Below are 114,602 nucleotides of genomic sequence, written 5' to 3'. Positions count from 1 at the left end.
GCCTCGGCGTAATGCGCGGTAGGCGACTGCACGCTCAGGGCCAGTACCCGCTCCTGCGCGTCGAGGGTGGCTTGCAGTGCCAGGGCGAAGCCCACATCGGCGCCGGGCAGGGCATCGACCGACCAGTGCAGGCCGCCGCTGGCGAAGGGTGCGGTGTCGCGCACCAAGGTGAAGCCGACCGTGCGCTGCAGGGTGTGCGCAGGGTCGTTGACGTGCCAGTACTCCTGCTGCTGGGCGTGGCCGTCGAGCTGTTCGGCCAGTTGCTGCAGCCAGGTGCCGAAGGGCTGATCGAGCTGCGGTGCCAAGGCCAGCGGCAGGATTTTTTCGTAGGCGCCGATGCCGTTGGCCAGGGCGTCGTACTCGAAGCGGCAGTCCTGTTGCCAGCCGCCGATGAACCTGGCGTCACCGCCAATGCGCGCCAGCAACGCCCACCAGGCCGCCTGCAGCACGCTGCCCACGCTTTGCTCGCTGCGTTGCGCCAGGTGTTCCAGCTGCGCTTGCAGGGCCTCGGACAGGGCTTGTTGAACAGCGTTGCCTGGCGCCTGCGCAGCGGGCTCGCGCAGGCCGCCCAGGCGCACCGGCGCCAGCCCCTCCAGGCCCAGGCCGGCCCAGTAGGCGCGCCCGGCAGGGGCTTCTTCGTCGGCGTCGAGGTCGTTGCGCCATTCTACGTACTGGCTGTACTGGAACGGCTCCTCCAGGGCCGCGTCGGGCTGGGCGTACAGCGCTGCCAGTTCGCCCAGCAGGTTCTGCAGGCTCAGCCGGTCGGCGGCACAGGCGGCGACATACAGGTCAAGGCGCCACTGGTCGGCACCCTGCGGACGCAGGATGGCGCGCACCAGGCAGCCTTGCTCGACGGCCTGTGGCTGGGCGGCCAGGGCCTGGGCCTCGGCGTGCTGCGCAGTACCCAGCAGGTGCCAGTCGAGGCTGGCCGGGACCGTGCTCTGGCGCAGGCTGCGGTACAGCGTCGAAGGGCGCAAGGCCACGCGCAGGCTGGTGTGGCGCTGGATAACCTGCAGCAAGGCTTCGTGCAGGCGGCTTGCCTGCAGCGGCCCGGCAAGGTTCAGCCCCAGGTGCAGGGGCGCGCGGCCGAGCTGTACGGCCAGGGCCTGTTCGGCGCTCAGTGGCAGGTCGTGGTTCAATTCCATGGCGTCGTTCATCGTGTGCTTTAGTCCTGCAGTTCCGTTGCGTTGTGGCGGGCGGCCAGCCGGGCCGGTTCATGCATGTCGCCCATGGCGACGGCGATCTTGCGTGGGCCTTCGTACGGGTCGCGGGCGTGGGCGGCAATCAGGTTGTCGAGCATCACCACATCGCCGCGCTGCCAGTCGAAGCGCACCGCGCAGGCTTCGTAGAGGCGGCCGATCAGGGCCATGCTGGCGTCGTCGATCGGGCTGCCGTCGCCGAAGTACACCTGGCGCGGCATGCGTTCGGCGCCGACCATCTTCAGCAGGTCTTCGCGCACCTGGGCGTCCAGGCAGAAGCTGTGGTGCAGCTGCAGCTGGTTGAAGAAGCTGCGTTCGCCGCTGAGCGGGTGACGGATCACCGCCGGGCAGCGGGTGCGGGTTTGCAGCTCGTCATTGGCCAGCCAGCGGAATTCGGTATCGCTGGCCCGGCACAGGGCCTCGACTTCGTCGCGGCTGTCGGTCTTGAAGAACGCCCGCCAGTTGACGTCCAGCCGTTCGGTGAAGGTGCGCACATACAGCAGCCCCTTGCGCTCGAAGGCCGCGGCCAGTTCGGCCGGCAGTTGCCGGTACAGCTCGCGGCAGTCGACGATCGGCGTGGCACCGCCGACCGGCGACGGTTGTTCGCAGTAGAACCACTGCTTGCGCGGCGCGCGGGGCAGGTGCGAACTCTCGTTGTGGAACAGGATCATTTCCCGCTCCGGGTAGGGCGTGGAGCGGTAGATGTTGCGCCCGCCTTCCTTTTTCGGCAGGTCGCCATAACCGCCGAACAGGCCGGGGTGAATGGCTTCGGCAAAGGCTTCGAAGGCTTTTGCGTCGTCCAGGGCGAAGCCGCGGAACAACAGGCCACCGTGCTGGCACAGCAGGGTGTCGATCAGGTCGCGCGAGCTTTGCGCCCAGCCCACCGGGTCGAGGTCGGCGGCCAGCGGTTCGATCACCAGCGGGAAAGTGCGGCCCGCTTGCAGCGGTGAGGTACGAATCAATGGCCGCGGTGCAGAGGCCCGGGCCGGGAGTTTTTTCAGCTTGTCGAGCTTGCTGGACGAGGGGGCGGGTTTTGCCAAGGCCGGGGTCTCCACGAGGGGCAGCGTGACGGTGAAATGGGCAAGGGCGGCGTGCGGCTGCTCCACCACTTGCTGCAGCAGGTTCAGCCAGGCGCCGATCAGCGCGTCGATGCGCTCGCCCTTGAACAGGGCGCGGGCGTATACCCAGTCGCCGCGCATGACGTCGCCGTGGCGTTCGAGGAACAGCGCCATGTCGAACTTGCTGGTGCGCTCGGCCGCAGGTTGCATGCGCACCTCCAGGCCAGGGATGGAGAAATCGCCCGACGGCGTGTTCTGCAGCACGAACAGCGCCTGCACCAGCGGGTTGCGACTGCGCTCGCGCGGTACTTGCAACGCCTCGACGATGCGGTCGAACGGCAGCGCCTGGTGTTCCAGGGCCTGCAGGCAGGTGTCGCGGGTGCGGCCGAGGAACTCGCGCAACGTCTCGCCAGCCAGGCGCCGCGAGCGCAGCGGCAGGACGTTGACGAAGAAGCCGATCAGGCCATCGAGGTGGGCGTGCTCGCGGCCAGCCACGTCGGTACCCAGCAACAGGTCGTCGGCACCGGTGATGCTGTGCAACAGCAGCTCGAAGCTGGCCAGCAGCAGCATGTACAGGCTCACGCCTTCGGCCAGGGCCAGGGCCTCGAGGCGCGCCAGCAGCGGCGCGGGGATCTCCAGCGCCCTGGCGGCGCCGCGGGCGTCGGCCTGGGCCGGGCGTGGCCAGTCGCAGGGCAGGGCCAGCACCTGGGGCGCACCTTGCAGCTGCTGCTGCCAGAAGCTGACCTCGCGCTGCAGTACTGCGCCCTGCAGGTATTGGTGCTGCCAGGCCGCGTAGTCGGCGTATTGCACGGGCAGTGCGGGCAGCGCCGCCGGTTGCCCTGCGCGCAGGCTTGCGTAGAGCTGGCTGAACTCGTTGACCAGCACGCCCACCGACCAGCCGTCGGCGACCATATGGTGCAGTGCCAGCAACAGCAGGTGCTGGTGCTCGCCAAGCTTGAGCAGCCGCGCCCGGATCAGCGGTGCCTGGCGCAGGTCGAACGGCAGGCGCAGGTTGTCCAGGCTTTCCTGTTCGGCCACTTGCTGGCGCTGGGCGTCATCCATCGAGCTGAGGTCGCGCAGGTTGACCTCCAGCTCAAGCTGCTCGGCGATGCGCATGACCGGTTCGCCGTCGATGTCGTGGTAGGCGCTGCGCAGCACTTCATGGCGGGCGAGCAGGGCATTGAAGGTGGCACGCAGCGCCGCCAGGTCCAGTTGCCCGTTCAAGCTCAGGCTGGCGGCCATGTTGTAGGACGCCGAGGGGCCGTGCAGGCGGTCGACCAGCCACAGCCGCTGCTGGCTCAGCGACACCGGCATGTGCGCCTGGCGCGGCACCGGCAGCAGCGCCGGGCGCGCCGTGCCCGCCGCAGGCGCGGCGGCCAGGGCGTCGAGGCGCTCGGCCAGTTGCCACAACAGCGGCGCCTCGAACACGCTGCGCAGCGGCAGTTCCACGGCGCAGCGCTGGCGCAGGCGGGCGATCAGGCGGGTGGCCAGCAGCGAATGCCCGCCGGCTTCGAAGAAGTGGCTGTTGCGCCCCAGCGGTTGCGCGGGCAGCAGCGCGGCCCACAGCTCGCCGAGCAATTGCTCGTTGGCGCTGACCAGGGGCTCGACCTCGGCGTGCTGCAAGGTTGGCAGCGGCAGGGCCTTGCGGTCGACCTTGCCGTTGGCGTTGGTCGGCCAGCTGTCCATCGCCACCCACAGCGACGGCACCATGTACGCCGGCAGGCTGTCGCGCACATGCTGGGCCAGCTGGGCGTCGTTCAGCCGATGGCCGCTGCGGCCTTGCCAGTAGCCCACCAGCAGGTCGCTGCCGCCGAGTGTTTGCAGGCTGACCATGGCCCGCAGGACGTCGGGGTGGCGCTCCAGGTGCGCCTCGATCTCGCCAGGCTCGATGCGGAACCCGCGCAACTTGAGCTGGAAATCCTTGCGCCCGAGGTACTGCAGCACGCCGTCAGCGTCCCAGCGGGCCAGGTCGCCACTGAGGTACAGGCGGCTGCCCGGCGTGCCGAACGGGTTGGGGATGAAGCTGGCGGCGGTGCGCGCCGGGTCGGCCAGGTAACCGCGGCTGACCCCGATGCCGCCAATCGCCAGCTCACCGACCACCCCGGCGGCGACCGGTTGCAGGTCATGGCCCAGTACATACAGCTCGGCATTGGCGGTGGGCCGGCCGATGGCCACGCTGGCGTCTGGCCCCGGGGCCTGGTACAGCGGCTGGAAGGCCACGTCATCGGAGCATTCGGCCGGGCCATAGGCATTCATCAGCGGGATGTGCGGGTAGTGGCGGAACCACAATTGCGCGGTGGCGACCGGCAGTGCTTCGCCGGTCGGTATGACCCAGCGCAGATGCGGCAGCGCCGCTGGCTGGCCGTCGAGGTTTTCGAGCATCGCCTGGAGCAGTGCCGGTACCGGTTCGAACAGGCTCACGCGGCGCTCGCGCAGCAGCGCCAGCAGGGCCTGCGGATCGCGCACCAGCGCATCGCCGATGATCTCGACACAGGCGCCGAACAGCGGCGCGGTGAGGGTTTGCCAGACCGAGATGTCGAAGCACGCCGGGGCCGTCTGGGCGATCACGTCGTCGGCGTTCAGGCCCAACGGCTGCACCTTGGCCAGCATGTTGTTGAGCATGCCGGCGCGCGGCACCATCACCCCTTTGGGCTGGCCGGTGGAGCCAGAGGTGAACAGCACGTAGGCCAACTGTTGCGGGCGTGCCGGCTGCTGCGGCAGCCGGCCGCTGGTGCTCAGCTGCAGCAGCTCCGACGGCAACGCACGGCGGCCCTGGTAGACGCTGGCCAAAGGCTCGGCACAGGCCTGGCTGCAAACCACCAGCGGCTGCTCCAGACGCGCCAGCACCTGCTGCCAGCGCGCCGGCGGCTGCGAGGGCTCCAGCGGCAACCAGCCACAACCGGCACGCAGGGTCGCAACCATCAGGCAGAACCATTCGATGCCGCGCTCGGCCAACAAGGCCACCGGCTGGTCGGGCTGGGCGCCCAGGGCTTGCAGGCCCCGCGCCAGGTGCTCGGACTGCTGCCATAGTTCGGCATAGGTGAGCGTTTGCTCGGCGCAGCGCGCGACGATGCGTTCGGGGTGCGCAGCGACCTGGGCTGCCACCCGTGCTTCCCAACTTTGCTCAAGGTCGTAGTCCGCCGGGTGGCGGCCCCAGTCGAGCAGGCGCCGATACTGGTCCGGGCTGAGTGTGGTGAGTTGTTCCAGGCGGGTGTCCGGTGGGCTGTCCAGCATCTGCAGCAGGTTCAGCAAGTCGTCGCTCAGGCGCGCCAGCGCGGCAGCGGGAAAGCGCTGGGCATCGGCGCTGAACAGCACCTCCAGGCAGCGCCCGGGCAGCACTTCGACGGTCAGGCCGTAACTGGTCTGTTCGAGGTTGTCGAGGACCTTGAAGGTCAGCTCGCCAGCCTGCAACTGACGCTCGCTGAGCGCCGGCAGGTTCTGGAATACCAGCAGGGTGTCGAACAGCCCGGCACCGCGCGGGTGCTGCTGGAGGATCTGCGCCAGCGGTGTCTGCTCGTGTTCGCGCATGGCCACGCTGGTGGCTTGCACCTGCTGCAGGTAGTCGCCGAGGGCCATGCCGGGGTCGATGCGCAGGCGCAGCGGCAGGGTATTGATGAACACACCGAGCATCTGCCCAGCATCGGCCAAGGCATCCGGGCGGCCACTGCTGGTGACGCCGAACATCACCTCGGTGTGGTTGTTGGCGCGGGCCAGCAACAGGCCCCAGGCAGCTTGCATGAGGGTGTTGAGGGTGACTCGGCAGGCTTTGCCGAGGGCGTTCAGGCGGCTGCTGTGGGCTTCGCTCAGGCGCAGGCTGCGGCTGTGGTAGCGCGGTTTGTGCTCGGGGTCGGCCGGGTTCAGCGCCGGCAGCGTGCCGACGCCTTCGAACTGCGCCAGGTGTTGCTGCCAGTACTGCTGGCTGTGCTGGTGCGGTTGCGCGGCGAGCCAGGCGATGTAGTCGCGGTAAGGTGGGCGCGACGGTACGGCAAGGCCGTTGTAGCGGGCGAGGATTTCCTCCATCAGCAGCACCGAGCTCCAGCCGTCGGCAATCAGGTGATGACGGCTCCAGATCAGCCAGCTGTGCTGCGTGTCGAGGTGGATCAGGGCCAACCGTTGCAGCGGTGGGCGCTGAGGGTCGAAGCCTTGGGCTCGGTCGGCCTGGCAGTAGGCGTCCAGGGCCTGCTGGCGTTGGCTCGGGTCCAGCGCGCTCCAGTCCAGGCGCTGCACCGGCAGGGTGAGACCACTGCACACGCCTTGCACTGGCTCGTCCAGGCCTTGCCAGAGGATTGCCGTGCGCATCAGCGGATGGGCGGCGAAGGTGGCATGCCAGGCAGCGAGGTAGCGCTCGGCGTCCAACGGGCCTTGCAGCTCGGCCTGCAGCTGGTTGACGTAGACCCCGCTGGCACCTTCCAGCAGGGTGTGGAACAGCAGGCCTTTTTGCAGCGGCGACAGCGGGTAGGCGTCCTCCAGCGGGGTACCGAGCAGCGCTTGCAGCGGTTGCCGCTGTTCGACGCTCAGCGATACCGAGAGGGTGGCTGGTGGTAGCGAGGGCGTTGCCACAGCTGTGGGTTGGGCTGCTTGGCGCTGGGCGAGGAGCAGGGCCAGGGCGTCGACCCGCGGCTGGGCGAACAGCTCTTTGGGGCTGAACTTCAAGCCCAGCTTGCGCGCCTTGGCAATCACCTGCAGGGCGATGATCGAGTCGCCGCCGGCGCTGAAGAAGTCGTCCTGGCGAGTGAGTTCGGGGCGCTCCAGCACGTCGCGCCAGACCCCCAGCAACTGGGCTTCCAGGGCTTTGAGCGGCGAATCCAGGGTGGCTGCGAGGCGGGCAATGGTGGGGTGGGCAAAGAAATGCCGGGGGCTGAACTTGAGCTGTTGCTTGCGCGCCTTGGCGATCACTTGCAGGGCCATGATCGAGTCGCCGCCCAGGGCGAAGAAGTCGTCATGGATCGACAGCGCCGGTTTGCCCAGCACCTCGCACCAGAGTGTCAGCAGCAGCGCCTCGACTGGGTCGCGCGGGGCACTGTGCGCCTGCGCAGGGGCTGGCTCGGGCGCCGGCAGGGGCAGGTTGTGCCGGTCGACCTTGCCGTTGCCCAGGCGCGGCAGTTGCTCGAGTTCGACATAAACGCTCGGTAGCAGTGGTTCGGGCAGGCGCTCGGCCAGTTGCTGGCGCAACTGCGCCCGGTCCAGCGCGGGTTCAGCCACCAGGTAGGCAACCAGCCGTGGCGCTTCGCCTTCAGCCAGGGCGCGCGCCAGCACGGCTGCTTCGCGCACACCGCTGCAGGCGCGCAGGCAGGCTTCGACCTCGCCCGGCTCGACCCGGAAGCCGCGGATCTTGACCTGGTCGTCGATCCGCCCCAGGAACTCGATGGCGCCGCTGGCCAACATGCGCACGCGGTCGCCGCTGCGGTACAGGCGCTGGCCATTGCCGGCGAACGGGTCGGGCACGAACTGCCGGGCGGTCAGGCCGGGTTGGCCGAGGTAGCCGTCGGCGACCCCGGCGCCACCGATGTACAACTCACCGATGCTGCCCAGCGGCAGTGGCGTGAGGTGCGCATCGAGCACATGCACCTGCACGTTGTCCAGCGGCAGGCCGACCGGGGCGAAACCGGAAAGGCTCGGGGCTTCGTCCTGCACGGCGTGGGTCAGGCAGCCAACGGTGGTTTCGGTGGGGCCGTAGTGGTTGACGATGCGGCAGCTCGGGGCAAGCTGCTGCAGGCGCTGGACCAGCGCCAGGTCGAGGCCTTCGCCACCGAGCACCAGGCACTGGCGCGGCAGCAGGCGGTGTGGCTCGGCCACGGCGAGCAGGGCGGCCAGGTGCGAGGGCACGATCTTCAGGCAGTCGACCGGGTTGGCTGCCAGGTACTGGGCGAGCTCTTCCGGGGCGCTGGCCAGTTCGTCGCTGATCAGTTGCAGGGTGCGGCCGCTGAGCAGCGCACCGAACCAGGCGGTGTAGCCCAGGTCCGCGGCGACGCTGGCCAGTGCCGTCAGGCTGGCTTGCGGGCTCAGGGCCAGCGGCTTGAGTACGGCTTGGGCATAGTGCGCCAGGTTACCCTGGGTCACCCGCACGGCCTTGGGCGTACCGGTAGAGCCGGAGGTGTAGATCAGGTAGGCCAGCTGCTGCGGGTGGCCGGCGGTGTGCGCCTGGCTTACCGCCGGGGCCAGGCCATGCAGGGTATGCGTGGGGTCGATCAGTACGCTGGCGCCGCTGTTGTCGAGCAGCTGGCGCTGGCGCTGCGCGGGCAGGCCCGGGTCCAGGCACAGGTAGGCGGCGCCGAGCTTCCAGCTGGCCAGCATCGCCGTGATCAGCGCGCGGCTGCGCGGCAGGGCGATGGCGACGATGTGGCCGGCAGCGGCACCGGCCTCGCCCAGGCGTGTGGCCAAGGCGTTGGCGGCCTGGTCCAGTTCGCTGTAGCTCAGGCTGCCGTCGGCATCGCGCAGGGCAATGCGCTGGCCATGCGTCTGCACCTGGTGCTCGAAGGCGGCCAGCGCCGTGGCGAAGGTGGGCGGCTGGTCGGCCCCGGCGCGGTGCGCGCCGTTGGCCGGCGGCGTCGCCGGCAACTGGTGAACAGGTGTGTCGACCTGCGCCAGGGCGATGCCGGCGAACCAGGCGAAATCCTCGGCCAGGCGGGCGATACGTGCGGCGTCGAACAGGTCGCTGCGATAGCGCCACTGCGCCAGCAGTTGCACGCCGTCGTCCTGCCAGCGCAGGTTGAGTTCGTTGGCGGCGCCGCGCTGGGTGAACAGGTGCTCGCGCAGCGTGTACTCGGCGAAGGCGGCGTCACGCTGGCTGGGCATGTAGGTCATCATGCACTGGAACAGCGGGCCGCCGACTTCCTGCTGCAGGCGCGCCGCCGGGTAGCGGCGATGGCGCAGGCCCTCGCGCATTTGCTGGGCGGTGTCGCGCAGGCATTCGGCCAGGCTCGGGGCATGCGCGAAGCGGGCGCGCAGCGGCAGGCTGTTGAGGGTGAAACCGATCAGTTGCTTGTAGCGCGCCCTGTGCCGGTCCATGGTCGGCGTGCCGATGAGGAAATCGTCCTGGCCGGTGTAACGGTGCATGAACATCTGGAACAGCGTGGCCAGCACGACGTACAGGCTGACGCCCTGGGCCTCGGCGAGCTGGCGCAGCTGGCTGCTGAGGGCCGGTGCGAGCAGGTACTCGATTTCTTCACCGGCGAAGCCGGGCGTGCGCGGGCGTGGTCGGTCGGCGGGCAGCGCCAGTGCCGTCGGGCTGCCGCTGAGCTGGTTGCGCCAGTAGCTGGCTGCCGCCTCGAGCTTGTCCTCGGCGAGTAGCGTGCGCTGTTCGTCCAGCCAGTCGAAATACAGGCCGGCCGGCGGCAGGACCAGAGCCTCGCCGCTGAGCGCTGCATGGTAGGCGGCGAAGGTCAGCTTGAGCATCCATTCGACGCTGAGGAAATCCCCGCTGATATGGTGGGCCGCCATGCACAGGTACAGGCGGCCCTGGCTTTGCAGCAGGTCAAGCCGGCAGATGTTCGCCGCAGCCAGGTCGAACGGCTGGTCGGCGTGTTGCGCGATCCAGGCGGCGACGCCGGCGCTGTCCAGGTCGTCGATACGCTCGATGCGGGTGTTTACCTGGATGTGCTCCGGGCGGTACATCCACAACTTGCCATCCTGCTCGCGGTAGCCGCAGTGCAGGGTCTCGCAGTGCCTGACCACCTGGGCGAAGGCCTGGCACAGGGTGGCCGGATCGAGGTCGGCGCGCAGCTCGCGTGCGGCGACCATGTTGTAGGCCGGGCTGGCCGGGTTGAGCTGATGGTACTGCCACAGCGCCTGCTGGCCGGCGCTGGCCTCACGCAACGGCTGGGAAGTGGTCATGGGCGGCACTCCTGGGCGGGTTCGGCCATGGCCACGATCACTTGCCGTGGCCCTTTGAAACTGGCGCGGCCATGGGCCACCAGCATGTTGTCGAGCATCAGCACGTCGCCCTGCTGCCAGGGGAAACGCACGGTGCATTGCTCGAGCACGCCGCGGATCTCCGCCAGCGCGCTTTCTTCCAGTTCGCTGCCGTCGCCGTAATAGACGTTGCGCGGCAGGTCGAGCGGGTCGTCGACCACCGCCAGCAGGCTTTCCCGCACGGCAGCTGGCAGGTTGGACACGTGGAACAGGTGCGCCTGGTTGAACCAGACCCAGTCCTGCGTGACCGGGTGGCGAGCGCTGGCCTGGCAGACCTGGCGGGTGCGCAGTTCACCGTCGTCCTTCCACTCGAAGGCGATCTGGTTGGCCCGGCAGTAGGCCTCGGCCACGGCGCGGTCTGCGCTGTTGAAGGCCTGTTCCCAGGGCAGGTCGAGACCGTTGCCGTAGTTGCGTACGTACATCAGGCGTTTGCTTTCGAAGCGCTGGCGCAGGGCCGGGTCGAGCTGCTGGAAGATGCGCCGGCTGTCGGCGATCGGGGTTTCGCCACCTTCAGCGCTGGGCTGTATGCAGTGGAACCAGATCTTCATCGGCCACTGCAGGGTGTAGGACTGCTCGTTGTGCAGCGGGATGACCTGGTGCGCGGGGTATTCGGTGGAGGTATACACCCCTTGTTCGATCGCCTTGCGCGGGGTGGAGCCGAATTCGTAATTGAGCAGCGGGTGACCGAAGCTGCGCACCAGCGCCTGGAACGCCTGTTCGCCCAGCACTCCGAAGCCCCGCAGCAGCAGGGCGCCGCTTTCGTGCAGGCAGTCGTTGGCCAGCGCATGCAGCGCCGCGAAGTTCCCCGCACCGGGTTGTGCCGGCTCGACCAGCAGCGGCAGGGCGCTGTCTGGCAAAAGTGCTTGCACCGACAGGCCATTGCCCGGCCCGACACCTCGTCCCATGAGTTGCTCCTTTTTATCGTGGTAGTCACAGCAAAAGGCCATCCCTGGTCTCCCACGGGGCCCCGGCGGAATATATACGAAAGATATGGTAAGTGTTAATGCAATTTATTAGCATTCACGTTGTTTGTGAGCGCCTCGACTGCAGCCTTCCTGCGGGCAGCCGGGATTCTGTGAAATCGTTTGTCCAAGGAGTCGACAATGAGTTGGGAAAAGGCCGAGTGCGGGTACGTGGTGGTGGTCAATCATGAGGAGCAGTATTCCATCTGGCCGGATTACAAGGCCCTGCCCGAGGGCTGGCGTGCGGTCGGCCAGCAGGGGGACAAGGCGCAGTGCCTGGCCTGGATCGAACAGCACTGGACGGACATGCGCCCGCTGAGTCTGCGCCAGGCCCTTGAAACCGCCGAGCAACGCTGAGCGCCAGCCGCAGAGGGAGCGATCCATGGAAGACATTCAGCTTGCACCGTACAACCTGGCGCATTTTCGCCGCCAACCGCCGCGCCAGTTCGAGGCTGACCCGCTGCTGCAGCGCCAGGCGGCGCGCGAGTCGAACGCGCGCTCCTACCCGCGGCGTATCCCCCTTGCGCTGAAGGCAGCGCAGGGTCTCTACGTACAGGACACCCGTGAGCAGCTGTTCATGGACTGCCTGGCGGGGGCAGGGACGTTGGCGCTTGGCCACAACCATCCGTGCACCCTGGCGGCGATGCGCGCGACCCTGGACAGCGGCGTGCCCTTGCATACCCTCGACCTGACCACGCCGGTCAAGGACCTGTTCGTCGAGACCTTGTTCGCAGCCTTGCCACCCGCCTTTGCTGCCGAGGCGCGTATCCAGTTCTGCGGGCCGACCGGGGCCGACGGGATCGAGGCGGCGATCAAGCTGGCGAAGATCGCCACGGGGCGCAAAGGCGTGTTCTGCTTCTCCGGCGGCTACCACGGCATGACCCACGGCGCGCTCAGCCTCATGGGCAACCTGGGGCCCAAGCAGCTGCCGGGCTCACTGATGCCCGATGTACAGGTGCTGCCGTACCCCTATGACTACCGTTGCCCGTTTGCCCTGGGTGGCGAGGCCGGTATCGACGCAGGGCTGAGCTATATCGGCCAGCTGCTGAGTGACCCCGAGTCCGGGGTGCCGCTGCCGGCGGCGGTGGTGGTGGAAGTGGTGCAGGGCGAGGGCGGTGTCATTCCGGCGCCGGTGCGCTGGCTACAGGGCCTGCGCAAGCTGACCCGTGAGCATGGCGTGGTGCTGATCATCGACGAGGTACAGAGCGGCATCGGCCGCACCGGGCGCATGTTCGCCTTCGAGCACGCCGCTATCGAGCCGGACGTACTGGTGCTGTCCAAGGCCATCGGCGGTGGCCTGCCGCTGGCAGTGGTGGTCTACCGGCAGGCGCTCGATGTGTGGACGCCGGGTGCGCATGCGGGCACGTTCCGCGGCAATCAGCTGGCCATGGCGGCCGGCACCGCGACCCTGCGGTATATCCGCGACGAGGGCGTGGTGGCCAACGCCGAGCGCATGGGCGACTACCTGATGACCCGGCTGCGCCAGTTGCAACGCGATTACCCGTGCATCGGCGATGTACGTGGGCGTGGGCTGATGGTCGGGGTGGAGATCGTCTCTACCGACGCAGGTCAAGGCCGGGTGCCGGCCGGGGATGGCGTGCTGGCGAAGGCCGTGCAGCAGGGCTGCCTGCGTGAAGGGGTGATCCTCGAACTGGGCGGGCGGCATGGCGCGGTGCTGCGCTTCCTGCCGCCGTTGACCATCGGTAGTGAGGAGATCGATACACTGGTCGAGAAGCTGGAGATCGCCTTGGCTGCCAGCCTGCGGCGATAAGATTCGGGGTGGCGTGGCCCCATGGGGTGTACGCAACCTTTGCGCGCACCCTGTGGAGAGCAAAATCCCACAGCTTTATCGGAGGTTTCGCTGCCTGGGCCGGTTTGTACATCTTCGAGTCGTCGCTATCATCGGGCAACAAACTGGCGGACTTCTGGAGACTCAGATCATGCTTTTTGGCAACGTGAAGCGGCGAGGTTAACAGCGTGCCCCGGCCCTTCGAACCGGTCAGCAATCCTCTGTACTCGGCCCTGTTGATCCTGCTATGTCTGCTAGGCGTGTTCCCCCTTGATGTGATCCTCCCGTCATTCCCCGCGCTTGCAGATGAATTTCATGTCGGGCCCCAGCAAATAGCCTACTCGGTGAGTTTCTTTGCTTTTGGTGTGGCCCTGGCGCAACTGGTGATCGGGCCACTGTCCGATGCCATGGGACGCAAGCGGTTGTTGCTCGCTGGGCTGGGCCTCTCCATTACCGGGGCAGTGGGTTGCGCATTCTCGGCCCGCTACGAGACGTTCATGGCGTTCCGTTTGCTGCAGGCCTTGGGTTGCGGGAGTTTCGTCCTGGGCCAGGCGCTGGTCCAGGACCTGTATAGCGGCAAACAGCGCAATGCCATGCGTATCCTGCTGACCAGCGCGAGTGGGCTGTTCATCTCGTTGTCGCCGGTTGCGGGGGCGTTTCTGCAACAGGCCTTCGGCTGGAAGGGCAGCTTTACCGTATTCGCCTTCATTGCCCTGATCGTTGCGTGCTTGTCGTTTGCGTTGCTGCAGGACACGCCTGCATCGCGCGGGCGGGTTTCAGGCATGGGCGGCTATCGGAGCATGCTGCGTGACACGACCTATCTTGCGCACTCCCTGTTGTCCAGCCTCGCTTTTGCCTGCCATTTTTCCTTCATCGTGGTCGCGCCACTGGCGTTCATGGATGACCTCGGGCTGACTCCGTATCAATTCTCGCTGGTGTTTATTGCCTATGGGCTGGCGTATATCGCTGGCGGGGCAACCGCGACCTATGCGAACAATCGCGTAAGCCCGCAGGCGCAGATCAAGACCGGGTTCCTGCTTATCGCCTTCGGCGGCGTCACGCTGCTGATCTGGGCGCTGGTTGCAGGGTTGACGGTGACAGGGCTTCTACTACCGATGATCGTTTGCACCACCGGGACAACGCTGGTGCGGCCTGCGGCAACGACTCAAGCCTTGGCGCGTTACCCGCAGCAGGCCGGTGCGGCAGCGTCGCTCAATACAACCTTGTTGTTCGCCGGCGGAGGTTTGGCTGGCAGTCTTGTTGCCAGTGTCGAAAGCGCGCTGCCGATGAGCCTGGGGCTTCTGTTCGTGGGCGTGAGTTTGTGCGGGTGGCTGTTGCTTGCCTGCTTGCCGGAAACGCTGACCAGCACGCGAACCTGATAGCCAGCAGGCCAAGCCTGCGGAAACGCTGACGGCGTGGTTGAGGCGTTGATCAGGCGCAAAGACCGAGCACTACCAGCGCCGCCACGCCCAGGCCTAGCGCGACCGAGCAGCCGCCCAGCGACAGCGCGGCTCGTCCGTGCCGGTACCAGCCGTCATGTCCCAGCTGCCGTGCCGGTGCCAGCAGGCTGCGCCAGTGCAGTTCGGTGTCATGAAATGCTTGCAGGTTCGCCGGGTCTGCGTCGAGCCAGCGACGGAAATCGATGCGCTCGCAGGCGGTCACCTCGGGGCTCTGCAAACGCACATACCATCGCCCGGCAGCACTCGCCAGCCCGTCGTGGCGCGAACGGCCGGCTTGCAGGGCCTGGTCCATGTGCCGCTCGATGCTGGCCAGGGGCAGGCCGAGGCGGGCAGCGATGGTGGCGAAGTCCAGCTGGTCCAGGCGGTTGAGCAGGAACACTTGCTGTACGCGCCGTGGCAGCTGTTGCAAGGCATGCAGCAGGGACGCTGCGGTAGCGTCCCCCGTAGTCGGGGTTGGGTGTTCGAGCGGCAGTAGCAGGCGGCTCATGGTCAGCTCCTTGCTGGGAGGGAGAGGGGGCATCTTCCGTGACGCACTGTCAGCCTAAGCTAAACGATATTGATTCTCAAGTGCTGATTTTGCAATGTTCTGCAATGAGCGTTCACGCCCTGAAACACTTTTGCTAGCATGCGCGCCATCACGATCTTCATTAGCCTGAAGAGCCAAAAAAAAGACCCGGCAAAAAGCCGGGTCCAAAACCGTGATTAGCCTGATGAGGAGATAATCCGAGAGCGACCTAAGCTCCGGGTTATCCAGCTGATCTCGCGATCAGTTGAGTGCAATAATAATCGTTATCATTTGCAAGTCAAATGAATTTTTCGCTTATCCGGTAAAAAAGTTTTACCGGTGCGCTTCCTTGTCCCGGCAATCGGGGCCTTTGCCGTTACCCGGCCAATCACGTTCTCTCCCTTCTTTGTTGCCTAGATGCCTGGTTCCACGGCGCGTTTGTGCTCCAGCAGCGCGCGGGCCATGTCCATCATGTGCATCAGGGCTAAGGTCAGTTCGCGCTGGCTGCCGTGCTGGTGGGTGGCGGTTTCCTGGGCGGTGGCGGCGGCGCAGCGCAGCAGGGCGATGGCATGCTCCCGGGCCTGTTCGCTGGTGACACCCTCGTGCAACGTCCAGATCCTGTTGTCGAGGGTGGGACGCTGCGGGTTGGGGTTGAGGTAGTAGTCGAGGGCGCGGCGGGCGGCTTCGCTGTCGAGATCTGTTTCGTCGTTTTTCGGTGGTTTCATCGCGATACCTTCTGATTTCCCTTCAAACACACAGGAATCACAGCATAGGTCAATCTGTACTATTCATGGCCAAAGAAATAATTCAGATTGTGTATTGCTGCAGGTAATACAGTCCGTATTGTTGCCGCTCATGGAAAACTGGAACGCTTTTCTCAAGCGCTACAAGCGCGAACACAATCTCAGCCAGCTCAAGCTGGCCGAACGCCTGGGCATGACCCAGGGCGGCGTAGGTCATTGGCTGCGTGGCACGCGGCAGCCGACGTTGGAAACCATCAACGAAAAGCTTGAAAAACTTGGGCTGGTGTTTCTTGAAGCCCAAGTCATGGTGGTGGAGCGCGATATGGTGCGCGAATCACCTGGTCGCTATGCGGCCGACCAACCGGCTTCAGGCAAAGCGCTGCTCTATGCAAGCTTTCGCTTCCCAGTGCTGAGCTGGGCGGACTTGCAGGGGCCCTTGCCAGAAACAGGCAAAAGCCACGAACAGAGCGACTACATGCCTGCGGGTAATGCGTTCTGGCTGGTGGTAGAGAACGATTCGATGAATGCCGCCAGTGGCAAGAGCGTGCCCGAGGGTATGCGAGTGCTGGTGGATACCGGCCTGCCGGCAGAGCCAGGTAGGCTGGTCATTGCCCGGCAGCCGGGGCGGCCGGCGGTGTTGCGGCAGTTGATCGAGGAGGGTGGAGACAAGATGCTCAAGCCGCTGAATACGCGCTATCCGACTGTTCTCTGTGAAGCGGGGTGCGAGTTTCTGGGGGTGGTCGTGCGGGTGCATGGGGTTTTTTAGGGTTTGAGATTCGGGTGGGGCTGGCGGGTGCCAGGCGTGGTTGTTGTGGCGCGTTGGAGATCGAGCGCCGCCGCGCGGCGCATCGCGGATGAAATCCGCTCCTACAAGCATGCGCCAGGCTGGCAACCATGGCGTAACAGGTTCGGCACGTTGCAACAAATGGTTGTTGTGGCGCGTTGGAGATCGAGCGCCGCCCGCGCGGCGCATCGCGGATGAAATCCGCTCCTACAGGCATGCGCCAGGCTGGCAACCATGGCGTAACAGGTTCGGCACGTTGCAACAAATGTAGGAGCGGATTTATCCGCGATGCGCCGCGCGGGCGGCGCTCGATCTCACAGGCCCACAAAACTCAAGCCAAACAGCTCCGGTCACTCCGCCAATTCAACCAGCACCGTCCCTTCGCTGACCATGTCGCCTTCCTGGCAGAACAATGCCTGTACCGTGCCGCCATGCGGCGCTCGAATGCTGTGCTCCATCTTCATCGCCTCCAGCACCACCAGCGCCGTCCCCGCTTCCACCAGCTGTCCCGGCTCTACCAGCACCCGCACGATGCTGCCATTCATCGGCGCGCCCAAACCGCCCTGATGGCTGTGGCTGGCCTCGGCCTCGGCGATCGGGTCGAAGGCTTCCACCGCATGCATCTCGCCGTCCCACTGCAGGTACAACGTGCCACCACGGCGGAGCGCCAGATGCTGGCGGCGTACACCTGCATGGTTATGCACCAGGTGCTCGCCCAGCAGTTGCCAGGCGGACGCGGCACTGCGTTCCAGGGCCACCGCCTGATCCTGCCCATTACTGGCCAGATGCAAGCTGCTGCGTGCCGGCAGGCCCAGGCGCAGGCCAGTGCGCTCGGCCCACGGCGAGCAGCGGTCGTCATCCCGCTGCTGCCCGCCCTGGCCTTGCAGCCAGGCCTCGGCCGCGGCTTCCCAGAAACCGGCTGGCAACGCCTGGGGCGCGGGCAGCAGCATGGCCTGGTGACGCGGAATGAAGCCGGTGTCCAGCTCGGCCGCGGCAAATGCCGGGTGCGCGAGAATGCGCCGCAGGAAGGCAATGTTGGTCTTCAGCCCGCCAATGGCAAATTCATCGAGCATGGCCAGCAAGCGCAGGCGTGCCTGCTCGCGGTCTTCGCCCCAAGCGATCAGCTTGCCCAGCATCGGGTCGTAGAATGGCGATACCGCATCGCCCTCGCTGACGCCACTGTCCACCCGCCGGCCTTCGCCAGGCGCCGACTCACGGTACAGCGCCAGCGTGCCGGTGGCGGGCAGGAATTCGTTGGCCGGGTCCTCGGCATACAGGCGCACTTCGATGGCATGGCCGATCAGCGGCACCTGTTCCTGGGTGATCGGCAGGGGCTCGCCGCAGGCTACGCGGATCTGCCAGGCCACCAGGTCGAGCCCGGTGATGGCCTCGGTAACCGGGTGCTCCACCTGCAGGCGGGTGTTCATCTCCATGAAGAAGAACTCGCCACGGGCGTCGAGCAGGAACTCGACGGTGCCGGCACCGACATAGCCGATCGCCTGGGCGGCGCGGACTGCCGCCTCGCCCATGGCCCGGCGCAGTTCAGGCGACAGGCCAGGCGCAGGGGCTTCTTCAACCACCTTCTGGTGGCGGCGCTGGATCGAGCAGTCCCGCTCATTCAGGTACAGGCAGTTGCCGTGCTGGTCGGCGAATACCTGGATTTCCACGTGACGCGGCTTGAGCACGTACTTTTCCACCAGCATGCGCGCGTCGCCGAACGACGATTGCGCCTCGCGCTGGGCCGAGGCCAGGGCGTCGGCCAGCTGGCTTTCCTCCTCGACCACTTTCATGCCCTTGCCACCACCGCCGGCACTGGCCTTGAGCAGCACCGGGTAGCCGATGCGTTCGGCGGCGGCGCGGAAGGTGTCGAGGTCCTGGGCTTCGCCGTGGTAACCGGGCACCAGCGGCACGCCAGCGGCTTCCATCAGCGCCTTGGCCGCCGACTTGCTGCCCATCGCATCGATGGCGCTGGCCGGTGGGCCGAGGAAGATCAGCCCGGCCTGTTCGATGGCACGGGCAAAGCCTGCGTTCTCCGACAGGAAACCATAGCCGGGGTGAATGGCCTGGGCGCCGCTGGCCTTGGTGGCGGCGAGAATCTTGTCGACCACCAGGTAGCTGTCGGCCGCCTTGCTGCCGCCGAGGTCGACGCGGATATCGGCTTCGCGGCTGTGCCGGGCATCACGGTCGGTGGCGCTGTGCACGGCGACGGTGGTCAGGCCCATGGCCTTGGCGGTGCGCATCACCCGGCAGGCGATTTCGCCACGGTTGGCGACCAGCAGGGTGGTCAAAGCGGGGCGGCTCATGGGCGCGGCTCCTTCTTGTCATCGGTTTGCCAGGCGGGGCGGCGTTTTTCCAGGAAGGCGCGCAGGCCCTCCTGGCCTTCGGCGCTGACGCGGATGCGGGCAATGGTGTTTTCGCAGTAGCGGCGCAGGGCCGGGCTGAGTTCACCGGCGTCCACTTCGCGCAGCAGGTCCTTGGTGGCGCGCAACGCCTGCGGGCTGTTCTGCAGCAGGTTGGCGACCCAGGCTTCGACCTGGGTGTCCAACTCGCTGGCCGGGTACACCTCGGCCAGCAGGCCCAGTTCGCGCGCTCGCACACCACTGAAGCGTTCGGCGGTGAGGGCGTAGCGGCGGGCGGCGCGCTCACCGATGGCCTTGACCACGAACGGGCTGATCACTGCCGGGGCCAGGCCGATGCGTACTTCCGACAGACACAGCTGGGCGTCCTCGGCACCGATGGCCATGTCGCAGCAACTGATCAGGCCCAGTGCGCCGCCAAAGGCTGCGCCTTGGACCACCGCCAGGGTCGGCGTCTTCAGGCGGTGCAGGGCGTACATCAGCTCGCCCAGCTCGCGGGCGTCGTCCAGGTTGGTGTTGAAGTCCAGTTGCGCCGACTGCTGCATCCAGGCCAGGTCGGCGCCGGCGCTGAAGTGCCGGCCACGGCCGCGCAGCAGCACAAAGCGCAGGCTGGCGTCCTCGGCCAGCTGGTCGAGGGCGACGATCAGCTCGCGGATCATCAAGGCGTTGAAGGCGTTGTTCTTGTCCTCGCGGCTCAGCCACAGGGTGGCGAAACCGCGCGGGTCGCGGATCACTTCGAGGGTGCTGAAATCGCTCATGGGTCACATCCGGAAAATGCCGAAGCGGCTCGGTTCGATCGCTGCGTTCAACGCGGCCGACAAGGCCAGGCCGAGCACGTCGCGGGTCTGGGCCGGGTCGATGACGCCGTCATCCCACAGGCGGGCGCTGGAGTAGTAGGGGTGGCCCTGATGCTCGTACTGGTCGAGGATCGGTTGCTTGAGCCGGGCTTCGTCTTCGGCGCTGAACGGCTGGCCACTGCGCTCGCTCTGCTCGCGCTTGACCTGGGCCAGCACGCCGGCGGCCTGTTCGGCGCCCATCACGCCAATCCGCGCGTTGGGCCACATCCACAGGAAGCGTGGGTCGTAGGCGCGGCCGCACATGCCGTAGTTGCCGGCACCGAAGCTGCCGCCAATGATCACCGTGAACTTCGGCACCTGGGCGCAGGCTACGGCAGTGACCAGCTTGGCGCCGTGCTTGGCGATGCCGCCTTCCTCGTACTTCTTGCCGACCATGAAGCCGGTGATGTTCTGCAGGAACAGCAACGGGATGCCGCGCTGGCAGGCCAGTTCGATGAAGTGCGCGCCTTTCTGCGCGGCTTCGGCGAAAAGGATGCCGTTGTTGGCCAGGATCGCCACCGGGTAGCCGTGCAGGTGGGCGAAGCCGCACACCAGGGTGGTGCCGAACAGCGCCTTGAATTCATCGAACAGCGAGCCGTCGACCAGCCGGGCGATCACCTCACGCACGTCGAACGGCTGCTTGGCATCGGCCGGCACCACGCCATACAGCTCCTCGGCGGCATACAGCGGTGCCACCGGGGCCTGGCGCTGCAACTGGCCCAGCTTGCGCCAGTTGAGGTTGGCCACGCTGCGCCGGGCCAAGGCCAGGGCGTGCTCGTCGTTGTCGGCATAGTGGTCGGCCACGCCGCTGGTGCGGCAGTGCACATCGGCGCCGCCGAGGTCTTCGGCGCTCACCACTTCACCGGTGGCCGCTTTCACCAGGGGCGGGCCGGCAAGGAAGATGGTGGCCTGCTGACGCACCATGATCGCTTCGTCGGCCATGGCTGGCACGTAGGCACCGCCGGCCGTGCACGAGCCCATGACCACGGCGATCTGCGGGATGCCCAGGGCACTCATGTTGGCCTGGTTGAAGAAGATCCGCCCGAAATGCTCACGGTCGGGGAACACTTCGTCCTGGCGTGGCAGGTTGGCGCCGCCGGAGTCCACCAGGTAGATGCACGGCAGGCGGTTCTGCAGGGCGATGGTCTGCGCGCGCAGGTGTTTCTTTACCGTCAGTGGGTAGTAGGAACCGCCTTTGACCGTGGCGTCGTTGGCCACGATCATGCATTCCACGCCCTCGACGCGGCCGATGCCGGCGATCACGCCGGCAGCCGGTACGTCTTCGCCATACACCTCATGGGCGGCCAGCTGGCCGATCTCGAGGAACGGCGAGCCGGGGTCCAGCAGGCGGTCGATGCGCTCGCGCGGCAGCAGCTTGCCGCGGGAGGTGTGGCGTTCCTGGGCCTTGGGCCCGCCGCCCTGGGCCACCTGGGCGAGCAGGCCACGCAAGGCCTGGACCTGTTCGAGCATGGCCGCGCGGTTGCCGGCGAACTCCGCCGAACGCGGGTTGATCTGGGTGTGCAAGGTAGCCATGTGCGCCCGTCCCTTGTGCTCAGCGGGTTTCGTTGAACAGTTCGCGGCCGATCAGCATCCGGCGGATTTCGCTGGTGCCGGCACCGATCTCGTACAGCTTGGCGTCGCGCAGCAGGCGGCCTGCCGGGAATTCGTTGATGTAGCCGTTGCCGCCAAGAATCTGGATCGCCTCCAGGGCCATCTGCGTGGCGCGCTCGGCGGTGTAGAGGATGACCCCGGCAGCGTCCTTGCGGGTGGTCTCGCCACGGTCGCAGGCCTGGGCCACGGCGTACAGGTAGGCGCGGCTGGCGTTGAGCTGGGTATACATGTCGGCAATCTTGCCCTGGATCAGCTGGAACTCGCCGATGCTCTGGCCGAACTGCTTGCGGTCATGGATGTACGGCACCACCAGGTCCATGCAGCTTTGCATGATCCCGGTCGGCCCGCCCGACAGCACCACGCGCTCGTAGTCCAGGCCGCTCATCAGCACGCGCACGCCGCCGTTGAGCTGGCCGAGGATGTTTTCTTCCGGCACTTCGACGCCGTCGAAGAACAGCTCGCAGGTGTTGGAGCCGCGCATGCCCAGCTTGTCGAACTTGTTGCTGCGGCTGAAGCCTTTCCAGTCACGCTCGACGATGAATGCGGTGATGCCGTGTGCGCCCTTGTCCAGGTCGGTCTTGGCGTAGATCACATAGGTGTTGGCGTCGGGGCCGTTGGTGATCCAGGTCTTGCTGCCGTTGAGCACGTAGTGGTCGCCGTGCTTTTCCGCGCGCAGCTTCATCGACACCACGTCGGAGCCGGCGTTGGGCTCGCTCATGGCCAGGGCGCCGATGTGCTCGCCGCTGATCAGCTTGGGCAGGTACTTGAGCTTCTGCGCGTGGCTGCCGTTGCGGTTGATCTGGTTGACGCAGAGGTTGGAGTGGGCGCCGTAGGACAGTGCCACCGAGGCCGAGCCACGGCTGATTTCTTCCATCGACACCACGTGGGCCAGGTAGCCCAGGCCGGCACCGCCGTATTCTTCCGGCACGGTGATGCCCAGCAGGCCCATGTCACCGAACTTGCGCCACATGTCGGCGGGGAACAGGTTGTCGTGGTCGATTTGCGCGGCGCGTGGCGCCAGTTCGGCGGCGACGAAGGTGCGGACCTGGTCGCGGAGCATGTCGATGGTTTCGCCCAGGGCGAAGTTCAGGGTGGGGTAATGCATGCTGGGGCACCTTGTTGTTCTTGAAATATGGGTAACACCGTAGCTCAAGGAGCTGGCGTCGAACCCTGTGGGAGCGGGCGTGCCCGCGAATGCGTCAGCAGGACCACCGTCATTGCCTGAGTGATCGCATTCGCGGGCACGCCCGCTCCCACAGGGCTCGGCGTCAAGCCGGGGCAGGTGTCGTTCATCACCTTTACGTTAACGTAAACCTGCGCAGGGTGACTGTCAATCGACTCGTCACCTTTACGTAAACGTAAATCTGCGCCAGAGTATTCCCGCTTGCTTCAGCCGTGCCCAGAACAACCACAAGAAGGGACACCCATGAGTCAACCAAGCTATACCCGCGGTCGCCAGGACCAACCGCTGCTGACCCTGACCATCGGCCAGGCGTTCGATGCCACCGTGGCCCGCTGTGCCGATGGCGAAGCCCTGGTCTCGCGCCACCAGGGCCTGCGCTACAGCTGGCGGCAGCTGGCCGAACAGGTCGAAGTGCATGCCCGTGCACTGATGGCGCTGGGGGTAAATACCGGCGACCGCGTCGGCATCTGGTCGCCCAACTGTGCCCAGTGGTGCATCCTGCAACTGGCCAGTGCCAAGGTCGGCGCGATACTGGTGAATATCAACCCGGCCTACCGCGTGGGCGAGCTTGAATATGTACTGCGCCAGTCCGGCTGCCGCTGGCTGGTGTGTGCCGACGCGTTCAAGACCTCCGATTACCATGCCATGGTCCAGCAACTGGTACCCGAGCTGGCGGGCGCCATACCGGGTCAACTGGCCAGTGCACGGCTGCCGGATCTGCGTGGTGTGATCAGCCTCGCGATCAACCCGCCTTCAGGCTTCCTGCCCTGGCATGCGCTGGCTGAGCGGGCAGGGCAGACCTCTCGCGAGGCTTGCGTTGCGCGCCAGCAGAGCCTGCAGTTCGACCAGCCGGTGAACATCCAGTACACCTCCGGCACCACCGGCGCACCCAAGGGTGCCACGCTCAGCCACTACAACATCCTCAACAACGGTTTCATGGTCGGCGCAAGCCTGGGCCTGAGCGAACGCGACCGCATGGTGATCCCGGTGCCGCTTTACCACTGCTTTGGCATGGTCATGGCCAACCTCGGCTGCATCACCCACGGCAGCACCATGGTCTACCCCAACGACGCCTTCGACGCCGAGCTCACCCTGCGCGCCGTGGCCGAGGAGCGTGCCAGCATCCTCTATGGCGTGCCGACCATGTTCATCGCCATGCTCGACCACCCGTTGCGGGCACAGGTGGACCTGTCCACCTTGCGCAGCGGCATCATGGCCGGCGCCACCTGCCCGATCGAGGTGATGCGCCGGGTCATCGACCAGCTGCACATGGCCGAAGTGCAGATTGCCTACGGCATGACCGAGACCAGCCCGGTATCGCTGCAGACCGGCCCGGACGACGACCTGGAGCTGCGTGTGACCAGCGTTGGCCGTACCCAACCGCAACTGGAGAACAAGGTCGTGGACGCTGACGGCTGCATCGTCCCGCGCGGGCAGATCGGCGAGCTGTGCACCCGTGGCTACAGCGTGATGCTCGGCTACTGGGACAACCCGCAGGCCACGGCAGAGGCCATCGACCCGGCCGGCTGGATGCATTCGGGCGACCTGGCGGTGATGGACGAGCAGGGCTATGTGCGCATCGTCGGGCGCAACAAGGACATGATCATTCGCGGTGGCGAGAACATCTACCCGCGTGAGCTGGAAGAGTTCTTCTACACCCACCCGGCGGTGGCCGATGCGCAGGTGATCGGCATCCCGTGCAGCCGTTACGGCGAGGAGATCGTCGCCTGGATCAAGCTGCATCCGGGGCACAGTGCCACGGTCGAGGAGCTGCAGGCGTGGTGCAAGGCGCGCATCGCGCATTTCAAGGTGCCCCGGCATATCCGTTTCGTCGACGAGTTCCCGATGACGGTGACCGGCAAGGTGCAGAAGTTCCGCATGCGCGAGATCAGTGTGGCGGAGATATCGGCGGTTACTGCTGGTTGATGCGTTGGCTGTTCCGGCCCTTTCGCGGGCACGCCCGCTCCCACAGGTACTTCACTGCCCTGGGGCACTGTGAAATACCTGTGGGAGCGGGCGTGCCCGCGAAGAGGCCGGCCCTGTCAGCACAAAATCCTGGTCTACCCTTAACCCTTCACCGGTGGCTCCTGGCTCGGTGGGTCACCCACCGTCGGCGGCACGGTCGGCTTGATCGGCAGCTCGTCCGGGTCCTCTTCCGGCACCGGTGGCGGCAGGCTCGGGTCGTCGATGTTGGGGTCGGGTGTCTCCGGTGGAATGGGAATGTTCATGGCCTGACCTCGCGTGGGTAATTGAAGAGGTGCTGCAGGCTTCGACCGCTGGCAGCTGCCGTTCGCTCAATTTTTTTGAACCCCCGCGCCTGCGCATGGCTCTGAACCCTTACTGCCACCAGCCCAAGGGAGCAAGGCCTGATGTCTCTGAAAGAGCCCTTCGAAAGCGTGCCCATGGCCAATGACCACCCGGACCAGGTTATCAGCCTGTCCCAGGCCTTGCTGGCGCCGCGGATTGTCATCGAGGACACCCAGCCGGTGCTCGAAGGCGGCGCATTCGCAGCCAAGGCCATCAGCAACCAGCCGGTTGCGGTCAGCAGCAAGGTATTCAGCGACGGCCACGACCGCATGGCGGTGACGCTGAACTGGCGCCAGGCCGGCAGCCGGCGCATTCATTGCGTGCCGATGACCGCGGCGGGCAACGACCTGTGGCTGGCCGAGTTCATCCCCACCGAAATCGGCCCGCACCTGTTCAGTATCGAGGCCTGGATCGACCCCTTTGCCACCTATTGCCACGACCTGGAGAAAAAGTACCAGGCCGGCGTCGACATCAGGCTCGAACTCGAAGAAGGGCGCCTGCTGCTGGGCAAGGGCATCGAGCTGAGCGGCGGTGCCTTGCGCGACCAACTGCAGGCACTTGCCGAGCGGCTGCCCACCCTCGATGAAGACGAGCAGGTGGCCGTGTTCCTCGGCGCCGAGGCCAGCCGGCTGATGGCCGAGGCCGAACACCGCAGCTACCTGACCCGCAGCATCGAGTACCCGTTGGATGTGGATCGCCCGGCCGCGCAGTTCGCCAGCTGGTACGAGCTGTTCCCCCGTTCCTGCACTGACAGCCCCGAGCATCACGGCACCTTCAACGACGTGCATCAGCGCTTGCCGATGATCCGCGACATGGGTTTCGATGTGCTGTATTTCCCGCCCATCCACCCGATTGGCAGCAAGCACCGCAAGGGCCGCAACAATTCCCTGCAGGCGCAGCCCGGCGACCCCGGCAGCCCGTATGCCATCGGCAGTCCGGAGGGCGGCCACGACGCCATTCACCCGCAGCTGGGCAGCCGTGAGGACTTTCGCCGGCTGGTCTCGGCAGCCGCCCAGCACGGCCTGGAAATCGCCCTGGACTTTGCCATCCAGTGCTCCCAGGACCACCCGTGGCTGCAGCAGCACCCCGGCTGGTTCAGCTGGCGCCCGGATGGCAGCATCCGCTACGCCGAGAACCCGCCGAAGAAGTACCAGGACATCGTCAACGTCGACTTCTATGCTCCTGACGCTGTGCCAGGCCTGTGGCTGGCCTTGCGCGACGTGATCATCGGTTGGGTCGAGGAGGGGGTGAAGACCTTCCGCGTCGATAACCCGCACACCAAGCCACTGCCGTTCTGGCAATGGCTGATCGCCAATGTGCGCAGCCACTACCCGGACGTGATCTTCCTCGCCGAGGCGTTCACCAAGCCGGCGATGATGGCGCGCCTGGGCAAGGTCGGCTACGCGCAGAGCTACACCTATTTCACCTGGCGCAATACCAAGCAAGAGCTGCGCGAGTACTTCGAACAGCTCAACCAGCCGCCCTGGAGCCAGTGCTACCGGCCCAACTTCTTCGTCAACACGCCGGACATCAACCCGTTCTTCCTGCAGCATTCCGGGCGCGCCGGCTTTCTCATCCGGGCCGCCCTGGCGACCATGGGCTCGGGCTTGTGGGGCATGTATTCGGGCTTCGAGCTGTGCGAGGCGGCTGCCTTGCCGGGCAAGGAGGAATACCTGGACTCGGAGAAGTACGAGATTCGCCCGCGCGATTACACCCAGCCGGGCAACATCATCGCCGAGATCGCCCAGCTCAACCGCATTCGCCGGCAGAACCCGGCGCTGCAAACCCACCTGGGCGTGGCGTTCTTCAACTGCTGGAACGACAACATCCTGTACTTCGCCAAGCGCACGCCCGAGCGCGACAACTACATCCTGATCGCCATCAGCCTCGATCCGCACAATGCCCAGGAGGCGCACTTCGAATTGCCGCTGTGGGAGTTGGGGCTGGATGACAACGCCGAGACCCATGGCGAGGACCTGATGAACGGCCACCGCTGGTCCTGGTATGGCAAGACCCAGTTCATGCGTATCGAGCCCTGGCACCTGCCATTCGGGATCTGGCGTATCGAAAAGCTGCGGTAAACCTGTGGGAGCGGGCGCGCCCGCGAACACCGGCAAAGCCGGTGCCTTGCACTGCGGCGCCTGATTCGCCGGCCCGCCCGCTCTCACAGGGCCTGTGTAAAGTCAGTTGCTTGTGCATGGGGCCAGAGCAACCTGTAATTGAAAGGAGTCGCACATGGCCAAGCGTTCCCGCCCGGCAGCCTTCATCGACGACCCGCTGTGGTACAAGGACGCCGTCATCTACCAGCTGCACGTCAAGTCGTTCTTCGATTCGAACAACGACGGCATCGGCGATTTCGCCGGCCTGATCAGCAAGCTCGACTACATCGCCGAGCTGGGCGTCAACACCTTGTGGCTGCTGCCGTTCTACCCCTCGCCACGCCGCGACGATGGTTACGACATCGCCGAATACAAGGCCGTGCATGCCGACTACGGCAACCTTGCCGACGCCCGCCGCTTCATCGCCGAGGCGCACAAGCGCGGCCTGCGGGTGATCACCGAGCTGGTCATCAACCACACCAGCGACCAGCACCCCTGGTTCCAGCGCGCCCGCCACGCCAAGCGCGGCAGCAAGGCGCGGGACTTCTACGTATGGTCGGATGACGACCAGAAGTACGACGGCACACGCATCATCTTCCTCGACACCGAGAAGTCCAACTGGACCTGGGACCCGGTTGCCGGCCAGTACTTCTGGCACCGCTTCTATTCGCACCAGCCGGACCTCAACTTCGACAACCCGCAGGTGCTCAAGGCGGTGATCGGCGTCATGCGCTTCTGGCTCGACCTGGGTGTCGATGGCCTGCGCTTGGACGCCATCCCCTACCTGATCGAGCGCGACGGCACCAACAACGAGAACCTCGCCGAAACCCACACCGTACTCAAGGCGATCCGCGCCGAGATCGACGCCAACTACCCGGACCGCATGCTGCTGGCCGAAGCCAACCAGTGGCCGGAAGACACCCGCCCGTACTTCGGTGAAGGCGAGGGCGACGAATGCCACATGGCCTTCCACTTCCCGCTGATGCCGCGCATGTACATGGCGCTGGCCATGGAAGACCGCTTCCCGATCACCGACATCCTGCGCCAGACCCCGGAGATCCCGGCCAATTGCCAGTGGGCGATCTTTTTGCGCAACCACGACGAACTGACCCTGGAAATGGTCACCGACCGCGAGCGCGACTACCTGTGGAACTACTACGCCGAGGACCGCCGCGCGCGCATCAACCTGGGCATCCGCCGCCGCCTGGCGCCGTTGTTGCAGCGTGACCGTCGGCGTATCGAGCTGCTCACCAGCCTGCTGCTGTCGATGCCCGGCACGCCCACGCTGTACTACGGCGATGAGCTGGGCATGGGCGACAACATCTACCTCGGCGACCGCGATGGCGTGCGCACCCCCATGCAATGGTCGCCAGACCGCAATGGCGGGTTCTCCCGTGCCGACCCGCAGCGCCTGGTGCTGCCGCCGATCATGGACCCGCTGTACGGCTACCAGACGGTCAACGTCGAAGCCCAGGCCAACGACCCGCACTCGCTGCTCAACTGGACCCGGCGCATGCTGGCGGTGCGCAAGCAGCAGAAGGCCTTTGGCCGTGGCAGCCTGCGCACGCTGACGCCGAACAACCGGCGCATCCTCGCCTATATCCGCGAATACACCGATGCCGACGGCAATACCGAGGTCATCCTGTGCGTGGCCAACGTCTCGCGTGCCGCACAGGCGGCCGAACTGGAATTGTCACAGTACGCCGGCAAGGTTCCGGTGGAGATGCTCGGTGGCAGCGCCTTCCCGCCGATCGGGCAACTGCCGTTCCTGCTGACCTTGCCACCCTATGCCTTCTACTGGTTCCTGCTGGCCGAGCACGATCGCATGCCGAGCTGGCACATCCAGCCCACCGAGGGGTTACCCGAATTGACCACGCTAGTGTTGCGCAAGCGCATGGAAGAGCTGCTCGATGCCCCTTCCAGCGATACCCTGCAAGGCGCCATCCTGCCGCAGTACCTGCCCAAGCGCCGCTGGTTCGCCGGCAAGGAAAGCCCGATCGACCAGGTACGGCTGTGCTACGGCGTGCGCTTCGGCACGGCCACCACGCCGGTGCTGCTCAGTGAAATCGAAGTGTTCAGCGACGGCGTGGGTAGCCGCTACCAGCTGCCGTTCGGCCTGTTGCGAGAAGAACAGATCAGCACCGCGCTGCCCCAGCAACTGGCCCTGTCGCGGGTGCGGCGTGCCCATCAGGTCGGCTTGATCACCGATGCCTTCGTCCTCGAACCGTTCATTCGCGCGGTGCTGCGTGCCTGCCAGGATGGCCTGCAGCTGCCTTGCGGGCGTGGCGAGGGCGAACTGCGCTTCCAGTGCACCGCGCAGCTGGCAGGGCTGGGGCTGAACGAGGAAAGCGCGGTGCGCTACCTCAGTGCCGAGCAGTCCAACAGTTCGGTGGTAATCGGCGACCAGGTGGTGCTCAAGCTGATCCGCCGGGTCAACCCGGGAGTGCACCCGGAGCTGGAGATGAGTGCCTACCTGACCGCTGCCGGCTTTGCCAATATCTCGCCGTTGCTGGCCTGGGTCAGCCGCGTGGACGAGCAGGGCGCGCCACACCTGCTGATGATCGCCCAGGGCTACCTGAGCAACCAGGGCGATGCCTGGGCCTGGACCCAGAACACCCTGGAACGGGCCATTCGCGACCAGATGGAACCGGCCAGCCTCGACACCGAGGTGCACACCGACGCGCTGGCCGAGCTGACCGGCTTTGCCGCCTTGCTTGGCCAGCGCCTGGGCGAGATGCACCTGCTGCTGGCTGCGCCGAGCAACGACGAGGCCTTCCAGCCGCGGCCGAGCGATGCTGCCGACAGTGAACGCTGGAGCGCGCAGATCAGTGCCGAACTGAGCCGCGCCCTCGACCTGCTGGTGCAGCACCGTGAGCACCTCGACAGCGACAGCCAGGCATTGGTCGACGACCTGCAGCAACAGCGCGACGGCCTGGCCCAACACGTCGCCGAACTCACCCGCCAGGCCCAGGGCGGCCTGCTGATGCGCGTGCACGGCGACCTGCACCTGGGCCAGGTGCTGGTGGTGCAGGGCGATGCCTACCTGATCGATTTCGAAGGCGAGCCGGCCCGGCCGCTGCAAGAGCGGCGGGCGAAACACAGCCCGTACAAGGACGTCAGCGGCGTGCTGCGATCGTTCGACTATGCTGCTGCCATGATCCTGCGCAGCGCGTCTGCGGTCGACCTTTCCGACCCGGCGCGGCAGGCCCGGCAGCGGGTTGCCAGGCAGTACCTGCACCAGTCGCGGCATGCCTTTGTCGAAGCCTATGGGCTCGCCACTGCGGCCATGCCCCATGCCTGGCAGCAGGCCGAAGGCGAACGTGCCGCACTGGAGCTGTTCTGCCTGGAAAAAGCTGCCTACGAAATCACATACGAAGCCGAAAACCGTCCAACTTGGCTGGCCGTGCCTTTGCATGGCCTGCATGGACTGATCAGTACCTGGGGAGAGTCAGAATGAACGTAACAACGCGTGAAAACGGCGGCCTTCGGCAACGGGACCTCGACGCCCTGGCCCGCGCCGAGCACGCCGACCCATTTGCAGTACTCGGCCCCCATGGCGACGGCAGTGGCGGGCAGGTGGTCCGCGCCTTCCTGCCCAATGCCCTGAAAGTGCGCATCCTGGCCCGGCATGACGGGCGCATCCTGGCCGAAATGGAGCAGGGCAGCCTGCCAGGCTTGTTCACCGCGCACCTCGACGAGGCGCACCCGTACCTGCTGCAGATCGCCTGGGCCGGCGGCGAGCAGATCACCGAAGACCCCTACAGCTTCGGCCCGCAACTGGGCGACATGGACCTGTACCTGTTCGCCGAGGGCAACCACCGCGACCTGTCCGGGCGTTTCGGCGCGCAGCCGACGCAGGTCGATGGCGTCGACGGTGTGTGCTTCTCGGTGTGGGCGCCCAATGCACGCCGGGTCTCGGTGGTGGGCGACTTCAACAACTGGGACGGCCGTCGCCACCCGATGCGCCTGCGTCACAGCGCCGGGGTGTGGGAACTGTTCGTGCCGCGCCTGGGCGTGGGCGAAACCTACAAGTACGAGGTGCTGGGCAAGGACGGCATCCTGCCGCTGAAGGCCGACCCGCTGGCGCGTGCCACCGAGCTGCCACCGAGTACCGCGTCCAAGGTGGCGGGGCCGCTCGCTCACGCCTGGCAGGACCACGACTGGATGGCGCAACGCGCCCAGCGCCATGCCTACAGTGCACCGCTGTCGATCTACGAACTGCACCCGGGGTCGTGGCGCTGCGAACTGGACGAGGCGGGTGACATCGGGCGCTTCTACAACTGGCGCGAACTGGCCGAGCGCCTGGTGCCCTATGTGCAGGAGCTGGGCTTCACCCACATCGAGCTGCTGCCGATCATGGAGCACCCGTTCGGTGGGTCCTGGGGCTACCAGCCGCTGTCGCTGTTCGCGCCCACCTCGCGCTACGGCAGCGCCGAGGACTTCGCCGCCTTCGTCGATGCCTGCCACCAGGGTGGCATCGGCGTCCTGCTCGACTGGGTGCCGGCGCATTTCCCCACCGACGAACACGGCCTGGCACGTTTCGACGGCACCGCCCTGTACGAATACGACAACCCGCTGGAAGGCTACCACCAGGACTGGAACACGCTGATCTACAACCTCGGCCGCAACGAAGTGCGCGGTTTCATGATGGCCTCGGCGCTGCACTGGCTGAAGCACTTCCACATCGACGGCCTGCGGGTCGATGCGGTGGCCTCGATGCTGTATCGCGACTATTCGCGCAAGGCTGGCGAGTGGGTGCCCAACCGCCATGGCGGGCGCGAGAACCTGGAAGCCATCGACTTCATCCGCCACCTCAACGGTGTGGCAGCCCATGAGGCTCCAGGGGCGCTGATCATCGCCGAGGAGTCCACCGCCTGGCCCGGTGTCAGCCAGCCAACCCAGCAGGGTGGCCTGGGCTTTGCCTACAAGTGGAACATGGGTTGGATGCACGACACCCTGCATTACATCCAGAACGACCCGGTGCACCGCACCTACCACCACAACGAGATGAGCTTCGGGCTGATCTATGCCTATTCCGAGCATTTCATCCTGCCTATCTCCCACGACGAAGTGGTCCACGGCAAGCACTCGCTGATCGACAAGATGCCCGGCGACCGCTGGCAGAAGTTCGCCAACCTGCGCGCCTACCTCACCTTCATGTGGGCGCACCCGGGCAAGAAGCTGCTGTTCATGGGCTGCGAGTTCGGCCAATGGCGCGAGTGGGACCACGACAGCGAACTGGACTGGTACCTGCTGCAATACCCTGAGCACCAGGGCGTGCAGCGCCTGGTCAGCGACCTCAACCGGCTGTACCGGGATATTCCTGCGTTGCATGAGCAGGATTGTCAGCCACAGGGCTTCCAGTGGCTGATCGGTGACGATGCGCAGAACAGCGTGTACGCCTGGCTGCGCTGGAGCAGCAGCGGCGAGCCGGTGCTGGTGGTGGCCAACTTCACTCCGGTGCCGCGCGAGGGCTACCGCATCGGCGTGCCGTTCGGCGAGCGCTGGCAGGAACTGCTGAACAGTGATGCCGAGCTGTATGCCGGGTCGAATGTCGGCAACCTGGGTGTGGTGGAAAGTGACGAGGTAGCCAGCCATGGCCAGCCGCAGTCACTGGCCCTGAACCTGCCGCCGCTGGGTGTGCTGGTGATGAAGCCGGCCTGATCTTCTGCCTCTTCGCGGGCATGCCCGCTCCCACAGGTACGGCGCCAGCCTCTGGCCCGGGTGCTATCCCTGTGGGAGCGGGCGTGCCCGCGAAAGGGCCGAACCTGCCTACCACCGCATCCTGACCCCAAGGCTGCCAATCAATCCGTTCAGGTCATTGTCATCCACGTCACTGCTGTAGTCGGCACTGACAAACAACGCTACCGCCGGCGTCACCCGCGCCACCAGCCCCAGGCCCAGTTCTACCGTGGTGGAGTAACGCGAGCTGGAGATCTTGTCGACCTGGTCCAGCTTCAGCTCATCGGCATTGCTGAAGTCATACCACACGTTGGTACGCACGTAGGGCTCGATCGGCATGCCGCGCACATCGTAGCGCCCGGACAAGCGGGCACCCACCCGGCCACTCCAGCTCGGCTGGCTGTCGAAGGCCTGCAAGGTCTCTTCCTGGGCCTGGTTGCCGGGGAAGAACTGCTGGTTGATCAACTGCGCCTGCGGCTCGATCACCCACCCCCCACCCAGGCCGATCGGGATGCCACCCTCCAGCGAGAGGGTCATGGCGTGGCCGCTGTCGTCCAGGCGCTGGCCATTCTCGCTGCGGCCGTTGATGTCTATGCGCGAGCCCATGGCCACGGCATCCAGGTGCCAGCCCTGTTCATGGGTCATGCTCCAGTAGACGCCGAGGCTCTCGCCGCTCAGGTTTACCGCATTGCGTTGGTTGTCGCCCAGCCGCCGGCGCATGCCGTTGAAGTGGGTCTGCAGGTTGTTCTGCCCCACGAAGATGCCCGCACGGTGCACATTGCCGGCTGCCGTTTCACGCACGAACAGGTCCGGGCCGATGCTCAACTGCTGGCTGGGTGCCTCCAGCGGGTCAGGTGGCTGCGCGCCGCTGTGCGCGGGGCTGGGGAAGAACTGCGCCCACTGGCTGGCGTCCAGGTCCGGTACGGGTTGCCCGTGGCGCGCGCTCATTACTTGTGAAAACGCATTCAGGGTACCGATGCTCAAGCCACTGGCGCTGACCGGGTCGAGCGACAGCTGCGGCGGCGCGAGTTGCTGCAGGAAGCCGGGCGCTGTGGGGTCATCCTGCAGTTCGTACGCGATCGTTTCCACCGGGGTTGCCAGAAGCAGCGACGTGGAAACCGCATAGAAAATGCTGTCGAAGCGCGAGGGGTTCGAGGTGCTTTTCATGGCGCGGATCTCCTTGGTTTTGTGGGTACAGCCTGGGACCTGGCCTGAGGTCACGAGCTGTACCGCAAAAACAGTGAGCGACCCAAACCAGCACGCCAGCTTTTGCGAACGCGCACGAAGGCGCGAGCTAGAGGCCCGGCGCGAGAAATTTACTGCTAGACAAGATCAGCTAAGGAGAGGCCGCCGCTTGCGTCAAGAAAACGTGAAAAAAGTATCGGCTCGGCGTGATCGGGTTCAATGCCTTGATTTTAAACGTGAAAACATCGCCAATAGCGAGGTTCGCTATTTGCCGTCCCGGCACTATGAAAAATGATTGTTAGAGCCTGACTTCCACTGCCAAGGGCAGGTGATCTGACAGGTGCGACCAAGGTTTGTGCCCCAGAATACGCGGGCCATGGCTTTGTGCATTGCGCAGGTAGATCCGGTCCAGGCGCAGCAGCGGCAAGCGGGCAGGGTAGGTGCGGGCGAGGTGGCCATGATGGCGCTCGAAGGCTTCGTGCAGGTCGCGCTCCAGGCCCAGGGTACGGTTGCCGTGGGATTTCCAGTCGTTGAAGTCACCGGCGATGATCACCGGGGCGTCGCCGGGTAACGACTCGAGCAGCCTGCGCAGCAGTTGCAGTTGTTTCTGGCGGTGGCTTTCCAGCAACGACAGGTGCACGCAGATGGCATGCACGTTGTGCTGCCCGGGCACGTCGAGAATGCAATGCAGCAGGCCGCGGCGTTCGGGGCCGGTGATCGACACGTCGAGGTTGCGGTGTTCGATGATCGGGTATTTGGAGAGCAGGGCATTGCCATGGTGGCCGTCGGGGTAGACCGCGTTGCGGCCGTAGGCAAAGTCGCTCCACATGCTGTCGGCAAGGAACTCGTACTGCGACGTCTGCGGCCAGCCGGGGTAGCGTGCCGCGTGGCGATCGTGGCTGCCGAGCACTTCCTGGAGGAACACGATATCGGCCTGGGTGCTGCGCACCGCCTCGCGCAGCTCCGGCAGGATGAAGCGCCGGTTGAAGGCGGTGAAGCCCTTGTGGGTGTTCACCGTCAGTACCCGCAGGCGCTTCACGGCCGGGGCCTGGTTGACGCTGGCGAAACCTTTACCGCCGGCTTCGGGGTTCACGGTGGCTCCTCAGGTAACGGTATACACGCTTCAGTGTAGGAGCGGCCTTGCGTCGCGAAAGGGCCGCCCGGCGGCCCCCGTTTCCATCAGCATGCCAAGCCGGGCCGGGGCCGCTCTGCGGCCCTTTCGCGACACGAGGCCGTTCCTACACAAGGGACCCATGCCGGCGGTACAGGTTCACTCCTCGTCGCGCTGCAGAACCATCAGCAACAACGACCGCCCCTTGACCTCGAAGCTGCTGTCGAACTGCAGGTGCTGGCCCTTGCGCAGCTCCGGCCGGTCGGTATCGACCAGGCAGCTCCAGTAATCGCCTTCAGGCACGCTCGGCAGTTTGAACGGCACGATGTCATGGTGCGCGTTGACGATCAGCAGGACGGTGGCCTCGGCGCCTGGCCGGGCAATGCCACTGACCTGGGCACGGCCGTCGATCAGCATGCCCAGGCAGCGCCCGTGCGGGTCTTCCCACTGCTCCACACTCATCTCGCTGCCGTCCGGTGCCAGCCAGGTCACGTCCTTGACCCCGATGGCTTCATTGTAGTCACCCACCAGGAAGCGCGAACGGCGCAATACCGGGTAACTGAGGCGCAGCCGGGTCAGGCGCTTGACGAACTTCAGCAACTCCTGGCCTTCCTCGTCCAGCTCCCAGTTCACCCAGCCGATTTCGCTGTCCTGGCAGTAGGCATTGTTGTTGCCGTGCTGGGTACGGCTGAACTCGTCGCCGGCGACGATCATCGGCGTGCCCTGGGCGAACAGCAAGGTGGCGAAGTAATTGCGCATCTGCCGCATGCGCAGGGCATTGATCCCTGGGTCCTGGGTGGGCCCCTCGACGCCGCAGTTCCACGACAGGTTGTTGTCGGTGCCGTCCTGGTTGTTCTCGTCGTTGTCCTCGTTGTGCTTGTCGTTGTACGAAACCAGGTCGCGCAAGGTGAAACCGTCATGGGCGGTGATGAAGTTCACCGATGAGTACGGCCGTCGGCCGCGGTTGTTGAACATGTCGCCGGAGGCGGTCATGCGCGCGGCAAAGTCGGCCAGCTGGCCCTCGTCACCTTTCCAGAACGCCCGCATGGTGTCGCGGAAGCGGTCGTTCCACTCTGCCCAGCCCGGGGCGAAATTGCCCACCTGGTAGCCGCCCGGGCCGCAGTCCCAGGGCTCGGCGATCAGCTTGACCTGGCGCAGCAGTGGGTCCTGGCGGCAGGCAACGAGGAAGCTGTGGCGCTCGCTGTAGCCTTCATGGTAGCGGCCAAGGATAGTCGCCAGGTCGAAGCGGAAGCCGTCCACATGCATCTCGCCGGCCCAGTAGCGCAGTGAATCGGTGACCAGTTGCAGCACGCACGGGTGGCTGAGGTCCAGCGTGTTGCCGGTGCCGGAGTCGTTGATGTAGTAGCGCTTCTGGTCGGGCATCAGCCGGTAGTACGAGGCATTGTCGATACCGCGCATCGACAGCGTGGGCCCCAGTTCGTTGCCCTCGGCGGTGTGGTTGTAGACCACGTCGAGAATCACTTCCAGCCCGGCGTCGTGCAGGTGCGCGACCATTTCCTTGAACTCGGCGATCTTGCCACTGGCCAGGTAGGCCGGGTGGGGGGCGAAGAAGGCGATGGTGTTGTAGCCCCAGTAGTTGTTCAGGCCTTTCTGCAGCAGGTGCTGGTCGTTGACGAAGGCATGGATCGGCAGCAGCTCGATGCTGGATACCCCCAGCTCCTTGATGTGCCCGAGCAGCTCGTCGTTGGCCAGGCCGCCGAAGGTGCCGCGCAGGTGTTCCGGCACGGCGGGGTGGCGCATGCTGATGCCCTTGGTGTGGGCTTCGTAGATGATGGTGCGCTCCCAGGGGATCTGCACGCGCTCATCGCGGCCCCAGGTGAACGCCGGGTCGATGACCTTGCACTTGGGCACGAACGGCGCACTGTCGCGCTCATCGAACGACAGGTCGCCGTCGGGGTGGCCGATGGTATAGCCGAACAGCGCTTCGGACCATTTCAGCGCGCCGACCAATTGCTTGGCGTAAGGGTCGATCAGCAGCTTGTTGGGGTTGAAGCGATGGCCGTTCTCCGGCTCGTACGGGCCATGCACGCGGTAGCCATAGATCAGGCCAGGGTGCGCGTCGGGCAGGTAACCGTGGTAGATCTCGTCGGTGTATTCCGGCAGTTCGATGCGTTCGACTTCCTTTTCCCCGGTCGGGTCGAACAGGCACAGCTCGACCTTGGTGGCGTTGGCCGAGAACAGGGCGAAGTTGACGCCCAGCCCGTCCCAGGTGGCGCCGAGGGGGAAGGGCAGGCCTTCGCGGATGCGCGAGGGGGCAACGGAGCGGGTTTTCTTGGGCGTGCGCGGGCTCATGACGGTCCTCGAATGGCCGGGTGTTGGGAACGGAACGATGGATGGCTGGCCGGCCTTTCGCGGGCACGCGCGCTCCCACAGGGATCTCCCCAGCCGCTAGCCAGTACAGGCTCGTGGCAGCGGGCTTACCGCGAAAGGCCGGTAGCGGCTCAGCCGGCGGTGGGTTTCTTCACCGCACGTGGTTTCTTCGCCGCAGCCGGCTTGACGCCCGGCAACGCCGCTACCTTGGGCTCGGCGGGCGCCTTGGGCGCTGCCGCTGCTTTTGGCTTGGCCGCTACCTTGGCTTTGCCGGCGGCCTTGGGCTTGGCCTCGGGGGCCAACGCCTCGGCTTCGGCAAGCTTGCGCGCCATGTCCCAATGGCGGCTTTCCTGGCCCTCCGGTTTACCCTCCGATTCCCAGATCTGGTAGGCGAATTCGCGTACTCGTTTTTCATCGACACTCATCACGACGCTCCTGAATGCTAGGCATGTTCGATCAACAGGTTGACTGGGAACTCCGACAGCACGGTGCTCAACATCAACTCTCTAACAGGGCTGACAACGGCACCGCCAAAAAGTCCAGTCGAATTGGCAGGCGACAAGGCAAACGGCAAAGTTACCCGGGTGTCGTCCCAGTTCTGCGCCGGGATCAGGGGTATGGGGGCTGCGCCCAGCAGGCTACTGGCCAGGCGTGGCGCGATGATGACGGCGCGTTGGCCTTCGCCCAGGCGGGCGAACGCCAGCACCTTGTCGGCGTGGCGGCCCTGCACGGTCAGGGGCAGGTAGGCGCCACGGCGGAACAGCTCGGCATTGGCCTGGCGGCAGTCGAGCACGCGGGCAATCAGCGCCTGCTTGACCCGGCCGTCCTGCCACTGGGCCAGCAACTCGGCCAGCGGCGTGGCGTCGTCCAGGGTGTTGCGCCGGGCGGCATAGTCCACGGCCCGGCGGTTGTCCGGGTCGACCAGGCTGAAGTCCCAGTATTCGTTGCCCTGGTACAGGTCAGGCACACCGGGCGTGGTCATGCGCAGCAGGGCCTGTACCAGGCCATTGAGTGCACCGGGGCAGGCCAGCAGCTGCGCGGCTTCGGCCAGCGACTTGCGCAACTGCTGGTTCTCGCTGTCCAGCAGCAGGCCGTCGACATAACGCGCACAGGCAGCTTCATAAGCCTCGTTCGGTGCGCTCCAGCTGCTGCGCAGCTTGGCTTCTCGCACGGCCTTCTGCTGCCATTGGCGAATGCGCTCGGCGTACTGGCGCAGGCCATTGTCATCATGCGGGTCGAGCTCCAGCGGCCAGCTGCCGAGCAAGGTCTGCAACAGCATCAGCTCGTCGCCGGGGCTGGGCGCCGGGCCGTCATCCAAGGCTACGCGCAACGGGCTGGCCAGCTCGCGCCAGTGCTCCACCCGGCTGGCCAGCCACGGGCCGCGCTCGCTCAGCACCGCCAGGCGCGCGCGGGTGTCTTCGCCGCGCTTGTGGTCATGCGTGGCGGTGGCCAGCAAGTTGTCGGGAAAGTCGCGCAGACGCCGCTGCGCCTCGTTGTGGAAGTGTTCGGGTGGGGCGCTGAAACGCTCGGCCTCGAAACCGACGTCGTTGCGCGACAGCAGCCGGGCGCTGCGGTAGAAGGCCGTGTCTTCCACGGCCTTGGCGGCGCTGGGGGCGGTCAATTGCTGGAAGCGCACGCAAGCGTGGCGTAGTTGCTTGCGCGCATAGCCCGCTGGCAGCTTGCGCCAGGCCTGCCCGCCCAGCCACTGCTCGAGTTGTTCCAGGAGCGGCCAGTCGGCCTCGCTGAGGTCTTGCCGGGCGTTGGCCAGCGCCTGCTGGAAGAACGCTTCGTCTTGCGCCGGGCGGCCGCAGGCGTTGAAGTAGGTGCGGTACGCCGGGTAATGCGCCACCAGCGCCTGCAAGGCACGGCGGATCGCGCCCAAGGTCAGGTCGCGGGTCATCAGGTCGTTGCGCGCCACCTGCAGCAGCGCCTGGGCCACCGACTCGCAGTCCCCGGCCAGGCTGGCATTGAGCACCAGGTGACGGGCCTGGCGCACTTCTTCGCTGAAGGCAGGGCGCTCGGTCACGTTGGCCCACAGCTCGGTCAGCGTGGTCTCGCCAGCGGGGTCATGCTGCAGCAGCGATACCTGGTTCATGAACTCGTAGCCGGTGGTGCCGTCGGTCAGCCAGTCGCGGTGCAGGTGCTCGTCGGCGCCGAGGATCTTTTCCACGTAGATCGGGAAGTGTTCCAGTGCCGCGTGCAGCGGGCGTCGCGCCAGCAAGCCATCGACGCGCCGACGCAATTTGCGGCAGTAGCCACGCGGGTCGGCCAGGCCGTCGATATGGTCGATGCGCAGGCCATCCACCAGGCCGCGCTCGATCAGCTCGAAGAGCTTGGCATGGGTGGCCTCGAACACCACTGCGCGTTCGACCCGCAGGCCGCCGAGTTCGTTGATGTCGAAAAAGCGCCGCCAGTTGATGTCGTCGGCAGCGGTGCGCCAGCTGGCCAGGCGGTAGGTCTGGCGCTCCAGCAGCAGGTGCAGGCGCCGGAAGCCGGCCTCGCTGCGGCTGTCGAAGGCCAGCAGGGCCGCTTGCAGGTCGGCGCCTGCGTCCACCAGGCGGGCCAGCTCGGCGTGCAGCGGCAGGGCGTCGGCCAGCGGGTCGGGTGATGCGTTGAGGGCGGTGAAATGTTCGGCCAGGGCCTTCAGCGCCGGGTCCGGGCTCAAGGCCAGAATCCAGCCGTAATCGGCTGGGCAGATCGGGAACCGGTGCTGGTAATGGGCGATGTGCAGCACGCCTTGCTGCGCGTCGAATTGCAGCGGTATTTCACCCTGCTTCAAGGCCACGCCGTAGTCGCTGCCGAGGAATGGCAGCAGCAACTGCCCGGCCAGCAATGGGTCGCTGGAATGCCACTGGATGTCGAAGAACTGCGCATACGGACTGCGCCGGCCCCAGGCCAGCAGGCTTTGCCACCACGGGTTGTCGGCACCGCCGACGGCCATGTGGTTGGATACCGTGTCGAGGATCAGCCCCATGCCGTGCTGGCGCAGGGCTGCGACCAGCCGCACCAGGGCTGCCTCGCCGCCCAGTTCCGGGTTGACCTGGGTCGGGTCGACCACGTCGTAGCCATGGCGCGAACCGGCGCGGGCCTTGAGGATGGGCGAGGCATACAGGTGGCTGATGCCCAGCTGGGCGAAGTACGGCACCAGCGGCACGGCGTGGTCGAGGGTGAAGTCACTGTGAAATTGCAGGCGCAGGGTCGCGCTCAGGGCTTTCATCGGTCACGCTCCCAGGCTTGCTCGCGGGCCTGGGCCAGCAGCTCGATACGCCGGGCGGCATCCTCATCGTCGAGCAGCTCACGCACTGGCCGGGCAAAGCGCCGGCGCCAGTTGGGGTGGCCTTCGGTGGTACCGGGCAGGTTGGGTTGCTCGTCGCAGCCCAGCAGGTCTTCGAGGGGGACCAGCACCAGCGGGGCGCGGGTGTGGCCGACATAGCGAATGGCGGCGTCGATCACGGCGTCGTTGTCCTCAAGCAGGCCATAATTGGATTCCAGCGTGCGCCGCAGGCCGGCGTGTTCTTTCTGCCGGTCATGGCGCCAATGCAGTTCGGTAGCGGCATCGATCAGTTGCAGGCGGTGGCTCCAGTCGATATCGCGGTTCTCCAGCCAGCCGGCCAGGGGCGCCAGGTCGTGGGTGCCGGTGGTGGCCAGGGCGTTGTCCGGCCAATCCAGAATTGGCGTGAAATTGCCGGGCGAGGCTTGCTCGAACGGCAGCACCCGCATGCCCAGCACGTTGCGCCTGGCCAAGGCTTCGCGTAGCCCTTCGGGTACGGTGCCTAGGTCTTCGCCGAGGATGACCGCGCCGTGGCGCATCGACTCCAGCGCCAGCAGGCGCAGCAGGTCGTCCAGCGGGTATTCGAGGTAGGCCCCTTCGCTGGGCTTGGACCCACGCGGGATCACCCACAACCGGCGCAGGCCCATCACATGGTCGATCCGCAGCCCGCCGGCATGCGCCAGGTTGGCCCGCAGCATTTCGATGAAGGCGCGGTAGCCGTTGCGTTTCAGGCCTTCCGGGGAGAAGCCGCAGATGCCCCAGTCCTGGCCGGAACGGTTGAGGATGTCCGGTGGCGCACCCACGGTAAGGTTGGCCAGCAGCTCGTCCTGGCGGCTCCAGGCCTGGCTGCCGGCGCCGTCGGCACCCACCGCCAGGTCGGCGATCAGGCCGAGCGCCATGCCATTGCCGCGCGCGGCTTCCTGGGCGCGTTGCAGGCTGCGTTCGCTCAGCCACTGGCAGAACGCGTGGAACTCGATGCGCGCCGGGTAGCTGGCGGCAAAACTCTGCACTTCGGCATGGTAGGGGTCACGCCAGGCCTCTGGCCAGTTGCGCCAGTCGGCGCCGAGACCCTGATCGACGGCTTCGGCCTGCAGCACTTCGAAGCGGCAATGGTGTTCCAGCGCTTCGCCGGCGGCCTCGCGGAAACTCTCGAAGTCGCTTCGCTGCGGGTGGTCGCCTTGGCTGAAGTCCTGGTACAGCGCTTGCAACAGCCGGCGACGGGCTTCGGCTGCGCGCGGCCAGTCCACCAGCGGCTCTTGTTCCAGCGCTTCCAGCGCCTGTTCCAGGCCGCATGCTTCCACTGCCTGGCGCACGGCGCGTTCGCCGAGGATGGCCGCCGGGCTGGCGTACAGGCTGTTGAGCAGCAGCCGGCTGGAGGGGGAGTAGGGGCTGTAGTGGTGCTGGTCGAATGCCGAAAGTGCGTGGATCGGGCTGATGGCCAGGGCATCGGCTCCGCGTTCGGCGGCGCTGCGGGCCAGTTGTTCAAGGGCCATGCAGTCGCCATAGCCACCATCGCCTGGGCGCCGCAGGCTGTATAGCTGCACCGAGATGCCCCAGCAGCGCGCTGGCGGTTGGCTGACCCGCTCATGCAGCGCCACGCAACCGGCCGGTGCCACGGCCAGGGTGAAGGCATGGCCTTCGATCTGTAGTTGGTGGTAACCCGGTGGCAGCTGGCCAGGCAGCCGGCCCTGGGCATCCAGCTGCAATTGCAGCTGCGCCCCGTCCTCCAGGTTGCAGCGCACCGGGCTGCCGCCGGCGAAGTAGCGGTCGAGCGCCAGCGCCTGGCCCACATCCGCGGTCAGCAGGGGCGGCACATGCTCGGCATCGTCGCTGTGTGCGAGGCTGGCCAGGCTGTCACGTACCTGGGCATCGTCTGCGCAGCCATGGCCAAGGGCTTCCAGTACCCGGCGCAATACATCGTCACTGACTTGCTGGGGGCGGTTGTTGGCATCGACCCAGTCGCGGGCCAGCCCGGCCTGCCGTGCCAGCTGGTGTAGCAAAGGTTCGCTCATGGCGTCTCCGGGCTGGGTGGCAGCAGGCTGACCACGCAGCTGTAGGGCGAAAGGGTGGCGTCCGTGTGCGCGTCGGCGCTGCTGTCGAACAACCGTAGCCCGGCCTGCGGCAGCGCGACGGGCTGGGGTTGCTCGGCCAGGTTCAGGTCGATGCGCAAGGTGCTGCCATCACCCAGGCGCCAGCTGGCACTCAGCGCCTTGGCACCGAGCACCTTGGCACCCAGCGCACGCGTGCCTGGCAGGCGTGGCAGCAACTGCTGGCGGCGTACTGTCAGCAACTGCTGATAGAGCCCATGCCAGCCGGCGAGCACGTCGTGCCGGTTCGGGCGTGAGCGTTCGAACGTCTGCACGGCGTTCGGGTCGGGAATGCGGGCGCGCTGTTCGGGGTCGGCAAAGGCCGGAAAGTGCGCGAATTCGCCGCGCCGGCCTTCACGTACGGCGTCGGCCAGTTCGTCGTGGAAATCAGTGAAGAACAGAAACGGCGCGCGGCTGCCGTCATCGTCGCCCATGAACAGCAACGGAATCATCGGGCTCAGCAACAGCAGGGCGGTCGCCGCCCGTAACGCCGCAGGTGGGCACAGCACGCTCAGGCGTTCGCCCAGTGCCCGGTTGCCGATCTGGTCATGGTTCTGCAAGAACAGCACGAAAGCGCTGGGGGCGAGGTGGTCACTCGGTTCGCCCCTGGGCTGGCCGTGGCGATTGGCTTCGCCCTGGAACACGAAACCTTCGCCCAGGCAGCGGGCCAGCTTGTCGATCGGCTGGTGCTTGTAGTCTTCGTAGTAGCCTTCGGTTTCGCCGGTCAGCAGCACGTGCAGGGCGTTGTGGCCGTCGTCGTTCCACTGCGCGTCGAAGCCTTGTTCCAGCAGGAAGGCCTGGTTGTGTTCGTTTTCCAGTACCAGCCATACCTGGCGGCCGGGTTCGACCGCGGCGCGCACCCGTTGCGCCAACTCGACGAGGAAATCCGGCTGGTCGATGGCATGCACCGCATCCAGGCGCAGGCCGTCGAAGCGGTACTCGCACAGCCACATCAGGGCGTTCTGGATGAAGTACTCGCGCACCTGCGGGCGCCGGAAGTCGATGGCCGCGCCCCAGGGCGTCTGGCGGTCTTCGCGAAAGAACGGGCTGGCGTACTGGTGCAGGAAATTACCGTCCGGGCCGAAGTGGTTGTAGACCACGTCGAGCATCACCATCAGGCCATGGCCGTGTGCCTGGTCGATCAGCTGGCACAGTTGCAGCGGGGTGCCATAGGAATGCTGGGCGGCGAAAGGCAACACACCGTCATAGCCCCAGTTGCGTGCCCCGGGGAACTGGCCTATCGGCATCAGTTCGATGGCGGTGATGCCGGTGGCGGCCAGGCGGGGCAGCAGGCTGGCCACGCCTTGGTAGCCGCCCAGCACACCCACGTGCAGTTCCTGGATCACGGCTTCGTGCCAGGGTCGGCCTTGCCAGTGGTGCTGCCATGGATAGGCGGCGATATCCACCAGCTGGCTTGGGCCGTGGACACCGTCGGGCTGGTAGCGGGACGCAGGGTCGGCCACCTGCAGCTGCCCGTCGATCCGGTAGTGATAGTTGTCGCCTGCCCGGGCCGGGGCGACTCCGCTGTACCAGCCATCCTCAGTGGGCAACAACTCTATCGCCGGCTGTTGCTCCAGTTCCACGCTCACGCTGCGCGCATCGGGTGCCCAGAGGGCGAAGCGCGCCGACGTGGCGTCCAGCAAGTGTGCGCCATGCCTGTGCATCTTCGATCCCTCTCTCAGTAGTAGGCCAGGTGGGCCTGCCGGACCAGATCCTCATACAGGCGGGCATAGGGTTCCACGGCCTGGCACCAGTTGAACGGCTGGGTCATCGACAGGCAGCGCATGGCGTTGAGCAGGTCTTTCTTCTGGTACACATAGAAGGCGCGGGCAAGTGCTTCGCGGTAGCTTTCCACGGTCGATTCATCGAACAGGAAGCCGGTGACCCCGTTCTCGATGGTGTCGGCCAGCCCGCCGGTGTTGCGCGCCACCGGCAGCGAGCCGAAGCGCTGTGCATACATCTGGCTGAGGCCGCAGGGCTCGTAGCGCGATGGCATCAGCAGGAAGTCGCTGCCGGCGAACATGCGTCGGGCATCGGTTTCGTTGAAGCCGATGCGCACGCCGATGCGCCCCGGGTGGCGCAGCGCCAGTTCGCGCATGGCCTGTTCTTCTTCCGGTTCGCCGCGGCCGATGATCGCGATCTGGCCACCTTGTTCGACGATGTAGTCGGCCACGCCCAGGGTCAGGTCCAGGCCCTTCTGGTAGACCAGGCGCGACACCACGGCGAACAGCGGCCCCTCGGACGGCTGCAGCTGGAACAGCTCGCGCACCTCGCGGGTATTGCGCGCCTTGCCTTCCCAGTCATTGATGCTGAAGTTGTGCTGCAGGTGCTTGTCGGTGGCCGAGTCCCAGCTTTCGTCGATGCCGTTGGGGATGCCGCCCAGCAGGCCTTGCTGGGCCTTGCTGGCGAGGAAGCCATCCAGGCCGCAGCCGAATTCCGGGGTGGTGATTTCCTGGGCGTAGGTGGCGCTGACCGTGGTGATGTGGCTGGAGTAGGCCAGGCCGGCCTTGAGGAACGACAGCTTGCCGTAGAACTCCATGCCTTCCTGCTGCATGGCGTGGTCGGGGATCGCCAGTTCCGGGCTGCAGCCGCGGCTGTATACACCCTGGTAGGCCAGGTTGTGGATGGTGAACAGGGTCGGGGTGTTCAGGCCGCGCCAGTGCATGTAGGCAGGCGCCAGCCCGGCAGGCCAGTCGTGGGCGTGCACCAGTTCGGGCTTCCAGTGGATCATGCCTTCGCCAGCGGCGATCTCGGCGGCGGCCAGGCCCAGGCGGGCGAAGCGGATGTGGTTGTCGGGCCAGTCGCGGCCGTTGTCGGCAGCATAGGGGGTGCCAGCGCGCTGGTACAGCTCGGGGCAGATCAGCACATAGATGACCAGCCCGTCGGGCAGGTCCATGCGGCCGATCTTGCACGGCGGCAGGGCGGCATGGCCGCTCAGTTCGCCGACGATGTGGATGGGGTTGTCGCTCTCCACCACTTGCGGGTAGCCCGGGATCAGCACCCGTACGTCATGCAGATGCCCCAGGGCCCGCGGCAGGGCCGCAGAAACGTCGCCCAGGCCGCCGGTTTTCACCAGGTCGGCAATCTCCGAGGTGACGAACAGGATCTTGCGCTTGTTGGGGTTGTGCTGGCGGCGCTGGGCGCCGGGTGCCTTGCCTGTCGTGGCGAAATCCGGGGTGACCGATTCGCGATTGTCCGAGGTAAAGGTGTCTACGTGAGGCTCGACAGCGGCACTGATCATACTTCTCTCCGTCCCTATGCTTTGGTCGGGTGCTGGCACCCGTGGCGATATCTCGTGTTGGTTCTCTCTGATGCTGAATGCTGCGTAGTGCTTCCATGCCCCTGAGTCGTGCGCGCAGGCACAGCGCGATCGGCATTCCCGCCAAAAGCGATTGGACTGGTTGGGATGGGTGGGCCGAGCAGGGGAATGTCCCTTGCGTTTGGCCTACTTAGTTCCTGACCTGCCGGCTTTCCTGAAAGTTCGACTTTTTTTCGTCACTCTTCCGATGAGCAAATGGCGGGCCGAAACCCGAGTGTAGGAGAGAAAAAGGGGAAAAGGTGACCCGCTGGTCACTAAGCGCATGCGCCGAAATAGACGCAAACGTTGGCGTCTGTGAGCAAATGTGAACCACCGGCCGGCGCGCGGCGTTACGGCTGCGCCATATTGTCGCCAGGATGGGTTTGTGCACCATGATGGTGCCTGGGCCGCGCTGCTATTTTCGCAGGCTTGAAGGAATGGGGCAGGGGAAGGATCAGCAGGTGGGAGCCCTCAAGCCCCCACGGAGGATGGAAGATCAGAGGCTGACAGCTGAATCGTCGGTGCGTGCCTGTGCCAGCAGCAGGTTCAGTTGGGCGACCTGCTGACGCAGCTGGTCACGTTCTTCCTTCAGTTTACGCAGCTCATCACGGCGCACGGAGACATAGAGGGTCTGGGTTGGAGTAGCAAGCATCAAGGTACCCATGAGCACACCTCGCGGTTTTGGCTGGTGACAAGTTAAAGCGTAGACGCTTCACGCGGGGCGCATTCTGAATTCTTTTGCAGGCCTTGGGAACTTTTTTGTTTATCGTGGTCGCGCCGTTCGTCGCTGAACCCACGCGCGGTTCGCTGGACTAACCTGAAGGCTGCACTGTGTCGTCATTAAATTTGAAAGGGGAGCATCGGCTCATGCAACTGGGAATCATCGGGCTGGGCCGCATGGGCGGCAATATCGCAAGGCGCCTGATGCGCGCCGGCCACCGTACCGTGGTGCACGACCGCAGCCGTGAAGCCATCAGCACCCTGGAGGGCGAGGGTGCCCAGGGGGCGCACGATCTTGGGGCGCTGGTGCAGAAGCTCAAGGCACCGCGTGCGGTGTGGGTGATGCTGCCGGCCGGCGAACCCACCGAGCAGACCATCGCCCAGCTGGCCGAGCTGCTGGAGCCGGGCGATGCGATCATCGACGGCGGCAACACCTTCTACAAGGACGATATGCGCCGGGCCGGCGAGCTGGCCAAGCGCGGGCTGCACTACCTGGACGTGGGCACTTCCGGCGGGGTGTGGGGCCTGGAGCGTGGCTACTGCATGATGATCGGTGGCGAAAAGGACGTGTTCGAGCGCCTGGAACCGCTGTTCAAGGCGCTGGCCCCGGGCGTAGGTGACATCCCGCGTACCCATGGCCGCAGCGGCGAGTACCAGCGCGCCGAGCATGGCTACATCCATGCCGGCCCGCCGGGTGCCGGGCACTACGTGAAAATGGTGCACAACGGCATCGAATACGGCCTGATGCAGGCCTATGCCGAAGGCTTCGACCTGCTGCGCAGCAAGGGCGGCAACGAACTACCCGAAGACCAGCGCTTTGACCTGGACGTGGCGGAAATCGCCGAAGTGTGGCGGCGCGGCAGCGTGGTCACCTCGTGGTTGCTCGACCTGACTGCCGATGCCCTGGTGGCCGACCCTCAGCTGGCGCAGTTCAGTGGCTCGGTGTCCGACAGCGGTGAAGGCCGCTGGACCATCGATGCCGCGGTCGAGCAGGCCGTGCCGGTGCCGGTGTTGTCCAGCGCCTTGTTTGCCCGCTTTCGCTCGCGCCAGCAGCAAGGCACCTATGGTGACAAGATTCTCTCGGCCATGCGCCTGGGCTTCGGTGGCCACATCGAGAAGAAAGGCGAATGACCAGACAGCACATTCCTGCCGCGCCACCCTGCACCCTGTTCCTGTTCGGCGCCAATGGCGACCTGGTCAAGCGCCTGCTGATGCCGGCGCTGTACAACCTCAGCCGCGACGGCCTGCTGGACCGCAACCTGCGCATTGTCGGGGTCGACCACAACCCGGCCACTGCCGAGCAATTCGCCGAGCGCCTGCATGCGTTCATGGTCGAGCGTAATAAAGGTGGCGAGGCCAGCGCCAAAGGCCTGGACGAGAAACTGTGGGCACGTTTGGCCAAGCGCCTGGACTACCAGACCGGTGACTTCCTCGACCCGGCCACCTACCAGGCCCTCGCCAGGCGCATCGACAAGACCAGCCATGGCAACGCCATCTTCTACCTGGCGACTTCGCCGCGGTTCTTCCCGGAGGTCGCCCTGCGCCTGGGGCAGGCCGGCTTGCTCGACGAATCCGCCGGGGGCTTTCGCCGCGTGGTGGTGGAAAAACCCTTCGGTACCGACCTGGCCAGCGCCGAAGCGCTCAATGCCTGCCTGCTGAAAGTGATGGGCGAGCGGCAGATCTACCGCATCGACCATTACCTGGGCAAGGAGACGGTGCAGAACATTCTGGTCAGCCGTTTCTCCAACGGCCTGTTCGAGTCGTTCTGGAACAACCACTACATCGACCATGTGCAGATCACCGCCGCGGAAACCGTCGGTGTCGAGACCCGCGGTGCTTTCTATGACAGCACCGGGGCGCTGCGCGACATGGTGCCCAACCACCTGTTCCAGTTGCTGGCGATGGTGGCCATGGAGCCCCCGGCGGCATTCGCCGCCGATGCCGTGCGCAGCGAGAAGGCCAAGGTGATCGGCGCGATTCGCCCGTGGTCGCCGAAGATGGCCCTCAAGCATTCCGTGCGCGGCCAGTACCGCGCTGGCAAGCACGGGCGCAAGCAGTTGCCTGGTTACCGCCAGGAGGCCAACGTCGCCCCCGACAGCCACACCGAAACCTACGTGGCGCTGAAGGTGATGATCGACAACTGGCGCTGGGCCGGCGTGCCGTTCTACCTGCGCACCGGCAAGCGCATGAGCGTGCGCGACACCGAAATCGCCATCTGCTTCAAGCCCGCGCCGTATGCGCAATTCCGCGAGTCGGAGCTGGAGCGGCCCAAGCCCAATTACCTGAAAATCCAGATCCAGCCCAACGAAGGCATGTGGTTCGACCTGCAGGCCAAGCGCCCCGGGCCGGAGCTGGTGATGGAAAACGTGGAACTGGGCTTTGCCTACAAGGACTTCTTCAAGATGACCCCGGCGACCGGCTACGAGACGTTGATCTATGACTGCCTGACCGGTGACCAGACCCTGTTCCAGCGCGCCGACAATATCGAGAACGGCTGGCGAGCGGTGCAGCCGTTCCTCGACGCCTGGGCGCAGGGCGGCGAGGTGCACGAATACCCGGCCGGCGAAGACGGGCCTGAGGCTGGCAATGAACTGCTGGCGCGGGACAAGCGCGAGTGGCACCGGTTGGGGTGAGGTTTTTGTATGGCCTGTGTTGGCCTCTTCGCAGGCGAGCCCGCACAGAGGTTGACACAGGCAACCACACAAAGGAGCCGCAATGCCTGCCAACATCGAAGACTACGCCCTGCTGGGCAACTGCCACAGCGCCGCCCTGGTCAGCCGTGATGGCTCGCTCGACTGGCTGTGCCTGCCACGCTTCGACGCCCCGGCAGTGTTCGCCGCCTTGCTGGGCAACGAAGAAAATGGCCGTTGGCGCCTGGCCCCCAGCGACCCGGTAGAGCACAGCAACCGTCGTTACCTGGACGACACCCTGGTGCTGGAAACCATTTGGGCCACTGCCACCGGCCGTGCCCGCGTGCTCGACTTCATGCCACTGGGCGAGGTCAATTCGGTGGTGCGCATCGTCGAGGGCCTGGCGGGTGAAACCAACTTCGAGATGGACCTGGTGATGCGCTTCGACTATGGCCGCAGCGTACCCTGGGTGGAGCGTCTGGCACCGCTCACGCTCAGCGCCGTGGCCGGGCCTGATCGCCTGATCCTGGAGGCGACGGTGGCGCCGCAAGCGCGTGACCACCACACCGTGGCCCGCTTCCGGGTCGCTGCGGGCCAGCGGCAGGTGTTCAGCCTGCGTCACCAGCCTTCGCACCTGCCGGTGCAAACGGACTGCGACATTGACGATGCCCTGAAAGACACCATCGACCAGTGGCAGACCTTCGCGGCCCGCTGTCCCGAGGTCGGCCCCTACAGCGCCCTGGTGCGCCGTTCACTGCTGACCCTCAAGGCCATGACCTACGCCCCCACCGGCGGCATCGTCGCGGCGGTCACCAGCTCGCTGCCCGAGCGCATCGGCCACGAACGCAACTGGGACTACCGCTTCTGTTGGCTGCGCGACGCCACCATGACCCTGCTGGCGTTCATGAACCTGGGCTACTTCGACGAAGCCCAGGCCTGGCGTGAATGGCTGCTGCGTTCGGTGGCCGGCAACCCCGAACAGATGCAGATCATGTATGGCCTGGCCGGTGAGCGCGACCTGCAGGAATACACCCTGCCGTGGCTGGCCGGCTACGAGCACTCGCAGCCCGTGCGCGTGGGCAATGCGGCGTCGACGCAGACGCAGCTCGACATCTACGGTGAACTCGCCGATGCCATGGCCCAGGCAATCAAGGGCGGCTTGCCGCGCCACCCACGCAGCGCCGCCATCGCCCGGCTGATCCTGCCTTACCTCGAACGCATCTGGCGCGAGCCGGACGAAGGCATCTGGGAGGTGCGCGGTGGCCGCCAGCAGTTCGTGCATTCCAAGGTCATGGCCTGGGTGGCCTTCGACCGTGCCGCGGGGCTGGCCGACACCACCGAGGAAGGCCGCGAGCGTGGCCAGCATTATCGCCAGGAGGCTGAGCAGATTCGCCGCGAAGTGTGCGAGCAGGGCCTGGACGCCAGCGGCCAGTTCTTTGTCCAGGCCTATGGCTCGAGCGAAATGGACGCCAGCTTGTTGCAGATCGCCCTGACCGGCTTCCTGCCGGTGGATGACCCGCGCTTTTTGCGCACCCTGGAGCAGATCGAACAGCGCCTGCTGAAGCATGGCCTGCTGCTGCGCTACGACAGCGACAGCTGCAGCGACGGCCTGACCCCGGGCGAGGGCACCTTCCTGGTGTGTTCATTCTGGCTGGCCGACGTGTATGTGTTGCTGGGCCGCCAGGCCCAAGCCCAGGCCCTGTACCAACGCCTGACCGGCCTGTGCAACGACCTCGGCCTGCTGGCCGAGCAGTACGACCCGGTCGGCCAGCGCATGCTCGGCAACTTCCCGCAGGCATTCAGCCATATCGGCATCATCAACACCGCGCTTAACCTGCACCGGGCCCAGTGCCCGGTACGGGACCGGGCGACCCGGCGTTGAAATAGCTGCGATGGCTGGCATGCAGCTGCCGGGCAGCTAGAGCAGACCCCAACTTTTCAGAAAGAACCGTGTCATACCGGCAAAAGGGCGGTCTGCATCGGCCTGGGTTCGGATGCGCAGCAGGAAATCACGCTGGCGCTCGGCAGCAAAGTTACCTTCCTGAAAAAGCAATACCAGCGTCTCCAGCGTTTCGTAGGCATTCCAGCGCAGGCGCAGCAATTCCTGGCGGTTCAACCCGAGCACGTCCTCTGCAGCCTTCACCGCTCTGCTGGATTGACTGGATCCGGTTATGCCAACCAACCAGACTTCGCGTGTTTCCGGGATGGCTTTCCAGGCAAAGAACTGTTCAGGGTCGGCGACGTAGGGGTTGATGAGTTCAGCATCTTCCTTGGCGTAGAGCTGGGCCACTGCAGCATCTGTGGTGGTGACTGGGTCGGGGCAAATAGTCTGCAACAAGGATTTCAGCTCTGCGCCGTCGCTGGGTAGGGTCAACGGCACTGCAGGCGGCGCGAGCCTTGGGCCCTGCACCGGGAACGTATCGCCTTTATAGGTCTGGTTGCAGATCTGGCAGCTGAACGTGTAGTTGTCGTAGCAGTACGCCAGCCACCAGTACTGGCTTTTGGGGCGGAAGTGTTCGACGTCGCCATGCGCTACCACGCCAGTGTCGGCTTCACAGTAGATGCACTTGTTGCAGGACTCGACCTTGAGTTGCGGCTTGGCGCGGCCCCAGACTTGACGGTTCTTCGGTCTGAAATTGACCGTTCCCGTGTGGCCGTCGTCCTGATAGTACTGCACCAGGTTGTTGAGTTTGGTTTCCAGCTGAGTCCCGGTAAAGCCCTTCAGTTTTGCCGCAGAGCGAGTGCGCGAAACCTTGATCATGGCTCGCTCTCTAGGTTTTTTGTGATGGCGGTGAGTTTGTCTGGCGATATCTTGGTTTTGCGCTTGTTTTCGAGCAGTGCAGATTTGAGGCTGAGGATCAACTCGGCTTGCTCTTTCGCATAGTGCGGCATGACGTCCCATTCGGGGGCATCGTTCAAGATTGCCTGCAGCGCTTTCATTTGCGCTGCTTCTTGCTTGTTGAGCGACTCTTTAAGGCAGAGTTCTCTGACTGCGTTGCGAGCCTTTTCGATTTCGACTGATTCCAGCGAGTCCAAACCGAACATAGGGCTCATCAACAGTTGATGAAGCATCATCTTGCGCGGTTCACCGATGAACGGAACCAGCGTCGGCGTTGCCTCTGTACCTTCCCGTCGGATGACATAGAGCTCGCCTTCACCGCTCTGCTGTGCCGTGAGTGCCGAGTGCGTGGTGGCGATGAACTGGAAGTTCGGCAGGGTGCTGGAGAGAAACTCAACCAGATGACGCCGCCACACCGGATGCAGGTGCAGATCGATTTCGTCGATAAGCAGCACCCCGCGCGTGCTGAGTGGGTTCTTGCGGTCGGGAAAGGTTTCGGTGATCCGGTACAGCAGGTCGCCACACCAGGCGGCCATGTTCTGGTAGCCGTCGGAAAGCTGGTTGAGTGGTATTTCGCCATCCACCGTGTCGAAAATGATCTGCCGCGTGGCCCGATCGATTCGCGAGAACTGCATGCCGGGCAGAAGCTTGTCCAGCGCTTCGTTGACCGCGCCCATCATCGACGACAGGCCTTTGCGGTAATCGAGGTCCATCACCCACTGCTCAAGTGATACCAGGCTCGCGTCTGGCGAAAACATTGTCGCCATGCCTTGAGCCCGTGGTACCCGTGAGCGTTCATCGGGGAAGGTGGAGCGCATGTTGAGCACCGGTGGCCGACGGGAAACACCGTAGGCCAGGACAAAGTAGTTGCGATCAGCTTTGGCAATCGCGGCATCCAGCGCTTCCAGCGAGTCATGGTTGTTCGCAAAGATCTTGCGGATCCCGTCACCACGGTTGATTTCCAGCGCTATCTCTCGGGTTTCACCCTTGGCGGTAACCAGTGTTCCTTCGATACGGCATTTCTTTGCGCCATTCCTGATCCACGCATCAGGGTCACCGAGCAGTTCAGGAAGGGCATCGCTGCCTGCCAGCAGCAATGCAATGGCTCGCAGCACCGAGCTTTTGCCGCAGCCGTTTTCTCCGAGTAGCAAGGTCCAGCGACGCGTTCCGCCGGCACTGGCATGGAAGTCCAGGTCCAGGGACTTGATCGAACGGACATCGCGCAACGCGATTCGCACCAGGTACATCGTGAGGTCCTTCCAGTTCTGTAGGCGTATCAGTCATCTTGAAAGGCGACTGTCTGTTGGCGAGGGGGCTTGGGCAATGATCAACGTCATGCCTGTCAGCAATCAAGGTGGCGCTCATTTTAGCAGTTGCGAGAAGCTACCCGAACCGAGTATCAAGGCTATTCACACAGAGCCTAGGCTCTGTACGAAAAGCCTTGATACTTGTTCATGCTGCGTTGAAAACAGCCTCGGAATGCTCATGTACTCCAGTACACTCCGCTTCCTCGGCTGTTTTCGCCTTGCCTGACCTGCGTCTCAAGACTTTTCGTACAGAGCCTAGCGCAAACACCATTCGGCACGGAGCACCCATGGGTATTCGCGGTACAGATCGGCAGATCGGCAACATCGAGTTCAATGTCAGCGTCATCGACCCGGACGGCTATGAACTGGCGGTGTGGACGGCCCAAGCCTGATGGCCAACCACAAGATCGAAATCCGCCGGCGCAACATCGGCAAGATCCTGCAGGCGGCGGAAAAGGTATTTGCCGAAAAGGGCTACGGCGCCACCTCGATGGGCGATATCGCCGAGCAGGCCGAGTTGCCGCGTTCCAACCTGCATTATTACTTCAGCACCAAGGACGACCTGTTCCGCGCGGTGTTGCAGGATCTGCTGGAAGTGTGGAAACAGGACGCGCTGTGCTTCGAGAACTTCGACGACCCGCGCGTGGTATTGACCAGTTATATCCGCGCCAAGATGGGCCATTCACGCTCACGCCCGCTGGGTTCGAAGATCTGGGCCGAGGAGATGCTGCACGGGGCGCCGGTGCTGGGGGCGGACCTGGCGGAAAGCCTGGTGCCCTGGGCCAAACTGAAGGAGGCCAAGATCCGTCGCTGGGTAGAAGAGGGGCGCATTCTGGCGGTGGAGCCTTCGGCACTGCTGTACATGATCTGGGCCTCGACCCAGCACTATGCCGACTTTGGCTACCAGGTCGAGCTGCTCAATGGTGGCGAGGCGTTGTCGGACATGGCGTTCGAGAATGCGGTGCAGACGGTGACTTGCGTGATTCTGCGGGGGATCGGGCTGGAGCCTTGATGGGCAAAGCCTGGTTTGCGCCGCTCCTACAGGTACGGCGCCAACTGTAGGAGCGGATTTATCCGCGATGCAGGCGACGCGTTGGCTGGCACCGGCTATGCCGGTGATCGCGGCTGAAGCCGCTCCTACACTGATTGTGTCAGTCGGTCGGGTAGTAATCCGCTTCAACTGGCCTCGCGGTAGGGTTGCGTGGGTCCTGCGTCCAGTTAGATGAATGCGGGGCCGCTTCGCGGCCCTTTCGCGACACAAGGCTGCTCCTACAGGTACGGCGCCAACTGTAGGAGCGGATTTATCCGCGATGCAGGCGACGCGTTGGCTGGCACCGGCTATGCCGGTGATCGCGGCTGAAGCCGCTCCTACACTGATTGCGTCAGTCGGTCGGGTAGTAATCCGCTTCAACTGGCCTCGCGGTAGGGTTGCGTGGGTCCTGCGTCCAGTTAGATGAATGCGGGGCCGCTTCGCGGCCCTTTCGCGACACAAGGCCGCTCCTACAGGTACGGCGCCAACTGTAGGAGCGGATTTATCCGCGATGCAGGCGACGCGTTGGCTGGCACCGGCTATGCCGGTGATCGCGGCTGAAGCCGCTCCTACACTGATTGCGTCAGTCGGTCGGGTAGTAATCCGCTTCAACTGGCCTCGCGGTAGGGGTTGCGTGGGTCCTGCGTCCAGTTCAGGTACGGCTTGCCGGTATCCAGCGCCACCATGTCGATGCAGCCTTCCACCGGGCAGGTAATCTGGCACAGGTTGCAACCCACGCATTCCTCCTCCACCACACTGTAGGCATGCGTGCCATCTGCCTTCAGCGTGCTGGCAATGGCCTGGTGCGAGGTGTCCTCGCAGGCAATATGGCAGCGCCCGCAGCCGATGCATGCCTGTTGGTCGATGTGCGCCACCGACTTGTAGTTCATGTCCAGGTACTTCCAGTCGGTGGTATGCGCCACCGCCTGGCCACGGAAGGCCTCGATGTGGCCATGCCCATGCTGGTCCATCCAGCGTGCCAGGCCGTCCTTCATGTCCTCGACGATGCGGAAGCCATGCAGCATCGCCGCCGTGCACACCTGCACCGCGCCACTGCCCAGGGCGATGAATTCGGCGGCATCGCGCCAGTTGCCAATGCCGCCGATACCGCAGATCGGCAAGCCACGGGTTTGCGCGTCGCGGGCGATTTCCGCCACCATGTTCAGGGCGATCGGCTTGACTGCCGAACCGCAGTAGCCGCCATGGGTGCTCTGGTCGCCGACGATGGGGTGGGCGACCATGCGCTCCAGGTCGACACTGGTGATCGAGTTGATGGTGTTGATCAACGACACCGCATCGGCCCCGCCACGGTGCGCGGCGCGGGCCGACTGGCGGATGTCGGTGATGTTTGGCGTGAGCTTGACGATCACCGGCAGCGAGCAATACGTCTTGCACCAGCGGGTGACCATCTCCACGTACTCCGGCACCTGGCCCACCGCCGCGCCCATGCCACGCTCCGGCATGCCGTGCGGGCAGCCAAAATTCAGCTCGATGCCGTCGGCACCGGTGGCTTCCACCAGCGGCAGGATAAACTTCCATGAGTCTTCCACGCACGGCACCATCAGCGACACGATCAGTGCGCGGTCGGGCCAGTCCTTTTTCACCTGGGTGATTTCGCGCAGGTTGATCTCCAGCGAACGGTCAGTGATCAGCTCGATGTTGTTGATGCCTTGCACCTGGCGGTTGGCGCCGTAGTGCGCCGAGTAGCGCGACGACACGTTGACCGCCGCCGGGTCCTCGCCGAGGGTCTTCCACACCACGCCGCCCCAGCCGGCCTCGAAGGCGCGCACGACGTTGTAGGCCTTGTCGGTTGGCGGTGCGGAGGCCAGCCAGAATGGGTTGGGTGCCTTGATACCGGCAAATTCGATCGACAGGTCGGCCATTTATGCTGCCTCCACATTGAGCATGAGTTGGGCATGGATGGCTTCGGCGGCCAGCTTGCCGTGTTGTACGGCCTGGACGGTCAGGTCCTGGCCCAGGGTGGTGCAGTCGCCACCGGCGTAAATGCCCGGCAGGCTGGTCTGCATGTTTGCATCGACCCGAATGCGCTCGCCGTCGCGGGCCAGTTGCGCTGCCAGCGGGTCGCCGAGGCTGCTGTCGTCGAAGCGCTGGCCGATGGCCTTGAAGATGGCATCGGCGGCCAGCTCGAAGGTTTCGCCGCTGTCGCGCAGGCGGCCGTCAGCCAGCTCGGTGCGGGCAAAGCGCATGCCGCGCACCTTGCCGCTGGCATCCAGCAGCACGGCATCGGGGCGCGCCCAGGTATGCAGGCGTACCTGGTTGGCCTTGGCGATGTCCTGTTCGTGCTCGGTGGCGCCCATGTCGGCGTGGCCGCGGCGGTACACCAGGTTGACATCGCGGGCGCCCAGGCGGCTCATCTGCACCGCCATGTCGATCGCAGTGTTGCCGGCACCGATCACCAGGCAGCGGTCGGCCAGTGGCAGTTGGCTCAGGTCATCGGCCTGGCGCAATTCGCGGATGTATTCGGTGGCGGCGAGCAGGCCGGGGGCTTCTTCAGCGGCCAGGCCCAGCTGGCGCACGGCATTCAGGCCGAGGCCGAGGAACACCGCGTCATACTGGTCGCGCAGCTCGCCCAGGCTGAGGTTGCCACCCAGGCGCTGGCCATGCCGAATCTCGATGCCACCGATGCCCAGCAGGAACTCCACTTCACGTTGGGCGAAGTCATCCACCAGCTTGTAGCGGGCAATACCGTATTCGTTCAGGCCGCCGGCCTTGTCGCAAGCTTCGAACACCACCACGTCATGCCCGTGCATGGCCAGGCGATGGGCGCAGGCCAGCCCGGCCGGGCCGGCGCCGACCACGGCGATGCGCTTGCCGGTGGCTGGCGAACGCTGGAACGGGTGCGCGGTGAAATGCGCATTGTCCAAGGCATAGCGTTGCAGCTGGCCGATCAGCACCGGTGCGCATTCCTGCGCATTGTTGCGCACGCAGGCTTGCTGGCAGAGGATTTCGGTGGGGCAGACGCGGGCGCAGCTGCCGCCGAGGATATTGGCCGAAAGGATGCGTTCGGCGGCGCCTTGCAGGTTGTCGTCACTGATGCGGTGGATGAACGACGGGATGTCGATTTCGCTGGGGCAGGCGTTGACGCAGGGCGCGTCGTAACAGTACAGGCAGCGCGCGCTTTCGACGGCGGCCTGGCGCGGGGTGAGGGGTGGGGCCAGGTCGCTGAAGCGCTCGGCCAGCTGGTCGGCACCGGCCCGGGGGCGCGGCAAGTGGTTCAGGGCGTCGATCACGGTTGTAGCCTCTCTATTTTTTTTGGATGCAGGCAACAAGGATTGCGGTGGTTTCCTGGGCCGCTGCGCGTCCCATCGCGACACAACGCCGCTCCTGCAAGGAACCGCGCACGCCTGTAGGAGCGGCCTTGTGTCGCGATGGGCTGCGCAGCAGCCGCAATGGCTTCAGCGCTGCACGGGCGTCGGGCGCTGCACTTCGGCCCTGCGCTCGAGTACCTCATACACCGACGGATACGCCGGCCGTTCCACATAGCGCCCCGCGCCCGCTTCTGCGCGCAGGTCGCCATCAGCCCAGCGCAGCTTGCCCTGGCTGATGGTGTGGCTGGGAATGCCGCGCACAGTGCGGCCCTCGAAGATGTTGAAGTCCACCTGCTGATGGTGGGTCTTGGCCGAGATGGTGCGGGTACCTTGCGGGTCCCACAGCACCAGGTCGGCGTCGGCGCCAACGCGAATGGCACCTTTGCGCGGGAACAGGTTGAAGATCTTTGCCGTGTTGGTGGAGGTCAGCGCGACGAACTCATGCATCGACAGGCGCCCGCTGTTGACCCCGGCATCCCACAGCACCGCCATGCGGTCCTCGATGCCGGCCGTACCATTGGGGATCCGGCTGAAATCATCCCGGCCCATGGCTTTCTGCTCGGCGCAGAAACAGCAGTGGTCAGTGGCGGTGGTGTGCAGGTTGCCCGACTGCAGGCCGCGCCACAGCGCTTCCTGATGTTCGCGCGGGCGGAACGGTGGGCTCATCACATAGCCTGCGGCGGTGGCCCAGTCCGGGTCGCGGTAGACGCTGTCATCCAGCAGCAGGTGGCCGGGCAGCACCTCGCCATAGACCGGCTGGCCCTTGCCGCGGGCATAGGCGATTTCATCCAGCGCTTCGCGGCTGGAAACGTGCACCAGGTACAGCGGTGTACCGAGGGTTTCGGCAATGCGGATGGCGCGGCTGGCGGCCTCGCCCTCGACTTGCGAGGGGCGCGACAACGGGTGCGCTTCCGGCCCGGTCAGGCCCTGGGCCAGCAGTTTTTTCTGCAGGTGGTACACCAGCTCGCCGTTCTCGGCATGCACGGTGGGCACCGCACCCAGTTGCAGGCAGCGCTCGAAGCTGGCCACCAGGGTGTCGTCGGCGGCCATGATGGCGTTCTTGTAGGCCATGAAGTGCTTGAAGCTGTTCACCCCATGTTTGGCTACCAGTTCGCCCATCTCTTCGGCCACCTGCTCGCTCCACCAGGTGATGGCCACGTGGAAGCCATAGTCGCTGGCGCTTTTCTGCGCCCAGCCACGCCAGGTGTGGTAAGCCTCCAGCAACGATTGCTGCGGGTTGGGGATGACGAAGTCGATGATCGAGGTGGTGCCCCCGGCCAGGCCGGCGGCGGTGCCGCTGAAGAAGTCCTCGCTGGCCACGGTGCCCATGAACGGCAACTGCATGTGCGTGTGCGGGTCGATACCGCCGGGCATCAGGTAACGGCCGCTGCCGTCGAGGATCTCGCAGCCGGTGGGCGGCTCGAGGTTCTGACCGATGGCGCGGATCAGGCCATCGGCACACAGGACATCGGCGGGGTAACTTTCTTCGTGGGTGACCACGGTGGCGCCACGGATCAACAGGGACATGCCGTCTTCCTCGCAGGCTGACCGGTCTGGGCCGGTTCTTGGAATTGTCGGGGGCAGGCGAGCAGGGCGGTTAATCCTGTCATGCCTGACAAGATTCGAGGCTAGATGCAGATCCTGGATTCGGCAAGAAAATTTTCCCATGATTTTCATGGTTTTTAACTCACTGAAAATAAACGATTAATTCAGCTTGTTGTGCTGGCGGCGGGGCTTTCGGGAAGGTTGTCTGACTTGACAAGATGAAAAACTGGTCGAGATTTTCAAGCACATAAAGCGTGTACTCCGGCCGTCGGATCGACCCGATGAGCGAAGAACTAGAAGAACATCTGGAGAAGCCTCCCATGCAGCAGAGCAGATCGGAAGTGGTCGAGCAGGATGGCCTGTTCGAGTTGGCCGAGGGCAGCGATGTCCTCGACAGCCCACGCTACAACCACGATATCGCCCCGACCAAGGTGCACCAGCGCACCTGGAACAAATGGCACATCACCGCCCTGTGGGTGGGCATGTCCATCTGCGTACCCACCTACACCCTCGGCGGCGTGCTCACCGCCTACTTCGGCCTCAGCGTGGGCGAGGCCTTGCTGGCGATCCTGCTGGCCAACCTGATCGTGCTGATCCCGCTCACCCTCAACGCCTTTCCCGGCACCAAGTACGGCATCCCGTTCCCGGTGCTGCTGCGCTCGTCGTTCGGCGTCCTCGGCTCCAACGTACCGTGCCTGATCCGGGCGGTGGTTGCCTGTGGCTGGTTCGGCATCCAGACCCTGTTCGGTGGCCTGGCCATCCACCTGTTCCTTGGCTCGGTGTTCGACGGCTGGAAGGCCTTGGGCGGTACCGGCGAGGTGATCGGCTTCATGCTCTTCTGGTGCCTGAACCTGTGGGTAGTGCTGCGCGGCGCCGAGTCGATCAAATGGCTGGAAACGCTGTCGGCACCGCTGCTGGTGGCGGTGGGCGTCGGCCTGCTGTTCTGGGCCCTGCCGCACATGTCGATGACCGAGTTGCTGGCCCAGCCGGCCAAGCGCCCGGCCGACGCGAACGTGCTCGGCTACTTCTGCGCCGGGCTCACCGCCATGGTCGGCTTCTGGGCCACGCTGTCGCTGAACATCCCCGACTTCAGCCGCTACGCCCGCAGCCAGAAGGACCAGATTCTCGGGCAGATCTTCGGCCTGCCGCTGACCATGTTTCTGTTCGCCGCCCTGGGCGTGGTGCTGACCGCCGCCTCGGCGTCGCTGGTAGGCGAGACCGTGGCCGACCCGGTCAGCCTGATCGGCAAGATCCACAGCCCGTTCTGGGTGGCCCTGGCCATGGCCTTGATCGTCATCGCCACGCTGTCGACCAACACCGCAGCGAACATCGTGTCGCCGACCAACGACTTCCAGAACATCGCCCCGCGCCTGATCGGGCGCAGCCGCGCGGTGTGGCTGACCGGCTTCATCGGCCTGGCGCTGATGGGCCATGAGTTGCTCAAGAAGCTGGGCTGGATCGTCTCCGACCTGAGCCTGGAGAGTGTCTATTCCAACTGGTTGCTGGGCTATTCCAGCCTGCTCGGGCCGATCGCCGGGATCATGGTGGTGGACTACTTCCTGGTCCGCCGGCAGCAGCTGGACCTGGCCGGGTTGTACCGCGACGACGTGTACCCGGCCTGGAACTGGGCTGGTTTTGCCGCCTTTGCATTGCCGGTGGCGTTGACCGTGATGGCTATCGGCAACAGCAGTTTCAGCTGGTTCTACGACTATGGCTGGTTCACCGGCTCGCTGCTGGGTGGGGGGCTTTATTACGTGCTCGCCGGGGTGCTGGCGCGCAGCCCGGCGCGGGTGGCCAAGCCTTTGCCGTGAGGCCGCGTCTGCTGCTTCGCGGGCGCGCCCGCTGCCACAGCAGCAGGTTTCGCAGCGTGTTGGTGGGCGCGGGTTCACTCGCGCAGAGGCCGGCACGGACAACAAAAACGCCTGAAGGAGAAACCCGTGACCCCAGTCCAAGAGATCCTCAATACCAGCGCCCGGCACATCGACAGCGCCCGTCTGTGGCAATCGCTGATGGACCTGGCGCGCCTCGGTGCCACTGCCAAGGGCGGTGTCTGCCGGCTGGCGCTCACCGACCTTGACCGCCAGGCTCGCGACCTGTTCGTGCAATGGTGCCAAGCCGCCGGCTGTACGGTGAGCATCGACGCGGTCGGTAATATCTTCGCCCGGCGCCCGGGGCGTAACCCCAAGCTGCCGCCGGTGATGACCGGCAGCCATATCGACACCCAGCCCACCGGTGGCAAGTTCGATGGCTGCTTCGGGGTCATGGCAGGGCTGGAGGTGATCCGTACCCTCAACGACCTGGGCGTGGACACCGAAGCACCGCTGGAAGTGGTGGTGTGGACCAACGAGGAGGGCTCGCGCTTTGCCCCGTGCATGATGGGCTCGGGCGTATTCGCCGGCAAGTTCACCCTGGAGGAAACCCTGGCCAAGCGTGATGCCCAGGGCGTCAGTGTCGGCGAGGCGCTGAACGCCATCGGCTACGCCGGCCCGCGCGCGGTGCAGGGCCACCCGGTGGGGGCCTATTTCGAAGCGCACATCGAGCAAGGGCCGATCCTCGAGGACCAGGCCAAGACCATCGGCGTGGTACTGGGTGCCCTTGGCCAGAAGTGGTTCGACCTGACCCTGCGCGGCGTCGAAGCGCATGCCGGCCCGACCCCCATGCACCTGCGCAAGGACGCCCTGGTCGGTGCTGCCGCCGTGGTCGAAGCGGTCAACCGCGCCGCCCTCGGCCACCAGCCGCACGCCTGTGGCACGGTGGGTTGCCTGCAGGCCTACCCCGGCTCGCGCAACGTGATCCCCGGCGAAGTGCGCATGACCCTGGACTTCCGCCACCTGCAAGGTGAGCAACTGGATGCGATGATCAGTGAAGTGCGTGCGGTGATCGAGGCGACCTGCGCCAAGCACGGCTTGAGCCACACGCTGGTGCCGACGGCGGACTTCCCGGCGTTGTACTTCGACAAGGGCTGTGTCGATGCCGTGCGCGAGTCGGCCAAGGCGCTGGGCTTGCCGCACATGGACATCGTCAGCGGGGCAGGGCACGACGCGATCTTCCTTGCCGAGATGGGGCCGGCGGGGATGATTTTCGTGCCGTGCGAGAACGGCATCAGCCATAACGAAATCGAGAACGCCACCCCCGAGGACCTGGCCGCGGGCTGCGCGGTGTTGCTGCGGGCGATGCTGGCGGCGTCGGAGGCGATTGCCAGCGGACGCCTGGCGGCCTAGTACCGTCAGTATCAGGAGTACGCGCTTTTTGTAGGAGCGGCCTTGTGTCGCGATCGGGCTGCGCAGCAGCCCCAGGATCCTGAAGTGGAAGCAGGCACCGCCGGGGCCGCTTTGCGGCCCTTTCGCGACACAAGGCCGCTCCTACAGCGGCCGCGCTGCCGGGGCGGGCTGGGTAAGATCTGCCAGAAACGCCGCAAATGCACCATCGGCACCTGCTGCCCCTGTGGGCTGGCGGCTCGCCTCGATCCCGGCCGATACCCGCGGTCGAACGTCCATACGAACTTCAAAAAGGGTTGGAAACCTATTGAATCATCCGCTCGGTTCGAGGCGGCCCTCCCGCCCGATGTGATAGCGCTGCAGATCCTGCGCCAGGGTCAGATGGCCACGGTAATGTGCAAGGGCCTCTTCGCGCATATCGACGATGCTCGGGCTGCGCCGTGGGTCGTGCTGGTAGCGGGCGCTGAAGTGCGTCAGCACCAGGTTGCGCACGCCTGCGGTTTCGGCGAAGCGCGCCACCGCTGCTGCGGTACTGTGACCGAAGGTGACCCCGGTACGCTCGACCACCGCCTGGGTGAACGTGGCTTCGTGCACCAGCACATCCGCACCCCGGGCGGCATCGGCCAACAGTTCGGGGTTGTCGTTGTCGCCGCAGACGATCACCCGCCGTGGCGGGCGCGAGGGGCGCAGGTAATCACGGCCGTGCAGCAATCGGCCGGCATGTTCCACCGTCAGGCCCTTGGCCAGCTCGCCCCACAACGGGCCGCGGGGGATGCCTTCGGTTTCCAGGCGCGGGATGTCCAGGCGCGGTTCGGGGTTGAGTTCGGTGAACACGAAGGCGACGCTCGGTACCCGGTGCGACAGCTGCACGGTAGTGACGTGCATCGCCTCACTGCGCCACTCCAGCAGATCCTCCACGGCCTGCAGGCGCAGTTCGAACGGCAGGAAGGTATGGCTGACCGCCAGCCCCTGGCGTAGCCATTCATGCAGGGCACTGGGCAGCACCAGCTCAAGTGGCTGGGTGCGCCCACTCATGCCGGCGCTGGCCAGCAGGCCCGGCAAGCCGAAGCAGTGGTCACCGTGCACATGGGTGATGAAGATCGCCCGCAGGTCGCGCAGCGAAAGCGGCGTGTGCAGCAGCCGATGCTGGGTGCCTTCGCCACAGTCGACCAGGTACCAGTGGCTGCCGGTGGCTTCGATCACGGCCGTGGCACTGACATTGCGTGCCTTGGTAGGCACCCCGGCGGAGGTGCCGAGGAACAGCAAATCCATTACAACTCCTTGTTATTGGCCAAACCCGGGCGGCCGAGCCGTCCGCGGCGCCCGGGGTTTCAGTTGGTCGCCTCGGCATCCGCCTGGCGCCAGATCAGCTTGCTGGTGTCGTAGCCCTGCTCCCGAGCGATACCCAGCAACTGGTCCCGCGTCTGGTCCGGGATGGCCGGTGTGCGGGACAGCAGCCACAGGTACTCGCGGTTGGGGTGGCCGACCAGCGCCACGCGGTAGTCCTTGTCGTGGTACAGCACCCAGTACTCGCCCTTGGTCAGGCCGGGTGCCAGGCGGCTGAACCAGTTGTCGAAGCGCACCCAGAGTTTGTCGGTACTACCCGCTTGCTGGGCTTCGGCGATGCCCTTGGCTTCATTCCACTGGCCGTCCTTTTCCCGGCAGCGGTTGGTCACGTCGATGCGGCCGTCCGCACGCAGGCCATAGTGTGCCTCGGACTGCACGCAGTTGCGTTGGAAGAACATCGGCAACCGCGCCAGTTCGTACCAGGTACCTTGGTAGCGTTGCAGGTCGACCTGCTGGGTATGTGGTGGCGCCGGGTGGTCATTGCCGGCGCAGCCGAGCAGGGCCAGGGTCAGGCAGGAAAGCAGCAGCGGGGTGCGTAGCGCCATGGTCGAGCTCCTTGCGGTGGAGGGGGCTTACCTGTGTTTCGATGCGGGCGCGCGGCAAAAGTTGTACGCAATCGCGCCTTTCAGAACGAGCCGGTCTGCACGTCGCCAGCGCGTACGTAGCGGGCGATGATTACACCCTTTGGCGAAACCTGCGAGTGCTGCAGGGTGAAGGCCGCCGCTGCGGCATCGTCGCCGAACAGGCGTTTGCCATGGCCAAGCAGCAATGGGTGGATCAGCAACTGCAGTTCATCGACCAGGCCCGCGGCCAGCAGTTGCTGCACCAGTTCACTGCTGCCCTGGGTCAGCAGGTTGGCACCGTCCTGTTGTTTCAGCGCCCGCACCGCTGCGCTGATGTCCGCACCCAGGGCATGGCTGTTGTGCCAGGCGAGGGTAGCCGGGGCGTGGGTGGCCACATGCTTGGGCACGCTGTTGAACAGGTTGGCGATGGAGAAGTCTTGCGAACTGCCATCCACCTTTGGCCAGTAAGCGGCGAAGATGTCATAGGTACGCCGGCCCAGCAGCAGCTCGAAGGGCTGGCTGAACAAGGCCTGCATGGCCTGGCCGAAAACTTCCTCGGCGTAGGGCACGAGCCAGCCGCCGTAGCTGAAGCCGCCGCTGGTGTCTTCCTGCGGGCCGCCGGGGGCCTGCATGACCCCGTCGAGGCTGATGAACGCGGCTACGATGAGTTTGCGCATGGGACTCTCCTGTTGGCAGCCGGGGTGGCTGCTGGCATGGGATAGTCGAATGGCAGGCAGCAGAATCGACAGCAGCTTGTGCTTTCTCTGCACCGGGCCTGTCGCCGGCCAGCCAGCCCCCACAGGCGTGCAGTGCAAAACCTGTGGGGGCTGGCTGGCCGGCGACAGGCCCGGTGCAGGCTACCTCACAGCCAGTAGGTCACCGCCCACCAGCCCAGCCCACCCATCACCACGGTGTAGGGCAAGGCCATCCACACCATGCGGCCGTATGACAGCCGGACCAGCGGCGCGATGGCCGAGGTCAGCAGGAACAAAAACGCGGCCTGCCCGTTCGGGGTGGCCACGCTGGGCAGGTTGGTGCCGGTGTTGATCGCCACCGCCAGGGTTTCGAAATGCTCGCGGCTCATGCTGCCATTGACAAACGCCTGCTTCACCTCGGTGATGTAGATGGTGGCGACGAACACGTTGTCGCTGATCGCCGAAAGCAAGCCATTGGCCAGGTACAGCATGCCTGGCTGCTGCTCGGCCGGCAGTGCCAGCACCCAGGTGATCAGCGGGCTGAACAGCTGCTGCTGGTGGATCACTGCGACAACGGCGAAGAACACCACCAGCAATGCGGTGAACGGCATGGCGTCCTGGAACGCACGGCCCAGGCGGTGTTCGTCGGTGATGCCGGTGAATGCCGTGATCAGCACGATTACCATCAGGCCGATCAGGCCGACTTCGGCAACGTGCAAGCCCAGGCAGACGATCAGGATCAGCGCGGCCAGCCCTTGCACCCACAGCGCGATGCGCTGGGCCTGGGTGCGCGCGGCGTCATCCTCGGCGGCGTAGGCGGCCAGTACCTGGCGCACCGGCTCGGGCATCAGCGTGCCGTAACCGAACAGGCGCAGTTTCTCCAGCAGTACACAAGTCAGCAGGCCGGCAGCCAGCACCGGCAACGACACCGGCGCCACCTTGAGGAAGAAATCGGCAAAGTGCCAGCCCATTTCGTGGCCGATCAGCAGGTTCTGCGGTTCGCCCACCAAGGTGCACACCCCGCCCAGGGCCGTACCTACCGCGCCATGCATCAACAGGCTGCGCAGGAAGGCGCGGAACTGGTCGAGGTCGTTGCGGTGCAGCGCTGCGACCTGCTGGTCGCTGTCGAGTGCAGCGTCCTCCCGCGGGTTGGCCCCGGAGGCAACCCGGTGGTAGACCGCATAGAAGCCGACCGCGGCGCTGATGATCACGGCGGTCACCGTCAGCGCATCGAGAAACGCCGAGAGGAATGCCGACAGCACGCAGAACAGCAATGCCAGAATGGCCTTCGAGCGTACCCCGAGCAGGATGCGCGAGAACAGGAACAGCAGCAGTTCCTTCATGAAGTGGATGCCTGCGACCATGAACATCAGCAACAGGATGACCGGGAAGTTGTGCTGCAACTCTTCGTACAAGGCTTGCGGGGTGGTCATCTGCAACAGCAGGGCTTCGACCAGCAGCAGCCCGCCGGGCATCAGCGGGTAGCATTTCAGGGCCATGCCCAGGGTGAAGATGAACTCGAGCACCAGTGCCCAGCCGGCGGCAACCGGGCCAAGGCTGACCAGCAGCAGCGGGTTGAGGACCAGGAACAGGCAGATGACCGCCTTGTACCACAGCGGCGACTGGCCCAGGAAGCCGTGGGCGAGGGCGCCAGTCAGGGAGCGCGACATGAATATGTTTCCTTATGATTCGGCGATGGCGAACGGTGCCGCATCAGCGCGCCTTAGGCAAGGCATACAGTCCCGTTTTTGGCACAAGCGCGGCCATCGGGCTGGGTTACCATCCGTGGCATGAACCTTTTACTCCCAGGAGTGCCGCCCGTGACCGAGTACAGCGCATTCAAGGTCGAACTGACCGACAACATTGCCCACGTGCAAATCAACCGCCCGGAGAAGGTCAATGCGATGAACGCCGCCTTCTGGGCAGAGATCATCGACATCTTCCAGTGGGTCGACGATACCGACGCGGTGCGGGTAGTGGTGCTCAGCGGCGCCGGCAAGCATTTTTCCGCCGGCATCGACCTGATGATGCTGGCCTCGCTGGCGGGCCAGATGGGCAAGGATGTGGGGCGCAACGCGCGCTTCCTGCGCAGCACCATCCTGCGCCTGCAGGCCTCGTTCAATGCCGTGGACAAGTGCCGCAAACCGGTGCTGGCCGCCGTGCAGGGCTACTGCATCGGCGGTGCCATCGACCTCATCGCGGCCTGCGACATGCGTTACTGCAGCAACGACGCGCAATTCTCGATCAAGGAGATCGACATGGGTATGGCTGCCGATGTCGGCACACTGCAACGTTTGCCTCGTATCATCGGTGACGGCATGATGCGTGAGCTGGCCTTCACCGGGCGCAATGTCGAGGCCGCAGAGGCGCTGCGCATCGGCCTGGTCAACCGGGTCTATGATGATCAGGCTGCGCTGCTGGACGGGGTCTTTGCCATTGCCCGCGAGATTGCCGCAAAATCACCGATTGCCGTGGCCGGCACCAAGCAAATGCTCAGCTACATGCGTGACCATCGCATTGACGATGGCCTGGAATACATCGCCACCTGGAACGCCGCGATGCTGCAGTCCGAAGACCTGCGCGTGGCCGTGGCGGCGCACATGAGCAAACAGAAACCGACGTTCGCCGACTGATCAGGCCGGGGGACGCGCAGTAAAGGACCCCCCGACATGTCAGCACGCTGGACTACCGCAGTACTCGACCCGCAGATCACCGGGGGCCTGGCCGTGGCCCGCAGCCCGGAAGGGTTCCTGGTGGACGCCAACGGCGCGCTGTTCTCCCGCGACTGGCTCAAGCGCCAGGACCTGGATGTGCTCGGCGAGCACGGCATCGGCCATTTCGATGGCCAGCCGGTGTTCCTGCTGGAGCTGCGCCGCGCCACCGAGGTGCCCGGCTGTGCCTGGCGTGGCCTGCGTGCGTTCATGCTCGAAGGCGACTTCGACACCTACAAGGTGCTGGGCTACGCCGCCCAGATCGGCACCTGGGCGCGTGAGCACCGCTTCTGCGGCAGCTGCGGCCAGGCGATGACGCAGATCCGCTGGGAGCGGGCGATGTACTGCCAGCCCTGCGACCTGCGCAGCTACCCGCGCATTTCGCCGAGCATGATCGTGCTGGTGACCCGTGGTGACGAGATCCTGCTGGCGCGCTCGCCGCGCTTTGTCAGCGGGGTGTACAGCACCCTGGCAGGCTTCGCCGAACCGGGTGAGTCGGCGGAGGATTGCCTGGTGCGCGAAGTGCGTGAGGAAGTGGCGGTGGAGGTGCAGAACATCCAGTACGTGGGCAGCCAGTGCTGGCCGTTCCCGCATTCGATGATGCTGGGCTTCCATGCCGAATACGCCGGGGGCGATATCGTCATGCAGCCGGACGAAATCGAGGATGCCAGGTGGTTCAGCGTCCACGACCTGCCGCCGCTGCCGGCCGGGCGCTCCATCGCCCGCTACCTGATCGATCTCTACGTTGCACGGCGGCTGGGCTGTGATATCCCTGCTTTCCCGTCCTAGCTGCAGTGAGAAATGTTCTCCGACTAGGCGCAGGGCGCAGGCAATGGTCATTCCATTGCCAAGTCCTGCAACGACGGCGGAGGACATTTCTCGCGCAGATAGGGCGGGTAAGCAGGGGTATCACAGCCCATCAGGCCTGGCCGAACCAGTGCTGCCACGCTAGGCGCACGGTCAAGGCCAGCACCACGGTGATGAACACCGGGCGGATGAACTTGCTGCCGCCACTGATCGCCGTGCGTGCACCGAAGAAGGCGCCGACCATCACCGACAGGCCCATGCACAGGCCAACGATATAGTCCACCTGCCCCGAAATGATGAACACCGTCAGCGCCGCGATGTTGCTGACGAAGTTCATGCTGCGCGCCACACCACTGGCGCGTACCAGGTCGATGGGGTACAGCAGCAGGGTACTGACGGTCCAGAACGCCCCGGTGCCCGGGCCGGCCACGCCGTCGTAGAAGCCCAGGGTGAAGCCTTGGGGCAGCTGCCATTTCTTCCTGATCGGGGCGTCGGCATCGAGCGGTGCCTTGGGCGTGCCGCCGAACAGCAGGTAGACGCCACAGGCGAAGACGATCACCGGCAGCATCTTGTTCAGCCATTCGGCCGGCATGTAGTGGGCGATCACTGCGCCGAGCAGGGCCCCGGTCAGGGTGGCGAACAATGCCGGGCGCCATTGCGCCGGGTGGAACAGCTTGCGCTTGTAGTAGGTGAAACCCGCCGTCGCCGAGCCGAATGTGGAGCTGAGCTTGTTGGTGCCCAGCACCAGGTGCGGTGGCATGCCGGCGGTGAGCAATGCGGGGGTGGTGAGCAGGCCGCCGCCGCCGGCGATGGCATCGATGAAACCGGCGATGAAGGCGACCAGCGCCAGGATCAGCAGGGTGAGGGGTTCTACGGTGAGTTCGAAGGGCATGGGGGTTGGCAGGCAAGGAGGCAAAGGGGGCGGCAAAGGGCCGCGCTAGAAGGGCGACATGGTAATCCTGGGGAAGGTGTGTTGCCAGTGCCGGCCCTTTCGCGGGCATATCCGCGAAGGGGCCGCTACTGGCAAACACATCAGCTACGGATAAACGCCAGCAGATCGGCATTGATCACATCGGCATGGGTGGTCGGCATGCCATGTGGGTAGCCTTTGTAGGTCTTGAGCGTGCCATTGGGCAGCAGTTGCGCCGACAGCAACCCGGCGTTTTCATACGGCACGATCTGGTCATCGTCGCCATGCATCACCAGCACCGGCTGGCTGATGCCCTTCAGGTCCTCGGTGAAGTCGGTCTGGGAAAACGCCACGATGCCGTCGAAATGGGCCTTGGCGCTGCCGATCATGCCCTGGCGCCACCAGTTGCCGATGATGCCTTCGCTGGCTTTGGCACCGGGGCGGTTGTAGCCATAGAACGGCCCAGCCGGCACATCCCGGTAGAACTGCGCACGGTTGCTGGCGACCTGGGCCTGGAAGCCGTCGAACACCGACTTGGGCAGGCCGCCCGGGTTGGCGGCTGTCTGCACCATCAGTGGCGGTACGGCGGCGATCAGCACGGCCTTGGCGACCTTGTCGCCAGGGTGGCGGGCCATGTAGCGCACCACTTCGCCGCCACCGGTCGAATGGCCGACATGCACGGCGCCCTGGATACCCAGGTGGGCAACCACTGCCGCCACATCGTCGGCATAGTGGTCCATGTCGTGGCCGTCCCAGACCTGGCTGGAGCGGCCATGGCCACGGCGGTCGTGGGCGACCACGCGGTAACCTTGGGCGAGGAAGAACAGCATCTGCGCGTCCCAGTCATCGGCGCTCAGCGGCCAGCCGTGATGGAAGTGGATGACCGGCGCATCGCGCGGGCCCCAGTCCTTGTAGAAGATCTGTACGCCGTCCTTCGTGGTTACATAGCTCATCGTCGTGTCTCCTGTGTGCGGGCACCAAAGGGAGCTATTGAGCATAGGAGGGATTTTGGCGGGTATCGGTAATTAGTGTCGCCTGTGCAGGCTTCTTCGCGGGTGAACCCGCTCCCACAGAGCATGGGCGCAGATCAAGCCCTGACTGCACAGGCGACAGAAAATGCCTCAGACGCGGTCACGCATGCGGTACCAGGCCTTGGCGGCGGCTTCCAGCGGGGCGGCCAGCAGGTCGCCGCCTGGGAAGCGGCCATTGTCGATGCCCTGGTACAGTGCCAGCAGGTCGTCGTCGCCGAGGATGGCGTCACTCACCGCTCGCGCCGCGGCCAGGGTAGGCAACACGCCATGCCCGGAAAAACCTTGCAGCCAGTAACGCTGGCCCTCACGGCCGACGTCCGGGGTGCGTTGCATGCTGCAGTCGATATGGCCGCCCCAGGCGTAATCGATGGCCACCCCGGCCAATTGCGGGAACACCCGCTCCAGGTAGGGGCGGGTGGCGCTGGCGACGTCCCTGGGAATACCACCCAGGTAGGTGCAGCCACCGCCGAACAGCAGGCGGTGGTCCGGGGTGAGGCGGAAGTAGTCGGGCACGAACTGGTTGTCGATCACGCAGCTGTTGCGTGGCAGCAGCGACTGGGCGAAGTCGGCATCCAATGGCGCGGTGGCGACCTGGTAGGAGCCGACCGGCAACAAACGCCGCGACAGGGTACGGTCGAGCCGGTCGATGTAGGCATTGCAGGCCAGCACCAGCACGTCGCAACGTACCTCGCCGCCGCCGGTGCGTGCCACGTAGCCGTCGCCACTCGGCGCGTAGCTCAGCACCTGGCTTTGCTCGAAGATGCACCCGCCCGCAGCCTCGATGGCGCCGGCCAGGCCCAGGGCCAGCTTCAGCGGGTTGAGGTGGGCACCTTTGGCGTCATGCAGCGCAGCCTGATAGCGCGGGCTGTCGATCCATTGCGGCAGCTCGTCACGGCCGATCAGGCGCAGGGCGTCATAGCCCCATTTGTGTTCAGCCTCGTGCAAGGCCTGTTCAAGCATTTTCACCCGGCGTGGCATCACGGCGGCCCACAGGCTGCCTGGCCGGTAGTCGATGTCGAAGCCATGGCGTTGCGGTAGTTCGCGCATTTCGTCGGCGGCCCAGCACATGCTGGCCCATAGGCGTTGGCTGCGTTCGAGGCCCAGGGCCTTTTCCAAGGGTGGCATGTCGCACGACCAACCGAGCAAGGCCTGGCCACCGTTACGCCCGGACGCGGCCCAGGCCACGCGGCTGGCTTCCAGCAGGGCTACGCGTTTGCCGGCCAAGGCCAGGCGCAGGGCGGTGTGGAGGCCGCTGAAGCCGGCGCCGATTATGAGCACCTCGGTGTCGTGGCGGCCTTGCAGGCTAGGGTGCAGTGGAATGCTGGCGGGGTAGGTCTGGGCGTAGTACGTGGCGATGTGCTGGGCGGACTGCTTGAACATGCCGGAGCCTCATGAAAATTATTGTGATGTTTTTCATGAAAATATATCAGGAAATTTTCATGTTATCCGGGAAACACTGCCCGCCTGTCAGATCTACGCGTATCTCCGGGCATCGACAATCCTTACAAATGGCCTTGGCCAATACGGCCATCCATTCAAGGAACCAACGATGAATCAAGCTGAACAAAATTCGCTCCGCGGGCCTGTCACGCCACGACATGGCCATGTGTTTACCCCCGCATCGCGGGCCTACTTTGCCTGGCAAGCAGGCATGCTGGATGAAGGTGCGCTGAATCAGCGCGAAGCAGGCAAGTTCTTTCCGCAGACGCAAGCTGGCCTGACGGATCCATTCGCCAAGGACGACCCGAAAAACCTGCTGCCGCCACCGGACGGCAAAATTGCCAGTGCCAATCAGGCGACCGGGAAGATGCTCGATCAGCCCGGCGACCACTGGAGCAAACACGAAGTCCGTAGCGGGGATAACCTGGACATCTCCTGGTATTTTGCCGCCAATCATAGAACGCGTCGCTTTAACTATTTCATCACCAAACCCGATTGGGACAGTACCAAGGTGCTGGCGCGCAATCAGTTCGAGGCCGAGCCTTTCCACACGGAACTGATCGAATTGCAGCCGTACTGGGCGTATGACGCAGAGATGAAACCCAGCAATCCGACCACCCACGCATTGCCGCTACCCGCCCGCGAGGGTTATCACGTATTGCTCGCGGTGTGGGAAGTGGCCGACACCGGCAACGCCTTCTACCACGTGGTCGATCTGGACTTTCTGCCAGGCGACGGTGATGACCGGCCGAGCGTGCCGATGGGCCTGAAAGCCGCTGAGGTAACCGACAAGAAGGTTGCTTTGAGCTGGCAGCCATCGAGTGGTGCGCACCCCATCGCGTGCTACCAGCTGAGCCGTAATGGCACCGACACGTTCGTCGTGCCTGCCCCCATTACGCACTGGGATGACGACCAGGTGACGGCGGATGCGACCTACCACTATTCCATCGTCGCAGTTGACAGCAAGGGTGCGCGCTCCAGGCCTTCAGCCCCCGTCGTCGTGCGTACACTGGGTGAAGGTGGCGTGCCCAGCGCGCCGCAAAGTCTGCACTCGATGGGGCAGGCTGTCGACAGCATCCGCCTGATGTGGGGGGCCTCGAGCGGTGCGAGCCCGATCGATCGCTACGAGCTCTATCGTGACGGTCAGCAGGTGGCCACCATCGCCGGTGACAGGACCGAACATACCGATGGCGGCCTGCAGCCGGACACCCTATATGTTTACCAGGTCGTGGCGGTTGACGGGGAGGGCAAGGTTTCCGCTCCGAGTAACGACCTTGCGGTCAGGACTGCCGGAAAAAGTAATTACCCTGCCTGGCGACTGCACCAGGGTTACGCCAGTGGCGACCTTGTCAGCCATGTCGGCGCTGACTGGCGCTGCAGGCAAGCGCACCAGTCTCTCTCCGAGGATTGGGCGCCAGGGGCGGCCGCGGCGCTTTGGCAGCAACATGAATAACTGAGCGCGGGGCTGCAACCGGCAAGGCGGCGGCTCATTTCGCCGCCGTCTTGCGCCGGCCCTGCCTTGGTTTGCCTTCGCTGGCCTTGGCCGAGCCAGCTGCGCTTTTGCCTTTGCCGCCACCGCTGCGGCGTTTCTTCTTCCACGGCGCCGCCTTGCCCACTGGCGGCCCGCTGATGCTGATGCGCATGCCACTGCAGCGCTCCACCAGCTTGCCCATCCACGCCGACTGGCGGGCGACGAACTCTTCCAGGGGCATTTCGCCGCTCTGCACCATGTCCAGCGCCTGTTCCCAGATTGCCGTGGTGCCGGGGTCGGCAATCGCGCGGGGCACAGCGTCGATCAGGCTGAAGGCCGCAGGCGTGGCGGCCAGGGCCTTGCCGTTTTTTACCAGGTAGCCACGGTCGAGCAGGCCCTGGATGATGCTGGCGCGGGTCGCCTCGGTGCCGATGCCGGTGGTTTCCTTGAGCTTCTGTTTCAGCCGCGGGTCATCCACCAGCTTGGCCACGTTCTTCATCGCCTTGATCAGGTCGCCTTCGGTGAACGGCTTGGGCGGCTGGGTCCACAGGTCTTTCAGCTGCAGGCCTTGCACTGCACAGTCCTGGCCCTCGCGCAGCGCTGGCAGTACCTGGGCCGGCGGCGCCTCGCGGCCTTTGGCCGGGGTCAGTGCCTCGGGCAGGGCGCGGCGCCAGCCGGGTTCGACGATCTGCTTGCCCACCGCGCGCAGGGCATGGCCGGCGCAGTCGAAGTCGGCCTGGGTACGGTCGTATTCATGATTGGGCAGGAACTGCGCCAGGTAGCGGGCGCGGATCAGCGTATACACCGCCTTGTGCTTGGCCGGCAGGCGCGATGGGTCGCTGGCGGCGGCGGTCGGGATGATGCCGTGGTGGGCGCTGACCTTGGCATCGTTCCAGGCCCGCGAGCGGCGCTGCGGCTGCAGGTGGGGCTGCAGCGCTGCCAGGCTGGCATCGGCCCGTTGCAGGGCGGCGAGGATGGCCGGCGCCTCGCCGTGCTGGCTTTGCGGCAGGTAGCCACAGTCGCTGCGCGGGTAGGTGATCAGCTTGTGGGTTTCGTACAGGGCTTGGGCGATGTCGAGGGTTTCCTGGGCGCCGAGGCCGAACTTTTTCGAGCACAGTTCCTGCAGGGTGCCCAGGTCGAAGGGCAGTGGCGCGGCTTCGCGTACGCGCTCGGTGGCCACTTTTACGGCCCGGGCGCTACCGGCCTGGTTGATGTCGGCGGCGGCCTGCCGTGCCAGGTCCTGTTTCAGGCAGCGGCCCTGGTCGTCACAGGCGTCTTCGGGCGCGCGCCACTGGGCGTTGAAGCCTTGGCCGGCATGTTCCAGTTGCACGTCGATGGCCCAGAACGGCACCGGTACGAAGTCGGCGATGCTGCGGTCGCGGTCGACCACCAGGCGCAAGGTTGGTGTTTGCACCCGGCCCACCGGTAGCACGCCCTGGTAGCCGGCTTGGCGGCCCAGCAAGGTGAACAGCCGGCTCATGTTCATGCCGATCAGCCAGTCGGCGCGGGAGCGCCCCAGCGCCGAGTGGTACAGGTTGAAGGTTTCGTGGCCCGGCAGCAGACGCGCCAGGGCCTTGCGGATGGAGGCGTCGTCCAGTGCCGACAACCACAGGCGCTGCACCGGGCCGCGGTAGCGGCAATGCTCGACCAGTTCACGGGCAATCATCTCGCCCTCACGGTCGGCGTCGGTGGCGATCACCAGCTCCCGCGCTTCGCCAAGCAGGCGCTTGACCGCCTTGAACTGGCTGGCGGTCTTGGGCTTGACCAGCATCTTCCATTGTTCCGGAATGATCGGCAGGTCGGCCAGGTTCCAGCGCTTGTAGCGTTCGTCGTAGCTGTCGGGCGGGGCGGTTTCCAGCAGGTGGCCGATGCACCAGGTCACGCAGACGTCGGTACCTTGCCAGCAGCCGTCGCCCTTGCGGTTGGCGCCGAGCACTTTGGCGATGTCTTTGGCCTGGGAGGGTTTTTCGCAGAGGAACAGGCGCATGGCCGGGAACGCTTCATCGGGAGTGATGGGCGATAGGATGCGCAAGCGAGCGCGCGGAGGCAAGTTTTATCTGGATGGATGTACAGGTTTTTGTCAGGGGAGATATGTTTTGCTGTGCCGGCCTCTTCGCGGGCTTGCCCGCTCCCACAGGTACTGCACAGATATTCAATATCTGTGGGGGCCTTGTGGGAGCGGGCAAGCCCGCGAAGAGGCCGGTGCAGGTCAAGCATCAGGCGCGCGAATCGCGCACCATGTCCACGTGCGGGATGCCGGCTTCGAGGAATTCCTCGCTGACCACGCGAAAGCCCAGCCGCTCGTAGAACGGCGTGGCATGCACCTGGGCGCTGAGCATCTGCTGCTTCAGGTCGCGGTTCTGCGCTTCGGCGATGACTGCGTTCATCAGCGCGTCACCCACCTTCAGCCCACGCCAGTCCTTCAGTACCGAGACCCGGCCAATGGTGCCGTCCGGCAGCAGGCGGGCGGTGCCGATCGGGTAGTCGCCTTCCAGCGCCAGGAAGTGCGCGGCGGTCGGGTCATCCGAGTCCCACTCGAGCTCCGGTGGTACGTGCTGTTCGGCAATGAACACCGCTTCGCGGATACGGCGGATGTCGGCGTTGTCCTTGTGCCAGTCGGCGAGGCGCACATGAATCTTATTCATTGGCGAATCCCAGGCTTCCTTGTTTGACCAGCTGCTGTACCAGCATCAGGCCGTCTTCATCCTGCAGCCACTCGGCCAGGTTGTCGATGTGCAGCGCGTCGGCGGCGCAGACCAGCTTCAGCAGCTCGCGCAGCTTGCCCGGCAGCGGGCAGCTGCGGCCGCTGGCGAACAGCAGCAGGTCGTCTTCGAACTCGGACCAGGCCAGGCGGGCGCTCGGGTTGCGGATCAGGATGGCGCCTTGCTCAAGGGCGTCGATCAGTTCCTCTTCGCTGAGGTCTTCACCGACGATCTGTTCCGGGTAGCGCGGCTCGGTCATGAACTGGCCGAACCAGGTCAGCAGCAGGTCCTTGTCGCTCATGTGCTTGTCGAGCAGGGCCTTGAGGCGGTCGAGCGCGTCGTGCTGGATCTGGTGCGGGTCGCTGACCGGCTGGGCGTCGGCATCGCTGTAACGCTCTTCGTCCGGCAGGAACTGGCCGAGGAAGTCGGTGAAGTGCGTCAGCACTTCGGCTGCGCTGGGGGCACGGAAGCCGACCGAGTAGGTCAGGCAGTCGTCCACCGCCACACCGTAGTGGGCCAGGCGCGGTGGCAGGTAGAGCATGTCGCCCGGCTCCAGGGTCCACTCTTCGCTCTGCTCGAAGGCGGCGAGGATGCGCAGGTCGGCGTGCTCCAGCAGTGGGCTGTCGCTGTTGCACATCTGGCCGATCTTCCAGTTGCGCTGGCCATGCCCCTGCAGCAGGAACACGTCGTAGTTGTCGAAATGCGGGCCGACACTGCCACCGGGGGCAGCGAAGCTGATCATCACGTCATCGATGCGCCAGCTCGGCAGGAAACGGAAGTTTTCCAGCAGTTCGGCAACTTCCGGGACGAACTGGTCCACGGCCTGCACCAGCAGGGTCCAGTCCTTTTCCGGCAGCTCGGCAAAGGTGTCTTCGTTGAACGGGCCGCGGCGCAGCTCCCACGGGTGCGCCCCGTGTTCCAGCACGATACGCGACTCGACTTCCTCTTCCAGGGCCAGGCCGGCCAGCTCGTCGGGGTCGATCGGGCTGATGAAGTCCGGGAAGGCCTGGCGCACCAGCAGCGGCTTCTTCTGCCAGTAGTCGCGCATGAATTCGCGGGCCGAGATGCCGCCGAGCAGCTGCAGTGGAGTATCAGGATTCATGTTCAACCTATTGAAAAAATGTCATTTTCGTCCGCGAATAAAAACGCCCGGCAAGGCCGGGCGTTGAACGCGACGGTCAGCTTAGATGCGTTTGGCCTGTGCTGCCGCGTTGCCGATGTAGGTAGCCGGGGTCAGCTGCTTGAGCTCGGCCTTGGCTTCGGCTGGCATGTCCAGGCCATCGATGAAGGTCAGCAGCGCTTCCGGGGTAATGCCCTTGCCACGGGTCAGCTCCTTGAGCTTCTCGTAGGGGTTTTCGATGTTGAAACGGCGCATTACGGTCTGGATCGGTTCGGCCAGCACTTCCCAGCAGGCGTCCAGGTCGGCGGCGATGCGGGCTTCGTTGACTTCCAGCTTGCCGATGCCTTTCAGGCTGGCTTCGTAGGCGATGACGCTGTGGGCAAAGCCCACGCCCAGGTTGCGCAGCACGGTGGAGTCGGTCAGGTCACGCTGCCAGCGCGAGATCGGCAGCTTGCTGGCCAGGTGCTGGAACAGCGCGTTGGCGATGCCCAGGTTGCCTTCGGAGTTTTCGAAGTCGATCGGGTTGACCTTGTGCGGCATGGTCGACGAGCCGATTTCGCCGGCGACGGTCTTCTGCTTGAAGTAGCCCAGCGAGATATAGCCCCACACGTCACGGTCGAAGTCGATCAGGATGGTGTTGAAGCGGGCGATGGCGTCGAACAGCTCGGCGATGTAGTCGTGCGGCTCGATCTGGGTGGTGTACGGGTTGAACTGCAGGCCCAGCTCGTCTTCGATGAAGGCGCGGGCGTTCTGCTCCCAGTCGATCTGCGAGTAGGCCGACAGGTGGGCGTTGTAGTTGCCCACGGCACCGTTGATCTTGCCCAGCAGCGGCACGGCGGCAACCTGGGCGATCTGGCGCTCCAGGCGGTACACCACGTTGGCCAGCTCTTTGCCCAGGGTAGTCGGCGATGCCGGCTGGCCGTGGGTGCGCGACAGCATCGGCACGTCGGCATGGGCGTGGGCGAGGGCGCGGATGGCGTCGGCGATCTGGCGCATCAGCGGCAGCAGCACGTCGTCGCGGCCGGCACGCAGCATCAGGGCGTGGGACAGGTTGTTGATGTCCTCGCTGGTGCAGGCGAAGTGGATGAACTCGCTGACCTTGGCCAGCTCAGGCAGCTTGGCGGCCTGCTCCTTGAGGAGGTATTCGATCGCCTTGACGTCGTGGTTGGTGGTGCGCTCGATTTCCTTGACGCGTTCGGCGTGCTCAAGCTTGAAATCGGTGGCCAGGCTGTCCAGCAGGGCGTTGGCTTCGGCGGAGAACGCCGGCACTTCGCCGATCTGCGGGTGGGCGGCCAGGCGCTGCAGCCAGCGCACTTCGACCAGGGCGCGGAAACGGATCAGGCCGAATTCGCTGAAAATGGGGCGCAAGGCCTGGGTTTTGCCGGCATAACGGCCGTCTACAGGGGAAACCGCAGTGAGCGAAGAGAGCTGCATGGGGTGTTCTCGGACAGTCAGGCTTTTGGAAGGGCGCATATCATACATGAATTTTGCGCCCGAGTCGGGTGGCTGACCAAAGGTCAGCCCTATAAAAGTGCTTGATGCGATCCCTGTGGGAGCGGGTTTACCCGCGAATGCGGCAGTGAGGCCAACATCGCATTCGCGGGTGAACCCGCTCCCACAGGGTTTGGTGTCGCCTGTCAGGAGGGCGAACGCATCATGTCGTACAGTTCGTTGAGCAACTTGCGCCGGCTGAACACCAGCTGCCAGCGGTGGCCGCCCAGCTGGCGCCACAGGCGGGCGGCGCGGATACCGGCCAGCAGCAGGGCGCGGATCTTCGAGGCGTTGCTGGCCTGCTGCAGGAAACGCATGTCGCCATGCACCTGGATACGCTGGCGCAAGGTGCTCAGGGTGTCCTGGTACAAGGCTCCGCTGGAAGCGATGACGTTTTCGTGAACCAGGCCGAAGTGCTCGGCCTGGGACTGGATTTGCGGCAGGCGGTTGCCGATGGTGTCGAGCAGGTCGGCGCGCTTGTTCAACTGGCGCTCCAGGCCGAGTATCGACAGGGCATAGCGCAGCGGCTCGCGCTGCAGGCTGCTGGGGTCGCGTTCCAGGGCGCCGACCAGCGCACGGTAGCCGTCGCGCAGGTTGAGGTCGTCGCCGCCGAACACCTCCAGGGTGTCCTTGGGGTCACGCACCAGCAGGCTGCCCAGCATGCAACCGATGTTGGCCTCGCTGGCCTGCCCGGTGCGGGCGATGCGGTCCACCAGCACCGCGGCCTGGAACACGCCACCCAGCGCGATCAGCTGCTCCTGCAGGTTGCTCATGCGCGCGGGCTCCACGGCTCGGCGGTCTCGATCACGCCACCACCCAGGCACACCTCACCATCGTAGAACACCACCGACTGGCCGGGCGTGACGGCGCGCTGCGGTTCGTCGAACACGGCGCGGTAACCGCTTGCGCTGCGCTCCAGGGTGCAGCGCTGGTCGCCCTGGCGGTAGCGAACCTTGGCGGTGAGCTGGCGTGGGCTGGCGAGGTCGATGGGGTTGACCCAGAAGATTTCCGAGGCCAGCAGGGCCCGCGAGAACAACCAGGGGTGGTCGTTGCCCTGGCCAACCACCAGCACGTTGCGCGCCAGGTCCTTGTGCAGCACGTACCACGGCTCGTCACCGGCATCCTTCAGGCCGCCGATACCCAGGCCCTGGCGCTGGCCGATGGTGTGGTACATCAGGCCGTGGTGGCGGCCGATCACTTCGCCGTCGGTGGTTTCGATGTTGCCCGGCTGGGCTGGCAGGTACTGCTTGAGGAAGTCGCTGAAACGGCGCTCGCCGATGAAGCAGATGCCGGTGGAATCCTTTTTCTTGGCGGTGGCCAGGCCGTGCTTTTCGGCGATGGCGCGCACTTCGGGTTTTTCCAGTTCGCCAACCGGGAACAGGGTACGGGCGATTTCCTTGCCGCCGACGGCGTGCAGGAAGTAGCTCTGGTCCTTGTTCGGGTCCAGGCCCTTGAGCAGTTCGGTGCGTTCGCCGGTGTCGCGGCGGCGCACGTAGTGGCCGGTGGCGATCAGGTCGGCACCCAGCGACAGGGCGTAGTCGAGGAACGCCTTGAACTTGATTTCGCGGTTGCAGAGGATGTCCGGGTTGGGCGTGCGGCCAGCCTTGTATTCCTCGAGGAAATGCTCGAACACATTGTCCCAGTATTCGGCGGCGAAGTTGGCAGTGTGCAGCTTGATGCCAATACGGTCGCACACGGCCTGGGCGTCGGCCAGGTCTTCACGGGCAGTGCAGTATTCGGTGCCGTCGTCTTCTTCCCAGTTCTTCATGAACAGCCCTTCCACCTGGTAGCCCTGCTCCATGAGCAGAAGGGCGGAGACGGAAGAGTCCACGCCGCCGGACATGCCGACGATGACGCGGGTCTTGGCGGGGTCTTTGAGTGCTGGGCTGGTCATGGTTACCGGTGTGTATCAGGGGGGAAAAGCGCCGATTCTATCAAACCCGCGGCGCCACGTCAGTCGCGCAGCAGGTCGAGACTGTGCAACGGGCCTGTCAGGTAGTCATCGAGGCAGCGTGGTACCAGCTCGCTGCGCCAGCGGGCCGGGTCGGCCAGCAGTTGCTCGCGGGTCAGCCACACGGCGCGGACGATGTCGCTGTCCAGGGCCAGGTCGGCGTGGTGGCGCACGGGGCGGGCGGCGAAGCAGATGCGCTGGTAGGTCACGCCGTTGCTGGGCGCGGTATACAGGTAGATGCCGACCACCCCGGTCAGCTCGACTTCCCAGGCGGTTTCCTCGAGGGTTTCGCGCAGGGCGGCCTGGGGCAAGGTTTCGTTGGGCTCGAGGTGGCCGGCGGGTTGGTTGAAGACGTGCGCACCTGCCTTGAATTCCTCGACAAAGAGGAACTTGCCGTCTTGCTCGACGATGGTGGCGACGGTGATATGGGGTTGCCAGGTCATTGCTGTTTCCTTGTCGATTGAGGGGGCGCTGTGCGGCCCTTCGCGGGCACGCCCGCTCCCACAAGTGATGCGCCAGCCTGGCGGGAAGCACTTTTCCTGTGGGAGCGGGCGTGCTCGCGAAGGGCTGCAAGGCAGCCCCAAGGTCCAGAATGCACAAACCCCGGTGCGTGGCCGGGGTTTGTGCGGTTACTTCAAGCGAACCTTACAGGGCGGCAATGGCGCTGTTCAGGGTCTGGCTTGGGCGCATCACCTTGGCGGTCAGCTCGGCATCCGGGGCGTAGTAGCCACCGATGTCGGCCGGCTTGCCCTGAACGGCGTTGAGCTCGGCGACGATGGTCTCCTCGTTCTCGGTCAGGGTCTTGGCCAGTGGGGCGAAGCGCGCCTGCAGGGCAGCGTCGTCGGTCTGCGCAGCCAGGGCTTGGGCCCAGTACAGGGTCAGGTAGAAGTGGCTGCCACGGTTGTCGATACCACCGACTTTGCGCGAAGGCGACTTGTTGGTGTCGAGGAACTTGCCGGTAGCCTGGTCCAGGGTGTTGGCCAGCACTTTGGCGCGCGGGTTGTCGTAGGTGTTGCCCAGGTGCTCCAGGGAAGCGGCCAGGGCCAGGAATTCACCCAGCGAGTCCCAACGCAGGAAGTTCTCTTCCACCAGCTGCTGCACGTGCTTCGGAGCCGAACCGCCGGCGCCGGTTTCGAACAGGCCACCGCCGTTCATCAGCGGCACGATCGACAGCATCTTGGCGCTGGTGCCCAGTTCCATGATCGGGAACAGGTCGGTCAGGTAGTCACGCAGCACGTTGCCGGTCACCGAGATGGTGTCCTTGCCTTCGCGGATGCGGGCCAGGGAGAACTTGATGGCGTCGACCGGGGCCAGGATGCGGATGTCCAGGCCGGAGGTGTCGTGGTCCTTCAGGTACTTCTGCACCTTCTCGATCATCACGCCGTCGTGGGCACGGGCCGGGTCCAGCCAGAACACTGCCGGGGTGTTGCTCAGGCGGGCGCGGTTGACGGCCAGCTTGACCCAGTCCTGGATCGGTGCGTCCTTGACCTGGCACATGCGGAAGATGTCACCAGCTTCGACGTTCTGCTCGAGGACCACCTTGCCTTTGCTGTCGACCACGCGGACAACGCCGTCGGCCTTGATCTGGAAGGTCTTGTCGTGGGAGCCGTACTCTTCGGCCTTCTGTGCCATCAGGCCAACGTTCGGCACGCTGCCCATGGTGGTCGGGTCGAAGGCACCGTTGGCCTTGCAGTCTTCGATGGTGGCCTGGTAGATACCGGCGTAGCAGCGGTCCGGGATGATTGCCTTGGCGTCCTGCAGTTCGCCGGCGGCGTTCCACATCTTGCCCGAGTCACGGATCATGGCGGGCATCGAGGCGTCGACGATGACGTCGCTCGGCACGTGCAGGTTGGTGATACCCTTGTCGGAGTTGACCATGGCCAGGGCCGGACGCTGGGCGTACAGGGCCTGGATGTCGGCTTCGATCTCGGCCTGCTTCTCGACTGGCAGGTCCTTGATGCGGGCGTACAGGTCGCCGATGCCGTTGTTGGCGTTGAAGCCTACTTCGGCAAGGGCAGCGGCGTGCTTGGCCAGCACGTCGCCGTAGAACTCTTCGACGATGACGCCGAACATGATCGGGTCGGAGACCTTCATCATGGTGGCTTTCAGGTGCACCGACAGCAGGACGCCAGAGGCCTTGGCATCGGCGATCTGCTCGGCGATGAAGGCTTTCAGGGCCTTGCGGCTCATGGTCGCGCAGTCGATGACTTCAGCTGCCTTGACGGCGGTCTTTTCCTTCAGCACGGTGGTGCTGCCGTCTTTACCGACCAGCTCGATGCGCAGGGTGTCGTCGGCCTCGATCAGCGCGGCTTTCTCGCTGCCGTAGAAGTCGCCTTGGGTCATGTGGGCGACGTGCGACTTGGAGTCGGCAGCCCAGGCGCCCATCTTGTGCGGGTGCTTGCGTGCGTAGTTCTTCACCGACAGCGGTGCGCGGCGGTCGGAGTTGCCTTCGCGCAGTACCGGGTTGACGGCGGAGCCCTTGATGCGATCGTAGCGGGCGCGGGATTCTTTCTCTTCCGCGGTGGCCGGCTCGTCGGCATAGTCAGGGATGTTGTAGCCCTTGGCTTGCAGTTCCTTGATCGCGGCTTTCAGCTGCGGTACCGAGGCGCTGATGTTCGGCAGCTTGATGATGTTGGCTTCGGGGGTGGTAGCCAGCTGGCCCAGTTCCGCCAGGTGATCGCCTACTTGCTTCTCTGCGCCCAGTTGCTCCGGGAAGGCGGCGAGGATACGGCCAGCCAGGGAGATGTCGCGGGTTTCGACGGCGATGTCAGCCGAAGCGGTGAAGGCTTCGATGATCGGCAGCAGCGAGTAGGTGGCGAGGGCGGGGGCTTCGTCGGTGAAGGTATAGATGATCTTGGAACGGGTGGGCATGCGGGTTAACTCTCTGTGTGCTGAGCGTGCTCGAGTCTCGTGGTGCGCAGGGTAGGCGCATCGCCCTGGCAGCGCCATGAGCGGAAAGTCGAGAGGCTGCGAGCGGTGATGGTGGATGCATCAGTCGAGCGTCAAGTGCTGAACTGCGGTAACAGCCCAGGCTTAGTGGCCGTTCATGGCCGAGGGCGGTCCGCATTTTTCCAAGGGATCGCCCCGATGACCCTTCGGTCGCGGCGCAGTATACCAAACCATTCGGGCTAATCAGCAAGGCCAAGTGATATCGGCCCATTTATAAGACCAAAGACGTACCCGCAATGTGGTCGGTTGTCGCATGCCTTGCACCTCGGCAGATGTGGTTTAGTCTCATTGGATCGCAGATGACCAAACACACATACCCGACAGCGGAGTAGTGCAAGCATGGGATACCAGAAAATCAAGGTTCCGACCGACGGCGCCAAGATCACCGTCAATGCCGACCATTCGCTCAACGTGCCTGACAACCCGATCATTCCCTATATCGAAGGCGATGGCATCGGCGTGGATGTCTCGCCGGTCATGATCAAGGTGGTCGACGCCGCCGTGCAGAAGGCCTACGGCGGCAAGCGCAAGATCGCCTGGATGGAGGTGTACGCTGGCGAGAAGGCCACCCAGGTGTACGACCAGGACACCTGGTTGCCGCAGGAAACCCTCGATGCCGTGCGTGATTACGTGGTGTCGATCAAGGGGCCGCTGACCACGCCGGTGGGCGGCGGTATCCGTTCGCTCAACGTGGCCTTGCGCCAGCAGCTCGACCTGTACGTGTGCCTGCGCCCGGTGCTGTGGTTCCAGGGCGTGCCAAGCCCGGTGAAGAAGCCTGGCGACGTCGACATGGTGATCTTCCGCGAGAACTCCGAGGACATCTATGCCGGCATCGAGTGGAAGGCCGGTTCGCCCGAGGCGAACAAGGTGATCAAGTTCCTCAAGGAGGAAATGGGCGTCACCAAGATCCGCTTCGACCAGGACTGCGGTATCGGCGTCAAGCCGGTGTCCCGCGAGGGGACCAGGCGCCTGGTGCGCAAGGCCTTGCAGTACGTGGTGGACAACGACCGCGAATCGCTGACCCTGGTGCACAAGGGCAACATCATGAAGTTCACCGAAGGTGCCTTCAAGGACTGGGGCTACGAGGTAGCGCGTGACGAGTTCGGTGCCGAATTGCTCGACGGCGGCCCGTGGATGAAGTTCCGCAACCCCAAGAGCGGCCGCGAGGTCATCGTCAAGGACGCCATCGCCGACGCCATGCTGCAGCAGATCCTGTTGCGCCCGGCCGAGTACGACGTGATTGCCACCCTCAACCTCAACGGTGACTACCTGTCCGACGCCCTGGCGGCAGAGGTGGGCGGCATCGGCATCGCGCCGGGGGCCAACCTGTCCGACACGGTGGCCATGTTCGAGGCTACCCATGGCACCGCGCCCAAGTATGCCGGGCAGGACAAGGTCAACCCAGGGTCGGTGATCCTCTCGGCAGAAATGATGCTGCGGCACATGGGCTGGACCGAAGCGGCCGACCTGATCATCAAGGGCACCAACGGCGCGATTGCCGCCAAGACGGTGACCTACGACTTCGAGCGGTTGATGGAGGGCGCCACCCTGGTCAGCAGTTCAGGCTTTGGCGATGAAATGATCAAGCATATGTGAGGCAACGCAAAACCGGCCGCTTCCGTAAGGAGGCGGCCGGTTTCTTGCCTGCCGACAGGCGCCGCGGCACTCAGGCGTCGGCAGGGCTGCCGGCGGAATGGGCGCTGGCGGCGGAGGGGCTGGGGGCTTTGTTGCTGATATTCACCGCGTGCAGGCCTTTGGGGCCCTGGACGATCTCGAAACTCACCGCCTGGCCGGCCTTCAGGGTCTTGTAACCGTCCATCTGGATGGCCGAATAATGAGCGAACAAGTCTTCGCTCTTGCCCTCTTCATTGATGAACCCGTAGCCCTTGGCATTGTTGAACCACTTGACTTTACCGCTTGCCATCCCTATGTCCCTCTGCAAAGGACTCCATCACTGGAGTATCATCCACTTCATCCGCATACGAACCTTGCGAAAAATCTGGTTGACTGCGCGGATCTTTATCGACCACGGTGGGTTCTTATTGTTTGTAACACCGTTTTGCCGTTAGTCAAGGTCACGCGGCGCGTGCTCCGGTGGCGGCTTTTGCAGTCAACCCACAACCTTAACCTGTCGCTCATGATGAAATTCTTTCCATGCATGCACCTAGTGAGATTCGACTAACATTCAATCAGGATCGCCCGCAATCGAATGAGGACGACGGCTCAGGTCTTGCGGTTCAGGAAGCCAAGCCGATCCTGCAGGCGCCACCGATGTACAAGGTGGTTTTGTTCAACGATGACTACACGCCGATGGATTTCGTCGTCGAAGTGCTCGAGACGTTCTTCAATCTGAACCGCGAGCTGGCGACCAAGATCATGCTGACCGTCCATACCGAAGGGCGGGCAGTGTGCGGATTGTTTACCCGTGACATCGCCGAAACAAAGGCTATGCAGGTCAACCAATACGCCAGGGAAAGCCAGCATCCGCTACTCTGTGAAATCGAGAAGGACGGTTAAAAGCCGACCACTTGGGTATGAGGTGAAGCTATGTTAAACCGCGAGCTCGAAGTCACCCTCAATCTTGCCTTCAAGGAGGCCCGTTCGAAGCGTCATGAGTTCATGACCGTCGAGCATCTGCTGCTGGCACTCCTTGACAATGAGGCTGCCGCGACCGTTCTGCGCGCCTGTGGCGCCAATCTCGACAAGCTCAAGCACGACCTGCAAGAGTTCATCGATTCCACCACCCCACTGATTCCGGTCAACGACGAAGACCGCGAAACCCAGCCGACCCTGGGCTTCCAGCGCGTGCTGCAGCGTGCCGTGTTCCACGTGCAAAGCTCCGGCAAGCGTGAAGTCACCGGCGCCAACGTGCTGGTAGCGATCTTCAGCGAACAGGAAAGCCAGGCCGTGTTCCTGCTCAAGCAGCAGAGCGTGGCCCGCATCGACGTGGTCAACTACATCGCCCACGGCATCTCCAAGGTGCCGGGCCATGGTTCGCATTCCGAAAACGACCAGGAAATGCAGGACGATGAAGGCGGCGATACCGCTTCTTCGAGCAACCCGCTGGATGCCTATGCCAGCAACCTGAACGAGCTGGCCCGTGCCGGCCGTATCGACCCGCTGGTCGGTCGCGAGCAGGAAGTGGAGCGCGTGGCGCAGATCCTGGCGCGCCGGCGCAAGAACAACCCGCTGCTGGTGGGGGAAGCCGGCGTGGGCAAGACTGCCATCGCCGAAGGCCTGGCCAAGCGTATCGTCGATGGCCAGGTGCCCGACCTGCTGGCGCAGAGCGTGGTGTATTCCCTCGACCTGGGCGCGCTGCTGGCCGGTACCAAGTACCGTGGCGACTTCGAGAAGCGCTTCAAGGCGCTGCTCGGCGAGCTGCGCAAGCGCCCGCAGGCGATCCTGTTCATCGACGAGATCCACACCATCATCGGTGCCGGTGCGGCATCGGGCGGGGTGATGGATGCCTCCAACCTGCTCAAGCCGCTGCTGTCGTCGGGCGAAATCCGCTGCATCGGCTCGACCACGTTCCAGGAATTCCGCGGCATCTTCGAGAAGGACCGCGCCCTGGCGCGGCGCTTCCAGAAGGTCGATGTCAGCGAGCCATCGGTGGAAGATACCGTAGGCATCCTGCGTGGCCTGAAAGGGCGCTTCGAAAGCCACCACAACATCGAGTACAGCGACGAAGCCCTGCGCGCCGCCGCCGAACTGGCGTCGCGCTATATCAATGACCGGCACATGCCGGACAAGGCCATCGACGTCATCGACGAAGCCGGTGCCTACCAGCGCCTGCAACCGGAAGCCAACCGGGTCAAGCGTATCGACGTGCCGCAGGTCGAGGACATCGTCGCCAAGATCGCGCGGATTCCGCCAAAACACGTCACCAGTTCCGACAAGGAGCTGCTGCGCAACCTCGAGCGCGACCTGAAACTGACCGTGTTCGGCCAGGATGCGGCCATCGATTCGCTGGCCACCGCCATCAAGCTGTCGCGCGCAGGCCTCAAGTCGCCAGACAAGCCGGTCGGTTCGTTCCTGTTCGCCGGCCCGACCGGCGTCGGCAAGACCGAAGCAGCGCGGCAACTGGCCAAGGCACTGGGCGTGGAGCTGGTGCGCTTCGATATGTCCGAATACATGGAGCGCCACACCGTGTCGCGCCTGATCGGTGCGCCGCCCGGTTATGTTGGCTTCGACCAGGGTGGTTTGCTGACCGAGGCAATCACCAAGCAACCGCACTGCGTATTGCTGCTCGACGAAATCGAGAAGGCCCACCCGGAAGTCTTCAACCTGCTGCTGCAGGTGATGGACCACGGTACCCTGACCGACAACAACGGGCGCAAGGCCGACTTCCGTAACGTGATCCTGATCATGACCACCAACGCCGGTGCCGAAACGGCCGCGCGGGCCTCGATTGGCTTCACTCACCAGGACCACGCGTCCGATGCCATGGAAGTCATCCGCAAGAGCTTCACGCCGGAGTTCCGCAACCGCCTGGACACCATCATCCAGTTCGGCCGCCTGAGCCACGAGACGATCAAGAGCATCGTCGACAAGTTCCTTATCGAACTGCAGGCGCAGCTGGAAGACAAGCGGGTGCTGCTGGAAGTCAGCGATGCCGCGCGCGGCTGGCTGGCGGCCTCGGGCTACGACGTGCAGATGGGCGCGCGGCCGATGGCGCGGCTGATCCAGGACAAGATCAAGCGGCCATTGGCCGAGGAGATCCTGTTTGGCGAGCTGGCCGAGCATGGCGGCGTGGTGCACGTCGACCTGCGCGATGGCGAACTGGTGTTCGACTTCGAAACCACGGCTGAGGTGGCTTGAACCGCTGGGGCCGCTTTGCGGTCCATCGCGGCTGAAGCCGCTCCTGCGGGAGGTTGCGATTCGCCTGTAGGAGCGGCTTCAGCCGCGATGGCCGCGACGCGGTTTCGATAGGCACAAAAAAGCCCGGCACATGGCCGGGCTTTTTCATGGCTTGAGCTTAGCGCGCACGGTAGGTGATGCGGCCCTTGCTCAGGTCGTACGGCGTCAGTTCGACGCGGACCTTGTCGCCAGTCAGAATACGGATGTAGTTCTTGCGCATCTTTCCGGAGATGTGCGCGGTTACGACGTGCCCGTTTTCCAACTCCACGCGGAACATGGTGTTGGGCAGGGTGTCGACGACAGTACCTTCCATTTCGAAGCTGTCTTCTTTCGACATGCAGTAGAGCCCTCGGATCCAGTGTTGGCCCGACGCATAACCGCACCGGGCAAAAAAGTGGCGTGGATTATGCCCGAAAATTGTGTGTCAAGCCAATGCCTTTCAGTTGAGGGTGACCCAGCGTTGGTTGATCAGCAGTTCGATGGGCCGATATTGCGTCTTGTAGTTCATTTTCTTGCAGTTCTTGATCCAGTAGCCCAGATACACCGCCTCCAGGTCCTGGCGCAGGGCTTCGGTGATCTGCCAGAGGATGGCGAAGCGGCCCAGGCTGCGGCGTTCTTCTTCCGGCTCGTAGAAGGTGTACACCGCCGACAGGCCGTTGGGCAGCAGGTCGCACACGGCCACCGCCATCAGGCGGCCTTCCAGGCGGAATTCGTAGAACCAGCAGAACGGCAGGTCGCGTACCAGAAACGTGGAAAACTGGTCGCGGCTGGGCGGGTACATGTCCCCGTCGGCATGGCGCGTTTCGATATAGCGCCGGTACAGGTCGAAGTACTCTTCCTTGAACGCCGGGCGTGCCGCGGTCACGGTCAGGTCGGCGTTGCGCTTGAGGATGCGGCGTTGCTGGCGGTTGGGAATGAAGCGCGCCGCGGGGATGCGTGCCGGTACGCAGGCATTGCAGTTCTGGCAATGCGGGCGGTACAGGTGGTCGCCACTGCGACGAAAGCCCATCTCCGACAAATCGGCGTACACGTGCACGTCCATCGGCTGGCTGGGGTCGAGGAACAGCGTGGTGGCCTGTTCGTCGGGCAGGTAGCTGCAGGAGTGGGGTTGAGTGGCATAGAACTTCAACCGCGCCAACTCTGTCATGATCAACCCCCTCGGTGAGACTTTGTTTTAAGTGTATGCCAGCTATGGGAACTCGCCTAGGGAACCCAGGTAGCGCTGTTGGGCTGGTCGAGGTGGCGTGCCAGGTAGCCGGCGAACTCGGCGCGGCTGATGGCCTGGGCGCCCAGGCTGTGCAGGTGGTTGGTCGGCATCTGGCAATCGATGAGGACGAAGCCGGCCTGGCGCAGGTGGTTGACCAAGGTCACGAAGCCGACCTTGGAAGCATTGTCGGCGCGGCTGAACATCGACTCGCCGAAGAACAGCTGGCCCATGGCCAGGCCGTACAGGCCGCCGACCAGTTCGCCGTCCTGGCGCACTTCCACCGAATGGGCGATGCCGCGCCGGTGCAGTTCGCAGTAGGCAGCGCGCATGGTGTCGGTGATCCAAGTGCCATCGGCGTAGTCGCGGGGGGCGGCGCAGGCGGCGATCACGGCGGCGAAGTCGGTGTCGAAGCTGACCTGGAAGCGGCCCTGGCGCAGCAGCTTGGCCAGCGACCGCGATACGTGCAGCTGGTGCGGAAACAGTACCGTGCGCGGGTCGGGTGACCACCAGAGGATTGGCTGGCCGTCCTGGTACCAGGGGAAGCAGCCATGACGATAAGCCTGCACCAGGCGCTCGGGGCTCAGGTCGCCGCCGGCGGCCAGCAGGCCGTTGGGCTCGTGCAGGGCTTTTTCCAGGGGTGGGAAGGTCAGCGAGTCGCGGGTCAGCCAGGTGAGCATGGTCTATCGTGCGGTGGGGGAGGGGAGCAGGCAGCATGGCTTGGGTGGCAAGCAGGGTCAATCTCTTTGGCTTCTTCGCGGGCACGCCCGCTCCCACAGGAACCCAGCAGCCATCACGGTTTGCACCTGGCTGGTGGTAAGGGGCATGGCCACGAAATGGCCGGCACAGGCGATGAAAAAAGGCAATTTCCTACACATTCATCCAAGCACAGGCACCATCCGCTACATTTGCTGTCACACCTGTGCAAAAACACAGCATAAGCCTTTGTCACAGAAGACAATGCGTGGTCAAATTGCAGCTATGTGAAAGTCGTCCCCGGCCAAGCCCCCATGCGGCGCCCCGCCATGGCGGCCGGCGGGCAGTAATGTTAAAAGTAGTGGTTCATTGGCCGCACCGCCGGCCGATCACTATTGGACGCGCAGCACGCGCAGGAATAGACGCGTTTTGAAGAAATCCACCGCAACCCCAGCTCCCTTGCCCGTGCCCCTGTGGCGGCAGCAGCTGCATTATCGCCTCAAGGAAGGTGCGCTGATCGCTGTCGGCGCCCTGTGCCTGTACCTGTGGATGGCGCTGCTCACCTACGACACGTCGGACCCGGGCTTCAGCCACACCAGCAACGTCGACCAGGTGCAGAACGCCGCCGGGCGTGCCGGTGCCTACTTCGCCGACATCCTGTTCATGGTGCTGGGCTACTTCGCCTATATCTTCCCGTTGCTGCTGGCGATCAAGACCTGGCAGATCTTCCGCGAACGCCACCAGCCCTGGGACTGGAGCGGCTGGTTGTTCTCCTGGCGGCTGATCGGCCTGGTGTTCCTGGTGCTGTCCGGTGCGGCGCTGGCGCATATCCATTTCCACCCGCCGGCGAGCATGCCGTTCTCGGCCGGTGGTGCGCTGGGCGAGAGCCTGGGGGACCTGGCGCGCAACCTGCTGAACGTGCAAGGCAGCACGTTGATGTTCATTGCCCTGTTCCTGTTCGGCCTGACCGTGTTCACCGACCTGTCCTGGTTCAAGGTGATGGACCTGACCGGCAAGATCACCCTCGACCTGTTCGAGCTGATGCAAGGCGCCGCCACCCGTTGGTGGGAAGCCCGCAACGAGCGCAAGCGCCTGGAGGCGCAACTGCGCGAGGACGAACCGGTATTCAAGGCCGCACCGGTACCGGCTGCCGACAAGCACGAGCAGCCGGCACGGCCAGCGCTGCGCGAGCGCCTGTTCAAGCGTGAGGAAGCCCCCGCGCAACCGGTCGAGCCACGCGAGCCTACCCTGTCGCGCGAGCCGGTGGTGGCGCGCGAGGCCATTGCAGCGCGCGAGCCGGTAGTGCCACGCGAGCCAGTGGTGCAGCGTGAACAACCCGCGGCCCCGCCGATCGTACCGCCGTCTGCCGCCAGGGCAGCGGAACCGAGCAAGCGGGTGATGAAGGAGAAGCAGGCGCCGTTGTTCATCGACAGCGCCGTGGAAGGCACCTTGCCGTCCATCTCCATCCTCGACCCGGCCGAGCAGAAGAAGATCGAGTATTCGCCAGAATCGCTCGCCGGTGTCGGCCAGCTGCTGGAGATCAAGCTCAAGGAATTCGGCGTGGAGGTGACGGTGGACTCGATCCACCCGGGCCCGGTGATCACCCGCTACGAGATCCAGCCGGCCGCGGGCGTGAAGGTCAGCCGCATCGCCAACCTGGCCAAGGACCTGGCGCGTTCGCTGGCCGTGACCAGCGTGCGGGTGGTCGAGGTCATCCCCGGCAAGACCACCGTGGGTATCGAGATCCCCAACGAAAACCGGCAGATGGTGCGCTTCTCCGAAGTGCTGGCCACGCCGCAGTACGACGAGCAGAAGTCGCCGGTCACCCTGGCCCTGGGCCACGACATCGGTGGCAAGCCGGTGATCACCGACCTGGCCAAGATGCCGCACCTGCTGGTGGCCGGTACTACCGGTTCCGGTAAGTCGGTGGGGGTGAACGCGATGATCCTGTCGATCCTGTTCAAGTCCAGCCCGGAAGACGCGCGGCTGATCATGATCGACCCGAAGATGCTCGAACTGTCGATCTACGAAGGCATCCCGCACCTGCTGTGCCCGGTGGTCACCGACATGAAGGACGCCGCCAACGCCCTGCGCTGGAGCGTGGCCGAGATGGAACGGCGCTACAAGCTGATGGCGGCCATGGGCGTGCGTAACCTGGCCGGCTTCAACCGCAAGATCAAGGACGCCCAGGAAACCGGCGAAATCATCCATGACCCGCTGTACCGTCGCGAGAGCATGGACGACGAGCCGCCGGCACTGAAGACCCTGCCGACCATCGTGGTCATCGTCGACGAGTTCGCCGACATGATGATGATCGTCGGCAAGAAGGTCGAAGAGCTGATCGCCCGTATCGCGCAGAAGGCGCGTGCGGCCGGTATCCACCTGATCCTCGCCACCCAGCGCCCCTCGGTGGACGTGATCACCGGCCTGATCAAGGCCAACATCCCGACCCGCATGGCGTTCCAGGTGTCGAGCAAGATCGACTCGCGGACCATCATCGACCAGGGCGGCGCCGAACAGCTGCTGGGCCATGGTGACATGCTGTACATGCCGCCAGGCACCAGCCTGCCGATCCGGGTGCACGGCGCGTTCGTCTCCGACGACGAGGTACACCGTGTGGTGGAGGCGTGGAAGCTGCGCGGCGCCCCGGACTACAACGACGACATCCTCAACGGCGTCGAGGAGGCCGGCAGTGGCTTCGATGGCGGCAGCGGCGGTGGTGGCGACGGCGATGATTCGGAAAGCGACGCCCTGTATGATGAGGCCGTGCAGTTCGTGCTGGAAAGCCGCCGAGCCTCCATTTCGGCCGTGCAACGCAAACTGAAGATTGGCTACAACCGCGCGGCGCGCATGATCGAAGCCATGGAAATGGCTGGCGTGGTCACCCCCATGAACAGCAACGGCTCGCGGGAAGTGATAGCCCCGGGCGGCCCGCGCGACTGATGAACACCTTGCCGGGCGCCAACGGTGGTGCCCGGTCTATTTCAATGCTCGATGAGGATTCCCATGCGCGCGATTCGCATGCTGTTGGTTTCTGCCCTGACCCTGGGCACGGTTACCGCCTATGCCGGTGAGCAAGATGTACAACGCCTGACCCAACTGCTGGAGAAGTCGCAGACCATCGAGGCCAACTTTTCCCAGCTGACCCTGGACGCCGGTGGCACCAGCTTGCAGGAAACTTCCGGCAAGATGACGGTCAAGCGCCCGGGCCTGTTCTACTGGCACACCGATGCCCCGCAGGAGCAGGTGGTAGTCTCCGACGGCAAGAACGTCACCCTGTGGGACCCGGACCTGGAGCAGGCCACCATCAAGAAGCTCGACGTGCGCCTGAACCAGACCCCGGCGCTGCTGCTGTCCGGTGATGTGTCGAAGATCAGCCAGAGCTTCGATATCACCTCGAAGGAGCAGGGTGAAGTGATGGACTTCACCCTCAAGCCGAAGACCAAGGACACCCTGTTCGACTCGCTGCGCGTGTCGTTCCGCAAAGGCCTGATCAACGACATGCAGCTGATCGACAGCGTCGGCCAGCGTACCAATATCCTGTTCAATGGCGTCAAGGCCAACCAGGCGGTGCCGGACAGCAAGTTCAAGTTCGATATCCCGCAAGGCGCGGATGTCATCAAGGAGTAACCAGAGCCCGCCATGGACCTGTTTCGAAGCGAACCCGTCGCCCAGCCCCTGGCCGCCCGCCTGCGCCCGTCCAACCTGGACGAGTACGTCGGCCAGGAGCACCTGCTGGCGCGCGGCAAACCGCTGCGCGAAGCGCTGGAGCAGGGTGCGCTGCATTCGATGATCTTCTGGGGGCCGCCAGGGGTGGGCAAGACCACCCTGGCGCGGTTGCTGGCGCAGTTCTGCGATGCGCACTTCGAAACGGTGTCGGCGGTGCTGGCCGGGGTCAAGGAGATTCGCCAGGCGGTCGAGGTGGCCAAGCAGCAGGCAGGCCAGTATGGCCGGCGGACCATCCTGTTCGTCGACGAAGTGCACCGCTTCAACAAGTCGCAGCAGGACGCCTTCCTGCCGTACGTGGAAGACGGCACCCTGCTGTTCATTGGCGCTACTACCGAAAACCCGTCGTTCGAGCTGAACAACGCACTGCTGTCACGGGCGCGGGTGTACGTGCTCAAGAGCCTGGACGAGGCGGCGCTGCGCAAGCTGGTCAACCGCGCCCTGAGCGAGGAGCGCGGCCTGGGCAAGCGCAACCTGCGGGTTGGCGAGGACGCCTTCAAGATGTTGATGGCCGCTGCCGATGGCGATGGCCGGCGCATGCTCAACTTCCTGGAGAACGCCTCGGACCTGGCCGAGGATGGCGGCGAAATCGGCGTCGAGCTGCTGCAAAGCCTGCTCGGCGACAGCCGCCGGCGCTTCGACAAGGGCGGCGAAGCGTTCTACGACCAGATTTCCGCTTTGCACAAATCGGTGCGCGGCTCCAACCCGGACGCCGCGCTGTACTGGTTCGCGCGCATGCTCGACGGTGGCTGCGACCCGCTGTACATCGCCCGCCGGGTGGTGCGCATGGCCAGCGAAGACATCGGCAACGCCGACCCGCGCGCGCTCAGCCTGTGCCTGGCGGCGTGGGACGTGCAGGAGCGCCTGGGCAGCCCCGAGGGCGAGCTGGCGGTGGCCCAGGCCATCACCTATATCGCCTGCGCACCGAAGAGCAACGCGGTGTACATGGGCTTCAAGGCCGCCCTGCGCGAGGCCGCCGAGCATGGTTCGCTGGAAGTGCCGCTGCACCTGCGCAACGCCCCGACCAAACTGATGAAGCAACTGGGCTACGGCGACGAGTACCGCTATGCCCATGACGAGCCCGACGCCTACGCCGCTGGCGAGGATTACTTCCCCGAAGCGCTCGAACCGCGCCAGTACTACCAGCCGGTGCCGCGTGGCCTGGAACTGAAGATTGGCGAGAAGCTGCGCCACCTGGCCGACCTTGACCGCAGCAGCCCCAGACAGCGGAGAAAACCGTGATTGCATTGATTGCCGCCGTCAGCGCGGGCGGTATTGCCGGTACCTTGTTGCGCTTCGCCACCTCCAACTGGGTGGTTGCCCACTGGCCACGGCAGTTCTATCTCGGTACGCTGGCGGTCAACCTGGTTGGCTGCCTGCTGATCGGCCTGCTGTATGGCCTGTTCCTGCACAAGCCGATGGTGCCGATCGAGCTGCGCGCCGGGCTGATCGTCGGCTTTCTGGGCGGCCTGACGACGTTTTCCTCCTTGTCGCTGGATACCGTACGCCTGCTGGAAAGCGGGCAAGTACCGCTGGCGCTGGGCTATACCGCTATCAGCGTGGTGGGCGGGCTGCTCGCGACCTGGGCTGGCCTGTCCCTGACCCGATTCTGAACCAACACCTACACATAACGAGAGAACGATATGCTCGATTCCAAACTGTTACGCGGCCAACTTCAGGAAGTGGCGGATCGCCTGGCCTCCCGTGGCTTCAGCCTGGATGTCGCGCGCATCGAATCACTGGAAGAGCGCCGCAAGGCGGTGCAGACCCGCACCGAGCAGCTGCAGGCCGAGCGTAATGCCCGTTCCAAGTCCATCGGCCAGGCCAAGGCCAAGGGCGAAGACATTGCGCCGCTGATGGCCGACGTCGAGCGCATGGCCAACGAACTGGCGGCCGGCAAGGCCGAGCTGGATGGCATCCAGGCCGAACTGGACGGCATCCTGCTGACCATCCCCAACCTGCCGGACGCCAGCGTACCGGTCGGTGCCAGCGAAGACGACAACGTCGAAGTGCGCCGCTGGGGCACGCCAAGAAGCTTCGACTTCGCCATCAAGGACCACGTCGCCCTCGGCGAAATCAGCGGTGGCCTGGACTTCGAAGCTGCCGCCAAACTGTCTGGCGCCCGCTTTGCCGTGCTGCGTGGGCCGATCGCCCGTCTGCACCGCGCGCTGGCGCAGTTCATGATCAACCTGCACACCGCTGAGCACGGTTACGAGGAGCACTACACCCCGTACCTGGTGCAGGCCCCGGCCCTGCAGGGCACCGGCCAGCTGCCGAAGTTCGAGGAAGACCTGTTCAAGATCAGCCGCGAAGGCGAGGCGGACTTCTACCTGATCCCGACCGCCGAAGTGTCGCTGACCAACCTGGTGGCGGGTGAGATCCTCGATGCCAAGCAGCTGCCACTGAAGCTGGTGGCCCACACCCCGTGCTTCCGCAGTGAAGCCGGTGCTTCCGGCCGTGACACCCGCGGCATGATCCGCCAGCACCAGTTCGACAAGGTCGAGATGGTGCAGGTCGTCGAACCGTCCAAGTCGATGGAAGCCCTGGAAGGCCTGACCGCCAACGCCGAGCGCGTACTGCAGCTGCTGGAGCTGCCGTACCGTGTGCTGGCGCTGTGCACCGGCGACATGGGCTTTGGCGCGGTGAAGACCTACGACCTGGAAGTGTGGGTACCAAGCCAGGACAAGTACCGTGAAATCAGCTCGTGCTCCAACTGCGGCGATTTCCAGGCGCGCCGCATGCAGGCCCGCTGGCGCAACCCGGAAACCGGCAAGCCAGAGCTGGTGCACACCCTCAACGGCTCCGGCCTGGCGGTGGGGCGGACCTTGGTCGCGGTGCTGGAAAACTACCAGCAGGCGGACGGTTCGATCCGTGTACCGGAGGTGCTGAAACCGTACATGGGCGGCGTCGAGGTCATCCGCTAAATGGATTACCTGCCGCTGTTCCACAAGCTGCAGGGCGGCCGCGTGCTGGTCGTCGGCGGCGGTGAGATCGCCCTGCGCAAGGCGCGCCTGCTGGCCGATGCCGGTGCCGCGCTGCGCGTGGTGGCGCCGGAGGTCGACGGCCAACTGGCCGCGCTGGCCCGGGAAGGTGGCGGCGAGGTGCTGGTGCGTGGCTATCAGGCAGCCGACCTGGTCGGTTGCCGGCTGGTGATCGCGGCCACCGACGACACCGGGCTCAACGCCCAGGTGTCGGCCGATGCGCAGGCCCTCAGCCTGCCGGTCAATGTGGTCGATGCGCCGGCCTTGTGCACGGTGATCTTCCCGGCGATCGTCGACCGCTCGCCGTTGGTGATTGCAGTTTCCAGCGGCGGTGACGCGCCGGTGCTGGCGCGCTTGATTCGGGCCAAGCTCGAGGCCTGGATTCCCTCGGCCTATGGCGAGCTGGCCGGGCTGGCAGCGCGGTTCCGGCACAAGGTCAAATCCTTGTACCCGGACGTCAACCAGCGCCGCGGCTTCTGGGAAACTGTATTCCAGGGCCCGATTGCCGAACGCCAGCTGGCCGGGCAGGGCGCCGAGGCCGAGCGCCTGCTGCAGGCGATGGTGGACGGCGCGCCGGTGCAGCAGGGCGGTGAGGTGTATCTGGTGGGTGCCGGCCCGGGCGATCCGGACCTGCTGACCTTCCGGGCCTTGCGCCTGATGCAACAGGCCGACGTGGTGCTGTACGACCGCCTGGTGGCACCGGCGATCATCGACATGTGCCGGCGCGATGCCGAGCGTATCTATGTGGGCAAGCGCCGTGCCGAGCATGCCGTGCCGCAGGACCAGATCAACCGCCTGCTGGTCGACCTGGCCCGGCAGGGCAAGCGGGTATTGCGCCTGAAGGGCGGCGACCCGTTCATTTTCGGGCGCGGTGGCGAAGAGATCGAAGAGCTGGCCGAGCAGGGCATCCCGTTCCAGGTGGTGCCGGGCATTACCGCGGCCAGTGGCTGTTCCGCCTATGGCGGGATTCCGCTGACTCACCGTGATTATGCGCAGTCGGTGCGCTTCGTGACCGGGCACCTGAAGGATGGTACCAGCAACCTGCCTTGGGACGACCTGGTGGCACCGGCGCAGACCCTGGTGTTCTACATGGGCCTGGTCGGTTTGCCGACCATCTGTGCCGAGCTGATTCGCCATGGCCGCGCGGCCAGTACCCCGGCAGCGCTGGTGCAGCAGGGGACCACGCGTAACCAGCGGGTGTTCACCGGCACCCTGGCAGATCTACCGGACTTGGTGGCGCGGCATGAAGTGCATGCGCCGACCCTGGTGATTGTCGGGGAAGTGGTGCAGTTGCGTGACAAGCTGGCCTGGTTCGAAGGTTCGCAGAACAGCTGAAATCGCTGGGGCCACCTTGCGGCCCATCGCGACACAAGGCCGCTCCTACGCGGATACCGCGCGGCTCCCGAGCTGGGCGGTGCCCCTGTAGGAGCGGCCTTGTGTCGCGATGGGCTGCAAAGCAGCCCCGAATGCCTTAATCCTGCCAGATCCCTTCGCCCGGCAACCGCTCGCGATCATGCGGCAGGCTGAAGTCCTGCAGCGGCCCCTTGGGCACGATCCCGTTCGGGTTGATGGTCTTGTGGCTCATGTAATAGTGCTTCTGGATATGCTCCATGTTCACCGTGCCCGCCACCCCCGGCCACTGGTACAGCTCGCGCAGCCAGTTTGACAGGTTGTGGTAATCACTCAGGCGCCGCAGGTTGCATTTGAAGTGGCCGTGGTACACCGCATCGAAGCGCACCAGGGTGGTAAACAGGCGCACATCGGCTTCGGTCAGGTACTCGCCTGCCAGGTAGCGGTTGCGGCTGAGCAGGTCTTCCAGGTAGTCCAGTTCGTTGAATACCTCGTCGAACGCCGTTTCGTAGGCCTCTTGCGTGGTGGCGAAGCCTGCGCGGTATACGCCGTTGTTCACCGCCGGGTAGATACGCTCGTTCAGTGCCTCGATGGCCGGGCGCAGCGGCGCAGGGTAGAGGTCCAGCGTATTGCCGGTCAGCTCGTTGAACGCGCTGTTGAAGATGCGGATGATCTCCGACGATTCGTTGTTGACGATGCGCTTGGCTTGCTTGTCCCACAGCACCGGTACTGTCACGCGGCCGGTGTAGTGTGGATCATCCTGGGTATAGCGTTGGTGCAGGTACTGCAAGGCGTCGAGGTGGTCACCGGAGGAGCCTTGCTGCTGATCGAAGGTCCAGCCATGGTCCTGCATCAGCCAGCTGACCACCGATACATCGATCAGTGGTTCCAGGCCCTTGAGGGCGCGGACGATCAAGGTGCGGTGTGCCCAGGGGCAGGCCAGCGAGACATACAGGTGGTAACGGCCGGCTTCGGGGGCGGGCAGCGAGTTGCGGCGCTGGGCATTTTCACGCTTGAACGTACCGTCCTTGCCGTTTTCATACCACTGGTCATGCCAGCGGCCATCGATCAAAAGGCCCATGGTGAGCTCCTGGAACAAAGTGATTTGTCGTTGGAGCCCAGTCTAGGCCAAATCGTTCGAAAAAATAGCGCAAAGATCCGGGGGTTATAATCGATTAGATCGATTGGTTTCGCGCTTGCCAATAGCCTTGGGCTGTTGCGAACGCCTCTTCGCGGCCCTGGCCCAAGCCGCGAAGGGCCAGGGCCATGGTGGCGATGACGGCCTTCTCGCCATAGCTGTCTTCGACCTCGCCACGCCAGAAGGCCAGCAGATGCTCGGCTTGCAGGCTGGGCGGCTTGACGTGACGGCGCTCGCTCAGCGCTGGCCATTCTTCATCCCAGGCCTCGCCTGCCGTGGTGCCGTAAAGGTGGCTGATGACATCGGGGTTGACCTCGATCTCGCCACCATCGCCCTTGATCACCAGGGCATGGTCACCCAGCAGTCGGCTGGCCTCGCGGTGGACTGCCTGGTAACCGGGGTGGAAGATGCTCTGCAGGCCACAGCGCGCGCCCAGCGGGTTGAGGACCCGGGCCAGCGAGTGGATCGGTGAGCGCAGGCCCAGGGTATTGCGCAGGTCGATCATACGCTGCAGCTGCGGTGCCCAATCCTGCAACGGGAAGAACGCCAGCTGATGCTGGTCGAGTGCCTCGGCAACGGCTGCCCAATTGCGGCACAGCGGGATCTGCAAGAGGTCGAGCAGTTGCTCGGTATACATGCGCCCGGCGGTATGTGCGCCGCCGCCATGCATCAAGATGCGCACACCCTTGCTGGCCAGGCACTTGGCGGCCAGCAGGTACCATGGCAGATGGCGCTTCTTGCCGGCATAGGTGGGCCAGTCCAGGTCCACGGCGATGCGCGGGGCCTGCAGGTGCGCGCGCAGCGCCTCGGTGAAGCCGGCCAGTTCCTCTGCGCTTTCCTCCTTGTGCCGCAGCAGCATGAGGAAGGCACCGAGCTGGGCGTCTTCGACCTTGTCTTCCAGCAGCAGGGTCATGGCCGCGCGAGCCTCTTCGCGGGTCAGGCCACGCGCGCCGCGCTTGCCTTTGCCAAGAATACGCACGAATTCGGCGAACGGGTGTTCAGCCGGGGTTTCCAGGGTGAGTGGGCGTGGCTGGGTCATATGCAGTTGGTCGGTTTGGGCAGGCCCGCCAGCTTGGCGGCGAGTTTGGCGGGAGTGCCATTGAACAGGCGGTTCAGGTGCGGGCTGTTGCCCTTGTCCGGGCCCAGCTTGAGCGCGGTGTACTTGATCAGCGGGCGGGTAGCCGGAGACAGCTGGTATTCCTGGTAGAACTGGCGCAGCAGTTCGAGGATCTCCCAGTGATCCGCAGTCAGCGGGATGCCTTCGCGCGCCGCCAAGGCCTCGGCCGCGGCATGTGACCAGTCCTGCAGGTCGACCAGGAAGCCGTCCTTGTCCAGAGCGATCGTCTGATCGCCAACGGTGAGCGTATTCATAGCCAGCTGTTGACCTTGTCGTAATGCAGCGACAGTTCGACGAAGCCAGCGTAGTCCACGGCCTTGGCCAGTTCGCTGACGATTGCACGGGCCTGTACGTCCTCTTCCAGGGCGAACAGGCGCTGAGCCAGGCTGGCGGCTTGCAACTGGCGGTGCGGCTCGCTGCCGCTGCGCAGGGCATACACTGCGTCACCGCACAGCAGCAGGGCATCGTCGGCACCGAGCAGGCGCAGGCAACTGGCCAGGCGCTCGTCGCCAAAGGGGGAGTGGGCAATTACATGCAAGGTCGTCATCAGAGCGTTACCACCTGGTCAAAACGGGCGATCAGTGCGGCCAGGGCGGCGTTGTCGAGCACTTGCACCGGCAGCGCGAGGCGCTCGGCAGCCAGGCCGCGCCGGGCGAGGCTGTGGCTGCAGGCAAACAGTTCCTCGACACCGAACATTGGCAGTGCTTGCAGGTTGGCAGCGAGGTTCTTCTGCTGCACGGCCGCGGGCTGCTGATCCGCTGCAAGCTGGAATACCCCGTCGTCGAGGAACAGCATGCCCAGGGGCAGGTCGAACGCACCGCCGGCCAGGGCGATGTCCAGCGCCTCACGCGCCGATGGGCCGTTCCAGGGCGCCTGGCGGCTGATGATCAATAACGACTTGGCCATTTCAGTCGCCCCCGAAGCAGACAAGGCGATCGGCAACCTGCGCTGCCTCGTGCAGTTGGCCGAGCCCGGACAGCTCCCAGGGCTTGGGCAGGTTCACGGCCGGGCGCTGGTAGCGGTTGGCCTCGGCCTCGTCGAGCACACCACGGCGCAGGGCGGCGGCGATGCACACCACGGCGTCCAGCTGCTTGGTCTCGATAAAGGCACGCCACTGGCCCGCCACATCCACTTCGTCCTGGGGTGCGACCACGTTGGCTGAGGCGCTGTGCACCCCGTCCTGGTAGAAGAACAGCCGGGCAATCTCATGCCCGCCAGCCAGCACCGCCTCGGCGAAGCGCAGGGCGCGTCGCGAGGAGGGCGCATGGGCCGGGGAGAACACCGCGATAGCGAATTTCATGGGTAACTCATGCAAAAGGAATGGTGCCATGATAAAGCAAAAAAGCCCGCGCCCGCTTGTGCATGCGGGCCGGGCTTTGTGTTGCGCATGAATCGCCAGGCCCGTGCGGGCCCTTGTAGGAGCGGCCTTGCGTCGCGATAGGCTGCAAGGCAGCCCCAGCGATTTTTGCATTTACGCCGAAATACTGGGGCTGCTCTGCAGCCCATCGCGACGCAAGGCCGCTCCTACAAAAAACGTGCAAGGGTTGAGTGAACTCAAGCCTGCTCCTTGCCCTCCGGCAAGAACCAGTTCAGCACCAGCGCGCAAATCCCCCCAGTCGCCACACCCGACTCCAGCACATTGCGAATCGCTGCCGGCATGTGCGCCAGGAACTCCGGCACCTGTGCCACGCCCAGGCCCAGGGCCAGCGATACCGCGATGATCAGCAGGGCACGACGATCCAGCCGAGTGCTGGCCAGGATATTGATACCCGACGCCGCAACTGCACCGAACATGACCATGGCCGCACCACCCAGTACTGGCTCCGGCACTGCCTGGATCACCCCGGCAACGCTCGGGAACAGGCCCAGCAGCACCAGCATCAGGGCGATCCAGATACCGATATGGCGGCTGGCAATACCCGTCAGCTGAATCACGCCATTGTTCTGCGCAAAGATCGAGCTCGGGAAGGTGTTGAACAAGCCAGCCAGCAGCGAGTTGGCCCCGTTGACCAGCACGCCGCCCTTGATCCGCTGCATCCACAGCGGCCCTTCGACCGGCTGGCGCGATACCTTGCTGGTGGCGGTAACGTCGCCGATGGCTTCCAGCGAGGTCACCAGGTAGATCACCAGCATCGGAATGAACAGCGCCCAGGAGAAGCCCAGGCCAAAGTGCAGCGGCATCGGTACCTGGAACAGCGCGGCCTCATGCATGCCGGTGAAGTCGAGGCGGCCCAGGTAGCCCGCCAGCGCATAGCCGACCGCCAGGGCGATGACGATGGCACAGCTGCGCATCCACACCACCGGGATGCGGTTGAGGACGACGATGATCGCCAGCACCACGCCCGACAGCAGCAGGTTCTCGCCGTTGGCGAACGTACCGTTGGCCATGGCGCCAAAACCACCCCCCATGCTGATCAGGCCGACCTTGATCAGGGTCAGGCCGATCATCAGCACGACGATACCGGTCACCAGCGGGGTGATCAGGCGTTTGACGAACGGCAGGATGCGCGACACGCCCATCTCGACGAACGAGCCGGCGATGACTACGCCAAAGATGGCGGCCATTACCCCTTCCACCGGCGTGCCTTGCTTGACCATCAGCGCGCCGCCGGCAATCAGCGGGCCGACGAAGTTGAAGCTGGTGCCCTGCACGATCAGCAGCCCGGCACCGAACGGCCCGAAGCGCTTGCACTGGACAAAGGTGGCGATGCCGGAGATCACCAGCGACATCGACACGATCAGGTTGGTATCCCGCGCAGAAACGCCCAGTGCCTGGCAAATCAGCAGGCCCGGGGTGACGATCGGCACGATGATCGCCAGCAGGTGCTGCAGGGCTGCCAGCAGGCCGATCAACAGCCGTGGCCGGTCCTCCAGACCAAGCACCAGTTCATTGGCAGGCGCCGCTGCGCCTGGGCTGTGTTCGTGTGAGCTCATGGCTGAAAGCTGCCCCGGTGAAAAAAGGAGCGCATTCTACGGGGTGCCGGTGGATTGGGGTAGAGAAAAGCATGATAAGAGCGTCTTTGCCGGTGTTCGCGGCTCATTGCCGCGATCAATCTGTAGGCCCAAAAAAAAGCCCGCCGAAGCGGGCTTTTTCTGGCGCACTCAATCAGTCGTCACGACCCATGATGCCAAACAGTTGCAGCAGGCTGACGAACAGGTTGTAGATCGATACATACAGGCTGATGGTCGCCATGATGTAGTTACGTTCGCCGCCGTGAATGATCGCGCTGGTCTGGAACAGGATGCACACCGACGAGAACAGCACGAAGCCGGCGCTGATCGCCAGTTGCAGGCCGCTGATCTGGAAGAAGAAGCTGGCCACGACAGCCCCCAGCAGAACGAAGAAGCCTGCGGTGATGAAACCGCTGAGGAAGCTCATGTCCTTGCGGGTGATCAGCACATAGGCCGAGAGGCCACCGAACACCAGCGCGGTCATGGCGAATGCCGAGCTGACCACTTCGGCGCCACCGGCCATGCCCAGGTAACGGTTGAGGATAGGGCCGAGGATGAAGCCCATGAAGCCGGTGAGGGCGAAGGTGGACACCAGGCCCCAGGCGGAATCACGCAGTTTGTTGGTGAGGAAGAACAACCCGTAGAAGCCGATCAGCACCACGAACACGTTCGGGTAGCCGACGCGCATCTGCTGGGCCACGAAGGCCATGACACCGCTGAAGGCGAGGGTAAGCGCCAGCAGGCTGTACGTGTTGCGCAGGACCTTGCTGATCTCCTGCTGCTCGACCTGCTGGCCGTGGTGTACGGCGTAATCCTGTTCGCGCATGGCGACACTCCTTGATGAACCTGTGGTTTCGAACGTTCAGATGTCTGGAGTCTACCAGAGCTCCCGCAACCCGCGACACAGAGAGTTTGACAGCTTGTTTCATTACGGTATGATGGCGGCCGCAAAACGAGCTGGAAGCGTGGCCGAGTGGTTTAAGGCAACGGTCTTGAAAACCGTCGATGGGCAACTATCCTAGAGTTCGAATCTCTACGCTTCCGCCATATTCAAAGCCCTGAGTCTTCAGGGCTTTTTGCATTTTTGGGGCATAGAAAAACGACCCATGGGAACACCCTTGGGAATGGTTTATTTCGGAAGCGCTTCCGATACTTTCTTACTTGGTCGGTTTCGCCAGGGCCCCAACTCGGCGATATACCCGCTCGGTTATGTCGCCCTTGGTGTGGCCCAAAAGCAGGCTCGCGTGGTCGACATCAACGATTTCGGATGCTGCTTTCGGGCGGATGTCACGGAACTGGAATTGGCTAATACGGCCAGCCAGCACCTGGTCGCCTGCGGCTACCGCTTCTTTTACAGCTTCCTCCCGGGCATCGTCCCAGCGATGGCGAAGCATGGCGGCCGTGACGCGCTTTCCTGACTCGGTCAGCAGGAGATACGGCGAGCCGTGCGGTGCGTTCCGCTCCAGTATCTTCCGGATCAAGGCGCCCAGGCCGCTTTCAACCCCATCCACCTCAAGCATGATCCTCAGCTTCTTGTGGGTCTTCTTCTGCTTCACGCCGAGGGCCTTATCCTCGATGTCATCCCTTCTCATCACCAGTACGTCCGCCGGACGCTGGCCCGTCAGATACGCCAGGTCCATGGCGTCCTTCAGCTCGCCCACCGCTTTCGCGTAAACCGCGTTCCAGATTGCATCGTTCGCGTAGAAGTCTCGGGGCACTTCTTTGTTCTTCCGTACGCCCTGGCAGGGGTTCTCTTTGGTGGTTAGCCCCCATTCCCGCGCCATGTTGTAGACGTGCGATAGGAGGGCGATCTCCCTATTTGCGCGCACAGGCGCTGACCGTGCATCTCGGTACTGGGCGACAAGCGCTGGCGTAATTGCCTCGATGGGAGCTTTGTCGAAAAACGGTCGCAACTGCCGGAGTTCTGCCAGGTTGTCTTTCTGTGTGCGCTCGCCCTTCTTGGGGATAATGTCGCGCTCATAGCGATCAAAGATTGCCCCCATCAGCAGCAAGTCGCGCGGTTTTTCCCGGGCCTCCAGCTCTGCCCATTTCATCCGGGCCAGACTGAGGTCCGTGCCCAAGGCGATTTCCTTGCCGTCCTTGTCGCGGTAGTAGTAGCTGATCCACGCCTTGTTCGGGTTCTTCTTGCTCTTGCTGGTGCGCTTGCGTCGGTACACGCCCGGCGGTAAATCCCTGTTCTCTGTGCTACGGGGGCGCATATCACCTCACCTTTGAAAAATCTGGCGTCCACGCTGGTGCGGGTGGCGGGGGCGGCGGTGCCAGCGGCACTACCTCAAGGATTACGCCCAACTTGATGCGGGCATACTGACGGCCTACCAGGGGCCGGCCGCCGCGGCTCTCGACGAAGTGCCAGCCGCGCTCGTTGAGCCAGCGGCGCTGCCAGCCCCTGGCCTTGTAGCCGGTCAGGTCGGCCAGCTCTTCGTCCGAAAGAATCTCGGTTTCCATGGGATGGTCTCCACGCCGCCGGTGGCGGCAGGTTGGTGGTCAGGCGCGGTGCAGCCGGATCAAGGCCCGGGCATGCTCCAAGGAGGCCAGGTGTTCTTCCTTGGCGCCGATCTGGTCATTGGCGTCTGGGGTGGTCACGGTGACCAGGTGTTCAAGGGCCGCCAACAGCTCTTCCTGTGCCTCGCCTTCAGCCCGGCCAATCTCCCAGAAGCGCTGCCCCCAGTGGCCAGCTGGCGGAGGGTTGTTGTTCTGCTTTCCGGCCACCATTGAGCCCACGGCTACATCGCAGATCCCGCGCTTGTAGGCGTTATCGCCGTCGAGGCTGAGGCCTCCGCGCCGGCGCAACGTGTTCACGACCTCATCGACGTCGAGGCCGCTGTCCTTCAGGACGATATCCAGCTCTGGCTCGCCTGCCGTGTAGATCACCAGCGCCAATTTGGCGCCTGGCTGCAGGTTCTCGCTGATTATCACCAGCGCATCGTTGGCGACCTGGTGGAATCGGTTGGTTGCGGACATAGGAAATCCTCGCCCGCGCATGTCGGCGGGCTTGAGTAGTTGGGGGAAGGGTTAGGCCCGCGCTTCGAAGAGTTCGATCTGCGCCGCCGGGGTGTCGCGGATGGTGATTGCCTGAGCAATGCGCTGCTGGGCGGTACCGAAATGTGCCTCGTCTTGCTCGATGCCAATGAAGCGGCGGCCTAACTGGATGCAGGCAACGCCGGTCGTGCCGCTGCCCATGGTGTTATCAAGCACCACCTGGTCGGGGTTGGTGTAGGTGGCGATCAAGAAGCGCATCCAGCTGACAGGCTTCTGCGTCGGGTGAAAGTTGGCCGTCTGCTTATCGCTCGAGAAGAACTGCACCGAGCGCGGGTACCGGTCCGTCGAATCGTACTCGGTGAGCGACAAGGCCTTGCCGTAGCACTCCGAGTTGACCGTTTTCCGCTTGGCCGTGCGCCGCTCGTGCCCGGTGGTCATTTGCGGGTTGTACACCGGCTGGCGCCGGTAGAAGACCTGGGCGCTTTCCTGGGCCCGCAATGGCTGCTTCTTTGCATTTAGGAAGCCTGTCGCGTTGCCTTTCTCCCAAATCCACTCGTAGCGGTAGTCGCGGGGGTTGCTGGCGACCACCAGCGAGCTGAACGGCTGGGCCGCGCAGAGCACAATGGCCGCCTCCGGCTTTGCGATTCTCAAGTACTGCTCCCACATGGGGGCGAAAGGGATAACCACATCCCAGGCGCACTGGGTGGTGCCGTAGGGCAGGTCAGCTAGCACAAGGTCGACGCTGGCATCTGGGATCGACCTCATCACCTCCAGGCAATCGCCCTGGTACAGGCTGACTTCATTCATCGCGGCCCCCTTGCGATCAGGTAGGCCATGTAGGCGAGGGCGATCATGGCATCAGCTCCTTCGGCACCTGGACTGTATCGCCAAGCTTGTGGTTGACGAGGCCCCGGCAGAACGCGATCAGGGCCGTGGGGCCGTAGCACCAGACACCGCTGCCGGCCGGTCCGCCGGCGTAACACTGATCCGCTGGCAGCCCGGGGATGTGCTGCGTGGTGCCGTGATACTTGTCGATCAGCAACCCGCCCTGGCCCCAGTCGGTGGATGGTGACCATGACTCTTCACCGCGCTCGCCATCATTGAGCCAAAGCGTGAGATCATCATCATTGAGCGACACGCTTCCGTCTGGCGGAAATTGCCCGCCCTCTGGGTAAATCAGGACGCCACCGCACTCAGCAATTGCGATTGCCCAGTCCAGCGCGGCGCCGGCCAGGTTGGATACCCTCACTTCGATCAGGTCGGTCATGGCGCTACCTGCTTGGTCTTGGCCGCTCTGGCGCGCTCGATGTTGCCGAACTTGCTCTTGCGCTGGATATCCTTGAAATTGCGGCAACCGGACATGAACAGGGTGGAAGTCAGGTCTTTACGGCTCCGGCCGACTTCCATTATCCCTTTCACACCGTGGCGGCAGAGCACATAGGCACTCTTGTATTCGCCGCTGCGCATCATGGTTGTGTAGAACGCCAGGCGCATTGCCAGGCGCCAACTGTCGCTGTCGTCAGACGGGCGCATGCGGCGGGTGTAAAGCTGACCTTTACGATACTTGCTCACAGCTCATACCTCTCATCAATCCAGCGCCCAGGCGCCAGAGCGGGTGTAGGTTCGGGTTGGGTTTCGTGCGGGGAGAGCTGGCGCTCGTTGCCGGCCTGCAGCTGGCGGTCGGGGATGCAGCTGATGCCGACCCCATTCAGCAGGTAGCAGGTGACGCCGCGCTTGCTGTCGTGCTGCACGTCGATGACGTTCTCGGTTGCGCTGGCGCCGCTGGCCAACAGCAGGAGGCAGAGGGCGAGGCGGGTCATTTGCGCAGGCCTTCGTCAGGATCAAAGCCGAAGCGCCGGCACAGCGCGTGTGCCACGCCAGAGCCGCAGCAGAAGGCGTCCTTCATTAGCACCCACCGTGGCTGCTTCATCCTGGTGGTACCGCTCACCATGCGCACCGCGGTGCGGAGCAGATCGTCTTCGGTGAATTCGCAGCCAGAAAGCGTGATGGTGCGGCTCTTCCCGTTCAGGTGCTCGAGCGCAGCTCTGAACTGCTCGATGTACTCTTCTTGGGTGGATCCCCACCGGTTAACCAGGCACTCATCATCAACAGGGAAACCTTCATCCTCTGGCTCGTCCGAAGGCGTGCCGGGCACCATCAGGAACTCGCTTTCTACCGCCTGGAGAAGGTCAGAGAAGCGTTTTGTATTCCGGACGTTGACCTCTAGGACACTGATTGGATGCGAGTGGTGGAGGCCGAAAATATCGTAGATTCGCGCCAGGTCTGGATGCAGTTGGCTTTCTTCAGGCATGACTTCGTCCTTAGCCGCCATATCGCGGCAGCTGATTGAAGTGGATGGTGTAGGATGAATGTGAGCAGGATGCTAACCGCCGTTTGGCGCCCAGTAGGTGCCAGCAGACGGTGACAGGGATCAAAAAGCACCATAGTGCTGTCGCAGCACCAGTACAGGTTTGAATTCTGCTGCCTTGCGAGATGAAAAATGCCACTAGAAAAAAAGTTTGCGGCATACCAACTCCTGAGAGAGCTGGATGCAGTGACATCTTCGATCATGAACCAGGTTGTTTATGGACGCATGGGAGACTTATCGTGGAAGGAGACTCAAGCCCTGCATAGGGACATCTTCGAAAAGTGGATGAGCTTCGCCGCCACGCTCGACTCGCCCGACCTGTATGGCCCCAGCTCCCAAGGGAGCCGTGATAGGGATTCGGATGAGGTCCAGTCCAGCTAATACTTCTACATAAAATCGCGCTTTGTATAAGTTATTGCCGGTCGTCCGCAAGTCATTTATTTGGCGTCAAATAAGTTGAATCAATTTAGTTGTTGCGATAAGTAATAATTCTCACAACAGCTAAGGACCTAGGACGATGGTAAGGGAGCGTGGCGAGTGCTTCTGGCAGTGGGGCGATCCGGAATTACACACCAGAACCCACAACGAAACGTTGAGTGACGGTTCGCAAATCGATGTCCAGGTCCGCCTTTCGAGAATCGGCGCGACCCAGATGTTCATCGGTGTTTACGGTCCCAGTGGAGCGCTGATCCACGAAGAAAGCTTCGACTCTCGCCCAGGCGAGACCATGACGCGGGCGATGGCCTGGGGTGTTGGGCGTGCCCGTCACATGGCAAGCGAAGGCGAAGCCCAATCGCCGTCCCGCAAGGTCGTGTCGGGGTGAGCAGCCTCAGCACTGTCGCCTGGTGCAGCTGCACTCGGTCATAGGTCCCAGGCCAACCACAGCCTGGCCAACCTCGGCCGCGTCCCGCTCAGCCTCTCCTTTGGTCCACCAGATGGCAGTACCAACCATCCAGGCTATTGGCTCGGGGTGGGTCTGCTGGGTTGTTTGCGGTGCATTCTTCAGCAGTGTGCTCCAGAGAGACCTTGCAAGGTCCGGATGCATGCATACGCCATTGAGCATTTCACGCGTCAGCACGCGCGGCACGCTGACCATCTCTGTGTTGCTGAATCGGTTTTCTGTGGGCATGGGCTCGCTCCAATGGTGGGGGTGCGCGCTTAATCGCGGCGATTGAATGGCGCTATTAATTTGATATCGTTGGCTTCCGCTTACAGGAGGTTCTATGTCAGGAAAATTTGTCACGCGCTGGTTCTATGCATCACTGGAATCAGGTACCAGGCCTGCCGGGCTTTTCGGAAACAAGGTCGAAGTTGTTCATAATCAGAAGGTCGTGAATTTCGATGAGTACGCCGCGCACCTTCAAAAAATGTACGAAGATCTTGATGAAGCCGGTTACGACGTTGTCAACGTGGTACCAATCGCGATGGGGCAATCCGAGTCGTGCACTCAAACAAACGGTAACTACGTGGGTGACGTCGGATTCTCGATCACCCGCGGTGCGGTAGTTGTTGGCAAGCGTCGAGATTCCTAAGCAACACTCGCAAGCTCCGATACCGTTCGCCATGGATCATTGGCTCGCGCTAGTGCTGCCATTGGCGGCGGGCTGACGCTGTTGCCGCACATGTGCACCTGCTCGGTCTTGGTGAATGGCTTGCCGTCGGCGCCCTTGTCGATGATGTAGCTGGCCGGGAAACCCTGGGCGCGGTAGAGCTCGTGTGGCTGCAGCATGCGCAGGCAGATGTCGACGATGACGTACGGCGTGCCCTTCACGAATACGGTTACCAGGCCCAGGCGGTCCTTGGTGGTCACCGTGGGCGCTGGCGAGTCGCAGGCGCTGATGTTCTCGGTGCCGTAGTAGCTGATCATGAACGCAGCAACGCGCAGGGCGCCTTCTTCATGCTCTGGTGACAGCTTGTACTCGACCAGGGCGTGGTGCTCGGCGCCGGCGGTCATGGTGGGTACCGGTTCATCAACGGCTCGGCCTACGCAGTTTCGGCGGAGTGTGGCCAGGCTGGCCGTTACCAGGCTCTGCTGGCTGCCGGTGTTGGTGACCGTGGTCATCGGCTCGTCGGCGCCCTTGGCTGGGGGGGCGTTGAAGCCGCCGTTTGCTTGCTCAATGAAGGCGGTGACCAGTGCCCGATGGTTCTGCGTCATCAACGTTCCCATGGGTTGGTCGGCTGGCGCAGGCTTTCCGGCGTACACAGGCCCACCTGCGCCAATCATCACTGGACTGGCCATCATCAGCTCACCGCGGTTGGCGGCGGTCACCGTGGGCAGCGGCTTACGAGGGTCGTTTACCCGGACTGCGCCCTGATGGGTTGCTGGCAGAATCACCGCGCTCGAGAGCGCATGTTTCACGCCGCCGGCGACGACGGTGCCCGGTGGCTGATCCAGACCAGGCACGCGCGGCTGTTGGCCGGCACGTTCGCCGTATCCGGTCTGCACTAGGGTAGGGCTGGCCACAGCGAATGATCCGCCGCGTGGCCATGAGGTGACCGTGCGCAGGGGTTCGTTGGCAGACTGGGCCAGCTCTCCTGACCAGTTCGCGATCGGCACGATGAAGGGCTGCGGGTTGTCCAGTACAAACTTCTTCATGCCCTTGGCCACCCGGCGCAGCGTTGCGGCTGCCAGCTCTTTCTTGCGGCCGAAAATGCTCTTGCTCGGCACGCTCCAGTCGATGCAGTCGGCGGCGGTGCGCCACTTCTGCTGACCCTTGCCTGGGTTCTTGGCGTTGGTAGGCTCTGGCCACACGATTGGCTGACCGTCGCAGCGGGCGATCATGAACAGGCGTTCCCGGCTGGTTGGCGCGCCAAAGTCGCAGGCCTTGATGATGCGCCATTCAACCTGGTAGCCCATGCCTTCGAGCAGCTGCACGAAGCGGCGCCAGGTAACGCCGCGGCGTTTCGGGTCGGGCACCAGGAACTGCTGTTGAACCGGCACGCGTTCGCCGATGTTTGCCACAGTGCCGTCCAGCTTCATCACCCGGCCGGTGGCCTTGTCGCGCTTGGCGATCAGCGGTCCCCACTGAAGGATCTGCTTCACGTTCTCCAGGCTGATCACGCGGGGCTTCTTCTTGCCGCCCCACTTGAGGCCGATCCAGGACAGGTTGCGGATCTCGCGCTTGCGCGGCTGTCCGCCTGCGGCTTGGCTGTGGTGGGTGCAGTCTGGGCTCATGTGGAACCAGCCAACCGCGCGGCCCTGGCACTCCTCATCAGGGTCGCCGTCGAACACATCGGTAGTGAAGTGTCGCGCTGCAGGGTGGTTGGCGGTGTGCATGCTTATGGCCGCTGGGCTGTGGTTCTTAGCCACCGTCACCGGGCGGCCAAGGCCCATCTCCAGGCCGGTACCGGCGCCGCCGCCACCGCAGAAGAAGTCGACGACGATCTCATCGTCTTGAGGATCGAAGCCAAGGCCGTACTGGGTTTTGAAATCGAGCGGGTTCTTTTTCTGAAATGCTGACATGGGCGGTCCTCGCCAGATGGCGTGAAGAGTGAAAGTTGGGCGTGGGTTATGCAGCTGGGGATTGGTCCAGCAAGAAGTCCATCTGTGCAGCGCCTTCGATCCAGGCGGTGTCGAGGCGTTGGCGGGCAAGGGCGGCGTATTCGGGGTTCAGCTCGCAGATGACCGATTTCCGGCCTTCCTGCATGGCAACGAGCGCGGTGGTACCGGCGCCGCCGAACGGGTCGAGCACCAAACCGCCTCGAGGTGAGCCGGCCTGGACGCATGGGCGGATCAGGTCAGGCGGGAAGGTGGCGAAGTGGGCGCCCTTGAAGCTGGCGGTGGCCACCGTCCAGACGCTGCGCTTATTCCGGGTCTCGTCGTAGTCCACATCATCACGGCCTGTCCGGTGCTGCGCTGTCTGCCCGTGCTCGCCATCGGTGTACTTCGTCTCCCTGGCGAAGCTGTTGCGCCTGCTGGCGCTTTCCGGGGCCGTCTGGGCTCGGGCAGGCTCGCGTATGGCGTCCTGGTCGAAGTAATAGCGCGGGCTCTTGCTCAGCAGGAACAGATACTCGTGCGCTTTGGTGCAGCGGTCCTTGATCGATTCCGGCATCGGGTTCGGCTTGTGCCAGATGATGTCCTGGCGCAGGTACCAGCCCTCATCCTGCAACGCGATCGCCAGGCGCCATGGGAGGCCCAGCAGATCCTTGTGCTTCCAGCCGGCGGGGGCTGATCGCCAACCAGTGGCATCGCCTTTTCCCTGCCACGCACCGTCGCCGCGCTCGGCCATGTACCGGCCCCCACCGCCTCGGCCGCCACTGGCGTAGCTATCTCCCAGGTTCACCCACAGGGTTCCGTCATCCCGCAGCACTCGGTGCACCTCGCGGAATACAGCGACCATGCTCTCGATGAATTCGCGGGGAGAGGCCTCCAGCCCGATCTGGCCGTCGACCCCGTAGTCGCGCAGCCCGAAATAGGGCGGGCTGGTGATGCAGGTGTGCGCTGACTGATCCGGCAGCGTCCGCATCATCTCGATGCAGTCGCCCACCAGGATGCGGTGCTGCTGGGTCATGTTGTGGTCCTTGCGTGCACGCGCCGCCCTCGCCGGGGAGGCGTTCATCGTTTGAGAGGGAAAGGCGCTGGCGGGCAGCGCCGGAGGGTCAGGCCTGTTCTGCGAGCAGGATCAGGCCGGTGTCGTCCGGGTCGTCGCCGAGTTCCAGGCCCGGGGCGCGCAGCTCGCGGCTCAGCCTGAACTGGTCCAGCTTGCGCACCACAGAACTCGAAAGTTTGATTTCGTGGCGCGGCGCACTCAGGAAGTGGCGGGCCGCTTCAGGCCCTAATTCATGGATGCGGTGAATCAGCAGGGTCATGGCCTCGCCGTTTTCCTCTACTTCGGCCCAGTCCTTGATCTCGGCCAGCGCTTGGCGGGTGCCTGGCCGAACCTTCAGCCGAAGGTCCTCTTCCTGCGCGGCCTCGGCCTTCTTTCGCCGCTTCTCGTCACGCTGCTGCTGCGTCAGAGCCATCATCACCTCCGTTGCGCACAAAGCGGGTGCCTGGTGCGTACTCCAGCAGATCGCACACCCGGTTGATGATCTTGAGCGCGGCGTCGAACACCTTGGCGTCGTCCGGCTCGCGGGCCAGGCGCTTCATGTTCGGCTGGTGCTCCAGGCAGACCTTGTCGACCAGGCGCCGGGCCAGCCTGCGCAGGTGGTCGGCGCTGTCGTGCTCACGCAGGCTCAGCGCGAAGGCCAGGGCCACATCATCAGGCCGGTACTGGCCGCCGCTGCGGGTGATGTACAGCTTCTTGACGGGTCGATTCATCCAGGCCGGCAGGGTGACGACTCCAGAGGGTGCTTTCTGCATGTCTGTGCTCCGTGAGGCCGCTGGGCGGCAGGTGAAACTGTTCTTGCCGCCGGCGCTGGCGGACCAGGTTGTTGAGCCTTTTCATTTCCTGATGCGAACCCGTGGGAAGTCGATGCCGTTGCGCTCGATAATGTTGACCAACGTCCCGTAGTTGAGGCCCAGCTGCTCTGCCACACGTGCGCGGTGCAGGCCGGTATCGCGCAACGCGCAGATCCGCTGGACCACCTTCAGCTCCTCGATCCGCTTCTGGTTCCGCTGGATCTGGCGTTGGGCGTCCCGCTTGCTGTTGGCCGACTTCTTCCGCTCCGGGCGCCGAAAAACGAAGTTGCCTTCGCG

The 114,602-nt window shown here is 64.6% G+C and carries 92 protein-coding genes and 1 tRNA gene (2 of these 93 only partly in view); 29 read left to right on the top strand and 64 right to left on the bottom strand.

The annotated features are described in order from the left end of the window. The 3 genes in view from HG549_RS16825 to HG549_RS16815 are tightly spaced (at most 8 nt apart) and all read right to left on the bottom strand, a layout consistent with a single transcriptional unit that may run on beyond the window. Positions 1-1,157, bottom strand: partial view of an amino acid adenylation domain-containing protein gene (locus HG549_RS16825; protein ID WP_170030677.1) — the 5' end (the start) only. It extends 1,948 nt beyond the left edge of the window; the window shows 1,157 of its 3,105 coding nt (coding positions 1-1,157); the start codon lies at positions 1,155-1,157; the stop codon falls past the left edge of the window. Between the two features lie 8 nt (positions 1,158-1,165). Beyond that, the gene (locus HG549_RS16820) at positions 1,166-10,090 is read right to left on the bottom strand and encodes a non-ribosomal peptide synthetase (RefSeq protein WP_170030675.1); all 8,925 of its coding nucleotides are present in this window, start codon (positions 10,088-10,090) and stop codon (positions 1,166-1,168) included. Further along, entirely contained in the window at positions 10,087-11,073 is a 987-nt protein-coding gene (locus HG549_RS16815; protein WP_170030673.1) for a TauD/TfdA family dioxygenase, read from the bottom strand. Before HG549_RS16815 ends, HG549_RS16820 begins: the two co-directional genes overlap by 4 nt. 198 nt (positions 11,074-11,271) lie before the next feature. Between HG549_RS16815 and HG549_RS16810 the strand changes: the two genes are divergently transcribed. The 3 genes from HG549_RS16810 to HG549_RS16800 all read left to right on the top strand — a co-directional run bounded on the left by HG549_RS16810 (position 11,272) and on the right by HG549_RS16800 (position 14,298). Then, on the top strand, positions 11,272-11,487 hold the full coding sequence (locus HG549_RS16810; RefSeq protein ID WP_170030671.1) for an MbtH family NRPS accessory protein: 216 nt from the start codon (positions 11,272-11,274) through the stop codon (positions 11,485-11,487). Positions 11,488-11,512: 25 nt separating this feature from the next. Continuing rightward, on the top strand, positions 11,513-12,901 hold the full coding sequence (locus tag HG549_RS16805) for a diaminobutyrate--2-oxoglutarate transaminase (RefSeq protein ID WP_170030669.1): 1,389 nt from the start codon (positions 11,513-11,515) through the stop codon (positions 12,899-12,901). 206 nt (positions 12,902-13,107) lie between these two features. Further along, the gene (locus tag HG549_RS16800) at positions 13,108-14,298 is read left to right on the top strand and encodes a Bcr/CflA family efflux MFS transporter (protein WP_170030667.1); all 1,191 of its coding nucleotides are present in this window, start codon (positions 13,108-13,110) and stop codon (positions 14,296-14,298) included. A 52-nt stretch (positions 14,299-14,350) separates the two neighbouring features. On the opposite strand, the gene HG549_RS16795 is transcribed toward HG549_RS16800, so the two are convergent. Both HG549_RS16795 and HG549_RS16790 read right to left on the bottom strand, forming a co-directional pair. Then, complete coding sequence (locus tag HG549_RS16795; RefSeq protein WP_170030665.1) at positions 14,351-14,866, bottom strand: DUF4880 domain-containing protein; 516 nt, start codon at positions 14,864-14,866, stop codon at positions 14,351-14,353. 431 nt (positions 14,867-15,297) lie between these two features. After that, complete coding sequence (locus tag HG549_RS16790; protein WP_170030663.1) at positions 15,298-15,609, bottom strand: DUF6124 family protein; 312 nt, start codon at positions 15,607-15,609, stop codon at positions 15,298-15,300. A 130-nt stretch (positions 15,610-15,739) separates the two neighbouring features. Between HG549_RS16790 and HG549_RS16785 the strand changes: the two genes are divergently transcribed. Further along, on the top strand, positions 15,740-16,393 hold the full coding sequence (locus HG549_RS16785) for a LexA family transcriptional regulator (protein WP_170030662.1): 654 nt from the start codon (positions 15,740-15,742) through the stop codon (positions 16,391-16,393). 368 nt (positions 16,394-16,761) lie between these two features. Here the strand turns inward: HG549_RS16785 and HG549_RS16780 are convergent, their stop codons facing one another. The 4 genes from HG549_RS16780 to HG549_RS16765 are packed head-to-tail and all read right to left on the bottom strand — an operon-like array spanning position 16,762 to position 22,320. After that, complete coding sequence (locus HG549_RS16780) at positions 16,762-18,714, bottom strand: acetyl/propionyl/methylcrotonyl-CoA carboxylase subunit alpha (protein WP_170030660.1); 1,953 nt, start codon at positions 18,712-18,714, stop codon at positions 16,762-16,764. Continuing rightward, positions 18,711-19,526, bottom strand: coding sequence for a gamma-carboxygeranoyl-CoA hydratase (locus HG549_RS16775; protein WP_170030658.1), 816 nt, complete (start codon positions 19,524-19,526; stop codon positions 18,711-18,713). Before HG549_RS16775 ends, HG549_RS16780 begins: the two co-directional genes overlap by 4 nt. 3 nt (positions 19,527-19,529) lie before the next feature. Continuing rightward, positions 19,530-21,137, bottom strand: coding sequence for a carboxyl transferase domain-containing protein (locus HG549_RS16770; protein WP_170030656.1), 1,608 nt, complete (start codon positions 21,135-21,137; stop codon positions 19,530-19,532). A 19-nt stretch (positions 21,138-21,156) separates the two neighbouring features. Further along, complete coding sequence (locus tag HG549_RS16765) at positions 21,157-22,320, bottom strand: isovaleryl-CoA dehydrogenase (protein WP_170030655.1); 1,164 nt, start codon at positions 22,318-22,320, stop codon at positions 21,157-21,159. 321 nt (positions 22,321-22,641) lie between these two features. Between HG549_RS16765 and HG549_RS16760 the strand changes: the two genes are divergently transcribed. Next, positions 22,642-24,324, top strand: coding sequence for an AMP-binding protein (locus tag HG549_RS16760; protein ID WP_170030653.1), 1,683 nt, complete (start codon positions 22,642-22,644; stop codon positions 24,322-24,324). Positions 24,325-24,464: 140 nt separating this feature from the next. On the opposite strand, the gene HG549_RS16755 is transcribed toward HG549_RS16760, so the two are convergent. Beyond that, positions 24,465-24,626 (bottom strand): hypothetical protein, encoded by a 162-nt coding sequence (locus tag HG549_RS16755; protein ID WP_170030651.1) that lies wholly within the window; start codon positions 24,624-24,626, stop codon positions 24,465-24,467. A 141-nt stretch (positions 24,627-24,767) separates the two neighbouring features. On the opposite strand from HG549_RS16755, the gene HG549_RS16750 reads away from it, so the two are divergent. The 3 genes from HG549_RS16750 (at position 24,768) to glgB (ending at position 32,468) form a co-directional block, all read left to right on the top strand. Continuing rightward, positions 24,768-26,786 carry an alpha-1,4-glucan--maltose-1-phosphate maltosyltransferase gene (locus tag HG549_RS16750; protein ID WP_170030649.1) on the top strand — a complete coding sequence of 673 codons (2,019 nt, stop codon included), beginning with the start codon at positions 24,768-24,770 and terminating at the stop codon, positions 26,784-26,786. A 154-nt stretch (positions 26,787-26,940) separates the two neighbouring features. Continuing rightward, a complete protein-coding gene (gene treS / locus HG549_RS16745) occupies positions 26,941-30,261 on the top strand; it encodes a maltose alpha-D-glucosyltransferase (RefSeq protein WP_170030647.1) in 3,321 nt (1,106 codons plus the stop codon). After that, entirely contained in the window at positions 30,258-32,468 is a 2,211-nt protein-coding gene (gene glgB / locus HG549_RS16740) for a 1,4-alpha-glucan branching protein GlgB (RefSeq protein ID WP_170030645.1), read from the top strand. The genes treS and glgB overlap by 4 nt, the downstream gene beginning before the upstream one ends. Before the next feature lie 108 nt (positions 32,469-32,576). On the opposite strand, the gene HG549_RS16735 is transcribed toward glgB, so the two are convergent. From HG549_RS16735 to HG549_RS16695, 9 genes are all read right to left on the bottom strand, one after another. Next, entirely contained in the window at positions 32,577-33,653 is a 1,077-nt protein-coding gene (locus HG549_RS16735) for an autotransporter outer membrane beta-barrel domain-containing protein (RefSeq protein ID WP_170030643.1), read from the bottom strand. Between the two features lie 316 nt (positions 33,654-33,969). Next, entirely contained in the window at positions 33,970-34,764 is a 795-nt protein-coding gene (locus HG549_RS16730; RefSeq protein WP_170030641.1) for an endonuclease/exonuclease/phosphatase family protein, read from the bottom strand. 177 nt (positions 34,765-34,941) lie between these two features. Beyond that, a complete protein-coding gene (gene glgX / locus HG549_RS16725) occupies positions 34,942-37,095 on the bottom strand; it encodes a glycogen debranching protein GlgX (protein ID WP_170030639.1) in 2,154 nt (717 codons plus the stop codon). A 149-nt stretch (positions 37,096-37,244) separates the two neighbouring features. Beyond that, the gene (locus HG549_RS16720; protein WP_170030637.1) at positions 37,245-37,541 is read right to left on the bottom strand and encodes a DUF2934 domain-containing protein; all 297 of its coding nucleotides are present in this window, start codon (positions 37,539-37,541) and stop codon (positions 37,245-37,247) included. Positions 37,542-37,555: 14 nt separating this feature from the next. Next, positions 37,556-40,330, bottom strand: coding sequence for a malto-oligosyltrehalose synthase (locus tag HG549_RS16715; RefSeq protein ID WP_170030635.1), 2,775 nt, complete (start codon positions 40,328-40,330; stop codon positions 37,556-37,558). Continuing rightward, complete coding sequence (gene malQ / locus HG549_RS16710; RefSeq protein WP_170030633.1) at positions 40,327-42,396, bottom strand: 4-alpha-glucanotransferase; 2,070 nt, start codon at positions 42,394-42,396, stop codon at positions 40,327-40,329. The genes HG549_RS16715 and malQ overlap by 4 nt, the downstream gene beginning before the upstream one ends. Beyond that, positions 42,393-44,135, bottom strand: coding sequence for a malto-oligosyltrehalose trehalohydrolase (gene treZ, locus HG549_RS16705; RefSeq protein WP_170030631.1), 1,743 nt, complete (start codon positions 44,133-44,135; stop codon positions 42,393-42,395). Before treZ ends, malQ begins: the two co-directional genes overlap by 4 nt. Before the next feature lie 14 nt (positions 44,136-44,149). After that, a complete protein-coding gene (gene glgA / locus HG549_RS16700; RefSeq protein ID WP_170030629.1) occupies positions 44,150-45,712 on the bottom strand; it encodes a glycogen synthase GlgA in 1,563 nt (520 codons plus the stop codon). Between the two features lie 553 nt (positions 45,713-46,265). Beyond that, positions 46,266-46,433 carry a DUF6026 family protein gene (locus HG549_RS16695; protein ID WP_170030627.1) on the bottom strand — a complete coding sequence of 56 codons (168 nt, stop codon included), beginning with the start codon at positions 46,431-46,433 and terminating at the stop codon, positions 46,266-46,268. Positions 46,434-46,636: 203 nt separating this feature from the next. On the opposite strand from HG549_RS16695, the gene gnd reads away from it, so the two are divergent. From gnd to HG549_RS16680, 3 genes are all read left to right on the top strand, one after another. Next, a complete protein-coding gene (gnd, locus tag HG549_RS16690) occupies positions 46,637-47,620 on the top strand; it encodes a phosphogluconate dehydrogenase (NAD(+)-dependent, decarboxylating) (protein ID WP_170030625.1) in 984 nt (327 codons plus the stop codon). Continuing rightward, positions 47,617-49,122, top strand: a complete 1,506-nt coding sequence (zwf, locus tag HG549_RS16685; RefSeq protein ID WP_170030623.1) for a glucose-6-phosphate dehydrogenase — start codon at positions 47,617-47,619, stop codon at positions 49,120-49,122. The genes gnd and zwf overlap by 4 nt, the downstream gene beginning before the upstream one ends. 82 nt (positions 49,123-49,204) lie before the next feature. Continuing rightward, the gene (locus tag HG549_RS16680) at positions 49,205-51,001 is read left to right on the top strand and encodes a glycoside hydrolase family 15 protein (protein ID WP_170030621.1); all 1,797 of its coding nucleotides are present in this window, start codon (positions 49,205-49,207) and stop codon (positions 50,999-51,001) included. Positions 51,002-51,037: 36 nt separating this feature from the next. Here HG549_RS16680 and HG549_RS16675 read toward each other — a convergent pair whose 3' ends face one another. Together HG549_RS16675 and HG549_RS16670 are read right to left on the bottom strand one after the other, a co-directional pair. Continuing rightward, a complete protein-coding gene (locus HG549_RS16675) occupies positions 51,038-51,880 on the bottom strand; it encodes a hypothetical protein (RefSeq protein WP_170030619.1) in 843 nt (280 codons plus the stop codon). Continuing rightward, entirely contained in the window at positions 51,877-53,205 is a 1,329-nt protein-coding gene (locus tag HG549_RS16670) for an AAA family ATPase (protein ID WP_170030617.1), read from the bottom strand. Before HG549_RS16670 ends, HG549_RS16675 begins: the two co-directional genes overlap by 4 nt. A 451-nt stretch (positions 53,206-53,656) precedes the next feature. On the opposite strand from HG549_RS16670, the gene HG549_RS16665 reads away from it, so the two are divergent. After that, on the top strand, positions 53,657-54,277 hold the full coding sequence (locus HG549_RS16665) for a TetR/AcrR family transcriptional regulator (RefSeq protein ID WP_170030615.1): 621 nt from the start codon (positions 53,657-53,659) through the stop codon (positions 54,275-54,277). 626 nt (positions 54,278-54,903) lie between these two features. Here the strand turns inward: HG549_RS16665 and preA are convergent. The 3 genes from preA to hydA all read right to left on the bottom strand — a co-directional run bounded on the left by preA (position 54,904) and on the right by hydA (position 59,151). Further along, the gene (preA, locus tag HG549_RS16660) at positions 54,904-56,178 is read right to left on the bottom strand and encodes an NAD-dependent dihydropyrimidine dehydrogenase subunit PreA (protein ID WP_170030613.1); all 1,275 of its coding nucleotides are present in this window, start codon (positions 56,176-56,178) and stop codon (positions 54,904-54,906) included. After that, positions 56,179-57,546 (bottom strand): NAD(P)-dependent oxidoreductase, encoded by a 1,368-nt coding sequence (locus tag HG549_RS16655; RefSeq protein ID WP_170030612.1) that lies wholly within the window; start codon positions 57,544-57,546, stop codon positions 56,179-56,181. 165 nt (positions 57,547-57,711) lie between these two features. Further along, positions 57,712-59,151 carry a dihydropyrimidinase gene (hydA, locus tag HG549_RS16650; RefSeq protein WP_170030610.1) on the bottom strand — a complete coding sequence of 480 codons (1,440 nt, stop codon included), beginning with the start codon at positions 59,149-59,151 and terminating at the stop codon, positions 57,712-57,714. A gap of 338 nt (positions 59,152-59,489) precedes the next feature. On the opposite strand from hydA, the gene HG549_RS16645 reads away from it, so the two are divergent. Continuing rightward, on the top strand, positions 59,490-60,980 hold the full coding sequence (locus HG549_RS16645) for an NCS1 family nucleobase:cation symporter-1 (RefSeq protein WP_170030608.1): 1,491 nt from the start codon (positions 59,490-59,492) through the stop codon (positions 60,978-60,980). A gap of 126 nt (positions 60,981-61,106) precedes the next feature. Further along, a complete protein-coding gene (locus tag HG549_RS16640) occupies positions 61,107-62,390 on the top strand; it encodes a Zn-dependent hydrolase (protein ID WP_170030606.1) in 1,284 nt (427 codons plus the stop codon). A 309-nt stretch (positions 62,391-62,699) separates the two neighbouring features. On the opposite strand, the gene HG549_RS16635 is transcribed toward HG549_RS16640, so the two are convergent. The 4 genes from HG549_RS16635 to nhaB form a co-directional block, all read right to left on the bottom strand. Next, a complete protein-coding gene (locus HG549_RS16635) occupies positions 62,700-63,659 on the bottom strand; it encodes a ribonuclease Z (protein ID WP_170030604.1) in 960 nt (319 codons plus the stop codon). Positions 63,660-63,718: 59 nt separating this feature from the next. Further along, on the bottom strand, positions 63,719-64,279 hold the full coding sequence (locus tag HG549_RS16630; protein WP_170030602.1) for a lipocalin family protein: 561 nt from the start codon (positions 64,277-64,279) through the stop codon (positions 63,719-63,721). Positions 64,280-64,359: 80 nt separating this feature from the next. After that, positions 64,360-64,974, bottom strand: a complete 615-nt coding sequence (locus HG549_RS16625) for a dihydrofolate reductase family protein (RefSeq protein WP_170030600.1) — start codon at positions 64,972-64,974, stop codon at positions 64,360-64,362. Between the two features lie 185 nt (positions 64,975-65,159). Beyond that, entirely contained in the window at positions 65,160-66,662 is a 1,503-nt protein-coding gene (gene nhaB / locus HG549_RS16620) for a sodium/proton antiporter NhaB (protein ID WP_170030598.1), read from the bottom strand. A 150-nt stretch (positions 66,663-66,812) separates the two neighbouring features. Between nhaB and HG549_RS16615 the strand changes: the two genes are divergently transcribed. Together HG549_RS16615 and nudC are read left to right on the top strand one after the other, a co-directional pair. Beyond that, the gene (locus HG549_RS16615) at positions 66,813-67,625 is read left to right on the top strand and encodes a crotonase/enoyl-CoA hydratase family protein (RefSeq protein ID WP_170030596.1); all 813 of its coding nucleotides are present in this window, start codon (positions 66,813-66,815) and stop codon (positions 67,623-67,625) included. Positions 67,626-67,661: 36 nt separating this feature from the next. Beyond that, positions 67,662-68,492, top strand: coding sequence for an NAD(+) diphosphatase (gene nudC / locus HG549_RS16610; RefSeq protein WP_170030594.1), 831 nt, complete (start codon positions 67,662-67,664; stop codon positions 68,490-68,492). A 130-nt stretch (positions 68,493-68,622) separates the two neighbouring features. Here the strand turns inward: nudC and HG549_RS16605 are convergent, their stop codons facing one another. The 3 genes from HG549_RS16605 to HG549_RS16595 form a co-directional block, all read right to left on the bottom strand. After that, positions 68,623-69,402 carry a TSUP family transporter gene (locus tag HG549_RS16605; RefSeq protein WP_170030592.1) on the bottom strand — a complete coding sequence of 260 codons (780 nt, stop codon included), beginning with the start codon at positions 69,400-69,402 and terminating at the stop codon, positions 68,623-68,625. A 140-nt stretch (positions 69,403-69,542) separates the two neighbouring features. Beyond that, positions 69,543-70,373: an alpha/beta fold hydrolase gene (locus HG549_RS16600; protein WP_170030590.1), complete on the bottom strand. Its 831-nt coding sequence runs from the start codon at positions 70,371-70,373 to the stop codon at positions 69,543-69,545. Positions 70,374-70,541: 168 nt separating this feature from the next. After that, on the bottom strand, positions 70,542-71,831 hold the full coding sequence (locus HG549_RS16595; RefSeq protein ID WP_170030588.1) for an FAD-binding oxidoreductase: 1,290 nt from the start codon (positions 71,829-71,831) through the stop codon (positions 70,542-70,544). Between the two features lie 169 nt (positions 71,832-72,000). Here HG549_RS16595 and HG549_RS16590 point away from each other — a divergent pair, with 169 nt between their 5' ends. Beyond that, the gene (locus HG549_RS16590) at positions 72,001-73,344 is read left to right on the top strand and encodes a lytic polysaccharide monooxygenase (RefSeq protein WP_170030586.1); all 1,344 of its coding nucleotides are present in this window, start codon (positions 72,001-72,003) and stop codon (positions 73,342-73,344) included. A gap of 34 nt (positions 73,345-73,378) precedes the next feature. Here the strand turns inward: HG549_RS16590 and HG549_RS16585 are convergent, their stop codons facing one another. From HG549_RS16585 to HG549_RS16550, 8 genes are all read right to left on the bottom strand, one after another. Next, on the bottom strand, positions 73,379-75,349 hold the full coding sequence (locus HG549_RS16585) for a DNA topoisomerase III (RefSeq protein ID WP_170030584.1): 1,971 nt from the start codon (positions 75,347-75,349) through the stop codon (positions 73,379-73,381). A gap of 229 nt (positions 75,350-75,578) precedes the next feature. Then, positions 75,579-76,007, bottom strand: a complete 429-nt coding sequence (locus tag HG549_RS16580) for a GNAT family N-acetyltransferase (protein WP_170030582.1) — start codon at positions 76,005-76,007, stop codon at positions 75,579-75,581. Then, entirely contained in the window at positions 76,000-77,166 is a 1,167-nt protein-coding gene (locus HG549_RS16575; RefSeq protein WP_170030580.1) for a cupin domain-containing protein, read from the bottom strand. Before HG549_RS16575 ends, HG549_RS16580 begins: the two co-directional genes overlap by 8 nt. 81 nt (positions 77,167-77,247) lie before the next feature. Further along, a complete protein-coding gene (purB, locus tag HG549_RS16570) occupies positions 77,248-78,618 on the bottom strand; it encodes an adenylosuccinate lyase (protein WP_170030578.1) in 1,371 nt (456 codons plus the stop codon). Positions 78,619-78,821: 203 nt separating this feature from the next. Further along, positions 78,822-79,448, bottom strand: coding sequence for a high frequency lysogenization protein HflD (hflD, locus tag HG549_RS16565; protein WP_170030576.1), 627 nt, complete (start codon positions 79,446-79,448; stop codon positions 78,822-78,824). After that, the gene (gene mnmA, locus HG549_RS16560; RefSeq protein WP_170030574.1) at positions 79,445-80,569 is read right to left on the bottom strand and encodes a tRNA 2-thiouridine(34) synthase MnmA; all 1,125 of its coding nucleotides are present in this window, start codon (positions 80,567-80,569) and stop codon (positions 79,445-79,447) included. Before mnmA ends, hflD begins: the two co-directional genes overlap by 4 nt. 59 nt (positions 80,570-80,628) lie before the next feature. Beyond that, the gene (locus tag HG549_RS16555) at positions 80,629-81,069 is read right to left on the bottom strand and encodes an NUDIX hydrolase (protein WP_170030572.1); all 441 of its coding nucleotides are present in this window, start codon (positions 81,067-81,069) and stop codon (positions 80,629-80,631) included. 202 nt (positions 81,070-81,271) lie between these two features. Next, positions 81,272-83,497 (bottom strand): NADP-dependent isocitrate dehydrogenase, encoded by a 2,226-nt coding sequence (locus HG549_RS16550; protein WP_170030570.1) that lies wholly within the window; start codon positions 83,495-83,497, stop codon positions 81,272-81,274. 417 nt (positions 83,498-83,914) lie between these two features. Here HG549_RS16550 and icd point away from each other — a divergent pair, with 417 nt between their 5' ends. Continuing rightward, positions 83,915-85,171, top strand: a complete 1,257-nt coding sequence (gene icd / locus HG549_RS16545) for an NADP-dependent isocitrate dehydrogenase (RefSeq protein ID WP_170030568.1) — start codon at positions 83,915-83,917, stop codon at positions 85,169-85,171. Between the two features lie 70 nt (positions 85,172-85,241). On the opposite strand, the gene cspD is transcribed toward icd, so the two are convergent. Further along, positions 85,242-85,499 carry a cold shock domain-containing protein CspD gene (gene cspD, locus HG549_RS16540; RefSeq protein WP_170030566.1) on the bottom strand — a complete coding sequence of 86 codons (258 nt, stop codon included), beginning with the start codon at positions 85,497-85,499 and terminating at the stop codon, positions 85,242-85,244. Between the two features lie 230 nt (positions 85,500-85,729). Between cspD and clpS the strand changes: the two genes are divergently transcribed. Continuing rightward, positions 85,730-86,092, top strand: a complete 363-nt coding sequence (gene clpS, locus HG549_RS16535; RefSeq protein WP_013973290.1) for an ATP-dependent Clp protease adapter ClpS — start codon at positions 85,730-85,732, stop codon at positions 86,090-86,092. Positions 86,093-86,122: 30 nt separating this feature from the next. Continuing rightward, on the top strand, positions 86,123-88,393 hold the full coding sequence (gene clpA / locus HG549_RS16530) for an ATP-dependent Clp protease ATP-binding subunit ClpA (RefSeq protein WP_170030564.1): 2,271 nt from the start codon (positions 86,123-86,125) through the stop codon (positions 88,391-88,393). A gap of 157 nt (positions 88,394-88,550) precedes the next feature. Here the strand turns inward: clpA and infA are convergent, their stop codons facing one another. From infA to aat, 3 genes are all read right to left on the bottom strand, one after another. Further along, positions 88,551-88,769, bottom strand: coding sequence for a translation initiation factor IF-1 (gene infA, locus HG549_RS16525; protein ID WP_002553999.1), 219 nt, complete (start codon positions 88,767-88,769; stop codon positions 88,551-88,553). Between the two features lie 102 nt (positions 88,770-88,871). Next, complete coding sequence (locus tag HG549_RS16520; protein WP_170030562.1) at positions 88,872-89,579, bottom strand: arginyltransferase; 708 nt, start codon at positions 89,577-89,579, stop codon at positions 88,872-88,874. A 56-nt stretch (positions 89,580-89,635) separates the two neighbouring features. Then, positions 89,636-90,316, bottom strand: coding sequence for a leucyl/phenylalanyl-tRNA--protein transferase (aat, locus tag HG549_RS16515; RefSeq protein WP_170030560.1), 681 nt, complete (start codon positions 90,314-90,316; stop codon positions 89,636-89,638). A 445-nt stretch (positions 90,317-90,761) separates the two neighbouring features. On the opposite strand from aat, the gene HG549_RS16510 reads away from it, so the two are divergent. The 6 genes from HG549_RS16510 to cysG all read left to right on the top strand — a co-directional run bounded on the left by HG549_RS16510 (position 90,762) and on the right by cysG (position 98,374). Further along, positions 90,762-93,275: a DNA translocase FtsK gene (locus tag HG549_RS16510; RefSeq protein ID WP_170030558.1), complete on the top strand. Its 2,514-nt coding sequence runs from the start codon at positions 90,762-90,764 to the stop codon at positions 93,273-93,275. A gap of 63 nt (positions 93,276-93,338) precedes the next feature. After that, entirely contained in the window at positions 93,339-93,962 is a 624-nt protein-coding gene (gene lolA / locus HG549_RS16505) for an outer membrane lipoprotein chaperone LolA (protein WP_170030555.1), read from the top strand. Positions 93,963-93,974: 12 nt separating this feature from the next. Then, positions 93,975-95,300, top strand: a complete 1,326-nt coding sequence (locus HG549_RS16500) for a replication-associated recombination protein A (protein WP_170030553.1) — start codon at positions 93,975-93,977, stop codon at positions 95,298-95,300. Further along, positions 95,297-95,671: a fluoride efflux transporter CrcB gene (gene crcB / locus HG549_RS16495; protein ID WP_170030551.1), complete on the top strand. Its 375-nt coding sequence runs from the start codon at positions 95,297-95,299 to the stop codon at positions 95,669-95,671. The genes HG549_RS16500 and crcB overlap by 4 nt, the downstream gene beginning before the upstream one ends. Before the next feature lie 30 nt (positions 95,672-95,701). Continuing rightward, positions 95,702-96,982, top strand: coding sequence for a serine--tRNA ligase (serS, locus tag HG549_RS16490; protein ID WP_170030549.1), 1,281 nt, complete (start codon positions 95,702-95,704; stop codon positions 96,980-96,982). Continuing rightward, positions 96,983-98,374 carry a siroheme synthase CysG gene (gene cysG / locus HG549_RS16485; protein WP_170030547.1) on the top strand — a complete coding sequence of 464 codons (1,392 nt, stop codon included), beginning with the start codon at positions 96,983-96,985 and terminating at the stop codon, positions 98,372-98,374. Between the two features lie 136 nt (positions 98,375-98,510). Here the strand turns inward: cysG and HG549_RS16480 are convergent, their stop codons facing one another. The 8 genes from HG549_RS16480 to HG549_RS16445 all read right to left on the bottom strand — a co-directional run bounded on the left by HG549_RS16480 (position 98,511) and on the right by HG549_RS16445 (position 104,422). After that, a complete protein-coding gene (locus HG549_RS16480; protein ID WP_170030545.1) occupies positions 98,511-99,470 on the bottom strand; it encodes a glutathione S-transferase family protein in 960 nt (319 codons plus the stop codon). 94 nt (positions 99,471-99,564) lie between these two features. Continuing rightward, the gene (locus HG549_RS16475; RefSeq protein WP_170030544.1) at positions 99,565-100,566 is read right to left on the bottom strand and encodes a glycosyl transferase family protein; all 1,002 of its coding nucleotides are present in this window, start codon (positions 100,564-100,566) and stop codon (positions 99,565-99,567) included. Beyond that, complete coding sequence (locus tag HG549_RS16470; protein WP_170030543.1) at positions 100,563-100,898, bottom strand: TusE/DsrC/DsvC family sulfur relay protein; 336 nt, start codon at positions 100,896-100,898, stop codon at positions 100,563-100,565. The genes HG549_RS16475 and HG549_RS16470 overlap by 4 nt, the downstream gene beginning before the upstream one ends. Next, entirely contained in the window at positions 100,895-101,191 is a 297-nt protein-coding gene (gene tusB / locus HG549_RS16465; RefSeq protein WP_170030542.1) for a sulfurtransferase complex subunit TusB, read from the bottom strand. Before tusB ends, HG549_RS16470 begins: the two co-directional genes overlap by 4 nt. Further along, positions 101,191-101,550: a sulfurtransferase complex subunit TusC gene (gene tusC, locus HG549_RS16460; RefSeq protein ID WP_170030541.1), complete on the bottom strand. Its 360-nt coding sequence runs from the start codon at positions 101,548-101,550 to the stop codon at positions 101,191-101,193. Before tusC ends, tusB begins: the two co-directional genes overlap by 1 nt. Position 101,551: 1 nt before the next feature. Beyond that, positions 101,552-101,944 carry a sulfurtransferase complex subunit TusD gene (gene tusD / locus HG549_RS16455; protein ID WP_170030540.1) on the bottom strand — a complete coding sequence of 131 codons (393 nt, stop codon included), beginning with the start codon at positions 101,942-101,944 and terminating at the stop codon, positions 101,552-101,554. Between the two features lie 254 nt (positions 101,945-102,198). Next, complete coding sequence (locus tag HG549_RS16450; RefSeq protein WP_170030539.1) at positions 102,199-103,578, bottom strand: nucleobase:cation symporter-2 family protein; 1,380 nt, start codon at positions 103,576-103,578, stop codon at positions 102,199-102,201. Positions 103,579-103,750: 172 nt separating this feature from the next. Continuing rightward, the gene (locus HG549_RS16445; protein ID WP_003251184.1) at positions 103,751-104,422 is read right to left on the bottom strand and encodes a Bax inhibitor-1/YccA family protein; all 672 of its coding nucleotides are present in this window, start codon (positions 104,420-104,422) and stop codon (positions 103,751-103,753) included. 133 nt (positions 104,423-104,555) lie between these two features. On the opposite strand from HG549_RS16445, the gene HG549_RS16440 reads away from it, so the two are divergent. Beyond that, a tRNA-Ser gene (locus HG549_RS16440) sits at positions 104,556-104,643 on the top strand. 110 nt (positions 104,644-104,753) lie between these two features. On the opposite strand, the gene HG549_RS16435 is transcribed toward HG549_RS16440, so the two are convergent. Genes HG549_RS16435 through HG549_RS26045 form a run of 8 tightly spaced genes read right to left on the bottom strand, consistent with a single transcriptional unit; the run spans position 104,754 to position 108,907 of the window. After that, positions 104,754-105,815: a tyrosine-type recombinase/integrase gene (locus tag HG549_RS16435; protein ID WP_170030538.1), complete on the bottom strand. Its 1,062-nt coding sequence runs from the start codon at positions 105,813-105,815 to the stop codon at positions 104,754-104,756. Position 105,816: 1 nt separating this feature from the next. Then, the gene (locus HG549_RS16430; RefSeq protein ID WP_170030537.1) at positions 105,817-106,062 is read right to left on the bottom strand and encodes a DUF4224 domain-containing protein; all 246 of its coding nucleotides are present in this window, start codon (positions 106,060-106,062) and stop codon (positions 105,817-105,819) included. Between the two features lie 39 nt (positions 106,063-106,101). Continuing rightward, entirely contained in the window at positions 106,102-106,578 is a 477-nt protein-coding gene (locus HG549_RS16425) for a hypothetical protein (protein WP_170030536.1), read from the bottom strand. 51 nt (positions 106,579-106,629) lie between these two features. Next, positions 106,630-107,403 carry a site-specific DNA-methyltransferase gene (locus HG549_RS16420; protein WP_170030535.1) on the bottom strand — a complete coding sequence of 258 codons (774 nt, stop codon included), beginning with the start codon at positions 107,401-107,403 and terminating at the stop codon, positions 106,630-106,632. Between the two features lie 43 nt (positions 107,404-107,446). After that, positions 107,447-107,863 carry a phage protein NinX family protein gene (locus HG549_RS16415; RefSeq protein ID WP_170030534.1) on the bottom strand — a complete coding sequence of 139 codons (417 nt, stop codon included), beginning with the start codon at positions 107,861-107,863 and terminating at the stop codon, positions 107,447-107,449. Beyond that, positions 107,860-108,168, bottom strand: a complete 309-nt coding sequence (locus HG549_RS16410; RefSeq protein ID WP_170030533.1) for a hypothetical protein — start codon at positions 108,166-108,168, stop codon at positions 107,860-107,862. The genes HG549_RS16415 and HG549_RS16410 overlap by 4 nt, the downstream gene beginning before the upstream one ends. Then, the gene (locus HG549_RS16405; RefSeq protein ID WP_170030532.1) at positions 108,165-108,416 is read right to left on the bottom strand and encodes a hypothetical protein; all 252 of its coding nucleotides are present in this window, start codon (positions 108,414-108,416) and stop codon (positions 108,165-108,167) included. The genes HG549_RS16410 and HG549_RS16405 overlap by 4 nt, the downstream gene beginning before the upstream one ends. Next, positions 108,413-108,907 carry a hypothetical protein gene (locus tag HG549_RS26045; RefSeq protein WP_256665933.1) on the bottom strand — a complete coding sequence of 165 codons (495 nt, stop codon included), beginning with the start codon at positions 108,905-108,907 and terminating at the stop codon, positions 108,413-108,415. The genes HG549_RS16405 and HG549_RS26045 overlap by 4 nt, the downstream gene beginning before the upstream one ends. A 574-nt stretch (positions 108,908-109,481) precedes the next feature. Between HG549_RS26045 and HG549_RS16395 the strand changes: the two genes are divergently transcribed. Together HG549_RS16395 and HG549_RS16390 are read left to right on the top strand one after the other, a co-directional pair. Continuing rightward, positions 109,482-109,787, top strand: a complete 306-nt coding sequence (locus HG549_RS16395) for a hypothetical protein (protein WP_170030531.1) — start codon at positions 109,482-109,484, stop codon at positions 109,785-109,787. A gap of 400 nt (positions 109,788-110,187) precedes the next feature. Further along, positions 110,188-110,496, top strand: a complete 309-nt coding sequence (locus HG549_RS16390; RefSeq protein WP_170030530.1) for a hypothetical protein — start codon at positions 110,188-110,190, stop codon at positions 110,494-110,496. Here HG549_RS16390 and HG549_RS16385 read toward each other — a convergent pair. From HG549_RS16385 to HG549_RS16365, 5 genes are all read right to left on the bottom strand, one after another. Continuing rightward, complete coding sequence (locus HG549_RS16385) at positions 110,493-112,427, bottom strand: DNA cytosine methyltransferase (protein ID WP_170030529.1); 1,935 nt, start codon at positions 112,425-112,427, stop codon at positions 110,493-110,495. The genes HG549_RS16390 and HG549_RS16385 overlap by 4 nt on opposite strands. 46 nt (positions 112,428-112,473) lie before the next feature. Further along, positions 112,474-113,475: a site-specific DNA-methyltransferase gene (locus HG549_RS16380; protein ID WP_170030528.1), complete on the bottom strand. Its 1,002-nt coding sequence runs from the start codon at positions 113,473-113,475 to the stop codon at positions 112,474-112,476. Positions 113,476-113,563: 88 nt separating this feature from the next. After that, a complete protein-coding gene (locus tag HG549_RS16375) occupies positions 113,564-113,926 on the bottom strand; it encodes a hypothetical protein (protein ID WP_170030527.1) in 363 nt (120 codons plus the stop codon). Then, positions 113,901-114,266, bottom strand: coding sequence for a hypothetical protein (locus tag HG549_RS16370; RefSeq protein WP_170030526.1), 366 nt, complete (start codon positions 114,264-114,266; stop codon positions 113,901-113,903). Before HG549_RS16370 ends, HG549_RS16375 begins: the two co-directional genes overlap by 26 nt. Before the next feature lie 81 nt (positions 114,267-114,347). Beyond that, positions 114,348-114,602, bottom strand: partial view of a hypothetical protein gene (locus HG549_RS16365; RefSeq protein ID WP_170030525.1) — the 3' portion only. Its footprint extends 288 nt past the window's final position; only the last 255 of its 543 coding nucleotides appear in the window; its start codon lies beyond the right edge, outside the window; the stop codon is at positions 114,348-114,350.

It is taken from the genome of Pseudomonas sp. SK (genome assembly GCF_012975065.1).
Lineage (GTDB): Bacteria > Pseudomonadota > Gammaproteobacteria > Pseudomonadales > Pseudomonadaceae > Aquipseudomonas > Aquipseudomonas anuradhapurensis.
Note: the sequence above shows the minus strand (reverse complement) of the source record. Positions and strands in the feature narration are given on the sequence as shown.

What these genes read in the sequence shown, in the direction of transcription:
- HG549_RS16820 (WP_170030675.1), bottom strand. Translation starts at nt 10,090, where the DNA reads ATGACCACTTCCCAGCCGTTGCGTGAGGCCAGCGCCGGCCAGCAGGCG.
- HG549_RS16815 (WP_170030673.1), bottom strand. Translation starts at nt 11,073, where the DNA reads ATGGGACGAGGTGTCGGGCCGGGCAATGGCCTGTCGGTGCAAGCACTT.
- HG549_RS16810 (WP_170030671.1), top strand. Translation starts at nt 11,272, where the DNA reads ATGAGTTGGGAAAAGGCCGAGTGCGGGTACGTGGTGGTGGTCAATCAT.
- HG549_RS16805 (WP_170030669.1), top strand. Translation starts at nt 11,513, where the DNA reads ATGGAAGACATTCAGCTTGCACCGTACAACCTGGCGCATTTTCGCCGC.
- HG549_RS16795 (WP_170030665.1), bottom strand. Translation starts at nt 14,866, where the DNA reads ATGAGCCGCCTGCTACTGCCGCTCGAACACCCAACCCCGACTACGGGG.
- HG549_RS16790 (WP_170030663.1), bottom strand. Translation starts at nt 15,609, where the DNA reads ATGAAACCACCGAAAAACGACGAAACAGATCTCGACAGCGAAGCCGCC.
- HG549_RS16785 (WP_170030662.1), top strand. Translation starts at nt 15,740, where the DNA reads ATGGAAAACTGGAACGCTTTTCTCAAGCGCTACAAGCGCGAACACAAT.
- HG549_RS16780 (WP_170030660.1), bottom strand. Translation starts at nt 18,714, where the DNA reads ATGAGCCGCCCCGCTTTGACCACCCTGCTGGTCGCCAACCGTGGCGAA.
- HG549_RS16775 (WP_170030658.1), bottom strand. Translation starts at nt 19,526, where the DNA reads ATGAGCGATTTCAGCACCCTCGAAGTGATCCGCGACCCGCGCGGTTTC.
- HG549_RS16770 (WP_170030656.1), bottom strand. Translation starts at nt 21,137, where the DNA reads ATGGCTACCTTGCACACCCAGATCAACCCGCGTTCGGCGGAGTTCGCC.
- HG549_RS16765 (WP_170030655.1), bottom strand. Translation starts at nt 22,320, where the DNA reads ATGCATTACCCCACCCTGAACTTCGCCCTGGGCGAAACCATCGACATG.
- HG549_RS16760 (WP_170030653.1), top strand. Translation starts at nt 22,642, where the DNA reads ATGAGTCAACCAAGCTATACCCGCGGTCGCCAGGACCAACCGCTGCTG.
- HG549_RS16755 (WP_170030651.1), bottom strand. Translation starts at nt 24,626, where the DNA reads ATGAACATTCCCATTCCACCGGAGACACCCGACCCCAACATCGACGAC.
- HG549_RS16750 (WP_170030649.1), top strand. Translation starts at nt 24,768, where the DNA reads ATGTCTCTGAAAGAGCCCTTCGAAAGCGTGCCCATGGCCAATGACCAC.
- treS (WP_170030647.1), top strand. Translation starts at nt 26,941, where the DNA reads ATGGCCAAGCGTTCCCGCCCGGCAGCCTTCATCGACGACCCGCTGTGG.
- glgB (WP_170030645.1), top strand. Translation starts at nt 30,258, where the DNA reads ATGAACGTAACAACGCGTGAAAACGGCGGCCTTCGGCAACGGGACCTC.
- HG549_RS16735 (WP_170030643.1), bottom strand. Translation starts at nt 33,653, where the DNA reads ATGAAAAGCACCTCGAACCCCTCGCGCTTCGACAGCATTTTCTATGCG.
- glgX (WP_170030639.1), bottom strand. Translation starts at nt 37,095, where the DNA reads ATGAGCCCGCGCACGCCCAAGAAAACCCGCTCCGTTGCCCCCTCGCGC.
- HG549_RS16715 (WP_170030635.1), bottom strand. Translation starts at nt 40,330, where the DNA reads ATGAAAGCCCTGAGCGCGACCCTGCGCCTGCAATTTCACAGTGACTTC.
- malQ (WP_170030633.1), bottom strand. Translation starts at nt 42,396, where the DNA reads ATGAGCGAACCTTTGCTACACCAGCTGGCACGGCAGGCCGGGCTGGCC.
- treZ (WP_170030631.1), bottom strand. Translation starts at nt 44,135, where the DNA reads ATGCACAGGCATGGCGCACACTTGCTGGACGCCACGTCGGCGCGCTTC.
- glgA (WP_170030629.1), bottom strand. Translation starts at nt 45,712, where the DNA reads ATGATCAGTGCCGCTGTCGAGCCTCACGTAGACACCTTTACCTCGGAC.
- HG549_RS16695 (WP_170030627.1), bottom strand. Translation starts at nt 46,433, where the DNA reads ATGGGTACCTTGATGCTTGCTACTCCAACCCAGACCCTCTATGTCTCC.
- gnd (WP_170030625.1), top strand. Translation starts at nt 46,637, where the DNA reads ATGCAACTGGGAATCATCGGGCTGGGCCGCATGGGCGGCAATATCGCA.
- zwf (WP_170030623.1), top strand. Translation starts at nt 47,617, where the DNA reads ATGACCAGACAGCACATTCCTGCCGCGCCACCCTGCACCCTGTTCCTG.
- HG549_RS16680 (WP_170030621.1), top strand. Translation starts at nt 49,205, where the DNA reads ATGCCTGCCAACATCGAAGACTACGCCCTGCTGGGCAACTGCCACAGC.
- HG549_RS16675 (WP_170030619.1), bottom strand. Translation starts at nt 51,880, where the DNA reads ATGATCAAGGTTTCGCGCACTCGCTCTGCGGCAAAACTGAAGGGCTTT.
- HG549_RS16670 (WP_170030617.1), bottom strand. Translation starts at nt 53,205, where the DNA reads ATGTACCTGGTGCGAATCGCGTTGCGCGATGTCCGTTCGATCAAGTCC.
- HG549_RS16665 (WP_170030615.1), top strand. Translation starts at nt 53,657, where the DNA reads ATGGCCAACCACAAGATCGAAATCCGCCGGCGCAACATCGGCAAGATC.
- preA (WP_170030613.1), bottom strand. Translation starts at nt 56,178, where the DNA reads ATGGCCGACCTGTCGATCGAATTTGCCGGTATCAAGGCACCCAACCCA.
- hydA (WP_170030610.1), bottom strand. Translation starts at nt 59,151, where the DNA reads ATGTCCCTGTTGATCCGTGGCGCCACCGTGGTCACCCACGAAGAAAGT.
- HG549_RS16645 (WP_170030608.1), top strand. Translation starts at nt 59,490, where the DNA reads ATGCAGCAGAGCAGATCGGAAGTGGTCGAGCAGGATGGCCTGTTCGAG.
- HG549_RS16635 (WP_170030604.1), bottom strand. Translation starts at nt 63,659, where the DNA reads ATGGATTTGCTGTTCCTCGGCACCTCCGCCGGGGTGCCTACCAAGGCA.
- HG549_RS16630 (WP_170030602.1), bottom strand. Translation starts at nt 64,279, where the DNA reads ATGGCGCTACGCACCCCGCTGCTGCTTTCCTGCCTGACCCTGGCCCTG.
- HG549_RS16625 (WP_170030600.1), bottom strand. Translation starts at nt 64,974, where the DNA reads ATGCGCAAACTCATCGTAGCCGCGTTCATCAGCCTCGACGGGGTCATG.
- nhaB (WP_170030598.1), bottom strand. Translation starts at nt 66,662, where the DNA reads ATGTCGCGCTCCCTGACTGGCGCCCTCGCCCACGGCTTCCTGGGCCAG.
- nudC (WP_170030594.1), top strand. Translation starts at nt 67,662, where the DNA reads ATGTCAGCACGCTGGACTACCGCAGTACTCGACCCGCAGATCACCGGG.
- HG549_RS16605 (WP_170030592.1), bottom strand. Translation starts at nt 69,402, where the DNA reads ATGCCCTTCGAACTCACCGTAGAACCCCTCACCCTGCTGATCCTGGCG.
- HG549_RS16600 (WP_170030590.1), bottom strand. Translation starts at nt 70,373, where the DNA reads ATGAGCTATGTAACCACGAAGGACGGCGTACAGATCTTCTACAAGGAC.
- HG549_RS16595 (WP_170030588.1), bottom strand. Translation starts at nt 71,831, where the DNA reads ATGTTCAAGCAGTCCGCCCAGCACATCGCCACGTACTACGCCCAGACC.
- HG549_RS16590 (WP_170030586.1), top strand. Translation starts at nt 72,001, where the DNA reads ATGAATCAAGCTGAACAAAATTCGCTCCGCGGGCCTGTCACGCCACGA.
- HG549_RS16585 (WP_170030584.1), bottom strand. Translation starts at nt 75,349, where the DNA reads ATGCGCCTGTTCCTCTGCGAAAAACCCTCCCAGGCCAAAGACATCGCC.
- HG549_RS16580 (WP_170030582.1), bottom strand. Translation starts at nt 76,007, where the DNA reads ATGAATAAGATTCATGTGCGCCTCGCCGACTGGCACAAGGACAACGCC.
- HG549_RS16575 (WP_170030580.1), bottom strand. Translation starts at nt 77,166, where the DNA reads ATGAATCCTGATACTCCACTGCAGCTGCTCGGCGGCATCTCGGCCCGC.
- purB (WP_170030578.1), bottom strand. Translation starts at nt 78,618, where the DNA reads ATGCAGCTCTCTTCGCTCACTGCGGTTTCCCCTGTAGACGGCCGTTAT.
- hflD (WP_170030576.1), bottom strand. Translation starts at nt 79,448, where the DNA reads ATGAGCAACCTGCAGGAGCAGCTGATCGCGCTGGGTGGCGTGTTCCAG.
- mnmA (WP_170030574.1), bottom strand. Translation starts at nt 80,569, where the DNA reads ATGACCAGCCCAGCACTCAAAGACCCCGCCAAGACCCGCGTCATCGTC.
- HG549_RS16555 (WP_170030572.1), bottom strand. Translation starts at nt 81,069, where the DNA reads ATGACCTGGCAACCCCATATCACCGTCGCCACCATCGTCGAGCAAGAC.
- HG549_RS16550 (WP_170030570.1), bottom strand. Translation starts at nt 83,497, where the DNA reads ATGCCCACCCGTTCCAAGATCATCTATACCTTCACCGACGAAGCCCCC.
- icd (WP_170030568.1), top strand. Translation starts at nt 83,915, where the DNA reads ATGGGATACCAGAAAATCAAGGTTCCGACCGACGGCGCCAAGATCACC.
- cspD (WP_170030566.1), bottom strand. Translation starts at nt 85,499, where the DNA reads ATGGCAAGCGGTAAAGTCAAGTGGTTCAACAATGCCAAGGGCTACGGG.
- clpS (WP_013973290.1), top strand. Translation starts at nt 85,730, where the DNA reads ATGCATGCACCTAGTGAGATTCGACTAACATTCAATCAGGATCGCCCG.
- clpA (WP_170030564.1), top strand. Translation starts at nt 86,123, where the DNA reads ATGTTAAACCGCGAGCTCGAAGTCACCCTCAATCTTGCCTTCAAGGAG.
- infA (WP_002553999.1), bottom strand. Translation starts at nt 88,769, where the DNA reads ATGTCGAAAGAAGACAGCTTCGAAATGGAAGGTACTGTCGTCGACACC.
- HG549_RS16520 (WP_170030562.1), bottom strand. Translation starts at nt 89,579, where the DNA reads ATGACAGAGTTGGCGCGGTTGAAGTTCTATGCCACTCAACCCCACTCC.
- aat (WP_170030560.1), bottom strand. Translation starts at nt 90,316, where the DNA reads ATGCTCACCTGGCTGACCCGCGACTCGCTGACCTTCCCACCCCTGGAA.
- lolA (WP_170030555.1), top strand. Translation starts at nt 93,339, where the DNA reads ATGCGCGCGATTCGCATGCTGTTGGTTTCTGCCCTGACCCTGGGCACG.
- HG549_RS16500 (WP_170030553.1), top strand. Translation starts at nt 93,975, where the DNA reads ATGGACCTGTTTCGAAGCGAACCCGTCGCCCAGCCCCTGGCCGCCCGC.
- serS (WP_170030549.1), top strand. Translation starts at nt 95,702, where the DNA reads ATGCTCGATTCCAAACTGTTACGCGGCCAACTTCAGGAAGTGGCGGAT.
- cysG (WP_170030547.1), top strand. Translation starts at nt 96,983, where the DNA reads ATGGATTACCTGCCGCTGTTCCACAAGCTGCAGGGCGGCCGCGTGCTG.
- HG549_RS16480 (WP_170030545.1), bottom strand. Translation starts at nt 99,470, where the DNA reads ATGGGCCTTTTGATCGATGGCCGCTGGCATGACCAGTGGTATGAAAAC.
- HG549_RS16475 (WP_170030544.1), bottom strand. Translation starts at nt 100,566, where the DNA reads ATGACCCAGCCACGCCCACTCACCCTGGAAACCCCGGCTGAACACCCG.
- HG549_RS16470 (WP_170030543.1), bottom strand. Translation starts at nt 100,898, where the DNA reads ATGAATACGCTCACCGTTGGCGATCAGACGATCGCTCTGGACAAGGAC.
- tusB (WP_170030542.1), bottom strand. Translation starts at nt 101,191, where the DNA reads ATGACGACCTTGCATGTAATTGCCCACTCCCCCTTTGGCGACGAGCGC.
- tusC (WP_170030541.1), bottom strand. Translation starts at nt 101,550, where the DNA reads ATGGCCAAGTCGTTATTGATCATCAGCCGCCAGGCGCCCTGGAACGGC.
- tusD (WP_170030540.1), bottom strand. Translation starts at nt 101,944, where the DNA reads ATGAAATTCGCTATCGCGGTGTTCTCCCCGGCCCATGCGCCCTCCTCG.
- HG549_RS16450 (WP_170030539.1), bottom strand. Translation starts at nt 103,578, where the DNA reads ATGAGCTCACACGAACACAGCCCAGGCGCAGCGGCGCCTGCCAATGAA.
- HG549_RS16445 (WP_003251184.1), bottom strand. Translation starts at nt 104,422, where the DNA reads ATGCGCGAACAGGATTACGCCGTACACCACGGCCAGCAGGTCGAGCAG.
- HG549_RS16435 (WP_170030538.1), bottom strand. Translation starts at nt 105,815, where the DNA reads ATGCGCCCCCGTAGCACAGAGAACAGGGATTTACCGCCGGGCGTGTAC.
- HG549_RS16430 (WP_170030537.1), bottom strand. Translation starts at nt 106,062, where the DNA reads ATGGAAACCGAGATTCTTTCGGACGAAGAGCTGGCCGACCTGACCGGC.
- HG549_RS16425 (WP_170030536.1), bottom strand. Translation starts at nt 106,578, where the DNA reads ATGTCCGCAACCAACCGATTCCACCAGGTCGCCAACGATGCGCTGGTG.
- HG549_RS16420 (WP_170030535.1), bottom strand. Translation starts at nt 107,403, where the DNA reads ATGAATGAAGTCAGCCTGTACCAGGGCGATTGCCTGGAGGTGATGAGG.
- HG549_RS16415 (WP_170030534.1), bottom strand. Translation starts at nt 107,863, where the DNA reads ATGACCGACCTGATCGAAGTGAGGGTATCCAACCTGGCCGGCGCCGCG.
- HG549_RS16405 (WP_170030532.1), bottom strand. Translation starts at nt 108,416, where the DNA reads ATGACCCGCCTCGCCCTCTGCCTCCTGCTGTTGGCCAGCGGCGCCAGC.
- HG549_RS26045 (WP_256665933.1), bottom strand. Translation starts at nt 108,907, where the DNA reads ATGCCTGAAGAAAGCCAACTGCATCCAGACCTGGCGCGAATCTACGAT.
- HG549_RS16395 (WP_170030531.1), top strand. Translation starts at nt 109,482, where the DNA reads ATGGTAAGGGAGCGTGGCGAGTGCTTCTGGCAGTGGGGCGATCCGGAA.
- HG549_RS16390 (WP_170030530.1), top strand. Translation starts at nt 110,188, where the DNA reads ATGTCAGGAAAATTTGTCACGCGCTGGTTCTATGCATCACTGGAATCA.
- HG549_RS16385 (WP_170030529.1), bottom strand. Translation starts at nt 112,427, where the DNA reads ATGTCAGCATTTCAGAAAAAGAACCCGCTCGATTTCAAAACCCAGTAC.
- HG549_RS16380 (WP_170030528.1), bottom strand. Translation starts at nt 113,475, where the DNA reads ATGACCCAGCAGCACCGCATCCTGGTGGGCGACTGCATCGAGATGATG.
- HG549_RS16375 (WP_170030527.1), bottom strand. Translation starts at nt 113,926, where the DNA reads ATGGCTCTGACGCAGCAGCAGCGTGACGAGAAGCGGCGAAAGAAGGCC.
- HG549_RS16370 (WP_170030526.1), bottom strand. Translation starts at nt 114,266, where the DNA reads ATGCAGAAAGCACCCTCTGGAGTCGTCACCCTGCCGGCCTGGATGAAT.